This is a genomic window from Methylophilus methylotrophus DSM 46235 = ATCC 53528 (genome assembly GCF_000378225.1).
Taxonomy (GTDB): Bacteria; Pseudomonadota; Gammaproteobacteria; order Burkholderiales; family Methylophilaceae; genus Methylophilus; species Methylophilus methylotrophus.
In genome coordinates, this window is the sequence record NZ_KB905146.1 from 57,155 (window position 1) to 170,949 (window position 113,795).

The 113,795-nt window shown below is 49.9% G+C and carries 114 protein-coding genes, 1 tRNA gene, 1 other RNA gene and 2 pseudogenes (1 of these 118 cut by a window edge); 48 read left to right on the top strand and 70 right to left on the bottom strand.

From position 1 onward, the window contains the following. Nucleotides 1-167 carry the final stretch of a GGDEF domain-containing protein gene (locus F463_RS0112080; RefSeq protein WP_033413553.1) on the top strand. It extends 769 nt beyond the left edge of the window, so 167 of the gene's 936 nt are visible here — the last part of the coding sequence; its start codon lies beyond the left edge, outside the window; it ends in the stop codon at nucleotides 165-167. Between the two features lie 18 nt (nucleotides 168-185). Here the strand turns inward: F463_RS0112080 and F463_RS0112085 are convergent, their stop codons facing one another. From F463_RS0112085 to mraZ, 21 genes are all read right to left on the bottom strand, one after another. Next, the gene (locus tag F463_RS0112085) at nucleotides 186-1,406 is read right to left on the bottom strand and encodes a multifunctional CCA addition/repair protein (protein WP_018987358.1); all 1,221 of its coding nucleotides are present in this window, start codon (nucleotides 1,404-1,406) and stop codon (nucleotides 186-188) included. A gap of 17 nt (nucleotides 1,407-1,423) precedes the next feature. Then, nucleotides 1,424-2,386, bottom strand: a complete 963-nt coding sequence (locus F463_RS0112090; RefSeq protein WP_018987359.1) for a complex I NDUFA9 subunit family protein — start codon at nucleotides 2,384-2,386, stop codon at nucleotides 1,424-1,426. A 194-nt stretch (nucleotides 2,387-2,580) separates the two neighbouring features. After that, nucleotides 2,581-4,560 (bottom strand): transglycosylase SLT domain-containing protein, encoded by a 1,980-nt coding sequence (locus F463_RS0112095; RefSeq protein ID WP_245545234.1) that lies wholly within the window; start codon nucleotides 4,558-4,560, stop codon nucleotides 2,581-2,583. Between the two features lie 33 nt (nucleotides 4,561-4,593). After that, nucleotides 4,594-4,776: a hypothetical protein gene (locus F463_RS0112100; protein ID WP_018987361.1), complete on the bottom strand. Its 183-nt coding sequence runs from the start codon at nucleotides 4,774-4,776 to the stop codon at nucleotides 4,594-4,596. Nucleotides 4,777-4,795: 19 nt separating this feature from the next. Continuing rightward, the gene (gene lpxC / locus F463_RS0112105; protein WP_018987362.1) at nucleotides 4,796-5,731 is read right to left on the bottom strand and encodes a UDP-3-O-acyl-N-acetylglucosamine deacetylase; all 936 of its coding nucleotides are present in this window, start codon (nucleotides 5,729-5,731) and stop codon (nucleotides 4,796-4,798) included. Between the two features lie 86 nt (nucleotides 5,732-5,817). Further along, on the bottom strand, nucleotides 5,818-6,978 hold the full coding sequence (gene ftsZ / locus F463_RS0112110) for a cell division protein FtsZ (RefSeq protein ID WP_018987363.1): 1,161 nt from the start codon (nucleotides 6,976-6,978) through the stop codon (nucleotides 5,818-5,820). Between the two features lie 78 nt (nucleotides 6,979-7,056). After that, complete coding sequence (gene ftsA / locus F463_RS0112115) at nucleotides 7,057-8,295, bottom strand: cell division protein FtsA (protein ID WP_018987364.1); 1,239 nt, start codon at nucleotides 8,293-8,295, stop codon at nucleotides 7,057-7,059. Nucleotides 8,296-8,331: 36 nt separating this feature from the next. Then, nucleotides 8,332-9,036, bottom strand: a complete 705-nt coding sequence (locus F463_RS0112120; protein WP_018987365.1) for a cell division protein FtsQ/DivIB — start codon at nucleotides 9,034-9,036, stop codon at nucleotides 8,332-8,334. A 17-nt stretch (nucleotides 9,037-9,053) separates the two neighbouring features. Then, nucleotides 9,054-9,974: a D-alanine--D-alanine ligase gene (locus F463_RS0112125; protein ID WP_018987366.1), complete on the bottom strand. Its 921-nt coding sequence runs from the start codon at nucleotides 9,972-9,974 to the stop codon at nucleotides 9,054-9,056. Beyond that, the gene (murB, locus tag F463_RS0112130; protein WP_018987367.1) at nucleotides 9,971-10,876 is read right to left on the bottom strand and encodes a UDP-N-acetylmuramate dehydrogenase; all 906 of its coding nucleotides are present in this window, start codon (nucleotides 10,874-10,876) and stop codon (nucleotides 9,971-9,973) included. Before murB ends, F463_RS0112125 begins: the two co-directional genes overlap by 4 nt. Beyond that, on the bottom strand, nucleotides 10,873-12,267 hold the full coding sequence (gene murC / locus F463_RS0112135; protein WP_018987368.1) for a UDP-N-acetylmuramate--L-alanine ligase: 1,395 nt from the start codon (nucleotides 12,265-12,267) through the stop codon (nucleotides 10,873-10,875). Before murC ends, murB begins: the two co-directional genes overlap by 4 nt. After that, a complete protein-coding gene (gene murG / locus F463_RS0112140) occupies nucleotides 12,264-13,346 on the bottom strand; it encodes an undecaprenyldiphospho-muramoylpentapeptide beta-N-acetylglucosaminyltransferase (RefSeq protein WP_018987369.1) in 1,083 nt (360 codons plus the stop codon). The genes murC and murG overlap by 4 nt, the downstream gene beginning before the upstream one ends. Then, the gene (ftsW, locus tag F463_RS0112145) at nucleotides 13,343-14,509 is read right to left on the bottom strand and encodes a putative lipid II flippase FtsW (RefSeq protein WP_026295557.1); all 1,167 of its coding nucleotides are present in this window, start codon (nucleotides 14,507-14,509) and stop codon (nucleotides 13,343-13,345) included. Before ftsW ends, murG begins: the two co-directional genes overlap by 4 nt. Continuing rightward, nucleotides 14,494-15,864 (bottom strand): UDP-N-acetylmuramoyl-L-alanine--D-glutamate ligase, encoded by a 1,371-nt coding sequence (gene murD / locus F463_RS0112150; RefSeq protein WP_018987371.1) that lies wholly within the window; start codon nucleotides 15,862-15,864, stop codon nucleotides 14,494-14,496. Before murD ends, ftsW begins: the two co-directional genes overlap by 16 nt. A 28-nt stretch (nucleotides 15,865-15,892) precedes the next feature. Then, on the bottom strand, nucleotides 15,893-16,996 hold the full coding sequence (gene mraY, locus F463_RS0112155) for a phospho-N-acetylmuramoyl-pentapeptide-transferase (protein ID WP_018987372.1): 1,104 nt from the start codon (nucleotides 16,994-16,996) through the stop codon (nucleotides 15,893-15,895). 8 nt (nucleotides 16,997-17,004) lie between these two features. Next, nucleotides 17,005-18,369, bottom strand: coding sequence for a UDP-N-acetylmuramoyl-tripeptide--D-alanyl-D-alanine ligase (locus tag F463_RS0112160; protein ID WP_018987373.1), 1,365 nt, complete (start codon nucleotides 18,367-18,369; stop codon nucleotides 17,005-17,007). Continuing rightward, on the bottom strand, nucleotides 18,366-19,826 hold the full coding sequence (locus F463_RS0112165) for a UDP-N-acetylmuramoyl-L-alanyl-D-glutamate--2,6-diaminopimelate ligase (RefSeq protein WP_018987374.1): 1,461 nt from the start codon (nucleotides 19,824-19,826) through the stop codon (nucleotides 18,366-18,368). Before F463_RS0112165 ends, F463_RS0112160 begins: the two co-directional genes overlap by 4 nt. After that, nucleotides 19,823-21,550 (bottom strand): peptidoglycan D,D-transpeptidase FtsI family protein, encoded by a 1,728-nt coding sequence (locus F463_RS0112170; RefSeq protein WP_018987375.1) that lies wholly within the window; start codon nucleotides 21,548-21,550, stop codon nucleotides 19,823-19,825. Before F463_RS0112170 ends, F463_RS0112165 begins: the two co-directional genes overlap by 4 nt. 26 nt (nucleotides 21,551-21,576) lie before the next feature. Continuing rightward, nucleotides 21,577-21,855, bottom strand: a complete 279-nt coding sequence (gene ftsL / locus F463_RS0112175; RefSeq protein ID WP_018987376.1) for a cell division protein FtsL — start codon at nucleotides 21,853-21,855, stop codon at nucleotides 21,577-21,579. Between the two features lie 9 nt (nucleotides 21,856-21,864). Then, entirely contained in the window at nucleotides 21,865-22,854 is a 990-nt protein-coding gene (gene rsmH, locus F463_RS0112180) for a 16S rRNA (cytosine(1402)-N(4))-methyltransferase RsmH (RefSeq protein ID WP_018987377.1), read from the bottom strand. Then, the gene (mraZ, locus tag F463_RS0112185; RefSeq protein WP_018987378.1) at nucleotides 22,851-23,297 is read right to left on the bottom strand and encodes a division/cell wall cluster transcriptional repressor MraZ; all 447 of its coding nucleotides are present in this window, start codon (nucleotides 23,295-23,297) and stop codon (nucleotides 22,851-22,853) included. The genes rsmH and mraZ overlap by 4 nt, the downstream gene beginning before the upstream one ends. Nucleotides 23,298-23,642: 345 nt before the next feature. Between mraZ and F463_RS14400 the strand changes: the two genes are divergently transcribed. Further along, the gene (locus F463_RS14400) at nucleotides 23,643-24,014 is read left to right on the top strand and encodes a glutaredoxin family protein (RefSeq protein ID WP_245545237.1); all 372 of its coding nucleotides are present in this window, start codon (nucleotides 23,643-23,645) and stop codon (nucleotides 24,012-24,014) included. Nucleotides 24,015-24,240: 226 nt separating this feature from the next. Here the strand turns inward: F463_RS14400 and F463_RS14525 are convergent, their stop codons facing one another. Together F463_RS14525 and rnpB are read right to left on the bottom strand one after the other, a co-directional pair. Then, complete coding sequence (locus F463_RS14525; protein WP_018987380.1) at nucleotides 24,241-24,657, bottom strand: hypothetical protein; 417 nt, start codon at nucleotides 24,655-24,657, stop codon at nucleotides 24,241-24,243. Nucleotides 24,658-24,975: 318 nt separating this feature from the next. Continuing rightward, nucleotides 24,976-25,309, bottom strand: an RNA gene (gene rnpB, locus F463_RS14645) — RNase P RNA component class A. A gap of 214 nt (nucleotides 25,310-25,523) precedes the next feature. On the opposite strand from rnpB, the gene F463_RS0112200 reads away from it, so the two are divergent. Together F463_RS0112200 and ung are read left to right on the top strand one after the other, a co-directional pair. Continuing rightward, nucleotides 25,524-25,823 (top strand): hypothetical protein, encoded by a 300-nt coding sequence (locus F463_RS0112200; protein ID WP_018987381.1) that lies wholly within the window; start codon nucleotides 25,524-25,526, stop codon nucleotides 25,821-25,823. Nucleotides 25,824-25,967: 144 nt separating this feature from the next. Further along, entirely contained in the window at nucleotides 25,968-26,651 is a 684-nt protein-coding gene (ung, locus tag F463_RS0112210; protein ID WP_026295560.1) for a uracil-DNA glycosylase, read from the top strand. Here ung and pyrC read toward each other — a convergent pair. Both pyrC and rsmI read right to left on the bottom strand, forming a co-directional pair. Beyond that, the gene (pyrC, locus tag F463_RS0112215; protein ID WP_018987384.1) at nucleotides 26,648-27,682 is read right to left on the bottom strand and encodes a dihydroorotase; all 1,035 of its coding nucleotides are present in this window, start codon (nucleotides 27,680-27,682) and stop codon (nucleotides 26,648-26,650) included. The genes ung and pyrC overlap by 4 nt on opposite strands. Further along, nucleotides 27,679-28,548 (bottom strand): 16S rRNA (cytidine(1402)-2'-O)-methyltransferase, encoded by an 870-nt coding sequence (gene rsmI, locus F463_RS0112220; protein WP_018987385.1) that lies wholly within the window; start codon nucleotides 28,546-28,548, stop codon nucleotides 27,679-27,681. Before rsmI ends, pyrC begins: the two co-directional genes overlap by 4 nt. 66 nt (nucleotides 28,549-28,614) lie before the next feature. Between rsmI and F463_RS0112225 the strand changes: the two genes are divergently transcribed. The 3 genes from F463_RS0112225 to F463_RS0112235 all read left to right on the top strand — a co-directional run bounded on the left by F463_RS0112225 (nucleotide 28,615) and on the right by F463_RS0112235 (nucleotide 29,947). Then, nucleotides 28,615-28,971, top strand: a complete 357-nt coding sequence (locus F463_RS0112225) for a YraN family protein (RefSeq protein WP_018987386.1) — start codon at nucleotides 28,615-28,617, stop codon at nucleotides 28,969-28,971. 75 nt (nucleotides 28,972-29,046) lie between these two features. Continuing rightward, a complete protein-coding gene (locus F463_RS0112230) occupies nucleotides 29,047-29,631 on the top strand; it encodes a BON domain-containing protein (RefSeq protein WP_018987387.1) in 585 nt (194 codons plus the stop codon). A 28-nt stretch (nucleotides 29,632-29,659) separates the two neighbouring features. Beyond that, on the top strand, nucleotides 29,660-29,947 hold the full coding sequence (locus F463_RS0112235) for a DUF3579 domain-containing protein (protein ID WP_018987388.1): 288 nt from the start codon (nucleotides 29,660-29,662) through the stop codon (nucleotides 29,945-29,947). Nucleotides 29,948-29,955: 8 nt separating this feature from the next. On the opposite strand, the gene F463_RS0112240 is transcribed toward F463_RS0112235, so the two are convergent. Next, entirely contained in the window at nucleotides 29,956-30,462 is a 507-nt protein-coding gene (locus F463_RS0112240) for a TlpA family protein disulfide reductase (protein WP_245545239.1), read from the bottom strand. Between the two features lie 203 nt (nucleotides 30,463-30,665). On the opposite strand from F463_RS0112240, the gene trxA reads away from it, so the two are divergent. The 4 genes from trxA (at nucleotide 30,666) to F463_RS0112260 (ending at nucleotide 34,454) form a co-directional block, all read left to right on the top strand. Then, on the top strand, nucleotides 30,666-30,992 hold the full coding sequence (gene trxA, locus F463_RS0112245) for a thioredoxin TrxA (protein ID WP_018987391.1): 327 nt from the start codon (nucleotides 30,666-30,668) through the stop codon (nucleotides 30,990-30,992). An 80-nt stretch (nucleotides 30,993-31,072) separates the two neighbouring features. Beyond that, complete coding sequence (gene rho / locus F463_RS0112250; RefSeq protein ID WP_018987392.1) at nucleotides 31,073-32,332, top strand: transcription termination factor Rho; 1,260 nt, start codon at nucleotides 31,073-31,075, stop codon at nucleotides 32,330-32,332. Between the two features lie 103 nt (nucleotides 32,333-32,435). Beyond that, entirely contained in the window at nucleotides 32,436-32,636 is a 201-nt protein-coding gene (gene rpmE, locus F463_RS0112255; protein ID WP_018987393.1) for a 50S ribosomal protein L31, read from the top strand. 138 nt (nucleotides 32,637-32,774) lie between these two features. Next, nucleotides 32,775-34,454 (top strand): ArnT family glycosyltransferase, encoded by a 1,680-nt coding sequence (locus tag F463_RS0112260; RefSeq protein WP_018987394.1) that lies wholly within the window; start codon nucleotides 32,775-32,777, stop codon nucleotides 34,452-34,454. Nucleotides 34,455-34,542: 88 nt separating this feature from the next. Here F463_RS0112260 and F463_RS0112265 read toward each other — a convergent pair whose 3' ends face one another. From F463_RS0112265 to F463_RS0112285, 5 genes are read right to left on the bottom strand one after another with little or no spacing between them, the layout of a single operon-like run. Next, nucleotides 34,543-34,761 (bottom strand): formate dehydrogenase subunit delta, encoded by a 219-nt coding sequence (locus F463_RS0112265; RefSeq protein ID WP_018987395.1) that lies wholly within the window; start codon nucleotides 34,759-34,761, stop codon nucleotides 34,543-34,545. Nucleotides 34,762-34,786: 25 nt separating this feature from the next. Next, a complete protein-coding gene (gene fdhD / locus F463_RS0112270) occupies nucleotides 34,787-35,692 on the bottom strand; it encodes a formate dehydrogenase accessory sulfurtransferase FdhD (RefSeq protein WP_018987396.1) in 906 nt (301 codons plus the stop codon). Continuing rightward, a complete protein-coding gene (gene fdhF / locus F463_RS0112275; RefSeq protein ID WP_018987397.1) occupies nucleotides 35,692-38,583 on the bottom strand; it encodes a formate dehydrogenase subunit alpha in 2,892 nt (963 codons plus the stop codon). The genes fdhD and fdhF overlap by 1 nt, the downstream gene beginning before the upstream one ends. Before the next feature lie 20 nt (nucleotides 38,584-38,603). After that, complete coding sequence (locus F463_RS0112280; protein WP_018987398.1) at nucleotides 38,604-40,169, bottom strand: formate dehydrogenase beta subunit; 1,566 nt, start codon at nucleotides 40,167-40,169, stop codon at nucleotides 38,604-38,606. Then, nucleotides 40,162-40,662: a formate dehydrogenase subunit gamma gene (locus F463_RS0112285; RefSeq protein ID WP_018987399.1), complete on the bottom strand. Its 501-nt coding sequence runs from the start codon at nucleotides 40,660-40,662 to the stop codon at nucleotides 40,162-40,164. The genes F463_RS0112280 and F463_RS0112285 overlap by 8 nt, the downstream gene beginning before the upstream one ends. A 116-nt stretch (nucleotides 40,663-40,778) precedes the next feature. Here F463_RS0112285 and moaA point away from each other — a divergent pair, with 116 nt between their 5' ends. From moaA to lplT, 8 genes are all read left to right on the top strand, one after another. After that, nucleotides 40,779-41,780 (top strand): GTP 3',8-cyclase MoaA, encoded by a 1,002-nt coding sequence (moaA, locus tag F463_RS0112290; protein ID WP_018987400.1) that lies wholly within the window; start codon nucleotides 40,779-40,781, stop codon nucleotides 41,778-41,780. Beyond that, nucleotides 41,780-42,352: a molybdenum cofactor guanylyltransferase MobA gene (gene mobA, locus F463_RS0112295; protein ID WP_018987401.1), complete on the top strand. Its 573-nt coding sequence runs from the start codon at nucleotides 41,780-41,782 to the stop codon at nucleotides 42,350-42,352. Before moaA ends, mobA begins: the two co-directional genes overlap by 1 nt. Before the next feature lie 2 nt (nucleotides 42,353-42,354). Further along, nucleotides 42,355-43,620, top strand: coding sequence for a molybdopterin molybdotransferase MoeA (gene moeA, locus F463_RS0112300; RefSeq protein ID WP_018987402.1), 1,266 nt, complete (start codon nucleotides 42,355-42,357; stop codon nucleotides 43,618-43,620). Nucleotides 43,621-43,722: 102 nt separating this feature from the next. Beyond that, on the top strand, nucleotides 43,723-44,505 hold the full coding sequence (locus F463_RS0112305; RefSeq protein WP_026295563.1) for an energy transducer TonB: 783 nt from the start codon (nucleotides 43,723-43,725) through the stop codon (nucleotides 44,503-44,505). An 8-nt stretch (nucleotides 44,506-44,513) separates the two neighbouring features. After that, nucleotides 44,514-45,989, top strand: a complete 1,476-nt coding sequence (locus tag F463_RS0112310) for a sensor histidine kinase (protein ID WP_033413539.1) — start codon at nucleotides 44,514-44,516, stop codon at nucleotides 45,987-45,989. Nucleotides 45,990-46,084: 95 nt separating this feature from the next. Further along, a complete protein-coding gene (locus tag F463_RS0112315; RefSeq protein ID WP_018987405.1) occupies nucleotides 46,085-46,546 on the top strand; it encodes a peroxiredoxin in 462 nt (153 codons plus the stop codon). An 11-nt stretch (nucleotides 46,547-46,557) separates the two neighbouring features. After that, a complete protein-coding gene (locus tag F463_RS0112320) occupies nucleotides 46,558-47,952 on the top strand; it encodes a PhoH family protein (RefSeq protein WP_018987406.1) in 1,395 nt (464 codons plus the stop codon). Nucleotides 47,953-47,973: 21 nt separating this feature from the next. Continuing rightward, nucleotides 47,974-49,140, top strand: coding sequence for a lysophospholipid transporter LplT (lplT, locus tag F463_RS0112325; protein ID WP_018987407.1), 1,167 nt, complete (start codon nucleotides 47,974-47,976; stop codon nucleotides 49,138-49,140). Nucleotides 49,141-49,203: 63 nt separating this feature from the next. Here lplT and F463_RS0112330 read toward each other — a convergent pair whose 3' ends face one another. The 5 genes from F463_RS0112330 to F463_RS0112350 form a co-directional block, all read right to left on the bottom strand. Next, nucleotides 49,204-50,535, bottom strand: a complete 1,332-nt coding sequence (locus tag F463_RS0112330) for an NAD(P)/FAD-dependent oxidoreductase (protein WP_018987408.1) — start codon at nucleotides 50,533-50,535, stop codon at nucleotides 49,204-49,206. Nucleotides 50,536-50,603: 68 nt separating this feature from the next. Beyond that, a complete protein-coding gene (locus F463_RS0112335; RefSeq protein ID WP_081620826.1) occupies nucleotides 50,604-51,116 on the bottom strand; it encodes a c-type cytochrome in 513 nt (170 codons plus the stop codon). A 143-nt stretch (nucleotides 51,117-51,259) separates the two neighbouring features. Then, on the bottom strand, nucleotides 51,260-51,742 hold the full coding sequence (locus tag F463_RS0112340) for a c-type cytochrome (RefSeq protein WP_018987410.1): 483 nt from the start codon (nucleotides 51,740-51,742) through the stop codon (nucleotides 51,260-51,262). A 227-nt stretch (nucleotides 51,743-51,969) separates the two neighbouring features. Then, complete coding sequence (locus F463_RS0112345) at nucleotides 51,970-52,848, bottom strand: quinoprotein dehydrogenase-associated putative ABC transporter substrate-binding protein (protein WP_018987411.1); 879 nt, start codon at nucleotides 52,846-52,848, stop codon at nucleotides 51,970-51,972. A gap of 244 nt (nucleotides 52,849-53,092) precedes the next feature. Next, the gene (locus tag F463_RS0112350; RefSeq protein WP_018987412.1) at nucleotides 53,093-54,958 is read right to left on the bottom strand and encodes a PQQ-dependent dehydrogenase, methanol/ethanol family; all 1,866 of its coding nucleotides are present in this window, start codon (nucleotides 54,956-54,958) and stop codon (nucleotides 53,093-53,095) included. A 307-nt stretch (nucleotides 54,959-55,265) separates the two neighbouring features. Between F463_RS0112350 and pip the strand changes: the two genes are divergently transcribed. The 7 genes from pip (at nucleotide 55,266) to F463_RS0112385 (ending at nucleotide 64,952) form a co-directional block, all read left to right on the top strand. Beyond that, complete coding sequence (gene pip / locus F463_RS0112355; protein ID WP_018987413.1) at nucleotides 55,266-56,216, top strand: prolyl aminopeptidase; 951 nt, start codon at nucleotides 55,266-55,268, stop codon at nucleotides 56,214-56,216. A 25-nt stretch (nucleotides 56,217-56,241) separates the two neighbouring features. Then, nucleotides 56,242-57,531, top strand: a complete 1,290-nt coding sequence (locus tag F463_RS0112360) for a YhjD/YihY/BrkB family envelope integrity protein (protein WP_018987414.1) — start codon at nucleotides 56,242-56,244, stop codon at nucleotides 57,529-57,531. 100 nt (nucleotides 57,532-57,631) lie between these two features. Then, nucleotides 57,632-59,137 (top strand): tetratricopeptide repeat protein, encoded by a 1,506-nt coding sequence (locus F463_RS0112365; RefSeq protein WP_018987415.1) that lies wholly within the window; start codon nucleotides 57,632-57,634, stop codon nucleotides 59,135-59,137. Nucleotides 59,138-59,340: 203 nt separating this feature from the next. Next, nucleotides 59,341-59,868 carry a YfiR family protein gene (locus tag F463_RS0112370; RefSeq protein ID WP_018987416.1) on the top strand — a complete coding sequence of 176 codons (528 nt, stop codon included), beginning with the start codon at nucleotides 59,341-59,343 and terminating at the stop codon, nucleotides 59,866-59,868. Between the two features lie 7 nt (nucleotides 59,869-59,875). Beyond that, nucleotides 59,876-61,954, top strand: a complete 2,079-nt coding sequence (locus F463_RS0112375; RefSeq protein ID WP_018987417.1) for a bifunctional diguanylate cyclase/phosphodiesterase — start codon at nucleotides 59,876-59,878, stop codon at nucleotides 61,952-61,954. Between the two features lie 53 nt (nucleotides 61,955-62,007). Beyond that, entirely contained in the window at nucleotides 62,008-63,291 is a 1,284-nt protein-coding gene (locus F463_RS0112380; RefSeq protein ID WP_018987418.1) for an OmpP1/FadL family transporter, read from the top strand. A gap of 188 nt (nucleotides 63,292-63,479) precedes the next feature. Then, nucleotides 63,480-64,952, top strand: a complete 1,473-nt coding sequence (locus tag F463_RS0112385; RefSeq protein WP_018987419.1) for a porin — start codon at nucleotides 63,480-63,482, stop codon at nucleotides 64,950-64,952. 102 nt (nucleotides 64,953-65,054) lie between these two features. On the opposite strand, the gene F463_RS0112390 is transcribed toward F463_RS0112385, so the two are convergent. The 5 genes from F463_RS0112390 to F463_RS0112415 form a co-directional block, all read right to left on the bottom strand. Next, nucleotides 65,055-67,610, bottom strand: coding sequence for an EAL domain-containing protein (locus F463_RS0112390; protein ID WP_018987420.1), 2,556 nt, complete (start codon nucleotides 67,608-67,610; stop codon nucleotides 65,055-65,057). 287 nt (nucleotides 67,611-67,897) lie between these two features. Further along, nucleotides 67,898-68,557, bottom strand: coding sequence for a pyridoxamine 5'-phosphate oxidase family protein (locus F463_RS0112395; protein WP_026295566.1), 660 nt, complete (start codon nucleotides 68,555-68,557; stop codon nucleotides 67,898-67,900). A 109-nt stretch (nucleotides 68,558-68,666) separates the two neighbouring features. Beyond that, nucleotides 68,667-69,431: a hypothetical protein gene (locus F463_RS0112400; protein WP_018987422.1), complete on the bottom strand. Its 765-nt coding sequence runs from the start codon at nucleotides 69,429-69,431 to the stop codon at nucleotides 68,667-68,669. 131 nt (nucleotides 69,432-69,562) lie between these two features. Next, nucleotides 69,563-70,861, bottom strand: coding sequence for a sensor domain-containing diguanylate cyclase (locus tag F463_RS0112405; protein WP_245545243.1), 1,299 nt, complete (start codon nucleotides 70,859-70,861; stop codon nucleotides 69,563-69,565). 600 nt (nucleotides 70,862-71,461) lie between these two features. Further along, nucleotides 71,462-71,890 (bottom strand): CBS domain-containing protein, encoded by a 429-nt coding sequence (locus F463_RS0112415; protein WP_018987424.1) that lies wholly within the window; start codon nucleotides 71,888-71,890, stop codon nucleotides 71,462-71,464. Nucleotides 71,891-72,094: 204 nt separating this feature from the next. Between F463_RS0112415 and F463_RS14995 the strand changes: the two genes are divergently transcribed. Both F463_RS14995 and F463_RS0112425 read left to right on the top strand, forming a co-directional pair. After that, nucleotides 72,095-72,259 (top strand): hypothetical protein, encoded by a 165-nt coding sequence (locus F463_RS14995; RefSeq protein WP_018987425.1) that lies wholly within the window; start codon nucleotides 72,095-72,097, stop codon nucleotides 72,257-72,259. 2 nt (nucleotides 72,260-72,261) lie between these two features. Beyond that, the gene (locus F463_RS0112425) at nucleotides 72,262-73,515 is read left to right on the top strand and encodes a cytochrome P450 (protein ID WP_018987426.1); all 1,254 of its coding nucleotides are present in this window, start codon (nucleotides 72,262-72,264) and stop codon (nucleotides 73,513-73,515) included. Here the strand turns inward: F463_RS0112425 and F463_RS0112430 are convergent. Continuing rightward, a complete protein-coding gene (locus tag F463_RS0112430) occupies nucleotides 73,500-73,811 on the bottom strand; it encodes a hypothetical protein (RefSeq protein WP_018987427.1) in 312 nt (103 codons plus the stop codon). The genes F463_RS0112425 and F463_RS0112430 overlap by 16 nt on opposite strands. A gap of 4 nt (nucleotides 73,812-73,815) precedes the next feature. Continuing rightward, a complete protein-coding gene (locus F463_RS14840) occupies nucleotides 73,816-73,968 on the bottom strand; it encodes a DUF3309 domain-containing protein (RefSeq protein WP_018987428.1) in 153 nt (50 codons plus the stop codon). Between the two features lie 203 nt (nucleotides 73,969-74,171). On the opposite strand from F463_RS14840, the gene F463_RS14410 reads away from it, so the two are divergent. Further along, nucleotides 74,172-74,651, top strand: coding sequence for a DUF421 domain-containing protein (locus F463_RS14410; RefSeq protein ID WP_018987429.1), 480 nt, complete (start codon nucleotides 74,172-74,174; stop codon nucleotides 74,649-74,651). A gap of 256 nt (nucleotides 74,652-74,907) precedes the next feature. Beyond that, the gene (locus F463_RS0112445; RefSeq protein ID WP_018987430.1) at nucleotides 74,908-76,515 is read left to right on the top strand and encodes an EAL domain-containing protein; all 1,608 of its coding nucleotides are present in this window, start codon (nucleotides 74,908-74,910) and stop codon (nucleotides 76,513-76,515) included. Nucleotides 76,516-76,525: 10 nt separating this feature from the next. On the opposite strand, the gene F463_RS0112450 is transcribed toward F463_RS0112445, so the two are convergent. The 9 genes from F463_RS0112450 to F463_RS14850 form a co-directional block, all read right to left on the bottom strand. Beyond that, entirely contained in the window at nucleotides 76,526-77,473 is a 948-nt protein-coding gene (locus F463_RS0112450) for a PA2778 family cysteine peptidase (RefSeq protein WP_018987431.1), read from the bottom strand. Between the two features lie 47 nt (nucleotides 77,474-77,520). Continuing rightward, nucleotides 77,521-77,919 (bottom strand): PA2779 family protein, encoded by a 399-nt coding sequence (locus F463_RS0112455; RefSeq protein ID WP_018987432.1) that lies wholly within the window; start codon nucleotides 77,917-77,919, stop codon nucleotides 77,521-77,523. Nucleotides 77,920-77,963: 44 nt separating this feature from the next. Beyond that, nucleotides 77,964-78,116 (bottom strand): DUF3309 family protein, encoded by a 153-nt coding sequence (locus F463_RS14845; RefSeq protein ID WP_081620827.1) that lies wholly within the window; start codon nucleotides 78,114-78,116, stop codon nucleotides 77,964-77,966. Between the two features lie 330 nt (nucleotides 78,117-78,446). Further along, nucleotides 78,447-79,223 (bottom strand): hypothetical protein, encoded by a 777-nt coding sequence (locus tag F463_RS0112460; RefSeq protein WP_018987433.1) that lies wholly within the window; start codon nucleotides 79,221-79,223, stop codon nucleotides 78,447-78,449. A gap of 189 nt (nucleotides 79,224-79,412) precedes the next feature. Next, on the bottom strand, nucleotides 79,413-79,829 hold the full coding sequence (locus F463_RS0112465) for a hypothetical protein (protein ID WP_018987434.1): 417 nt from the start codon (nucleotides 79,827-79,829) through the stop codon (nucleotides 79,413-79,415). 418 nt (nucleotides 79,830-80,247) lie between these two features. Then, nucleotides 80,248-82,797: a DNA ligase D gene (ligD, locus tag F463_RS0112475; RefSeq protein ID WP_018987436.1), complete on the bottom strand. Its 2,550-nt coding sequence runs from the start codon at nucleotides 82,795-82,797 to the stop codon at nucleotides 80,248-80,250. 12 nt (nucleotides 82,798-82,809) lie between these two features. Then, nucleotides 82,810-83,682, bottom strand: coding sequence for a non-homologous end joining protein Ku (ku, locus tag F463_RS0112480; protein WP_018987437.1), 873 nt, complete (start codon nucleotides 83,680-83,682; stop codon nucleotides 82,810-82,812). Nucleotides 83,683-83,817: 135 nt separating this feature from the next. Further along, a complete protein-coding gene (locus tag F463_RS0112485; RefSeq protein WP_018987438.1) occupies nucleotides 83,818-84,681 on the bottom strand; it encodes a hypothetical protein in 864 nt (287 codons plus the stop codon). A gap of 25 nt (nucleotides 84,682-84,706) precedes the next feature. Next, nucleotides 84,707-84,859 (bottom strand): DUF3309 family protein, encoded by a 153-nt coding sequence (locus tag F463_RS14850; RefSeq protein WP_081620828.1) that lies wholly within the window; start codon nucleotides 84,857-84,859, stop codon nucleotides 84,707-84,709. A gap of 471 nt (nucleotides 84,860-85,330) precedes the next feature. Here F463_RS14850 and F463_RS0112490 point away from each other — a divergent pair, with 471 nt between their 5' ends. Continuing rightward, on the top strand, nucleotides 85,331-86,221 hold the full coding sequence (locus F463_RS0112490; RefSeq protein WP_018987439.1) for an SDR family oxidoreductase: 891 nt from the start codon (nucleotides 85,331-85,333) through the stop codon (nucleotides 86,219-86,221). A gap of 78 nt (nucleotides 86,222-86,299) precedes the next feature. On the opposite strand, the gene F463_RS0112495 is transcribed toward F463_RS0112490, so the two are convergent. Beyond that, nucleotides 86,300-86,827: a DUF4142 domain-containing protein gene (locus tag F463_RS0112495; protein WP_018987440.1), complete on the bottom strand. Its 528-nt coding sequence runs from the start codon at nucleotides 86,825-86,827 to the stop codon at nucleotides 86,300-86,302. A 119-nt stretch (nucleotides 86,828-86,946) separates the two neighbouring features. On the opposite strand from F463_RS0112495, the pseudogene F463_RS14530 reads away from it, so the two are divergent. The 7 genes and pseudogenes from F463_RS14530 (at nucleotide 86,947) to F463_RS0112530 (ending at nucleotide 94,623) form a co-directional block, all read left to right on the top strand. Continuing rightward, nucleotides 86,947-87,277 (top strand): annotated as a pseudogene (locus tag F463_RS14530) (DMT family transporter). A gap of 132 nt (nucleotides 87,278-87,409) precedes the next feature. Further along, nucleotides 87,410-88,336, top strand: coding sequence for a fatty acid desaturase family protein (locus F463_RS0112505; protein WP_018987441.1), 927 nt, complete (start codon nucleotides 87,410-87,412; stop codon nucleotides 88,334-88,336). A 231-nt stretch (nucleotides 88,337-88,567) separates the two neighbouring features. After that, a complete protein-coding gene (locus F463_RS0112510) occupies nucleotides 88,568-89,011 on the top strand; it encodes a cupin domain-containing protein (RefSeq protein WP_051082089.1) in 444 nt (147 codons plus the stop codon). A gap of 263 nt (nucleotides 89,012-89,274) precedes the next feature. Further along, nucleotides 89,275-90,528, top strand: coding sequence for a glycosyltransferase family 1 protein (locus tag F463_RS0112515; protein WP_018987443.1), 1,254 nt, complete (start codon nucleotides 89,275-89,277; stop codon nucleotides 90,526-90,528). A gap of 4 nt (nucleotides 90,529-90,532) precedes the next feature. Continuing rightward, nucleotides 90,533-91,672, top strand: coding sequence for a UDP-galactopyranose mutase (gene glf / locus F463_RS0112520; protein ID WP_018987444.1), 1,140 nt, complete (start codon nucleotides 90,533-90,535; stop codon nucleotides 91,670-91,672). 11 nt (nucleotides 91,673-91,683) lie between these two features. Further along, a complete protein-coding gene (locus F463_RS0112525) occupies nucleotides 91,684-92,835 on the top strand; it encodes a glycoside hydrolase family 1 protein (protein WP_169623161.1) in 1,152 nt (383 codons plus the stop codon). A gap of 21 nt (nucleotides 92,836-92,856) precedes the next feature. Further along, nucleotides 92,857-94,623 carry an ABC transporter ATP-binding protein gene (locus F463_RS0112530; RefSeq protein WP_245545241.1) on the top strand — a complete coding sequence of 589 codons (1,767 nt, stop codon included), beginning with the start codon at nucleotides 92,857-92,859 and terminating at the stop codon, nucleotides 94,621-94,623. Between the two features lie 31 nt (nucleotides 94,624-94,654). Here the strand turns inward: F463_RS0112530 and F463_RS0112535 are convergent, their stop codons facing one another. Both F463_RS0112535 and F463_RS0112540 read right to left on the bottom strand, forming a co-directional pair. Next, complete coding sequence (locus F463_RS0112535; protein WP_026295569.1) at nucleotides 94,655-95,131, bottom strand: DUF2231 domain-containing protein; 477 nt, start codon at nucleotides 95,129-95,131, stop codon at nucleotides 94,655-94,657. Between the two features lie 140 nt (nucleotides 95,132-95,271). Further along, nucleotides 95,272-95,766, bottom strand: coding sequence for a hypothetical protein (locus tag F463_RS0112540; protein WP_018987448.1), 495 nt, complete (start codon nucleotides 95,764-95,766; stop codon nucleotides 95,272-95,274). Between the two features lie 83 nt (nucleotides 95,767-95,849). Here F463_RS0112540 and F463_RS0112545 point away from each other — a divergent pair, with 83 nt between their 5' ends. Beyond that, nucleotides 95,850-97,121 carry an SDR family oxidoreductase gene (locus tag F463_RS0112545; protein WP_018987449.1) on the top strand — a complete coding sequence of 424 codons (1,272 nt, stop codon included), beginning with the start codon at nucleotides 95,850-95,852 and terminating at the stop codon, nucleotides 97,119-97,121. Then, nucleotides 97,121-97,585 (top strand): DUF2269 family protein, encoded by a 465-nt coding sequence (locus F463_RS0112550; protein ID WP_018987450.1) that lies wholly within the window; start codon nucleotides 97,121-97,123, stop codon nucleotides 97,583-97,585. The genes F463_RS0112545 and F463_RS0112550 overlap by 1 nt, the downstream gene beginning before the upstream one ends. Before the next feature lie 21 nt (nucleotides 97,586-97,606). On the opposite strand, the gene F463_RS0112555 is transcribed toward F463_RS0112550, so the two are convergent. The 8 genes from F463_RS0112555 to F463_RS14855 all read right to left on the bottom strand — a co-directional run bounded on the left by F463_RS0112555 (nucleotide 97,607) and on the right by F463_RS14855 (nucleotide 102,344). Beyond that, a complete protein-coding gene (locus F463_RS0112555; protein ID WP_018987451.1) occupies nucleotides 97,607-98,083 on the bottom strand; it encodes an acyloxyacyl hydrolase in 477 nt (158 codons plus the stop codon). Nucleotides 98,084-98,129: 46 nt separating this feature from the next. Further along, on the bottom strand, nucleotides 98,130-98,336 hold the full coding sequence (locus F463_RS0112560) for a hypothetical protein (RefSeq protein ID WP_018987452.1): 207 nt from the start codon (nucleotides 98,334-98,336) through the stop codon (nucleotides 98,130-98,132). Nucleotides 98,337-98,365: 29 nt separating this feature from the next. After that, nucleotides 98,366-98,836 (bottom strand): CBS domain-containing protein, encoded by a 471-nt coding sequence (locus F463_RS14420; RefSeq protein ID WP_018987453.1) that lies wholly within the window; start codon nucleotides 98,834-98,836, stop codon nucleotides 98,366-98,368. A 321-nt stretch (nucleotides 98,837-99,157) separates the two neighbouring features. Continuing rightward, nucleotides 99,158-99,391 (bottom strand): DUF2171 domain-containing protein, encoded by a 234-nt coding sequence (locus F463_RS0112570; protein ID WP_018987454.1) that lies wholly within the window; start codon nucleotides 99,389-99,391, stop codon nucleotides 99,158-99,160. Nucleotides 99,392-99,524: 133 nt separating this feature from the next. Beyond that, nucleotides 99,525-100,013, bottom strand: a complete 489-nt coding sequence (locus F463_RS0112575) for a TIR domain-containing protein (RefSeq protein ID WP_018987455.1) — start codon at nucleotides 100,011-100,013, stop codon at nucleotides 99,525-99,527. Between the two features lie 25 nt (nucleotides 100,014-100,038). Further along, nucleotides 100,039-100,623, bottom strand: coding sequence for a Thoeris type III anti-phage system protein ThcA (locus tag F463_RS0112580; RefSeq protein ID WP_018987456.1), 585 nt, complete (start codon nucleotides 100,621-100,623; stop codon nucleotides 100,039-100,041). Then, entirely contained in the window at nucleotides 100,620-101,753 is a 1,134-nt protein-coding gene (locus F463_RS0112585) for a Thoeris type III anti-phage system protein ThcB4 (protein WP_018987457.1), read from the bottom strand. The genes F463_RS0112580 and F463_RS0112585 overlap by 4 nt, the downstream gene beginning before the upstream one ends. A 249-nt stretch (nucleotides 101,754-102,002) precedes the next feature. Further along, a complete protein-coding gene (locus tag F463_RS14855) occupies nucleotides 102,003-102,344 on the bottom strand; it encodes a PilZ domain-containing protein (RefSeq protein ID WP_081620829.1) in 342 nt (113 codons plus the stop codon). A gap of 676 nt (nucleotides 102,345-103,020) precedes the next feature. On the opposite strand from F463_RS14855, the gene F463_RS0112590 reads away from it, so the two are divergent. Genes F463_RS0112590 through F463_RS0112605 form a run of 4 tightly spaced genes read left to right on the top strand, consistent with a single transcriptional unit; the run spans nucleotide 103,021 to nucleotide 105,360 of the window. Next, the gene (locus F463_RS0112590) at nucleotides 103,021-103,362 is read left to right on the top strand and encodes an ArsR/SmtB family transcription factor (RefSeq protein WP_018987458.1); all 342 of its coding nucleotides are present in this window, start codon (nucleotides 103,021-103,023) and stop codon (nucleotides 103,360-103,362) included. Next, the gene (locus F463_RS0112595) at nucleotides 103,359-103,817 is read left to right on the top strand and encodes an ArsI/CadI family heavy metal resistance metalloenzyme (RefSeq protein WP_018987459.1); all 459 of its coding nucleotides are present in this window, start codon (nucleotides 103,359-103,361) and stop codon (nucleotides 103,815-103,817) included. Before F463_RS0112590 ends, F463_RS0112595 begins: the two co-directional genes overlap by 4 nt. After that, nucleotides 103,818-104,864 (top strand): ACR3 family arsenite efflux transporter, encoded by a 1,047-nt coding sequence (arsB, locus tag F463_RS0112600; protein WP_018987460.1) that lies wholly within the window; start codon nucleotides 103,818-103,820, stop codon nucleotides 104,862-104,864. A gap of 16 nt (nucleotides 104,865-104,880) precedes the next feature. Beyond that, nucleotides 104,881-105,360: an arsenate reductase ArsC gene (locus F463_RS0112605; RefSeq protein WP_026295571.1), complete on the top strand. Its 480-nt coding sequence runs from the start codon at nucleotides 104,881-104,883 to the stop codon at nucleotides 105,358-105,360. A 109-nt stretch (nucleotides 105,361-105,469) separates the two neighbouring features. On the opposite strand, the gene F463_RS0112610 is transcribed toward F463_RS0112605, so the two are convergent. Then, entirely contained in the window at nucleotides 105,470-105,685 is a 216-nt protein-coding gene (locus F463_RS0112610; protein ID WP_154650056.1) for a hypothetical protein, read from the bottom strand. A 10-nt stretch (nucleotides 105,686-105,695) separates the two neighbouring features. On the opposite strand from F463_RS0112610, the pseudogene F463_RS14860 reads away from it, so the two are divergent. Continuing rightward, nucleotides 105,696-105,980 (top strand): annotated as a pseudogene (locus F463_RS14860) (tyrosine-type recombinase/integrase); the annotation flags it as partial. A gap of 26 nt (nucleotides 105,981-106,006) precedes the next feature. Here the strand turns inward: F463_RS14860 and F463_RS0112615 are convergent. The 5 genes from F463_RS0112615 to rpsU form a co-directional block, all read right to left on the bottom strand. Next, nucleotides 106,007-106,085, bottom strand: a tRNA-Ile gene (locus tag F463_RS0112615). A 20-nt stretch (nucleotides 106,086-106,105) separates the two neighbouring features. Continuing rightward, nucleotides 106,106-108,055, bottom strand: coding sequence for an RNA polymerase sigma factor RpoD (gene rpoD, locus F463_RS0112620; protein WP_018987463.1), 1,950 nt, complete (start codon nucleotides 108,053-108,055; stop codon nucleotides 106,106-106,108). Between the two features lie 151 nt (nucleotides 108,056-108,206). Beyond that, nucleotides 108,207-109,946 carry a DNA primase gene (gene dnaG, locus F463_RS0112625; RefSeq protein ID WP_018987464.1) on the bottom strand — a complete coding sequence of 580 codons (1,740 nt, stop codon included), beginning with the start codon at nucleotides 109,944-109,946 and terminating at the stop codon, nucleotides 108,207-108,209. Between the two features lie 79 nt (nucleotides 109,947-110,025). Next, a complete protein-coding gene (locus F463_RS0112630) occupies nucleotides 110,026-110,469 on the bottom strand; it encodes a GatB/YqeY domain-containing protein (RefSeq protein ID WP_018987465.1) in 444 nt (147 codons plus the stop codon). 117 nt (nucleotides 110,470-110,586) lie between these two features. Continuing rightward, nucleotides 110,587-110,799, bottom strand: coding sequence for a 30S ribosomal protein S21 (rpsU, locus tag F463_RS0112635; RefSeq protein WP_018987466.1), 213 nt, complete (start codon nucleotides 110,797-110,799; stop codon nucleotides 110,587-110,589). A gap of 120 nt (nucleotides 110,800-110,919) precedes the next feature. Here rpsU and tsaD point away from each other — a divergent pair, with 120 nt between their 5' ends. After that, nucleotides 110,920-111,942, top strand: coding sequence for a tRNA (adenosine(37)-N6)-threonylcarbamoyltransferase complex transferase subunit TsaD (gene tsaD, locus F463_RS0112640; protein ID WP_018987467.1), 1,023 nt, complete (start codon nucleotides 110,920-110,922; stop codon nucleotides 111,940-111,942). Nucleotides 111,943-111,954: 12 nt separating this feature from the next. Here the strand turns inward: tsaD and plsY are convergent, their stop codons facing one another. Next, the gene (plsY, locus tag F463_RS0112645) at nucleotides 111,955-112,566 is read right to left on the bottom strand and encodes a glycerol-3-phosphate 1-O-acyltransferase PlsY (protein ID WP_018987468.1); all 612 of its coding nucleotides are present in this window, start codon (nucleotides 112,564-112,566) and stop codon (nucleotides 111,955-111,957) included. A 110-nt stretch (nucleotides 112,567-112,676) separates the two neighbouring features. Here plsY and folB point away from each other — a divergent pair, with 110 nt between their 5' ends. Next, entirely contained in the window at nucleotides 112,677-113,027 is a 351-nt protein-coding gene (folB, locus tag F463_RS0112650; protein ID WP_018987469.1) for a dihydroneopterin aldolase, read from the top strand. 222 nt (nucleotides 113,028-113,249) lie between these two features. Beyond that, a partial coding sequence (locus tag F463_RS0112655) for a helix-turn-helix domain-containing protein (protein ID WP_033413567.1) occupies nucleotides 113,250-113,795 on the top strand: 546 nt, incomplete at its 3' end.

Consider the following 113,795-nt stretch of genomic DNA (forward strand, 5'->3'; position numbering starts at 1 on the left):
CGCATGCCAAATCTGAAATCAGCCAGATACTGACGATTAGTGCCGGTGCTGGCAGTATGACGCCCGGGCCCACCGATGACCTTAAAGCATTTGTTGAGTCGGTAGATGCGCTGATGTATCAGGCCAAACACGACGGCCGCAACCGTATCGTGGTGAAAAGCACCTGACCCAAGTTTGCTGGGCACTTAATGCGTTAAGCGAAGTGCAGACTGTATCGCGTGTATACGGGCTTCTGCAACAGACTGTTTGATATGTGCCGGGGAATGGCATGTCTTTGCAATGGCGCCTGCATCTACCGTCCCCGCCGCTTGCAAGGCGGCTGACAGGTGCTGGGCATCGTCTAAAGGACAATTTTGCAGTCCCAGGCGGCCACGGCTATCGCATTCGCATGCCAGTAAAAAGTCCTCGAAGCGCCCACGCTGGCGAAACGCATCCAGTTCTTCCAGAAACTGCAGCAAGGTGCTGGCTTTCATTTGCCGGGCGGCATGTAGTTTGCCATGGTATTTGGCCACCACCAGGGCCAAGTCCTTACAATCATTTGGCACACGCAGGCGGGCAACCACCTCACGTATCAGGCCCACACTGCGCAATTCATGGCCGATATGGCGCGGCAGTACATCAGCGGGCGTCGTGCCCTTGCCCAAGTCGTGCGTGAGTGCGGCAAAGCGTACTGGCAAGCTGTAGCCTTGTGTCGCAGCATAATCAATCACCATCATGACATGAATGCCGGTATCAATTTCGGGATGGTAAGTGGCGGTTTGTGGCACGCCCCACAAGCGATTAAGTTCAGGCAATATCACCTGTAACGCGCCACACTCTCGCAGCATTTCAAACATGCGGCTAGGTTGCTTTTCCATCAGCCCTTTGGCAATCTCCTGCCAGACCCGTTCAGGAACTAGCGCATCCACTTCACCAGCAGCAACCATGCTGCGCATCAGCGCCAGGGTTTCAGGTGCCACTGAAAAATCTGTGAACCGTGCAAGAAAACGGCCTGCGCGCAATATGCGTACAGGATCTTCACTAAAGGCCTCGGTCACATGGCGTAATGTTTTTTTCTGAATATCAGCCTGACCGTGAAATGGATCGATCAGGCTGCCATCTTCAGCCTGGGCAATCGCATTGATGGTGAAATCGCGGCGGGCAAGGTCTTCTTCCAACGTGACCTGGGGATCGGCATACACGCTAAACCCTTTATAGCCTTTCGCGGTTTTGCGCTCGGTACGGGCAAGTGCGTATTCCTGCTGGGTGTGTGGGTGCAGAAACACTGGGAAATCCTTACCTACAGGCCGGTAACCGGCTGCTACCATCTGATCCGGCGTGGCACCGACAACCACATAATCCCGATCCTTGACCGGCAGGCCAAGCAGGCTATCGCGTACAGCGCCTCCTACCTGATAAATCTGCATGGCGGAACGAGTGGCGCTTAGCGCCTGGCGTTAATGACTCGGCCAGCTGCGGCACGGAAATGGTCGTAGGCACCGCGAGGATTGTTTTTGACCAGATAGCCGGAAATGACCGCAAACATATCGGTGGGTACCACGCATAGTTCATTGGCCATCGGTTGCTGGCAGACATTATCTACCTGCATGGATTTGACGTTATCGCGGGAAATCAGCTTGATCGGCAGCAACTGCATAAAGCTGCCTTGCAATAGAGACATCCTGAGGCTCAGGCCGATGATGGGTCGCTGGACATGAATGGTTTTCATGACCGCTTCCATGATTTGCTGCAAGGTCATGATCGCTGGCCCACCCAGTTCATAGATTCTTCCGTAGGTCGCTGGTTCATCCACCGCATTCACCATGGCTGCAGCCACATCTTCTACCCAGATCGGCTGGAATTTGGCTTGTGGCATGGCCAATACCAGCACAGGAATCCACTGGATCAGTTTGGCAAACAGGTTGATAAAGCGGTCACGCGTACCAAAAATCACCGATGGCCTGAAAATCGTGACATTGAGTTTCTTGCTGTACTCCATCACTGCCTGGTCACCTGCCGCCTTGCTACGCAGGTACTCACTGGGCGCGCTGGCCGAGGCTTGCAATGCACTCATGTGTAACAAGCGTGAGATGCCCAATTCTTCACACAGCTGTGCCACGCGGCGCGGAAACTGGTGATGCATTTGCTCAAAGCCGTTATCACGTGTTTGATGCAGGATACCGATCAAGTTGATGACAACATCGCTGCCTTGTAATTGCGTTTTCAAGGCGGCATGGTCATGGATATCACATTCGACCACTTGCACCTTGGGCAACAGGATCAGGTGTTTGGCCTGCTCACGCCTGCGCGTCAGCACCTTGACTTTGTAGCCGGCCTGGTCCAGCCTGGCAACCACACTACTGCCTACAAAACCGCTACCACCTAATACAGTCACTGTCTTCATCATGCTTATTCCTGATACGTCTTGCAATGGTTTCTATTGTACCAAAATACCGAGAAGGCTCTTCTATAAACTCAACTTCCGTCGCGATACAGGGTTGCTCAGCTAGTGGGTTAGGCAGGCAATGCGTGAAACACATGCTCGCCAATTTTTTAATCGCGCCTTGTCTGCCTTGCCTTAGCCACTTGAATTCATAGAAGCTACTCTTGCTCCGAAATAACGATGGTCGTCGTCACATTTTCCACCTCAGCGACCGCACGGGCGGGAATAACCCCCAGCCGCTTTTTAAGTGTCAGCATGGGCAGTCCCAGCCTTGGTGCATACATATGTGCATTGGCTAGTACTTTTTTGACATAATTGCGTGTTTCACTGAACGGGATGGTTTCGGCATAAATGGCACCTTCGAGCGGGGTATTAGCGGCCCAACGACGCGCACGGCTGGGTCCCGCATTGTAGGCAGCGGTGGCCATGACTTCCTGGCCGTTAAAAGTATCCAGCGTATAGCGCATGTAATACGTCCCCAGGTTCACGTTAGTATCAATATCATGCAGCATGCCATCATGATAGCCATTCAACCCGAGTTTTTTGGCAATCCATTTGGCTGTGGCTGGCATCACCTGCATGAGGCCCCCAGCACCAACGGAAGATTTGGCATAATGCATGAACCGGCTTTCCTGGCGGATAATGCCATAAACCCAGGCCTCATCAATCGCGCGGCTGCGTGAAGCCTTTTGCAGGTAATCGCGGTATGGCGTGGGGTAACGCAATTCAAAATTATGTGTACGGCTGGTTTTGTCGGCGGCCAGCACGGCCAGGTCATACCAGCCTTTGAGCAAGGCATATTGTGCCGCGACAATACGCGTAGGATCGTCCAGCGCCTCTAGCAAATACATCCACTCCAGCCGGGCTTCATAGCGCGCATCTGCATCAAATAGCGCTTCCATACGCTTGATGACAGGCTGCCTGGCAAACTGGCGCACATCTTCATCTGCAGGCTGGTAAGTCACCATAGGCTCCCCTGCCACCGGCCCCAAGTCTTCAGCCGCCAGCCAGCCATAAAAATGCCGCTCTTGTGACAACTTGGCCAGTATCTGGTTGGCATCCGCCATCTGTCCTTTGGCAATCAGCGCACGGGCTTTCCAGTAACGCCAGGCAGCCTCTTCGGCCAATACGGCAGGCATGTCATTAATGACTTTAAGTAAGCGCTCCCAATCCTGCTGGCGCAAGGCGCTGCGAGCATACCATTCCCACTGCTCGCTGCTGAGTATGGATGCATTCACGCGGTTAAACCCTTGCAAGGCTTCTGGTTCGTGTTTGCGTGCCGCTTCTAGCGCGATATACGCCTGGGCGAGTTGCTTTTCTTCGTTATCCAGCAAGACGCTATACTTCTGGTAACTGGCCTTTGCCACATTGATATCTGCTTTGGCCTGGCGATGTATGGCATATAAATACAGTGCACGGCTATAGGCAGAGCGTTGCTGGATATTTCCCTTCTTAAGAGCCAGTGCCGGATTCTGCGCCATCTCATCAATTTGTTTGAATATGCCAGCATCGGTTTTGCTGCTACGCTTGGCCAGCACCTTGGCCAGGCCGGTTTTATTACTAAACAAAGCATCTCTGTAAAGGGTAAGCAACAGTTTTTCGTCGAGCACGCCCACCTGCTGCAAGGCCTCCATCATGCCCTGGCAATCCGCTGGTAAATCCTTGCCGTCCAGCAGCAATTTTTTGCCATCTTCATAGGCATTGGGATCATCCAGCGCGATCCCTGCCTGCACCTGATAGCACTGGTTACCTAAATCATTGAAGCTGTAATACATCGGGATTTGCGCCCGCACTTCCACAAACTGGTCCCAAAACTGCACACGTCCCAGGCGCTTCAGCCACAGCTCCCGCACACGTTGCGAGAGCAGGGATTCGTTGTTTTCCTGTAAAAAAGCCTGTACCTGGTCATAAGAAAGCTGATCCAGGGTCAGAATCATTTGCCAGTATTGCAGATAAGGTAATAGCGGGGAACGACGTTGCCTGAGCGTTTCGGTGGCTTCAACCAGTTGCGGCAGGTTTCTACTCTGATAAGCCTGCTTTGCCTGCACGTAGACTTCGCTATCTCCAGCAAACACTGACCTGGTCATCGCCAGCAGGCAAGCAGCAAGAACGAGGAGGGAATTGAGTTTAGTCTTCATGCGCCAACAACCACGTGCATCACGTGAGGACAATCAAATTCTGGCCAAGCGACTCAGAAAGAAAAACAGCAACAGCAGTAGGATAACCACAAAACCGCCACGCCAGACCATTTTAAGCCAGCGCCAGTAACGTGGCTGGCCTGTTTGCCACCCCAATAGCCCCAACACCAGGGTGCTGATCACTAAGACTGCAAATAAAATACGTATCCACCACATAGACGCAATCTACCCGGGCTTACACTGGCAACAAGGGTGCCGGGTTAAAGTATTCGCGCTGCTTAAGGAAGCCCACCGGCGCTTGGGCATCATTATCAAACGTGCAATATTCCCAGGCAGAATCATCGGCCAGCAGTGCACGCAACAACTGGTTATTCAGTGCATGTCCGGACTTGAAAGCCGTAAACTGGCCAATAATGGGATATCCAAGGATATAAAGATCGCCAATGGCATCTAATACTTTATGTTTGGCAAACTCGTCGTCGTAACGCAAGCCACCGCCATTCAATACTTTGTATTCATCGAGCACAATCGCATTGTCCAGGCTACCACCTTTAGCCAAGCCATTCGCACGGAGGTATTCCACCTCGTGCATAAAACCAAAGGTACGGGCACGACTGATCTCATCAACATAGCTCTGGCTATCGTAATCAATGGTCACAGTTTTGCCTGAAAACTCGAATACAGGGTGTGCAAAATCAATGGTAAATTCGGCTTTAAAGCCATGATGCGGTGTAAATTTTGCCCATTTATCACCGTCTTGTACTTCTACCGGCTTGAGGATGCGCACAAACTTCTTGGGCGCGTCCAATTCTGCCAGTCCGGCCGTTTGTAACAGATAAATAAACGGCCCCGAACTGCCATCCATGATAGGCACTTCAGCAGCCGTCAGCTCTATCAGTACATTGTCTACCCCCAGACCGGCGAGGGCAGACATTAAATGCTCCACGGTAGCAACGCGCGCCCCTGAAAACTCTAGGGCGGAGCTCAGGCGGGTATCGTTCACTGCCGTCGGGGCGACCCGCATGGCAGGCGTGTCGGGCAAATCGACACGCTGGAACACGACACCATGATCGGCGGGCGCAGGCTTGAGCGTCAGCGTGACCTTTTCACCGCTGTGCAGCCCAACGCCGGTGGCGCTGATCGTTTGTTTAAGCGTGCGTTGCTTTAACATGGTTTTCTCTGTATTAACTGATTGGCTCCATTATAAGCCAATCTCTTTAGTTACTAATCATTCACTGGCCAATCAAGGCCGGTGAATTAATCAGCCTGTTTACGCAAAAACGCTGGGATATCATATTCTTCAATCCCGGAGTTTTTCATGGCTTCTACCTGCGCGCGACGGCTGTTGCTGGTAAATACGGCTGGCTCATCTTCTTCTACTGCACTGAAGATAGGCTGGTTAGTCGTACCATCACGCAATGTTGTCATCACTTTCAGCTCAGGTTTAGCCTGGCGTTTACCCAGTGAGCCGTTCAAACCAGTGGCTACCATGGTCACGCGCAGGTTGTCACCCATGCTTTCATCCATCACATTACCTACGATCACGGTCGCATCTTCTGCGGTGAACTCTTTAATGGTGTTCATCACATCATAGTACTCACGCATCTTGAAGCTGCCGCTGGCACTGATGTTGACCAGCACGCCACGCGCGTTCGCCAGGTTCACATCTTCCAGCAATGGGCTGGCAACCGCTTGTTCGGCTGCGATACGTGCACGGTTAGGACCACTGGCTTCAGCGGATCCCATCATCGCCATGCCCATTTCAGACATCACAGTACGTACGTCGGCAAAGTCGACGTTGACCAGGCCTGGGCAGTTGATGATCTCGGCAATGCCGGACACGGCATTATGCAATACATCGTTGGCGGCACGGTAAGCTTCTACCACGGTCACATCTTCACCCAATACGTCCATCAGCTTCTCGTTAGGGATAACGATAAGAGAGTCCACATATTGTGAAAGTTCTTCCAAGCCTTCCTGTGCAACCTTGGCGCGCTTGCCTTCGAATGAGAATGGCTTGGTCACCACTGCCACGGTCAGGATGCCCATTTCACGCGCGACTTCAGCAATGATCGGTGCGGCACCGGTACCGGTACCACCACCCATGCCTGCCGTAATAAACAGCATGTCAGCACCGTCTATGGTTTCAGCAATGCTGTCACGGTCTTCCAAAGCAGCTTCGCGGCCGATTTCAGGCTTGGCACCAGCGCCCAGGCCTTTGGTAATATCAGAACCAATTTGCAGCACCACCTTGGCATGACTCTTCTTCAAAGCCTGCATGTCGGTGTTGGCGCAAATAAACTCTACGCCAGTCACGCTCTTGGTCATCATGTGCTCAACGGCGTTACCACCGCAACCACCGACGCCAATGACCTTGATCACGGCGCCGTCATTCTCTTTGTCAAAAATCTCAATCATACTAACCCTCCATTGCCTAATATTTGAGTGATTGGTTTGCCCCGCACACTCGCCCTAAAACACATAAAAAACGACTAATTAAAAATTGCCGGTAAACCAGCTCTTCATCCTTTCCAGCAGTCTGCCAACTGACCCAGACTGCAAATTACCCACCATTTGTTTTTCTACCTGTTGCTTGGCCATCAGCAACAAGCCTATGCCGGTGGCATAACGTGGATTGCCCACGACCTCGGACAATCCTTCCACGCCCCTGGGCACGCCCAGGCGTACCGGGGTGTGGAAAATTTCTTCGCCCAGCTCAACCATGCCACGCATCTGTGCCGCGCCACCGGTAATCACAATGCCTGAGGCAATCATGGATTCCATGCCGCTACGACGTAGCTCTTGCTGTACAAACTCGTAAATCTCCTCCACGCGGTCTTCAATCACCTCGGTCAAGGCCTGGCATGAAAGCTGGCGTGGCTCGCGGCCATCGACGGCCGGCACTTCCACTACTTCACGCGGGTCTGCCAGCTGGCGCAAGGCGCAACCATGCTTGACCTTGATCTCTTCAGCCGATTGCGTCGGTGTACGCAAGGCCACCGCAATATCATTGGTGATCTGGTCACCGGCAATCGGGATCACTGCGGTATGGCGGATGGCACCATTCTTGAACACAGCCAGGTCAGTCGTTCCGCCACCGATATCCACCAGGCAGACGCCCAGTTCTTTTTCATCGTCGGTGAGTACGGATTCACTTGACGCCAGTGGTTGCAAAATGAGGTCACTCACTTCGAGGCCACAACGTTTGATACACTTGATGATGTTCTGTGCAGCTGCAATGGCCCCTGTCACGATATGCACGCGTACTTCAAGACGGATGCCGCTCATACCGAGTGGCTCACGCACATCTTCCTGGCCGTCGATAATGAACTCCTGGGTCAGGATGTGCAGTATCTGCTGGTCGGCCGGCAAGGCGATCGCGCGTGCAGTTTCCACCACCCGGTCTATATCCATCTGTGAGACTTCGCTCTCCTTGATTTTCACCATGCCATGCGAATTCAGGCTCTTGACGTGGCTGCCAGCAATGCCTGAGTACACCGTGTTGATCTTGCAGTCGGCCATGAGCTCGACTTCTTCAATCGCACGCTGGATCGCCTGCATGGTTGAATCAATATTCACCACCACGCCTTTCTTCAAGCCACGGGAAGCATGCTGACCGACACCGATCACCTTCAACGTGCCTTCCGGCAGTATCTCAGCCGCAATGGCCACGACTTTGGAGGTGCCTATATCCAGGCCGACAATTAAATTTTTATCTTCTCTGACTCTACTCATGTTTCTTCCTTGACCTTATTTCTGGCAGTCTTATTTTCAGGCACCACCACGTGGCATGCGCAATGCAAAACCATTCGGGTAGCGCAAATCGGCATAACGCCAGTCACTTTCTGCGATACTTGCCTGCTGGCGGTAAGCCGCTACAAACTGCTGTAATCGCTGCTTGGCCGCTTCACGGCCCAGCATCATTTGTCGGCCATCTGCTGTTCTAATCTCCCAGGCGCGGCGTGAAGACAGGCTCAGCTGCTGGATTTCCAGCGGTGTCCCTGACAGCATTTGGGCAAAACTGGCGTAGCCCTGTGCCACTTCCTTGACGGCATCTCCTGGACCATAAAATGTCGGCAACTGCGAATCAGACGCGGCCTGGAACAACTCGCCGTGGCGGTTGACCAGGGCAACCCCACCCCAGCGTCCCAGTGCCTGATGTTCCTCAATCTGCACCACTATCGTGTCCGGCCATTGGCGACGTACACTCACCTTGCGTGCCCACGGCAATTTCTCAAACGCAATGCGCGTACGTTGCAAGTCCAGCGTATAAAAATTACCTTTGAGGTACTTGCTGACGATCAACTGGATCTGTTCGTGATTGACGTGATCCAGGTTACCTTCCACCTGCACCTGCTTGACCGGGAAGATAGGCAGGTGCAACACCACAAACAATAAGGCGTAGAGCAGCATCACCACTGCCAGTGAAAACAGCAGGTTGGCAATCCAGTTCAGCAATGTTGGCCTATCCCACATAGCTTCAATCGTCCTCTTTAAACGTTACCCAGTGTTTGTTGCAAAATCCGGATGACCAGGGCATCAAAATCCATGCCGGCCGTTTTAGCGGCCATCGGCACCAGGCTGTGGTCTGTCATACCCGGGCTGGTATTCACTTCCAGGAAGTAATGCTTACCCGCGTCATCCATCAAAAAGTCCACACGTCCCCAGCCTTTACAGCCCAAAACCTTGAAAGCTTGCAAAGCCTCGGACTGAATCAGTCTTTCCTGCTCGGCAGACAGGCCACATGGGCACAAATACTCGGTGTCATCGCGCAGGTACTTGGCTTCGTAATCGTAATATTCGTTTTTAGGCACAATGCGCACGATAGGCAACGCAATTTCACCCAGAATGCCGACCGTATATTCGCCACCGCCAACAAACTGCTCGGCAATCACCAACGGGTCAGACTGCTTTGCCAGGTTGTAGGCGGCCATCAAATCGCCTGCCTGCTTGACCTTGCTCACGCCTATACTCGAGCCCTCGTTGGCCGGTTTCACAAACAAGGGTAAACCCAGTGCCGTCACCACATTCTCGGCGTGTGTGCTGACATCCATGAGGACGTAGTTAGGGGTAGTCACGCCCGCGGCCGTCCACAACAGCTTGGTGCGCCATTTGTCCATCCCCAACGCAGACGCCATCACGCCACTACCGGTGTAAGGGATGTCCATCAGCTCCAGTGCGCCCTGGATGGTGCCGTCTTCACCATAGCGGCCATGCAAGGCGATAAAGGCGCGGTCGTAGGCTTTCAACGCAGACAAATCCTGCGTGGCCGGGTCAAATGCATGCGCATCCACGCCCTGGCGCTGCAATGCCGCCAGCACGGCAGAACCGCTTTTGAGCGACACTTCCCGCTCGCCGGAGCGACCACCAAACAACACCGCTACCTTGCCAAATTGAAACTGACTTGCACTCATGCTTGTAAAACACCTTCCCCGATCACTTTGACTTCCTGTACCAATGCCACGCCTTGTTTGGCAAGCACTGTGCTTTTCACCTGGTTTATCAAGGCTTCAATATCTGCCGCGCTGGCATGCCCCAAATTCACAATAAAATTGGCATGCTTTTCCGACACCTGCGCACCACCAATGGTGAGTCCCTTCAAGCCTGAGGCTTCAATCAGGCGGGCGGCGAAATCGCCTTCAGGATTCCTGAAGGTGGAACCGGCGCTCGGCATATTCAGCGGCTGGCTCGCCAGGCGTTTTGCCAGCAACTGTTTAATCTGCTCGGCAGAGGCTTTGCCATCCCCGGCAGGCACTGCAAACCAGCCGCCCAAAAACCACTCATCAGCTGCCGGATGGGTCACATGCCGATAACTGGGTTGGTATTCTGCTTTCATGCGCGTTTGCACTACGCCTGCACGGTTAATCGTTTTCACTTCACTGACCCACTGCCAGGTTTCGCCACCATAACAACCGGCATTCATGGCCAACGCGCCACCCACGGTGCCGGGAATGCCGGCCATAAATTCAGCCCCGGCGCGGTTTTGGCTGGCAGCAAACCTTGCCAGCTTGGCGCAGGTCACGCCGGCATCGGCATATATACGTTCTCCTTGCATTTCCAGTGCCTGCAAGGCCTGGTGCATCACGACCACTGTTCCGCGCACTCCACCATCACGCACCAGCAAATTGCTGCCCAGGCCAATAAACGTCAGCGGTTCACTGGCAGATAATTGCTCTAGAAATTGCTGCAAATGTTCTACGCTATCGGCCAGTACCAGGCGATCGGCCGGGCCACCCACGCGCCAGCTGGTATACCGGGCCAACGGTTCGTTATTCAGCACTTGCAAGCCTGTCATTTTTAATCCTGAAGCATTCATGTACTGGCCAGCTCCCTGGTTTTAGCCGCTACACTACCGATATTGCCGGCCCCCATCACCACAACGACATCACCAGGCTGTACGCTGTCCAGAATGGTGGCGGGCAATTCATCTGTGGTTTCCACAAAGCGCGGCTCAATCTTGCCGTTGACGCGGATGGCGCGGATCAGGCTGCGCGTATCTGCCGCCACAATCGGCGCTTCGCCAGCGGCGTAGACTTCCGTCAGCAACAAGGCATCCACGGTGGAGAGCACTTTGACGAAGTCTTCAAAGCAGTCACGCGTGCGGGTATAGCGGTGTGGCTGGAAAGCCAGCACCAGGCGGCGACCTGGAAATGCTCCGCGCGCTGCCGCAATCACCGCCTGCATTTCAATCGGGTGGTGGCCATAATCATCCACCAGCGTGAAGTGGCCGCCATTGACCGGGATTTCACCATAGCGCTCAAAACGGCGGCCTACGCCCCTGAATTCAGCCAGGGCCTTGAGGATGGCTGCATCCGGCACATTGAGTTCGGTGGCAATCGCAATCGCAGCCAGGGCATTCAACACATAGTGATGGCCAGGCAGATTCAGGGTGATGTCATTACGCAGGGTTTTGCCGTTTTTACGCACCAGCGTGAAATGCATCTTGCCGTGATCGGCCACGATATTTTCTGCCCGGATTGCGGCCTCTTCATGCGTACCGTAAGTGGTCACCGGGCGGGTCACACGTGGCAGAATCTCGCGCACATTGGCATCGTCTATGCATAGCACGGCCATTCCCCAGAATGGGATCTGCTGCAAGAACTCCACAAACGCTGTTTTGAGCTTGTCAAAACTATGCTCATAGGTGTCCATGTGGTCTTGGTCAATATTGGTCACCACGGCCAGGATGGGTGTCAGGTGCAAGAAAGAAGCATCTGATTCGTCGGCTTCCACCACGATCCATTCACCGGTGCCCAAACGTGCATTAGCACTGGCGGCTTCCAGCTTGCCGCCAATCACAAAAGTCGGGTCCATGTCTGCCTCGGCCAGAATGCTGGCGATCAGGCTGGTCGTGGTCGTTTTGCCGTGCGTCCCAGCCACGGCAATCCCCTGTTTGAAGCGCATGAGTTCAGCCAGCATCACAGCGCGCGGGATGACCGGCACCTTACGTGCACGGGCAGCCATAATTTCCGGGTTTTCTTCATTAATGGCACTGGAAACCACCACCACATCTGCGTCACTCAAATACTCGGTCGCGTGCCCTTGGTAAACGGTGGCACCAAAGCCTTGCAGGCGTTTGGTGGTTGCATTGCTGGCAAGATCAGACCCACTCACCTCAAAACCGAGGTTAAGTAACACTTCGGCAATGCCGCTCATGCCTGAGCCGCCTATGCCGATAAAGTGGATTTTTTTGACTTTATGTTTCATGCTACTTTTCCTATCGCCAGCTGCTGGCAAATCTCTGCGACCTGTTGCGTGGCTTGCGGCCTGGCCAAGGCGCGCGCTTTCTTTGCCATCTCCAGGCATGTGCTGCGATCTATTGCTTTTAAGGTATTTGCCAGTTGGGTCACGTCCAGGTCACGCTGCTGGATCAGCAACGCCGCTCCTGCCTGCTGCAAATATGCCGCATTGGTCGTCTGGTGGTCGTCCACCGCAAACGGGAACGGCACCAGGATGCTGGCAGCACCTACATTGGCCAGTTCTGCCACCGTCAAGGCGCCCGCGCGGCAGATCACCAGATCCGCCCATGCATAGACTTCTGCCATGTCATGGATAAAAGCACGGCAATCCGCCGCCACGCCCGCCTCTGCATAATTCTTTTTAAGCGCTTCAATCTGCTTCTCACCGGCTTGGTGAATAATGTGCGGACGCGTATTCACTGGCAATTGCGCAAATGCCTGTGGCAACAAGGTATTCAATGCCACTGCACCCAGGCTGCCACCGACCACCAATACCCTAAACACGCCATGATGCTCAGCAAAACGCTGTTCAGGTGCTGGCAAGGTGGTGATGGCTTCACGCACCGGATTGCCCACCATTTCGCCTTTTGCCCCGAGGGCATCAGGAAAACCTGTCAACACCCGGTGAGCAATTTTTGCCAGCACTTTATTGGTCAGTCCAGCAATCGAATTCTGTTCATGAATCACCAGCGGCACCCCTGCCAGTTTGGCCATCACGCCACCTGGAAACGCCGCAAAACCACCCATGCCTAATACCACATGCGGTTGATACTGCTTGATCGCCGTCCGTGCTTGAGAAAATGCACGCGCCAGTTTGACTGGCAATGTCACCCAGCCTATGAAGCCTTTACCGCGCACGCCTTGCATAGTCATCATGGCTTTTTCATAGGGCTTTTCGGCAATCAGGCGGTTTTCCATGCCGCCCTCGGTCGCTAGCCAGATGATCTGCCAACCCTGCGCATGCAAAGCATCAGCCACCGCAATGGCAGGATACACATGGCCACCGGTGCCGCCCGCCATCACCATCAATGTGTACTGGCGGCTCATGTCTGCAAACCTTTTTGGAGCCGTCTATTTTCAAAATCAATACGCAATAGCACTGAAAGTGCAATGCAATTAGCGAGAATACCGCTGCCGCCATAAGACAGCAGTGGCAGGGTCAAGCCTTTGGTCGGCAGCAAACCCATATTCACGCCCATATTGATAAAACCCTGCACCCCCATCCACACACCAATGCCCTGGGCCAGTAAGGCAGAGTAATAACGCTCATTGGCGACGGCCTCTTTGGCAATGCTGAACGCGCGGATCACCAGCCAGGCGAATAACAGTACGACGACTAGCACGCCGACATACCCCAGCTCTTCGGCCACCACCGCCAGCAGGAAGTCGGTATGTGCTTCCGGCAGGTACAGTAGTTTTTCTACGCTGCCACCCAGACCCACACCCCAGAATTCGCCCCGGCCAAACGCGATCAAGGCATGCGACAACTGGTAACCGGTATCAAATGGGTCATCAAACGGGTTCAGGAACCCTTTCATACGTTCCAGGCGGTAGGGCTCCATCACGACCAGGCCAATCACTGCCAATGGCAGGGCGGCCAGCATGGCCAGGAATACTTTGAGGTTCACGCCACCCAGCCACATAATGGAAAACGCAATGGAGGCGGTCACGGCAAAAGCACCAAAATCCGGCTCTTTAAGCAGCAAGACACCGACAAACACCATGACGCCAAGCATGGGCAAAAAGCCTTTTTTAAAGCTGTGCATATTGCTGGCCTTGCGGACGGCGTAATCTGAGGCATACATGGCAATAAACAGCTTCATGAGTTCTGAAGGTTGCAGATTCATGACCAATAGCGAAATCCAGCGGCGACTGCCGTTCACCACCTTGCCAATGCCAGGGATCAGCACCAGGATGAGCAGCACAATGCCCATGATGAACAGGTAAGGCGACATCTTTTGCCACCAGGCCATGGGGATCTGGAACACAATCACAGCCGCGACCAGGCCCACCACGATATACAAGGCCTGGCGCACCAGGAAGTAAGTGCTGTTATGACCGAACATCTTGCTGGAATCAGCATAGGCAATTGATGCCGAATACACCATGACCATGCCGAACGCCAGCAGGGACAACACCACCCATAGCAACGACACATCGTAGCTGGGTGAGTTATAGCGCTCGCGGTTCATCATTAGCGGCCCAAGCATGCAGCCTCCAGTGCTTTCACAGCCTCAACAAACACCTGCGCCCGGTGTTCGTAATTGCGGAACATATCAAAACTGGCGCAGGCCGGTGATAACAATACGGCATCCCCTGCTTCCGCCAGGGTGTTGGCAATATGCACGGCGGCCGTTAAATCTACTGCATCCACCACCGGCACTTGCACGTGATGCAATATCTGCTGGATTTTCGGTCCATCGCGGCCAATGAGCACCACCGCCCTGGCGTGGTTCAACACCGCTTCACGCAACGGGCTAAAATCCTGGCCCTTGCCGTCACCGCCAGCAATCAGCACCACTTTTTGCGGTTTGCCCTGCTTGAGCATACCGCTGATGGCGGCACAGGTGGCACCGACATTGGTGCCTTTTGAGTCATCGTAAAAATCCACATCATCAATATTGGCCACCCATTCCACGCGGTGCGGCAAACCGGCAAAAGACTGCACCGTATGCAGGATAGAGACTTTGTCGATGCCGATGGCTTGTGTGAGTGCAATTGCCGCCAGCGCGTTGGCAATATTATGTTTGCCTCGGATTTGCAGGCTATCAGCTTCAATATAGTGCCGGTTGCCAGCACATAACCAGCCAGAATCATTGAGTCCGTAATCGTTGATGGTTGGCGAAGGGTTCACGCCAAAGGAGACTTGCGGCATCTGACCAGCCAGTACTGCACTTGCTGAATCATCACGATTCACGATGGCAATACGGGCATTCTGGTAAATGCGCGCCTTGGCTTGCCCGTAATCGTGCATGCCGTCATACCTGTCCATATGATCTTCTGACAGATTAAGGATAGTCGCAGCATCGACCTGTAAATTGTGGGTGGTTTCAAGCTGGAAGCTGGAGAGCTCAAGCACATACACATCAGGCGCCGTCATTTGCAAGGTGTCCAGCACCGGGAGGCCGATATTACCAGCGACAATCGTATTCAGGCCTGCCTGTTTGCAGATTTCGCCAACTAATGAGGTCACCGTCGTTTTTCCATTGGAGCCGGTAATGGCAATCACCTTGGCATACGGTGCGCGGAAGCGTGCAAACAATTCCACATCACCCACGACACTCTTGCCCTGTGCCATCAACTCGACAATGACAGGCTCTTTTAACGACACCCCCGGGCTAGCCACAATCAGGTCCATCACCGCCAATAAAGAGGGATTGAACGGACCAAGATGGTATTCCACATCTGGAAACTCTTCATGCAAGCGATCAAGGTTCGATGGATGCAGGCGCGAATCAAACATGACCACTTGCGCACCCATCTGGCGCAGCCAGCGCAACGCTGAGAAGCCGGTGTCACCCAGTCCCAGTACGGCTATACGCTGTTGTTCAAAGTGCTTTTTCATGTGTTGACCCAACGAATGATCCCGTGTGTTATCTCAGTTTCAGGGTGGATAAGCCCACCAGTACCAGCATCATGGTGATAATCCAGAAACGCACAACGACTTGTGTCTCTTTCCAGCCTTTTTGTTCATAGTGATGGTGCAATGGCGCCATCAGGAAAATGCGCTTGCCGGTACCGGTCATTTTTTTGGTGTACTTGAAATACAGCACCTGGGCAGCGACCGAGAAGGTTTCTACCACAAAGACGCCACCCATGATGAACAGCACGATTTCCTGGCGCACAATCACGGCCACCACGCCCAACGCAGCCCCTAATGCCAGGGCACCCACGTCTCCCATAAATACTTCTGCCGGATAGGCGTTAAACCAAAGGAAGCCAAGGCCTGCACCCGCCATGGCCGCACAAAATACCATCAACTCACTGGCACCAGCCACATATGGGATACCCAGATATTTGGAAAAAACTGCGTGACCGGCCACATAGGAGAAAATCGCCAGAGCACTCCCTACAAGCACCGTTGGTAGTGTCGCCAGGCCGTCCAGGCCATCGGTCAGGTTGACGGCATTGCTACTGCCCACAATCACCAGGTAGGTCAATACGATGAAACCCACGGCACCCAGTGGGAAGACCAGATGTTTGAAAAAGGGCACGATCAGCGTGGTTTCAACCGGCGTAGTGGCGGTGGCGTAGAGAAAACCGGCTACACCGAAACCGATCAGGCTTTGCCAGAAATATTTTTCCTTGGCAGACAAACCCTTAGGATTTTTGTAAACGACCTTACGGTAATCATCGACCCAACCCACCGCACCAAAACCCAATGTAGTAACCAGTACGACCCAGACAAAACGGTTATGCAGATTGCCCCACAACAAGGTAGAAATAGCGATAGCCACCAAGATCAGTGCGCCCCCCATGGTCGGCGTCCCAGCCTTGACCAAATGTGTCTGCGGTCCATCATCGCGCACGGACTGACCAACCTTGTATTCCGTCAGCTTGCGTATCATGCCAGGCCCGACCAGGAATGAAATTGCCAGTGCAGTCAGTGTCGCCAGGACGGCACGCAAGGTGATGTAATTGAATACATGAAATCCATGGATATCTACTGCCAGCCATTTCGCCAGTTCAAGTAACATAAGCCTCCCTATTTCCCCACTGATTCAGTGGTTTGTGACCCAACCAAGGCATTGACCACACGCTCCATTTGCATAAAGCGTGAGCCCTTCACCAACACCACGTCATTTGTTGTTATTTCTGCCTGCAAGGCAGCCACCAGATCCTCTACGGAGGCAAAGTGTCGCGCTGATCCGCCAAAGGCTTGCACCGCTGCCTGCGTCAAATTACCCAAGGCATACATCCTGCCTATGCCACTGTCTTTGGCATAACGGCCAATTTGCGCATGCATGGCCTCGGCATCTGTGCCCAACTCACCCATATCACCCATAACAAACACCGTGTTTGCGCCTGCGTTTTTCAATACATCCAACGCCGCTTTCATGGAGTCCGGATTCGCGTTGTAAGTGTCGTCTATCAGTGTTGCTCCAGTAGCGGCTGTTTTCTGCTGCAATCGCCCCTTCACGCCGCCAAATCCCTGCAAGCCCTGCGTCACTTCAGCCAGGCTAGCGCCAGCAGCCAGGCTGGCTGCTGCGGCTGCCAACGCATTCATGATGTTATGTGTGCCAGGCACAGCCAGCGTCAATTTCGCCTCTTCACCCTGGTAATGCAGTTTGAAAGTTGACGCCACATCCAATACTTCACCTCGCACATCAGCAGCAGGGTGCAAGCCAAATGTCAGCACCTTGCGCCCGGCATTCAATCCACGCCAGTAGTCAGCAAACTCGCTATCAGCATTGATTACCGCAACACCGTCATGACCCAAGCCGGCAAAAATCTCACCTTTGGCCTTGGCGATATTTTCACGTGAGCCAAGCTCACCAATATGCGCCGTTCCGGCATTGTTAATCACCGCGACATCTGGCCGCGCCAGACGCGTCAGGTAATCAATCTCGCCCAGGTGGTTCATGCCCATTTCGATCACGGCACAACGGTGCGCCGGGCGTAAACGCAACAAGGTCAGTGGCATGCCGATGTCGTTATTAAAATTACCGGCAGTGGCTAGTACATTGTCCGCACCACCGACATGCACCTGCATAATGGCGCTGATCATTTCCTTGGTGGTGGTTTTACCATTACTCCCAGTCACAGCAATCAGCGGCAATGCGCGTTGCTGACGCCACCAGCTGGATAATTGGCCCAATGCCAGACGCGTATCTTTCACCAGCACGGTCGGTAAATCAGTTTCAACAGGCTTGCTCACCAGCGCAGCCACCGCACCCTGCACAGCGACCTGCGGCAGGAAATCGTGACCATCAAACTTTTCGCCAGGCAAGGCAACAAATAGCTGTCCCGGTTGCACGCGGCGGCTATCGGTGTCGACCGAAGTCACAACGACGTCACCTCCCTGCAGGATGCCTTGCAATACCTCAGCGATTGTCTGTAGCGAGATCATGCTGACACCTTCTGACTGAATGTATTCTGATTCAATGCACTTTTTTTCAATGCGTTTTGCACCCACTCGGCATCACTGAACGGATAGCGAATCCCCTGGATTTCCTGATAGTCCTCGTGGCCTTTACCAGCAACCAACACCACATCTCCTTTTGCTGCCTGGCTGATGGCAAGTGCAATCGCTTTGGCCCTGTCTGTTTCTATTTCCATATCCCGCGTCATGCCCTCTGCAATGGCGGCAATAATCGCGTAGGGATTCTCAGAGCGCGGATTGTCGTTGGTTACAATCACGGTATCAGCCAGTTCGTCGGCAATACGGCCCATTTCACTGCGTTTGCCCGCATCGCGGTCACCGCCACAACCGAATACGCAGAGCAATCTGCCACGTGCCTGGATACGCAAAGTGTGTAAAGCCTTTTCCAATGCGTCTGGCGTGTGTGCATAATCGACCACTACCAGCGGTAAATCCCCCCCACCAAACATCTGCATACGACCAGCGACTGGGACCAGGCCAGAGACTGCCTGCAACGCCGCTGGCAAAGCCACATCATGCGCAAGCAGGCTGGTCAGCACTGCCAGCGCGTTATACACATTGAACTGCCCCAGGGCATGCAACTGGATATCGCCACGGCCTTGCGCCGTGCGCACCTGGATTTCAAAACCCGTGGCATGCATGGTAACGGCAGTAGCACAGACATCAGCTTCCTGGTGCAAGCCGTAACTCAACACTTTTTTGCCCTGCTTGCGCAGCGCATCTATCAAGCTCAGGCCAAAGGTATCGTCCGCATTAACGACAGAAGCAGAGAGGGTTTGCCAGTCAAACAGTTTGCGTTTGGCTGCTTGGTATGCCTCCATTGTCTGGTGGTAATCAAGGTGGTCACGCGTCAGGTTAGTGAACACTGCCACATCAAAAGCAACGCCATTGACTCGCCCCTGATCCAAGCCATGTGAAGACACCTCCATCGCCACCATGCGTACTTCATCCAGTACGAAGGTGGCCAGCAACTTTTGTAATTCCACCGGCCCTGGCGTGGTGTTCTGGGTTGGCTGCAAGTCATCCAGTGCTCCGTTACCCAACGTGCCAATCACGGCCGATTTCTGCTGAAGGAAGCGGTAGGCTTGCGCCAACCAGTGGGTGACTGTTGTTTTACCGTTAGTGCCCGTGACGCCCACGCACCACAGCTGTTCGGAAGGATCCTTATAAAACTGGCTGGCAATATGCCCAACTTGCGACTTGAGGTCAGGGATGGCGATATTGTGCACCGTCCATTCCGGGTTCCAGTCAAACCCCTGGCTGTCCCAGATCACGGTATTCACCCCTTTGGCGATGGCGTCTTCAATATAGTCACGGCCATCGCTGTGCTGGCCCGGGTAGGCCAGGAACAAGCCATGCTTTTCCACCTGGCGGCTATCTGCCGTAATGCCGTGCACGGGCGCTGGAATAATGTATTTACTCACATCGCCTCCTTCACTTCGGCCGCATCGGCAGGGGTTGCGATTGGCAATGCATTGCCATCCTGCGGAATCACCAGCATACGCAACACATCGTTCATGACCGCACTAAACACCGGCGCAGCCACGCTGCCGCCGTAATATTCGCCATTGCTAGGCTCATCTATCATCACCGCCATGATCAGGCGTGGATTGGAAGCCGGCACCATACCGACAAAGGAACCCACGTATTTATCATGCTCATATCCACTCGCACCCAACTTGTGCGCTGTTCCTGTCTTACCTGCCACGCGATAACCTGTGACTTGCGCTTTCAGTGCGGTACCACCCGGTTGCACCACGAGTTCCAGCATATCCTTGACTGCGTTGGCAACCTTGGCTGAGAACACCTGGCGCCCCACTGGCGGCTCAGGCAGCTTGGTCAGCGTGACGGGCAATAGCTCACCCTCATTGGCAAACACGGTGTAGGCGCGCGCCAATTGCAGCAAGGTCACGCTGATACCGTGGCCGTAAGACATGGTGGCCTGCTCAATCGGGCGCCAGGTTTTGTAATCGCGCACCTTGCCAGAAGCCTCTCCCGGGAAGCCAATTTTGGTGGGTGTGCCAAAACCCAGTTGTACATAGGTATTCCACAACTGCTCGCGATTCAGGTCGAGCGCCATTTTGGCCGAACCGACGTTGGATGACTTTTGAATCACTTGCGACACGCTTAACACCTGATTCGGGTGTGCGTCGTGTATGGTCGCCGAGCCTATGCGCAGGTAACCTGGTGCCGTCTGGATCTTGGTATCCGGCTGGTAAGGGCCGAACTCCATGGCCGCTGCTGCGGTCACCGGCTTCATGGTCGAGCCTGGCTCAAAAATATTGACGATGGCAGAGTTGCGCAATTTGCTAGCAACATTGACTGGATTGTTCGGGTTGTAAGTAGGTATATTGACCAAGGCCAAGACTTCGCCCGTTTTGGCATCAAGCACCACGGCAGCACCTGCCTTGGCCTTGTGCTTTTCAACTGCGCGGGACAATTCACGGTGGACCACATATTGCACGGTCCGGTCTATGCTCAATACCAGGTCCTGGCCATCATGCGGTAGTTTCACCGCAACCAGGTCTTCCACGACATGCCCCTTGCGGTCACGCACAAAGTCGCGTTTGCCTGGCGTGCCAGACAGCACATTGTTGCGGTACAGCTCCATGCCTTCCACGCCTGTGTCATCGACACCCGTGAAACCGACGATATGCGCCGCCACTTCTGCCGCAGGGTAGAAGCGTTTGTATTCTTTCTGACTGAATACGCCGGGCACTTTCATTGCCATCACCTGTTTTGCCACATCGGGCGCCACTCTCCGTTTGATATACACAAATTCTTTTTTCTTTTGCTGCACTTTTTGCTGCAGCTCCTTTGCTGGCATGTCCAGCAATTTAGCCATCTGTTTCAGTTGAACCGGCGATATTTGCACGTCGGTCGGGTTCACCCATAACGACTCCACCGGCAGGCTGATGGCCAATGGCTTGAAGTGTCGGTCATAAATCTTGCCTCTATGCGGCATCAGCACTACTTTGCGCCGCGAAAACGCTTCACCCTTTTTAATCAGGTAATCCTTATGCAGGGTTTGCAGGTAGAACCCGCGCCCCAGCAACAGGCCAAAACTCAACAACAGCAACACCAGCAGCGTCCTGCGACGCCAGGCTGGCAGCTTGACCAGCTTGTGTTGACTCTCTTTAAGCAGCATGACCATTTCAGTGCAACAACTTCCACCTACGGTGCAGACGGAACATCCACCATAATCACCTGCGTTTGCTGCATGCTTGGGCTATGCATATGCAAACGCGTGGTGGCGAACTCTTCCAGCCGCGAATGCATGGCCCAGGTACTTTGCTCAATCTGCAGTTGGTCGTATTCGGTCATGTACTGCTTGGTCAACATTTCCTGTCTGTCCAGCTCAAAATACAATTTGCGCGCCTTGTATTGCGCTGTGACCACCCCCAGTGCCATGGCGATGGTCAATGCAAACAAGATCAAATTCAGGCGCAACATGCATGCCCCCTATTGCACACTGGTGCGCTCAGCTACACGCAGCACCGCGCTACGCGAACGCACATTGGCCGTCACTTCTGCCTTGCCGGGCTTGATGGCTTTGCCTACAGCAATCAAACGCGGCTGTGGCAAATCCTTGGCGCGCACGGGCAACCCGGCTGGCAGGTTGTCCCTATCCGCCTCAGACTGGATAAAGCGTTTGACGATACGGTCTTCCAGCGAATGGAAACTGATCACCGCCAAGCGGCCTTGCGGACGCAGTAAACGCAAACAATCCGGCAGCACTAGCGAGAGTTCCTCAAGCTCTTGATTGACGAAAATCCGTAGAGCCTGAAATGTGCGCGTTGCAGGGTTCTGGCCCGGCTCAACCTTTGGGATGGCGCTTGCCACGACCTTGGCAAGTTGTCCCGTCGTGGTGACGGCACGCCCATCTTCGCGCTCCTTAACAATCGCCCTTGCAACCTGCTTAGCAAACCGTTCTTCACCATAATCCTTAATTACCTCCACCAATTTTTTTTCTGGCATTTCAACCAACCACTCCGCCGCAGTCTTACCCCGGCTTTGATCCATACGCATATCCAGCGGCCCGTCAAAACGGAAACTGAACCCACGCTCACCTTCATCAATCTGCGGCGACGAAATGCCCAAATCTAGCAAAATGCCATCCACCGCCTGCACACCCTGCTCAGCCAAGACCGTGGTCATGGACGAAAAATGCGCGTGCACCATGCTAAAACGCGCATCTGCAATCGCTTGCCCATGCGCCACCGCCGCCAGGTCGCGATCCAGCGCGATCAAACGGCCCTGACTACCCAACCTGGAAAGTATGAGGCGGCTGTGTCCACCCCGGCCAAAGGTACCATCGACATACACACCATCCGCTTTCACATTCAAGGCTTCCACGGCCTCATGCAACAACACGGTGATATGACTGGCGGCGACTGGTGACACTGACGTTTCCGTCAAGGACGCGGGCGCTGGCTTCGCGCCCCGCGTCATAGCGAGAATCCTTCTAGCTCTTGCGGGATCTGTAATTGATCAGCCGCCATCAGGCTTTCTAATTGCTGATCCCATGCAGCAACATCCCATAACTCAAAATGACTACCTTGCCCGACCATCATCACATCCTTGTCGAGCTTGGCAAACTTGCGCAGTACGGCATTCACCAGCAAACGACCGGCAGAGTCCAGATGCATCACATCTGCCTGACCCACGATCATGCGTTGAATACCACTGGTTTGAGGATTAAAACTGGACAAACTGGTCAGCTTGGTTTCAATCGGCTCCCAAGCCGCTTGTGGATACAGAATCAGGCAACGATGCGGGTGTGCAGTTAGCACCACCTCTCCTTGGCCACCTGCGGTCAGGGCGTCCCTATGCTTGGCCGGTACACTGAGCCGCCCTTTCGCATCCAAACTTAACTGTACCGCCCCGCGAAACATGATTTATTGTTCCTACCCACCTGTTTTTGAGAAAAATGGTATAAATTTCCCACAAATCAACACAAAACCACCCTTTTGCACACTATAGTTAAAAAAAAAGTGCTTGGCAAGCACTTTGGTGAAAAAATCCCTTTTAAAGACAATGACTTATGCTGTTTTAACAAAGCAATTTAAATCAACACATTGGCGCAACCAATACACAAAGTTGTTTAATAAAAATAGCTATCCCATTGAAAATATTGAATAATTAAAAAACGTTACTTTTTGATGATTTTTCCGGCATCAAACAAGTGCTATTCGGTCAAATCTTTTACCATTTTCATAAGTAGCCATACACAAATCCATATGTCCCGCAGATTGAAATTTTTACTGGCTGGCACCATCATTCTGATTACCATGGAGTGGCGAACCTTGCTTTATTACGTATTACCGCCACCAGACTTCAGCCAGGGCAAAGTGGTGCTGTATGCCACCGACTGGTGCCCTTATTGCGAAAAAACCAGAACCCTCCTTGAACAGCGGCACATTCCTTACAAGGAATACAATATAGAATCGTCAGAGGAGGGCCGCCATCAATACAAGCAGCTCGCGGGAAAGGGTGTTCCGGTGCTATTGGTTGATGGTGAAGTGGTGCGTGGATATCACGAGAAAAGAATGGTTGCAGTGCTGAATCAGTGGCAAGCCAGACAACACAACAAAACAGTCAAAGAGAAATAAGCGAACCGGCAAGAGGATGATGGAGACAATCGGGTAGCCATAGCCATTCATCCATGACAGGCATTACTTACGCACCCTTGCTGGCAGCCAACTGAATCTCACAATGGCATCAGGTATTGATATCCGAAGAGACCACTTAAACAGCTCATTTATTTGGAAAACGCCGAAGCGGATCACGGCGTTTTCCTTCGTATGCATTCAGCAAGCTAAAATAGGCACAGCAGCATTACTGCCCTGTACCACTTTTAAGAAGATCGGTATTAAAACCGAACACCTTACCCGCCCAGATAAACACCACCCACACCAGCACGCCAAAGGGCAAAAGTGGCATTTCAGCATATATATGAGTCACATTCACATAAGGGATATCGTATATCCAGTAATTCGGGTTGGTCACAGGCAATGCTGGATGTGCACCATCATAGTTCCAAACCTCCCAGAAAAATCCGTTGAACAATGAGCTGAGCGCCATCAGCAGGACAGGACTCCAATTGCCATTAGCGAGATCAGTAAACGGTGTCCAGATACCCCGCATCATCAATATATCAGCGATGCCTATCAGTGGCGCGATCCACATGGCCCAGAACAAAGGATAAGGCCAGAACGGTACGGCGGCAAACAACACAAAACTCAAATACAACATTGGCTTTGCCGGGAGCGCAAGTGCGGGGCCTGTAAATAACGACCTGCGATCTTAGGGAAAGTATTGAGCAAGGTATACCACTCAACAATAAAACATCCCCATGATAAAACTCACCGCTTTTTTATTAATCAATAAGCAAACTATACAAGAAAGTCACCCCATCCCCCAGTTTAACCAATCATCGCCCCTCCAATCTGAACGACCCAGATTTTCAAAGCGGCAGGCTTATCGGAAGTCAACCAATGGCAAAAACAGGCAACATTGCATGGTCTGATTGAGATTAAGAAGAGTCTTATAAAAAGATTGTAAGATGAGAGAAAACAAAGCCAACCGGTAAGCCGGGTTCTGTAACTACTTGCGTAGCTGACAGTCATTCCTCTAGGCGTGCAATTACTCACACGCTCAAGCTATCTACCCGCTGGCAGCGCGAGCCACGCCTTATGTCTTGCGACAAATGCCAGCCTATTTGATATTGCTGCAGATGGAGGTTACCGCGTTTCACCGTAACTTAATACGCTCGTCTCTGTGGCCCTATTCCTCGCCTTATACTGTTACCAGCTTTCAGCGTACGGCCGTTAGCCGTCATCCCGCTCTGTGCAGCCCGGACTTTCCTCCCCCTGCTTGCACAGGCGGCGACTGTCTGGTTGGCTTCAAGCGGCATTTTAACACGAAGCAAAAAAGACTTGCCCGAGCATTCCCTAACGAATTAAACTCGACCGGGCGCTTCTATGAATTCAAATTGCTAAGCTAGCCTTGGCGTGATTAAAAAATTTAGACACCGCATATAGCTGATATGGCAGAAGAAGTTTTTTTATGAGCAAGGCCGTATTGCGACGGAATCTGAATTTATAGAAGTGCCTATCTCTATGTTTTACATGGATATATTTAAACAACTCGCGCTTGCGTTAACCACGCCCGTCATCGCAGGCGTCACGATTGATATTTTACTGTTTCCTGCCGTCGACTTTTTTGAAATGCAGCAACGCGCAGTTCACTTCATGATCGATGAGACGGATATTCCCGTGGCGTCTATTGATGACCTGATATCGCTCAAAGAAGCCGGGGGCAGAGCGATCGATTTAAGCGACATTGAGCATTTGAAACGTTTAAAAGGGTATCGTCGTGAAAGACACATTCAAGCGGGAAGACAGAACATCCTATGTTAGCGATGAGCGCCTGGCTGCATTTAAGGCATTGACACCAGCACAACGCCTGGCCTGGGTCGAACAGATGGCCGCTTTCTTGCGCAAAGCGGCCATCGCCAGATCACATCAGCAATTGGCTCAACCTACTCATATAAAAACCACATGATGACACAAGAAAAACCCGGCCAACTTGACCCTTCCTGGCAAGCCGTACTCGGCGCAGAATTTGATAAGCCTTATATGCAGTCGCTCAAGGCATTTTTGCAGCAGGAGAAGGCCGCGGGCAAAACCATCTTTCCACCAGGTCCGTTGATTTTCAATGCCTTTAATCACACGCCTTTCAATCAAGTACGCGTGGTGATTATAGGCCAGGACCCTTACCACGGCCCTGGTCAGGCACATGGCCTGAGTTTCTCTGTCCAGGCTGGGGTTGCATTACCACCCTCTCTGGTCAATATTTTTAAAGAGATTCAATCAGATTTAGGCATACGCATGAGTGGTAACGGCGATTTAACATCTTGGGCAGATCAGGGCGTATTGCTACTCAATGCCACGTTAACGGTGCAGATGGCTAACGCTGGTTCACACCAGAATCGCGGCTGGGAGACCTTTACTGATGCGGCGATTGCCGCCCTCAATGCGCAACGCGAGGGCTTGGTATTTGTGCTATGGGGCAGCTATGCACAAAAAAAAGGGGCCATGATAGACCCCAGCAAACATCTGATTTTAAAGTCGGTGCACCCTTCACCACTCTCCGCGCACCGAGGTTTCTTTGGTACGCGACAGTTTTCAAAAATCAATGAATATTTGGTTTCGCATGGGCAAACACCTATCAACTGGCAACTTTAAACCAGCTTCCACGCCACTGTTTGCCCTGCGCGCAATGGCACCAGTACATCGCCTGCAAACGGAATACTTTCAGCCACTAGCCAGTTTTCCTTACGTAAGGTGATTTTGTCAGTATTGCGTGGCAAGTTGTAAAAGTCTGGACCATAGAAACTGGCAAAGCCTTCGAGCTTATCCAGTGCGCCAGCTTCTTCAAATGCCTCGGCATACAATTCGATCGCCGCATGCGCCGTATACATGCCCGCACAACCACAGCTGGCTTCCTTGGCAGACTTAGGATGAGGCGCACTGTCCGTGCCTAAAAAGAATTTACCGGAATCTGAAGTTGCGGCTTTCAACAGCGCCTGCCTATGGATTTCGCGCTTGAGTACTGGCAAACAATAGTGGTGCGGCCGGATACCACCTGTAAACATCGCATTGCGGTTCATGAGCAAATGATGGGCAGTGATGGTTGCCGCCAAATTTGCCGGCCCGGCGGCCACAAATTCGGCCGCATCCTGTGTGGTAATGTGTTCAAACACCACCTTGAGCCCAGGAAAGTCTTTTAACAGCGGCTGCAAATGACGCTCGATAAATACCTTTTCGCGGTCAAACACATCCACATCACCATCAGTCACTTCACCATGAATCAGTAGCGGCATGCCTTGCTTTTCCATCTCTGCCAGCGCACTAGCGCATTTATGCAAACTGGTCACACCAGAATCGCTATTGGTGGTCGCACCGGCAGGATACAGTTTGACCGCATGTACGATACCGCTGGCGCGGGCTGCCGTAATCTCCTGTGCTGGCGTGTTGTCAGTCAAATATAAAGTCATGAGTGGCTCAAAAACCAGCCCTACTGGCAACGCCTGCTGGATGCGCTGGTAATAGGCAAGCGCAGCTTCGGCAGTAGTCACGGGCGGACGTAAATTGGGCATCACAATGGCACGCGCAAACTGTCTGGCCGTATCCGGCAATACAGCCTTCAGGCCGTCACCATCGCGCAGGTGCAAGTGCCAGTCATCGGGGCGGATCAGGGTTAATTCAGTGGTCATTCATCGCTACCTTTTTGTGAGTTTTCAGCCTTGTGCGCAAGGGCTGCTTCATATAATTCGTTTTTTTTGTGACCGGTGATATCGGTTGCCAACGCTACAGCCTGTTTAAGTGGAAGCTCTTGCAACAGTCGACGCAAAATCCTGACCGTCTCATCATCCAAGCCTTGAGCCTTTTCCTGGGTATCAGGATGTACCAACAGCACAAACTCCCCACGCTGCTGGTTGGGGTCGGACTTCAACCAATCTAGCGCGTCAGTCAACAGGCAGGTGTGTATGGTTTCAAAGGTTTTGGTCAGCTCACGTGCCAGTGTCAGCTGCCGTGCGCCACCCAGCACATCATGCAAGTCTTGCACACACTCCACAATTCGGTGAGGTGCCTCATAAAAAACCAGGGTTGCCGGCATCGGCTTCAGCGTTTGCAACCGCTTGCGCCGCTGCGAACCACTGGCTGGCAAAAACCCCTCAAAATAAAAACCAGGCTGTGTGATCCCTGCTGCAGACAACGCAGTAATCACTGCACTTGCACCCGGCACTGGCACTACCTTGATTCCCGCCTGCCGCACCGCCTGCACCACCACTGCCCCTGGGTCGCTTACTGCGGGCGTTCCCGCATCCGTCACCAGCGCGATGGACTCACCAGCCAGCAAGCGCTTGATCAAACCCTGTGCCGATTGCTGCTCATTGTGCTCATGTACCGCCAGCAAAGGTTTGCTGATACCGAAATGCCGCAACAGGCCCACGCTGTGGCGCGTATCTTCGGCGGCAATCGCATCCACTTGCTGCAAGGTAGCGAGGGCGCGCTGGGTCACGTCGCCCAGATTGCCGATGGGCGTTGCCACTACATATAATATGCCTGCTTCATTCATTTCATTATTTTAAGGCATCGTGCTGGTTTCGCTAAGTAATAAAATAACTCCGGCAAACTCAAGACCATGAAACTTAACCAGAATAACCAGGGGTTGGCGGCAGAAAAGGCGGCGGCATTATTTCTGCAGCAGCAAGGCTTGTCTTTACTTGCGCAAAACTATAGTTGTCGTTATGGGGAGATAGACCTGATTATGCGAGAAAGCAAAACGCTGGTCTTTGTAGAAGTCCGCTTACGTACTCATCGCGGATTTACCAGCGCGGCCGACAGCATAGACCAGCGCAAACAACAAAAACTGATCCGGGTTGCGCAATTTTATTTACAAAGCCACGACCTGAATATGCCATGCCGCTTTGATGCCATCCTGTTTGATAACAGCGAATACCAGTCTCCAAACTGGATTCGTAATGCAATAGACACATAAAAAGCGTAGAATTTTATTTATTACCTGCTGTCACACCCAACATCTTTACTTTTTCTCACAGATCTAGGAAGTTTCATGACCCAAAAAAAATTCACTGGTAAAATCTCCGCTATCGCCTTGTTACTGATCAGCACCCAATTGAGCGGTTGCTTTCCAGCCGTCGTTGGTGGCGCGGCAGCTGGAGGTGCAATGGCAGCAGACCGCCGCACTTCAGGCATTTATGTAGAAGATGAAAACATTGAATTAAAAACATTGAAACGCCTGTCGCAATATATGGATAAGGCCTCGCATATCAATGTAACCAGCTATAACCGCATTGTTTTATTGACAGGCGAGGTGCCTAACGAGGGTCAGCGTACGCAGGCGGAAACACTGACAAAGGAAATCTCCAGTGTCCGCAACATCCATAACGGCCTAACCATAGGCCCGGCTTCTTCCATCGGCGATCGCAGTAATGATACCTACCTGACCACCAAGGTAAAAGCTCGCTTTGTCAGTGAAAACCTGTTCCCGGCCAATGTGGTAAAAGTGGTGACCGAAGCCAGCGTGGTATACCTCATGGGCATCGTGTCTGGAAAAGAGGCCAATGACGCGGTGGAAATCGCCAGAACGACAGAAGGCGTGAGCAAAGTCGTCAAGGTATTTGAATACACCAATTAACTATCAACTACATTCTCAAGGAATTTGAATGGAAAATCAGGAAATCATCATCCAGGGCATTACACTGGCTGGCAAGCCTTTCCGCCCTAGCGACTGGGTGGACCGTATGTGCAGCACTTACGCTTCATTTGGCGATGACAAGAAATTGCGCTACTCGCCTTACCTCAAGCCCAAACTGGTGAATAACGTACGCAGCCTGTCCGTGGACATGAAATTAAAGGATGTTAATCCGGCTGGTTTTGAGCAATTAATGCAATTTGCCAAAGAAAACCAGCTCAGCGTGATTAATCCGGCTGGTGAAGCCGTCACCATTTAGTTTCAGCATCATTTGGACGCTGACGCGGCCTCCTTGAGCAAGGTTTCCAACCACTCTCTACTCAAGGCGCCGCGTTTTACTTTATAAAGCGAGCCATCTGGGGCATAAATATAGGTCGTCGGCAACACCTCAGGGTGCAATAGTGCGCTTTTTTGAGCATCCCCCAGGATGATGGGATAAGAAATGAGCATATCGTCGACATAATCACGCACCGACCGCTCCGTTTTATATTGCACTGCCACGCCAAGAACGATGGCATCATGCCTGGCATGCGCATCATGAAATGTTACCAGGTCAGGCATCTCTTGCAGGCAGGGCGGACACCACGGTGCCCAATAATTCAAGATCACCCATCGCCCCTTGTACTGGGATAGCTGGTGGGTATGACCAGCCATATCCTGCATGACCCAGCTCAGGCCCGCCGCTAAGCACGGATTGGGCCGTAACAAGCAGGCAACTAGCGCCAACGTGCCAAATAGGCATAAGAGCTGGCAGCTCCTCTTGTTTTTATCCAAAATATTCCCCATATTGAATAACGTAGACGGAAAAAACTTGATTATGCTGGAAAACTGTTGCTATACTAGCCTTATCCCGTTTGGTAATTTCACCTTTCAGCAAATTACTCATCCAAACAAAAATTAGCCACACATTCAGAATTTTTCTGTTTAAATCCAGTCTACATTTGATTTAAATCCTTTACCTCTCTTAAGAGGCAATAATGAGCGACAACATTACCCATTTAAGCGACGCCAGCTTTGAACAAGAAGTATTGCAATCCACGATTCCGGTACTGGTTGATTACTGGGCTGAATGGTGCGGACCTTGTAAAATGATTGCGCCTATTCTGGACGACATCAGCAAAGAATACGCTGGCCGCCTGAAGGTCGCCAAATTGAATATTGATGACAACCAGAACACCCCGCCAAAATATGGTATTCGTGGCATTCCAACCCTGATGTTGTTTAAAAACGGTAATGTTGAAGCCACCAAAGTTGGCGCATTGTCCAAGTCTCAACTCAGCGCGTTTATTGATAGCAACATTTAATTCTCTTGCCCGGTTTCCAGTCTGCGAAACCGGGTTTTCTTTTCAATCTCTCCGGCGTTTCTCAGTCTAGCGAGTTACTCATGCACTTATCCGACCTCAAACATCTTCCCGTGACCGAACTGGTCGAAATGGCAATTGCCAATGACATTGAAAATGCCAGCCGCATGCGCAAGCAGGATCTTATTTTTGCGATCCTCAAAAACAAGGCAAAAAAAGGTGACAGCATTTTTGGTGATGGCACACTGGAGGTGTTACCGGACGGATTTGGCTTCCTGCGATCCCCGGACACTTCTTACCTGGCGGGTCCAGACGACATTTACGTGTCACCTTCGCAGATTCGCCGCTTTAACCTGCATACCGGTGACAGTATCCAGGGCGAGATTCGCACCCCTAAGGATGGTGAGCGTTATTTCGCACTGGTAAAAGTCGATAGCGTTAACGGCGAAGCACCTGAAAACACTAAGCATAAAATTCTGTTTGAGAACCTGACGCCGCTGTTCCCTACCGTGCCGCTGACACTGGAACGTGACATCCGCGGGGAGGAAAACATCACCAGCCGGGTCATTGACATGATTGCGCCGATTGGTCGAGGCCAGCGTGCCTTACTGGTCGCCAGCCCCAAAAGCGGTAAAACGGTTATGTTGCAAAATATTGCACATGCGATTACCGCCAACCATCCCGACTGTGTCCTGATCGTATTGCTGATTGACGAACGTCCGGAAGAAGTGACAGAAATGACACGCTCCGTACGTGGCGAAGTGGTGGCATCTACGTTTGACGAACCGGCAACCCGTCACGTGCAAGTGGCTGAAATGGTGCTGGAAAAGGCCAAGCGCCTGGTGGAGCACAAAAAAGATGTGGTGATCCTGCTTGACTCCATTACCCGTCTGGCCCGTGCTTACAACACGGTGATTCCATCTTCCGGCAAGGTCCTGACCGGCGGTGTGGATGCCAATGCACTGCAGAAACCAAAACGTTTCTTCGGTGCGGCACGTAACGTGGAAGAAGGTGGTTCATTAACCATTATTGCCACGGCCCTGGTGGATACCGGCTCACGGATGGATGACGTGATCTACGAAGAATTCAAGGGTACCGGCAACATGGAAATCCACCTGGATAGACGCATGGCCGAGAAACGGATTTACCCAGCCATCAACGTCAACAAGTCAGGCACCCGCCGCGAAGAGTTGTTGCTGGACAAAGATGTACTGCAAAAAATATGGGTTCTGCGCAAATTGCTTTACCCCATGGACGACCTCGAAGCGATGGAGTTCTTGCTCGACAAGATCAAAGGCACCAAGAGCAACAACGATTTCTTTGACAGCATGCGTCGGGGCTAAACCGCAGACGGCTGCAATTATTTATCGCTTTACTATTGATAAATCTATCAAAATCATAGATAATCGCGCGTTTACTGCAACTGCTTAAGATTAGAGAGAAAGCATGAAAGCTGATATTCACCCAAATTACCCGGAAATCAACGTCACATGTAGCTGTGGCAACAAATTCAAAACCCGCTCTACAAACGGTAAAGACCTGAACATTGAAGTATGTTCACAGTGCCACCCGTTCTACACCGGCAAACAAAAGATCGTCGATACTGCTGGTCGCGTTGAGAAATTCCGCCAAAAATACGGCATGTAATTTCGGCACAGTATGTACAGAAAGGCAGCATGGCTGCCTTTTTTGTTTTATCTGCAGCTGTTCGCTCTGGGCGCATACGCTTTGCGCTAATATATAACAACCGTATCATGCGTTTTATTCTGCGACTCGAATTCAAACATGCAGTTTTATATTGATCACGACTGGCAAGAAAACATGGCCACTCCCCGCGCGAAGGTGGGTGAGCGAGCAAAAACACATTTATTGATTTTGCTATGTGCCATCTGGCTTTGTGTGGGCCTGGTCGGCCATTCACCCTGGAAACCTTTCGAGTCCCAGTCAGCCAGCATCATTCAAAATCTGATCAACCACCCTTTTTTATCTCTTGATAGCTGGACTAATGGCTATTGGATTGCCCCAACTTCTGCCGGGCATCCGTTTCTGGAAACACCCCCATTATTTTATTGGGCAGCAACCGGCTTTGCTCATCTGCTCTCTCCGCTGCTTCCCACCCACGATGCAGCGCGTCTCAGCGTAGGCCTGTGGATGCTTTTGACACTGATCATGACCGGACTCAGTGGACGTGAGTTATGGAATCTGGGGGTAGGCCGCCAGACCAATTTTATTTTTATCGGCTGCCTGGGATTGGTAGTCAGCGCACACACCATGATGCCAGCTGTCGCTGCATTGAGTGGCATCACCATGGCGTTTTATGCGCTGGCGCTGGCCATGCGCAAGCCTATGCGGGCCATGTGGTTATTGTGCACCGGATTATTAGTCGCCTTTCTCTCCGGTGGCGTTGTGCCAACACTGATGATTGTGTTGTCCGTCAGCTGCCTTCTATTACTGCCCTCCATTCGCCAGCAAAAAACTGCATCCCGGGCTATGATCATTGGCACCATTCTGGCCTTACCAGGCATCTACTTATGGTGCTGGCTCTGCCAGCAATGGGCGCCTGGACTGTGGCACGCCTGGTGGGAAACACAATGGCAGGTTCAGTGGCCCAGCAATCATGGCTATTTTCTGAGAACACTGGCGTGGTATGCGTGGCCAGCGCTGCCATTTGCCATGTGGGGCATATGGCGCTTCAGGCATTCTGTGCTGAGCACTTACCGCTTCCAGCTGGGGCTAATTTTTTTTGGGATTGCCTTTATCCTGATTGGTTTTTTAAGTGATCGCAGCGAAGTCAGTGCTTTACCGTTACTGGTTCCCTTGACGGTGTTGGCAGCAGGCAGCATAGAAACACTTAAACGTGGCGCAGCTGGCGCATTGAACTGGTTCGGACTCATCCTGTTTGGCATCCTGATCGCCATCGCCTGGATTGGCTGGTGGGCGATGCTCAACGGCACACCGGTCAGGTTTTACCAACGTTTAAGCTACCTATCTGGTCTGCAAACTATCCCTTTCAGCCTCCTATATGGAGCGATTGCCGTTGCAGTGACGCTGATCTGGCTCTCCATTGTCTTGCGTTCCAAGCACTCCAACCGGTCCAGTGCCACCAATTGGGCCATCGGCATGACTTGCGCATGGACGGTGTTCATGAGTTTATGGCTGCCGATGATAGAAGCCGCACGTACCTACCAGCCATTGTTTGAAGACCTGCGCAAACACTTGCCTGCGCATTACAATTGTATCCACGCCCAAAACATTGGCGCTTCACAGGCGGACCTGCTGCACTATCATGCCGGCATAAGATTGAATTACCATATACCGAACAACCCCACGCACTGCAATTTGTACCTGATTGAAGATCAGCCCGGGAAACGCCACGCATTACCCGGTGAAGGTTGGCAAGTAATCTGGGAAGGTGAGCAAACCCGTCAAAACAAGGAATCTTTCAGGCTGCTTCAACACCGCTAACAGATTATGAATGCTAGAAGTGATTAAGGCTGTATGTAGCTAGGTAATAACAGCCTTGCTGCGATAATTGCTTATTGTTAACGCCAATTCAGAGATGCAAATGTTGCTGAATCGCAGCAATCACTTTGGGATGCAAACCCTGCCCCTGCTGTTGCTGCACATGCGCCACCAGAGTTTTAATCATGATCGAATTCCAAAACTTCTTCAGGTGACTGGCAATTTCCCGCTTTGCCTCTTCAACATCTGGATTTGCCTCAAAAAAATCGCCAATCTGGTTGGCCATTTTGATTAACTTTTCCACTTCCATACTTGCTTACTCTTTCTAGCGACTTTCAACGCTTACGATGGTCACGCAATTCCCCGCTATACACGACACATTGCGTGGCTCTAGCAAATCCAACCAGCAAAAAATCATATTCATTTGCCAAACTGACAGCAAGCGCTGTCGGGGCTGACAATGCAACCAATGCCCTTCCGCCACAGACAGCCACTTTCTGAACCATTTCGTAACTTGCACGGCTGGTGGTTAATACCCAATGCGTCGCCCAGAATACGGAAAAATCATGGCCTTGACGCAACAAGCCACCTATCAGTTTATCAAGCGCATTGTGGCGGCCAACATCTTCCCGCACGCATACCACTTGCCCGTGTGCATCTGCGATAGCGCTCGCATGCGTAGCACCCGTCAGCAGCTGTAGCGGCTGACGGGTCTTCAATCCATCCAATGCGGCCTCTAGCGCGGTTAATGACAGTGACACCAGAGGGCCACTGGCTGGCATGGGTTGTTTAAAAACCTGCTGCAAACTCTCGGCACCACACAACCCACATCCGGTGCGACCGGTTAAATTGCGCCGCTGTGCCTTGAGCGCGACAAATTGCTCTGTCGCCAGGTCAATATGCAGTTCTATTCCTTGCAATTGACCATCTGCCTGCGTCAATGCTCTGGCTTCTACGCCATAGATTTGGCCGCGTTCAGTGATAATGCCTTCAGTAAATGAAAAACCATAAGCAAAATCCTCAAGATCCGCCGGTGTTGCCAGCATCACTACATACGAAATACCGTTATATATCAGCGCAACAGGTACTTCCTGCGCCAACGCATCTGCCACAGTGGTGGATTGATCTTCACGCCATCGCGTGACGATCACCGTAGCCGCTGCCTGCTCTGCAAGAATAGGCTGCCATTCTTGACTGTCAGGCAGCGCACAATCCTGCTCGTTTAAGACTTCCACTGCCATCAAGAAACAACCGTTTGCGGATCCATCCCTGACAGTTCAATTTGTGTATCACTAAACGAACGGTACTGCTTCTGCCAATCAGACAGCTGGTTGACTTTGGACACCTGCACGGCAGTCACTTTGTATTCAGGGCAATTGGTCGCCCAGTCGGAGTTGTCTGTAGTAATTACATTGGCACCAGACTCAGGATGGTGGAAAGTGGTATACACCACGCCTGGCTGCACGCGATCGGTAATCTTGGCCCGTAATACCGTCTGCCCGGCACGGCTGGTAATGCCCACCCAATCGCCTTCAGCAATGCCCCGGTCTTCGGCGTCATGCGGATGAATTTCAATCAAATCCTCATGGTGCCATGCCACGTTATGCGTACGGCGGGTTTGCGCACCCACGTTATATTGCGACAGGATACGGCCGGTGGTCAGGATCAGGGGGTATTTCTGGTTGACGCGCTCAGTGGTGGGCACATACTGGGTAATAAAGAACTTGCCTTTACCACGTACAAACTCATCCACATGCATGGTTGGCGTCCCCGTAGGGGCTTCGTCATTACATGGCCACTGGATACTGCCCAGTTCATCCAGTTTTTTGAAGCTGACACCGGTAAAGGTCGGCGTCAGAGCGGCAATCTCATCCATGATTTCACTGGCATGTGCGTAATGCATGGGGTAACCCAAGGCCTCTGAGAATTTAGCAGTAATCTCCCAGTCTTCCATGCCATTTTTTGGCGTCATCACTTTGCGCACAGGTGAAATACGGCGCTCGGCATTGGTGAATGTGCCGTTTTTCTCAAGGAAAGAGGCGCCTGGGAAAAAAACGTGGGCGAACTTGGCAGTTTCGTTCAGGAACAAATCCTGCACAATGACGCACTCCATGTTTTCCAGCGCATGTGTCACGTGCTGGGTATCAGGATCAGATTGTGCAATATCTTCGCCTACACAATAAACCGCTTTAAAGCTACCTTCCACAGCCAGGTCCAGCATATTGGGGATACGCAAACCAGGGTCAGCACTCAGTGTCACGCCCCACGCTTGTTCAAACTGGGCGCGTGTTGCATCGTCAGAAACATGACGGTAGCCAGGAAACTCATGCGGCATGGAGCCCATGTCACAAGACCCTTGTACATTGTTTTGACCACGCAATGGATTCACCCCTACGCCTTCGCGGCCAATATTCGCGGTTGCCATCGCCAAGTTGGCAATCCCCATCACAGTGGTGGAGCCCTGGCTATGTTCGGTGACACCCAGGCCATAATAAATGGCAGCATTACCGCCTGTTGCATATAAACGTGCCGCTTCGCGTACATCATTTGCTGGCACGCCTAATTCTTTTTCCAGCGCTTCCGGGGAGTTTTCCGGCTTGGCAGCAAAGTCACGCCAGGCAACGTAAGAGTCCCACTCGCAACGGGCTTTCACAAACTCTTCCTGTACCAGGCCTTCAGTCACAATCACATGTGAAATCGCAGAAATCATGGCCACGTTGGTGCCAGGACGCAATTTGAGGTGATAATCAGCACGCACATGCGGGGAATTATCCACCAGGTCAATTTCACGTGGATCAACCACAATCAGCTTGGCCCCTTCACGCAAGCGGCGCTTCATGATAGAAGCAAATACCGGGTGGCCATCAGTGGGGTTGGCGCCCATGACAAAAATCACGTCAGACTTCATGACAGAATCAAACGTTTGTGTCCCGGCTGATTCGCCCAGGGTCTGCTTGAGGCCATAGCCAGTCGGGCTATGGCAAACACGCGCACAGGTATCCACATTATTCACCCCAAACACGGCACGGATCAGCTTTTGTGTCACATACACTTCTTCATTGGTGCAACGGCTGGAAGTGATCCCACCGACGGCCTCCTTGCCATATTGAGCCTGAATGCGCTTGATTTCGCTGGCAGCGTAATTAATTGCCTCATCCCAACCGACTTTTTGCCAGGGGTCATGAATGCTTTTGCGTATCATAGGCGTGGTAATGCGGTCAGCGTGGGTCGCATAGCCCCAAGCAAAACGGCCTTTTACACAGCTATGACCATGGTTGGCACCACCCTCTTTGCTAGGCGTCATGCGCACGACCTGCTCACCTTTCATTTCGGCATCAAAGCTGCAACCAACGCCGCAATAAGCACAGGTGGTGGTGATTTTGTGTTCTGGCGTACCGGCCTCAATCACGGTTTTTTCCATCAGGGTGGCCGTAGGGCATGCCTGTACGCAGGCACCGCAAGAGACACATTCCGAGTCGAGGAAATCCTTATTACCGGCAGAGACCTTGCTTTCAAAACCGCGCCCCTGGATCGTGAGCGCAAAAGTCCCCTGAGTTTCTTCACAGGCACGCACACAGCGTGAGCAGACGATACATTTAGAGGGGTCAAACGTGAAATAAGGATTGGACTCATCCTTGGCCTGGCCAATGTGATTTTCACCTTCATAGCCATAACGCACTTCGCGCAAACCGACAGCGCCAGCCATGTCCTGCAATTCGCAGTCGCCATTGGCAGCGCAGGTCAGACAGTCCAGCGGATGGTCAGAGATATACAATTCCATGACGCCGCGACGAACATCTGCCAGTTTGGGCGTCTGGGTTTTGACTTTAAGCCCGGGGGCAACAGGCGTGGTACAAGAAGCCGGGTAGCCGCGCCGGCCTTCGATCTCGACCAGGCATAAACGGCAGGAACCGAAAGGCTCTAAAGAGTCAGTGGCACACAACTTGGGAACGGTGACACCTCCCAGTTGGGCTGCGTGCATGATGGAAGTCCCGTCTGGCACTGTCACATCCACGCCGTCAATGTTCAGGGTCACCATGGTGGCACTGTCAGACTTCGGTGTGCCGTAATCCTTATCAGGATCATACTTCGGCATCTGTGGCTGGGAAGATGAGTATTTGATGTCGTCCATAATGTCTTCCTTTGCTACCCTCAGGCAGCAGCTTCTTTATTGCTTAGACCAAAATCTTCAGGGAAATGATTCAAGGCACTCAGCACCGGATACGGCGTCATGCCACCTAGTGCACACAACGAACCATTGAGCATGGTATCGGACAAATCGCGCAGCAATTGCACATTTTGCGGATGGTTTTTGCCAAGCACTATCTTGTCCATGACTTCAACGCCGCGCGTAGAACCTATGCGGCACGGCGTACATTTGCCACAACTTTCTTCAGCACAAAACTCGAAGGCATAGCGCGCCATTTTGGCCATATCCACGCTATCATCAAAGGCGACAATACCGCCATGGCCCAGCACCGCCCATATCTTGGTAAACTCTTCGTAGTCCAGCGGCGTATCAAACTGGCTCTCAGGCAAGTAAGCACCTAACGGCCCACCGACTTGTACTGCTCGGATAGGCCGACCGGAGGCGGAACCACCGCCAAATTCATACAGCAACTCGCGCAAGGTAGCACCAAAAGCCAGCTCAACCAGGCCAGTTTGCTTGAGATTGCCTGCCAACTGGATAGGCAAGGTACCGCGCGAACGGCCCATGCCATAATCGGCATAATATTGCGCGCCCTTATCTAAAATAATCGGCACCGTAGCCAGTGAAATCACATTATTGACAATGGTGGGCTTACCAAACAAACCTTCTATCGCAGGGAGCGGTGGTTTGAAACGCACCAGGCCACGCTTACCTTCCAGGCTTTCGAGCAAGGAGGTTTCTTCGCCACAGACATAGGCACCAGCCGCCCTACGCACCTCAAGATGGAAACTATGGCCAGAACCGAGAATATTTTCGCCTAAATACCCTTGCAGATTGGCTTTGCGGATGGCTTCATTGAGCGTTTTCAGCGCATGCGGATATTCGCTGCGCAGATAGATATAGCCTTGTGTGGCACCCACTGCAATACCGGCAATAGTCATGCCTTCAATCAAGACAAAAGGATCGTCTTCCATGATCATGCGGTCTGAATAAGTCCCTGAATCACCCTCGTCGGCATTACAGACCACATACTTTTGCTCTGCTGGCGCATTGAGCACAGTATTCCATTTGATCCCTGTCGGGAAAGCTGCGCCGCCACGGCCGCGCAAGCCTGAATCTGTCACCGCTTTAACAATGTCGGCACCCGTCATGGCAAGCGCATTTTTAAGGCCTTGATAGCCATCATGCGCAAGATAGTCTTCCAGGGATAACGGATCGATAATACCCACACGCGCAAAGGTCAAACGCTGTTGCTTTTTGAGCCAGGCTATTTCATCTGTCAGACCCAAATATAAAGGATGCGCCCTGGCACTATCAGACAACGCGTCAGTGAAAGCGGCAACGAACAAGCTGGCCACATCTTTGGGTTGCACCGGACCGAAAGCCACTCGACCTTGTGCAGTCTCTACTTCAACCAGCGGCTCGAGCCAGAACAAGCCTCGCGAACCGTTGCGAACCAATTCAACCTGTATTCCACGCGTTTGCGCTTCCTGAACGATTCTTTTTGCAGTGCGCTCAGCACCCAAAGAAAGCGCCGCCGAATCAATGGGCACATAGACCTTAACCATGGCACACCTCTGCAATCAACTCGGTCACTTTTTCTGTATTCATGCGCCCATAGACTTCATCGTCGAGCATCACGGCTGGCGAACAGCCACAGTTCCCCAGGCAATAGACAGGTAATAGAGTCACACTACCGTCAGCAGTGGTCTGATGGTAATCCACACCGAGTTTTGCTTTGAGTTCAGCCTCCATTTTTTCGGAACCCATGGACTGGCAGGACTCCGCACGGCAAACCTGCAAAACATGTTTACCGATGGGGTGGGTACGGAAATGATGGTAAAAAGTGACGACGCCATGGACCTCTGCCACTGACAGGGCCAGCGCTTTGGCAATCTCGGGATACACCAGCTCAGGGACATAGCCAATATCGTCCTGAATCGCATGTAACAAAGGCATTAACCCGCCTGGCACATGCTGGTGTGCTTGAATATGCGCTTGTATTTGCGCGTGTTGCTCATTGCTTAATGTGTTATCCAAACCGACCTCACATCCAACCATTTACAATTCAGTTACATTCTACCTTCCTCGAATCATATCCTCTATTTATGCCTTGTGAAAGCACAAAAAGGGCATAAAATACGAATTACTTTAGACGTTCACCAGTCACACCAACAATGACCAACATTCCTTCACAATTGATAGACCAGTTTGGCCGACGTGTGGATTATATCCGCCTGTCGATCACAGATCGTTGTGATTTCCGCTGCCAATATTGCATGGCAGAAGACATGACTTTTTTGCCACGCGAGCAAGTCCTGTCACTCGAAGAATGTGCACGCCTTGTTAAACTCTTTGTCCGTATGGGCGTACGCAAAGTTCGCATTACCGGAGGCGAACCCCTGGTACGCAAAAACGCCATGTGGCTGTTTGAAGAAATCGGCCATTTACCAGGACTGGACGAGTGTGTTCTTACCACCAATGGCAGCCAATTAGATAGGTACGCTGTTAACTTAAAAAATGCCGGCGTCAAACGCATTAATATTTCCATTGATAGCCTGCAAGACGCGCGTTTTAAAAACATCACACGCGTAGGTGAACTACCAAAAGTATTGAGTGGTCTGGACGCCGCCATCGCAGCTGGTTTTGACAATATCAAGATTAATACAGTCTTAATGCGCGGCATCAATGACGACGAAGCAGAATCATTGGTGAGCTTTGCCATTCACAAACAGGTGGACATCAGTTTTATTGAAGAAATGCCTTTGGGCGAAGTGAATCATGACCGTGAACAAAGCTGCGTCAGTAATTCAGACACCCTGGCCCTATTAAAAAGTAAGTTCTCACTCACACCTAGCACGCACCGTACAGGTGGCCCGGCCCGTTATTGGCAAGTCAATGGTCATGCCACCAAAATTGGGTTTATTTCCCCGCATAGCCATAACTTCTGCGAAAGTTGCAACCGTGTGCGTATCACTTGCCAAGGAGAGCTTTTCCTGTGCTTGGGGCAAGATCACCAGGTGAATCTGATGCCCTTGCTGCGCGACCATCCTGATGACGACCAGCCATTAGTTGATGCCATATTGCATGGCATGCGTATCAAACCACAAGGGCATGACTTTGATTTGCGCCGAGCAGCGCCTGCGGTTGTACGTTTTATGTCTCATACAGGTGGTTGATGCAGATTACCGCAGTGATTCTGGCCGGTGGCCGCGGTATGCGTATGGGGGGCATGGATAAAGGGCTGGTAGATTATCAAGGCCAGCCCATGATTGAACATGTACTATCCCGCATTACGCCTCAAGTCGATCAAGTCATGATTAACGCCAATCGAAACCTGGACCGCTATGAACAATATGGTGTTCCCGTGATCACCGATGAGACCGACCAGTTTGATGGCCCGCTGGCTGGCATGCAGGCTGGCATGCGCCATGCAAAGCATGACTGGATACTCAGTGTGCCTTGTGATTCGCCTTTACTGCCCTCGGACCTGGCAAATCGGCTGAGGCAGGCCATACAAACCATGCAAACCCTCACCCATCCGCCCTCCATGCTAGCCATTGCCCGAAGTGCCACCGGCACGCATCCCGTGTTTTGCCTCATGCCACGTCAATTGGGCAATGATCTGGATGTTTTTCTGCAAAGCGGCCAGCGCCGTGTCAGTGCATGGCAAGACAGGCATCCGCATGTATTTGTGGACTTCAGGGATGAGCAAGCGTTTACTAACATCAACCAGCTTCAACAGGCGTGAGTATGAATAATCAAGATCTTTTACAGCAGCTGGCTAGCAACCCTTCTTGCGCGGACGACTATGACCCAAATGCCATGTCAGTGACGCAAGCGCGCCAGTATATCCAGCAATTTCTGTCTCCCGTGCAGGAAATCGAGACCATTGCGATCAAGCAGTCTTTGGGCCGTACGCTCGCCGCCCCCATTACTTCTGCCATCAATGTACCAGGGCACAACAATTCCGCAATGGATGGTTTTGCCTTCAGGCATGCCGAGGCGGCACAGCCCTTGAAAATAGCTGGCACAGCGCTGGCTGGCAGTCCATTTACCGGTTCACTACCTGCAGGTGGTTGCATCAAAATCATGACAGGTGCTGTGATTCCTGCTGGCGTAGATACCGTGGTCATGCAGGAACATACTTCCATACAAGACGACCTGGTGATGCTGAGCAAGGCCCCACCGCTGGGTGCAAATATCCGCCTGGCTGGAGAAGATATCGCCATCGGGCAAACGGTGCTATGCCGCGGCCATCAAGTGCATGCGGCCGACATGGGCCTACTGGCCTCGCTGGGTATCGCAGAGATTCAAGTTTATCGCCAACTAAAAGTCGCTTTTTTCAGCACTGGCGATGAATTGGTCAGTGTCGGCAAGCCCTTGCAAACAGGCCAGATTTACGACAGCAACCGCTACAGCTTATGGGGCATGTTGCAGGCACTGGGGGTAGATGTGCATGATTTGGGAAATGTAGCCGACGACCCAGATGCATTAGAAAAAACACTGCTACAGGCAGCGGCGGAACATGATGTGGTTATCACCAGTGGCGGCGTCTCTGTCGGTGAGGCAGACTTCATGAAGCAACTGTTGGCCAAACACGGGCAAGTCCTGTTCTGGAAAATCAATATGAAACCGGGCCGCCCGCTCGCTTATGGCAAAATTGGCCAGTCTCATTATTTTGGTTTGCCAGGCAATCCGGTATCTACCATGGTGACGTTTTACCAGTTTGTACAGGAAGCGCTGAAATGTTTGATGGGATCCAGCAGTACCCTCGTTCCTTCATTCAAGGTGGAGTGTGTGACTGCCATCAAAAAAGCCCCAGGGCGCACTGAGTTTCAACGCGGCATCCTCTTCAAGGAAGGATCTGACTGGAAGGTAAAAACGACGGGCGAACAAGGTTCAGGCATATTAAGCAGCATGAGCCAGGCCAATTGCTTTATTGTGCTGGATGAACAATCAGGCACGATAAAGGCTGGCTCGCAGGTCGAGGTTCAACCCTTTTACGGTATTTGCTAAACCACTTTCTAAACCTGGATTCGCTGCTCACGCTGGCAACAACTATCAAAAATAGCTTATAGTTATGGGTCGCGGTGGGGGTTAATGATTAAGGATAGTGGCGTGCAAGCCGTTTTAAAAGAGTCAAAACAGTTCAATCATTTATTAGAGTGGTGCCTGGTTGCTTCCCTTCTGATACACGCATTGTTCATGTTTACGCTGAACAAGCCAGACTATGACCTACCGCCACCAAAAAAGCAGGAACTCCGTATTGAGCTGGTGAAAGAGCAGCCGCCAGTGCCTGTGCAGCCCGCGGCCGAGCCTGAGCCTACACCACCCAAGCCGCTCCCAGAGCCTCCCAAGCCGAAGCCCACACCGGTGAAGCAAGAGCCCAAACCGACTAAACAAGAGCCGGTACCGCAAAAACCCACACCAGTCCCCGAGCCTGTCGTGGAAACACCTCGCCCGGCTGTTGAGTCCCCCACACCACCAGTGATTGCCGCCAAACCGACCGTCAGCGAAGCAAGACCGGAAGTGGTCGTTCCGCCCCCGGCTCCGCCAGCACCCCCACCTGAACCCGTCAAAGCAGGCCCTAGTGAAGGTGATATTGAAGCGGCACGCAATGCCTTCAGAAATGCAGCCCATAGAGAGCTCAAGAAAAACCAGCGCTACCCCAGAATCGCCCAAGACAGGGGTATTGAGGGAGACGTAAAGTTAAGCATCAACATTGATGACCACGGCAATATCACTGGCATCGAAATCGTGGAGTCCAGTGGTAACAAAGCCATTGATGATGCAGCAATGACAGCTGCGCAAAAGTCTCAGTTAAAGCCGCATTTCAACGAAATACTGCGTGGCAAAATCAATAATATTATTGTCACGGTCAGCTTCAAATTGACCAGTTAACTCCTGTCATGTTTTTTCAGCGTACATCTTCATCAGCTCACGGTGCTCACGACAAGCCGCTCCGGTACCTGCTATTATTTCATGACTTGTATTTCATTGCCCTTATCATTCTGGCCGTCGCCAGTGGCGGCTATGGTATTTACCTATGGGACAAAGCATCCGCGCAATCACAGCGCATTAATTTCGTGATTCAGGAAATTTACCTGGTGCGTGGTGACCTTTACCGGCAAACCAAGGAATTATTCGACGCTTTTTTCTTGCAGGAAGAAAATGCCTTGCATGAATACAACCAATACACCACATCCATCCTTGCGCATCTGGAACGTCTCCAAAACATTGCAATTGATCAGCAGGAGCGCGAAGCACTCATGGAAATCGAGCGCAAATACCGCAGCCTGGTGAACGAAGCGCCCGCTCTGTTCTATCGCTATCAAAACAATCCTAACCGCAAAGCACAAAAGTCTATTTACCAGGATATTGAAACCGGGATATTCCGGCATTACGAGGAGGTTTCCAAGCGGGCAGAATACCTGCTCATGGTCAAACAGGAGGAAATCAAACACAGGCTGGATGATGCCAGAAGCAACTCAATTGCCGTACTCTCCATGCCATTGATACTTGGCTGCATCCTGATTGTCTATTCCCGTCGGATTTTGAAAAACTCTATTGTCAGGCCGATTAATGACATCATGCAAGCTACCAATGCCATCAGTGCTGGCAATCTTAGCCACCAGGTGCCGGAAGCTGGCGCAGAAGAACTGGCAGTCCTTTCCCGGGAAATCAATAAAATGGCTGAAGACCTGGCCGCCAGCCGCGACGCACTGGTTAAAAGTGAAAAACAGGCCGCGCTTGGCTTACTGGTCCCCATGCTCGCCCACAACATCCGCAATCCACTGGCTAGCATCCGTGCCACGGCACAAGTGATTGATGACCCGCTGCTGGATAAAGATACGCAGGAGTCCATCCAAGGGATTATGCACACGGTAGATCGCCTGGAGCGGTGGACTGGCAGCCTGCTGTCTTACCTGCATCCGATCAAACCCATGCTCAACCAGTTGCTACTGTCTTCTATTGTGCAGGGAGCCGTTTCGACCTTGCAACCCAAACTCGACGAAAAGCAGATCGCAATCATAGAAGACAGTGCAAACGTCAAACAGCTGATCCTCACCGACGAGCACTTGCTGGAACAAATGCTCTATAACCTGCTTCTCAATGCAGCTGAAGCATCGCCCAAAGGCGCTGAAATCAAGATTTTGTGCAGCCTGGCGAATAATCTTTTAACGCTGGTGATGATTGACCAGGGGCCGGGCATGCCGTTTAAACCAGATCCACATGCCCTCACCCCAGGACCAACAACCAAACGATTCGGTACCGGCCTGGGCATTCCGTTTGCGTTCAAGGTCTGCGAAGAACTGGGGGGCGCCATGTCCTTTGAAAGCGATGCGGGTAGAGGCACTCGCATTACCATTACATTGCCACAGTAATATGCCTACCAACCACTGCAATGAAATTTGCGTTTTGTGCTTGCTTAATTTTGTATTTTTATCAACAATGTGATTAAGTGATTGTCATGACTACTATGTTGAATTCACCTGTTCCAGAACTCTCCTTACCGGCTACCTCCAGCCTGCAATTTAATAGCAAAGACTATTCGGGTAAGTTTCTTGTTCTCTATTTTTACCCCAAAGATGCAACGCCCGGCTGTACCACACAGGGCATGCAGTTCCGCGATATGCATGATCAGTTTGCCGCAGCCAATGCTGTCATCTTTGGCATTTCACGCGACAGCCTGAAATCCCATGAAAATTTCAAGGCCAAGTACAGTTTTCCTTTCGAATTGATTTCTGACAGCGAAGAAACCGCTTGCCAGGCGTTCAATGTGATCAAAATGAAAAACATGTACGGTAAACAGGTACGTGGCATTGAGCGCAGTACATTTCTTGTTAACCCACAAGGCATCATCGTCCGCGAGTGGCGGGGTGTCAAAGTGGATGGTCATGCCGCTGAGGTATATGCCAGCATCCAGTCTTCCCACTCATAAAGTGATTTTCTATGGCACGTGCTCCACACACCAAGCTGTTTGTTCTTGATACTAATGTCCTGATGCACGACCCATCGTCGTTATTCAGGTTTGAAGAGCATGACGTTTATTTGCCAATGGTGACATTGGAAGAACTAGACAACAATAAAAAGGGATTAACCGAAGTCGCCCGCAACGCGCGCCAGGCCAGCCGCTTTCTGGAAGAAATCATCGGCAGTATAGAGACAGATAAACTGGAAGAAGGTTGTCCTCTCGGCATCCAGGGTAACCGCCATCTCACTGGCAAGCTGTTCTTCCAGATGGAACATGTACCGACAGACCTGCCAGGCCTCGCAGGCAGCAAGGCGGATAACCAGATTATCGGTGTCGCTCTGGCACTGAAAAAACAGCACTCTAAACGCAGTGTGATCCTTGTCAGCAAGGATATCAATATCCGGATTAAAGCCCGTGCCATGGGCGTGCCGTCTGAAGATTACTTCAATGACAAGGTGCTGGAAGACAGCGACATGCTGTATACCGGCTTACGCGAGTTGCCAGAAGACTTCTGGGAATCCCACAGCAAGGATATGCATTCCTGGCAAGAGTCCGGCCGCATGTTCTATAAAATCAGCGGGCCTATCGTCAAGTCGCTGCTAGTCAATGAGTTTGTGTTTTACGAATACAACAAACCGTTCCATGCCATCGTACGCAAAATTGAAGACAACTCTGCCGTGTTGGAAGTGATACAGGATCACCAGAATCCTAAACACAGCGTTTGGGGGATCACCGCCCGCAATCGTGAGCAGAATTTCGCCCTGAATTTGCTAATGGATCCTGAGATTGATTTTGTCACCTTGCTGGGTCAGGCCGGTACCGGTAAAACCCTGCTGACACTGGCAGCTGCGCTGACGCAAACACTGGACAAGAAACGCTACTCCGAAATCATTATGACTCGCGTCACCGTTCCGGTCGGCGAAGATATCGGTTTCTTGCCAGGCACGGAAGAAGAAAAAATGGCACCATGGATGGGAGCGCTCGAAGACAACCTCGACGTGCTGAACAAAACGGATGAAGATGTTGGTGAATGGGGTCGCGCGGCGACACAAGACCTGATCCGTACACGCATAAAAATCAAGTCACTGAATTTCATGCGTGGCCGCACCTTCCTTAACAAGTTTCTGATTATCGACGAAGCGCAGAACCTCACCCCCAAGCAGATGAAAACACTGATTACGCGTGCGGGCCCGGGTACTAAAGTCGTTTGTTTAGGTAACATTGCCCAAATTGATACGCCTTACCTCACCGAAGGCAGCTCTGGCCTGACTTATGTGGTGGACCGCTTCAAGAACTGGTCGCATAACGGCCACATTACGCTGGTTAGAGGTGAGCGCTCACGCCTGGCAGACTTTGCGGCAGAGGTCTTGTAGACACTCGTCTGCTCGTTTGTCATGGTTAAAGGCTTTTATACCTTACTGATTGCCCAATTCCTATCGGCAATCGCAGACAATGCGCTCCTGTTTGCAGCGATTGCCTTGCTGGCCAAACTCAATGCGCCTAGCTGGCACGAACCGTTGCTGCGGGAGTTCTTTGTCATCTCCTACATCCTGCTGGCGCCTTTTGTCGGCCCATTTGCCGATGCCCTGCCCAAAGGACGCGTCATGTTCCTGAGCAATGGCCTGAAGTTTATTGGCTGTTTCATGGCACTGATAGGCGTACCACCTCTGTATGCCTATGCTATGGTTGGTGTTGGTGCGGCAGCTTACTCCCCTGCCAAATACGGCATCCTCACGGAGATGCTGCCCTCCCACTTGCTGATCAAGGCTAATGCATGGATGGAAGGCACGACTGTGACCGCCATTATCTTGGGGCCAGTGCTTGGATCCACCCTTTCAGCCAACAACCCCTACATCGGCATCGCATTCATCATGCTGCTGTATTTACTTGCGGCCGGGTTTAATTATTACATTCCCAAAGTACCTATCGACCATCAGGTTGAACAAAAGACCTTGCGGTTTTTACTCAAAGACTTCTGGCACGCGTTTATTACACTCTGGAAAGATCCACAAGGCCAAGTTTCGCTGGCAGTGACAACATTATTTTGGGGCGCAGGCGCCACATTACAATTTGTAGTATTGCAGTGGGCAGATATCAGGCTAGGCTTTTCACAGCAGCAAGCCACTTATCTGATTGCCATTCTGGCAGTCGGTATCGCAGTTGGCTCGGTGGTTGCGTCGCGTTATGTCCAATTGGAAAACGCGGTCAAGGTCCTGCCTGCCGGTATTTATATGGGAATATTGGTCATGAGCATGATAGTCATCCACAGCCCCATACTTGCAGGACTGCTACTCTTCGTTATCGGCATCCTGTCAGGTTACTTCCTGGTACCGCTGAACTCCCTTTTACAGCATAGAGGACATCATTTGCTGGGTGCCGGGCATTCAATAGCTGTGCAAAACTTCAACGAAAACATAGGCATACTGTTACTATTGGGCGCTTATACCTGGATGGTGGGGGCCAAACTTGACATCAATACCATCGTAGCTATCTTCGGCGTATTTATCATAATAAGCATGTCCCTCATTACAGTGGTCTACCGAAAACAGATTAAACATTGAGATTAACAAGGAACTGCTAATAAATAAAAGGGCGCTCAAAGCGCCCTTTTATTTAGCCTAGTTTTAGTGCAGTTTTACATGCGGTTCAGTACGTCTTGAAATGATACGGCCTATGGTATGTACAATCACTGCAAGAATGCCATGCAAAGCCATCAAGTGCATTTTGTATAACGAGCGATACATCACACGCGCAAACAGCCCTTGAATATACATGCTGCCACCAGCCACAGCCCCCATCAGGCTACCAACCGTTGAGTATTTACCCAGGTTCACCAATGAACCATAATCATGGTAATGGAACTCAGGCAATTGCGATTTACCAGCGACACGTGCCTTCACTGTTTTTACCAGCAAGGAAGACTGCTGATGTGCGGCCTGCGCACGTGGCGGGACCGTCGTATCATGACCCAACCATGGACAAGCAGCACAATCACCAAACGCAAAAATATTTTCATCACGTGTCGTTTGCAGGTTTTGGTTTACAACCAACTGATTAATTCTGTTAGTTTCCAGACCATCAATATCCTTCAAAAAGTCAGGTGCTTTAATCCCCGCGGCCCATACCACCAGTTCGGCCGGAATTGTACGGCCACTGTGCGTTGTGATGCCTTTGGGTGAGACCTCAGTGACACGCTCACCGGTAAAAACGTTGACGCGCAACTTACGCAATTCGACATCTACCGCATAAGATAATTTTGGCGGCAAAGCAGGCAAGATTCGGTCGCTAGCTTCAATTAGTGAGATCTTAACATCACGGTCTGCATCAATTTTGTCCAGCCCATAAGCGGCCAGCTCACGAGTAGTGTTATGCAGCTCAGCAGCCAGCTCAACGCCGGTAGCTCCGGCACCTACAATCGCAACTTCCAGCTGACCGGGTTTCAACGGCTCTGGCTGTGTCTGGGCACGCAATAAGGCATTATGCAGATATCGATGGAATTTCTGCGCTTGTTCCTGGGTATCTAAGGCCATCGAATACTCACGCGCGCCTTTGATTCCAAAATCATTGGTCGTACTACCCACTGCAATAATCAATGTATCGTATTTAAATGAACGGCGCGCAATAATCTCATTACCATCTTCGTCATGAACTGGTGCCAAGAATACTTCGCGAGTGCTACGATCCAGCCCATCCATACGCCCCAGACGGAATTTAAAATGATGCCAGTGTGCCTGAGCCAAATACTCCAGCTCATGCCGATCCGGGTCCATGCTGCCAGCTGCGATTTCATGCAGCAATGGCTTCCAAACATGGGTCCTGGTGGCATCTATCAGCGTAATACGGGCTTTTTTCTTTTTGCCCAGTGAATCACCCAGTTTGGTCGCTAACTCCAGGCCACCAGCACCGCCACCAACAATGATGACATGGTGTAAATCATTTTCGTCTGTTACGCTCACGCTTCGATCCTTCAATAAAAAAGCGCGCCTGCCGTACTGCCAAGCGCGCACAACACTTCAAAATACCGTTATTCGTTACCAGTAATTTTGGCATGGCTACGGATAAAGGCGATGACTTTCAATACATCATCTGGCTTCAATCCATCATCGGGTGCCATCAGGCCAAATCCTTTCGCGCCCATCCCACCATTGGTGCCATGCCAAATGGTTTCAAACATACCTTTATTGGTTGCATTTTTAGCGTAGCGGAAATTCTCACCTATCAAGCCAGGACCCACTGCGCCCTCACCGTGTCCGCCATGGCAAGCCACACACGAAAACAGGTTAAACTTTTTCTTCCCTTCTTTGATGGCCTCTTCGTTGCCAATATAAGGGTTTTTACCAGTAGCCAAAAATTCCTTGGCGGCCGGTGTATCAAACATTTTTTGATCAATTTCCAGAGGCTGACCATCCTGCGTTGCCACAAACTGGATAGCCTTCACATCGCCACCTGTATTCGCAGCTGCACCAGATGACTGGCCATCCTTACTACATGCCACCACCAATGTCGCCAGCAATGCCGTTAAAAGCATATTTCTCATCTTTACCCCCATCTTTCCATGTATCCAAATGTTCTTTGAAATAAAACGGTTTTTAATTGTTTTTTATAATCAAACCGACTGCATTTATTGTGCCACAAAAACAAAAAACGGTCACCTCAGTGACCGTTTTATTCGCAACGAATTTACTCGTTACCTGTCATGCCTACGTTGCTGTTGCTACGAATGTAAGCAATCACCTTCAGCAATTCATCAGGTTTGATGCCGTCATCTGGAGCCATCAGGCCAAAGCCTTTAGCACCCATACCACCGTTGGTACCGTGCCAGATTGTTTCAAACATCCCTTTGTTCGTTGCGTTTTTTGCATAACGGAAGTTTGCACCAATCAAGCCTGGGCCTACAGCACCTTCACCTTTACCACCGTGGCAGGCCACGCAAGAGTACATATTGAAAATTTTCTTGCCTTTTTTAATAGCCTCTTCGTTACCGATGTATGGGTTTTTACCAGTCGCCAAGAATTCTTTAGCAGCGTCTGTATCAAACATTGCTTTGTCGATGTTGATGGTTGAGCCGTCTTGAGTAGCTGAAAATGTAATATCAGCCATTGCACCCGTGGCAAATGCCATCAAGGAAATCAACAATGCTGATTTAAAAGTGTTGCCTAACATGTTTTCTCCTAATCCTAAACAAAATGAGCGACGTTAACATCCATCCCAACCAAAATATTAACGTATGCTCATTTAACGAATCGTTCCAGAAACGGTTGACGAATATTTCCGAATCTCTGTACAGAAACTTTCACTCAGCCATCTCAAAACAAGCCAATGATTCTACTGTGTTTTTTTTAGATTGTCATCAGTGACTGCCTGTTTTTGAAACTTTTCCGCCATGCATGTTACTTTTTATACACACTATCACCTTCAACTACTGGCACTGTTGGAATGCCGTAATCTTTCAGGATCGCATCAATCTTGTCCTTATTACGCTCGAGCGCTTCGTTGATCATCTTGATACGATCCTTGTCCTTCATACGCACTGCGACCGAAATGTTCCAGTATTCCTTACCCTTGAGGTTCACCTTGTTGTATTCAGGAATCAGGCGCACCTCTAAAGGCACTTTGGATTGCTTGGCAAAATAACCTGCAATCGGCCCCCACATAACGGCAACATCAATATCACCCTTGACCAAGTCATCGATAATAAAGCTGGTTGGCAAATTCAGGTCACGTTGCAAACGATATGGGCGTGCATTCGTCATCAAGCCATAATCATTCAACGGAATGGTTGCTGGACTCTTGTCAACAATACCGATGATGCCCTTTTTCAGATCTGGGGAATCCCAGTTATTAATGTCGTAGTTACTGTCTTTACGCCAGACAAACACATGGCCGGAACGATAGTAAGGCTTGGAGGTTCTCAAGCCATCAAAGTCAGAGGTCATACCAATAATCACATCACATCGCATCGCATTGATGGTATTACGCAAAAAGCCTTGGCGATTGTATGCATATTGAAAGGTCAATTTCTTACCGAGATCATCAGCCAGCACTTTCGCAATCTTGTCTTCAAAGCCTTCGAGCTTTAAATTGGAGTAAGGCATATTATCTGGGTCCGAACAGACCTTGAACTCTGACTCATCCGCGACACGACGTATTTCACCGATACGGCCTTCGTCCGGATTAATGGACGGGATGTCAATTTCTTCGGCAAACACCACACTTTGTGTGGCAAACATCATCGCAAACGCACCCACAATATTCCATGTAATTCTCATTTTGACTTCATCCTTTTTTGTGATTGTTTCCTGTCGTTTTTGGAGCCTGGTCTCACTCAAAAGTTCTACCAATCAACGACAAAGTGAATCATCTTATCGTGAATGCGTTTTCATTTGTAGCCAAAACACATTTAATTTTATTCCTCTTGTTTTGAATCATGATATTCATGAAAAAAAACACCCTGCCGAAGCAGGGTGTTAAGGAGTCAACGTATTACTACGTGTAACTTAAGACTAGCTCAAATTACAGTGAGAAAACGTTCAGTGCACCGCCGCCAGGAGCAGCGTTGTACTTGGTCAACTCTTTGTAGCCACCAGCAGCACCCAGCGCGTCGGTGTCGTTGGTCATACCCAGGTTCATCGCAACACCAGCCCAACCGCCGATACCGGACAGCACGCCAACGTATTGTTTACCCTTGTTGCCGTATGTGAATGCGTTACCAATCACGCCAGAACCAACTTGGAATTTCCACAGTTCTTTACCGTTTTGTGCATCAACAGCTTTGAACCAACGATCCAGAGTACCGTAGAACACGATGTTAGAAGCTGTAGTCAGAGCACCGCCCCAAGCAGAGAACTTCTCTTTGTTGTACCAAACTTTTTTGTTGGTCATTGGGTCGTAAGCACCGAAACCACCCATCACGCCGTCTGGACCAGCAAACATGGTCAATGTCGCACCAACCCATGGTTGACCAGCAACGTATTTGGATTCAACTGGCTCGTATGTCATACATACGTGGTTCAATGGTGTGTACATCAGACCAGTTTTTGGAGAGTAAGCAGCTGGCTGTTGGTCTTTAGTACCCAGAGCAGCTGGGCAAACACCCTTAGCGTTGTAGTCTTGGTGAGTAGAAGCAGATGCCAGTTTGTTAGGCACACCTGTTTTCAGGTCAATATCAGTTGCCCAGTTAACGAATGGGTGTACTTTTTCAGCAGCTACCAATGTGCCGTTACCAGCTTGCCATGTGTAGATGAAACCGTTACGGTCATGGTGCCATGCGTATGTTTTGCCACCTTTGTCGAACAGGATCACTTCGTTAATACCGTCGTAGTCCCACTCATCGTGTGGAGTCATTTGCATGCCCCATTTAGCCACGCCAGTATCCAAATCACGAGCAAAAATTGTCATGGACCATTTGTTGTCGCCTGGACGTACATCTGGGTTCCATACGGATGGGTTACCAGTACCGTAGTAAACCAGGTTTGTACGTGCATCATATGGCCACCAGCCCCATACGGAACCGCCACCATGCTGCCAGCCGTCTTTCACAGCTTGTGGTTTCAACCAAGTACGTGTACCTAGTTCTTTTTCACCAATTTTCAGGCTGTCGTTAGCCAATTTTTTGAAAGAACCACCTTGCTTGTTACCGCCGTTTACATCTTCGTAAACTGACAGAGCATTGTAAGATGGGTTTTCTTTGTTGAAGTCAGCACCGATCAATACTTCGCTGTCTGGGCCTGTAGAGTAAGCTTTCCATGCCAGGGAACCGTCTTTGATGTTGTATGCAGCGATAAAGCAACGTACGCCGAATTCAGCACCTGAACAACCGGTCAATACTTTGTCTTTGATCACGTGTGGCGCGTTGGTGTTAGTTGCACCGACTTTTGGATCAGTGTTTTTAACATCCCATACTTTAGCACCAGTTTTTGCATCTAAAGCAACCAACATACCGTCGTTTTGTTGCAGGTAGATTTTACCGTCGCCGTAGCCCAGACCACGAGAAACGTTGTCACAGCACAGAACTGCTTGAACGCTTGGGTCTTGTTTAGGGAAATAAGACCAAACGATTTTTTGGTTATCGTTCAAGTCCAAAGCATATACGTTGTTTGGGAAAGCAGTGTGAACATACATCATGTTGCCCACAACCACTGGAGAACCTTCGTGACCACGGTTTACACCAGTCGCGAATGTCCAAGCAGCTTTCAGGTTTTTAACGTTGCCTTTGTTGATTTGAGCCAAGGCGCTGTAACCGTTGTTGTTATGTTGTCCACGTGGGTGAACCCAGTTATTTGAATCTTTCATTGCAGCTTCTTGGTCTGCAGCTGCGAAAGCAACCATTGGCAATGCTGCCACCAGACCCAAGGCCAGTTTGATTTTGTTAACTTGCATATTGATCTCCAAAGTTAGTACTAAGGGTTTAATATAAGTACACATTTAATTTCGCCAACACTAGGATCAGCCCAATTAAATTTTTACGCATACTTTACACATTGATGGTTAGGGAAAAACTCCTGACTGATCGTGGAATTTATCACTTCCCGCATGTGAGGATTGCAATATAGAACAATTTGTTTTCAATTGCAACAGTTTGGTTACAAATTGGTTACAATTTTTTCTAATTATTTTTTGTTAGTTTTTTGCCACCTTTTTTATTCATTTTTTCTCAATAAAAATCATATAGTTAAGAAAATAAACCATGACAACATCCTCTCTGTACCCCGAATGCCTGCCTTATAACCAAACTGTCATTCCTGTTACAACCACACACTCTATTTATGTAGAAGAATGTGGCAATCCGCATGGCATGCCTGTCATTTTCTTGCATGGTGGTCCCGGCAGTGGATGCAATCCGGCTCAAAGGCGCTTTTTCGATCCGGACCATTATCGGATTATCCTGTTTGATCAGCGCGGTTGTGGCCGTAGCCAGCCCGCTGGCGAAACGAAAGAGAACAACACCCAGGCCCTGGTTGCAGATATTGAAACCATACGAAATTACCTGGAGATAGAACGTTGGCATGTATTTGGTGGGTCGTGGGGCAGTACACTCGCGCTGGCATATGCCAACACCCACCCCTCGCCGGTGGTTAGCCTGACGTTAAGAGGCATATTTCTTAGCAGGCCACATGAAATCCGCTGGTTTCTCGGGCAGGTGGCTCTATTTTTCCCGGAGGCCTGGCAGACCTTGCTGGCACCCGTCCCCACCAGCCAGCGGGAAAATATCCTGGATTACTACGCGAGCCTGGTGTTTGATGAAGATATCTCCATCAGCATTCCGGCAGCCATAAGCTGGAATGCTTTTGAAGCGAGCATCATGAGCCTGATTCCAAAGATGGACAGTGCTGAGGTGAATGGCGCAATTGAATTGGCACGCGCAAGGGTGCAAATCCACTACATACAACATTTATGTTTCGTCGATGGTGATGAGATGTTACAGACTGCAGCCAAGCAGCTAGCTGACATCCCGACTACCATTGTACAGGGCCGTTATGACATGGTATGCCCACCACAGACTGCCTGGGAGCTCGCAAAGGCCTTACCGCATGCAACTTTGGTCATGGTACCCGATGCCGGACATTCGGCAATGGAACCTGGCACCTGCCAGGCTTTAATGGCAGCGACCGAGCAATATAAACGGTTGGCTGCATAATCGATCGCAAAGTGGAACGGACTTTATGCAATCTGCGTCATGGAAACTGTTGCTGCAGCAATGGCTAAGTGCAAAACAGCGTCTATTGTCTTATCGCTACTGCACGCCGCTATTTGTCATTCATACTACCTTGCAAGGGGTCACCAGGCACCGCTTGATGGGGCTGGCTGCCGCACTCTCCTTCTATGCGTTGTTTGCCCTGATTCCGCTGATCGTGCTGATTTTCTTTTTAATCAGCCACCTAGTGTATTCATCTGATTACGCCATTGTAAAACTGGCCATACTCACCAGTAATCTGCTGCCTGAATTCAGCCAGCGCATCATGGTCGAGGTTTATCACAATACACGCACCAAGGCAGGCTGGGGAGTGATTGGTTTCCTGATCTTGTTATGGACGATTACGCCCCTCGCAGCCTATATGCGATCAAGCTTTCACCTGATTGCGAGCCGCAATGATGCCAACTCGTTCTGGTATAAGAAATTTCATGATGTGCTGGCCGTGCTGGGTGTTCTACTCGTCTTTTTTTTATTTACTGCTGCGGGCTTTGTGCTGGAAAGCATGATTGTTTTTTTAGCCAACCACCTCCCGGCAACATTCATTAACCATGTCGGCTCCATCCTCTCACTCACCTTGACGACATTGCTGATTGCTGGCTTCTATCATGCGTTTTCCCCGCTCCAGGTACACTGGCGCCACCTCTTGCTTTCAGCCTTTCTAACTGCAAGTCTATGGATGCTCATGCGGCCGGCTTTTGGCTTGTTTTTGAGTTTGAACAAGAACTTCGGGGCTGTATTTGGCAGCATGAAAGCCATGTTTATCTCCATCAGTTGGCTATATCTGAATTTTGCCGTATTTTTAATTGGCATTGAATTGATGGTGACTCTCAAGCAAAAAGACGTTTTGCTATTGAAAGGCCTGTTCGACGACATTCCCAATCAGCAGCATTATTTGCAGGCGCTAATGCAGACCTATGGCCAGACTTATACAGAGGGTCATTATGTGTTTAAAGAAGGTGATGCGAACCACCATTACTACATGGTGATAGATGGCACACTACATTTAAACCAGCAGCAAGCAGATGGCACCGATAAAACATTGCGCATTCTGCAGTATGGTGATTTTTTTGGCGATATTGCTTTATTTTCATCCATGCCAGTGACCGCCAGCGCAGTGGTTGTTTCGCCCCAAGCCTCCGTGATAGAGATTGAGGCCGACGTCATGGAGAACCTGCTCATTGAAGATCCGAAAATTGCAGTGCGTCTGCTAAAACAACTGTCTCATCATGCGCAAGTGAAGCCAGCGATGCCTATATAACCGTTGTGCTAACGATATTTGCGCCAAATCAATGCAGACAAACATTGCGAAATTGTAAGATGTGTTACAAAATTGTAACCATCTTTGGAATTTTCGAATCATGGCTGCTCCCCTTTCACAAGAGATCAATACACTGATACAACAATTGAATCACGGGCAATTTGAAACCGTGATTCAGCGCGCACGTCCTTTGGCTGCACAATATCCACGAGAATTTATTCTGCACCACCTGCTGGCATTAGCACTCGACCAAACCCAGCAATACGTGCTGGCTGCCCAGGCCTATGAAAAAGCGTTGCAACTCAACCCCAAAGCAGCAGAGCTTTGGTTCAACTATGCCATCGTCCAAACACAATTGGATGCGTTGCCAGCGGCCGAGCAGGCCTATCGCAAGGCGATTGCATTGAATCCGCAGTTCTTTGAGGCACATGGCAATCTGGGGACGGTCTTGCAAAAACAGGGGCGCCTGGATGAGGCCATGGCAAGTTACCAACAGGGATTGCGTATCCAGCCGCAAGACGCGCGAGGTCACTTCAACCTGGGGACAGTATTGCGTGATAAAGGACAGCTGTCGGCAGCTGTGCAGAGCTACGAGCGTGCGATTATGCTGTTCCCCAATTACACCGATGCCTATAACAACTTAGGTGAAACCTGGCGCGACCAAGGCGATATGTCCAAGGCGGTGCAATACTATCAAGAGGCCCTGCAGCGCAATCCACAACATCCGGGGGCCAATTACAACATGGGCGAGTTTTTATATCTGGCCAAGCGCTTTGAAGAAGCGATCCCACATTTCCAGGCTTCTCAGCTGGATGACTGGCAAGCCCGCGTGCTTTATTGCTTATACCGGGCCGAAAAATTCGCCGCCTTCAAGCAACTACGTGACGACATTATCAAGCAAGCCCCGCATACCGCACCATTTATTGCAACATTATCCACCCATTACAGCCTTAATCATGGCGAACCAGACCCCTACCAGTTTTGTCCTGATGGACTCTCGTTTGTTTATCACCGCAGCTTGCCAGAACTAGCGCCTGGCAGCCCGCTATTAGCAGCACTCCTGGAAAGCATTGCGCAAGCAGACATCGCAGAACGCAAGCAAGCACGCCTAACCAATGGCAAACAGTCCGCTGGCAATTTGTTCAAACGCCCCGAAGAAGCCTTCAGAACATTGGGCGAATTGGTAAAGCGGGAATTCCGTCAATATCGTGACCAATTCCAACATGCAGAGTGCGCCCTGATCACTCATTTTCCGGACACACTGGAATTTACCAGTTCATGGTATGTAAAAATGCAAAAAGGGGGGCACCTGGATGCGCATATTCATGAAATCGGCTGGATCAGTGGCGCTGTTTACCTGGCGATGCCACAAACATTGGATCCACGAGAAGGCGCCTTTGAATATGGTACCCATGGCGATCATTATCCCCAGTTGCATAACAACTTTCCCACGCGCTTTATCAAACCCAATATAGGGGATATCGTACTTTTTCCCTCGTCCCTGTTTCACAGAACCATCCCATTTAATGCGGATGCGGAACGCATTTGCGTCGCGTTTGATTTAAAACCGGCAGTACATCTGGTAAGCGCAAGAAACCAGTACTAGACCACTTGGTGAATATACCAATCATTCCCCCGATTAACCTGAAGGCAAACCGCCTTATCAAACCGATACAGAAATTATCAGTTTTGCGGATTGTGGATTCCATGGCGCAAGGTATGATGCTTTATGGGTATAGTGCGGCCCAGGCATCATAACCGCAGTTCCCCCATTCGCGCGATTAACAACCTTAAGGGAGTCCGATCAATATGAGCTCAGTTCGCCGGACATGTGTATTATTATTCCTGCTCAGCATGGGCATCATTCATATGGCTCAAGCGCAAACGGAAGACTTGCGCGCAACCAAGAGTGAATTGATCTTCAATTTAGCGCTGCTGAGCCAGGCACCGAACCGACCGCAACAGGATACATACGTCATTTGCGCCTTTGAAGAAGACATTGCTCATCTAAAAGCCACCACACTGGAATCACAAAAGCTTCAAAACCTGCAAATTTTTCTGGTCACAGTAAAATCCCTTGCGGATGTTAAACGTTGCAATCTGTTATTTATTCAAGACTATGTCGTACAAAAAACGCTAGAATTGCAACAGATCATTCAAAAAGATTCTGTACTAACCGTGGTCCATCGAAGTAATCAATTTTCCGAATACAGCCATGTCGAAATCAGTGAGCAGGACAAACACTATCAGTTCGCACTGCACCTCACCTCAGCAAAAGTGGCAGGCCTCGTCTTTGACACACGGCTGATCAAACTGGCGACTAATATCATCAATTAATGTTCTTATGATTAGACTGCTACCTCATCTCAAAATCGCACACAAGCTACTGCTCACCGAGCTGGTGATGACATTGAGTATGTTGCTGGTATTTATTGTGTTTGCATTTGGCAGTCACTACCATAGCTTGCGCACGCACCTGATTCGAGACATTCTGGTACAAATGAATGTGGTGGCCAACTCGATTGGTCCGGCAGTCATGTTTGGAGAAGTGAGTTCCGCAGTCAAAACGCTGGAACCGCTCACCGACAACCAGAATATCCGCAGCATTGTCATTCTTAACCAGCAACAGCAGCCACTACAAAGCCTGCATCCAGAACATCCAAGAACTGCGGCCGTCTGGCAATGGCTATATCCCTTTTTTGGCGACCTGGAAGTATCGACGCCGATCATCGTCAACGAAAAAAACGTCGGTAGCTTGCAAGCGACTATCAAACAGGAACAGATTGTGGATGTGCTGATCGGCTTTGCCTGGTCAAACGCCATTGCTGTCCTGGCGGCAGCATTGACTGGCTGCCTGATCATGTGGCGACTGAATCGTAATATTGTTGACCCCATCCATGCCTTGCAAACTTTTGTCAGCAATATCACGCGCAATCATCATTACGATCAGCGCGTCAAAATCACCAGCGCAGATGAGATAGGCATGCTGGGCCACGACATTAACAACATGCTGGAAAGTATTCGCCAGCGTGACTCACAACTGCAAAAAGAACTGGAACACCGCAAGATCATTGAAGAAAAACTGCAGTTTTTAGCGCATTACGATAAAAACACTCAGTTACTTAACCGTCACGCGTTTGAAGAAGCAATTACCCGCAAAATCACTGCCACGCCGGATGACCGCAAACATGTCTACCTGCTATTACTTGATCTGGACCGCTTCAAGATTGTTAACGATGCTTTTGGCCACGGGACCGGAGATAAATTGCTGCAACAAGTGGCCCATCGCCTGCGCGGCAACCTGTCACAAAAGGATGCCATTTTTCGCCTGGGCGGCGACGAGTTCGCCATTTTGCTGGATGCCTCCGGACGCACGACCATAGAACAGGTCTGCAAACGCATTATCCAAACCATTTCTGCCCAGTTTATTGTCGATGACCATGAAATCCATATCGGGGTCAGTATTGGCATTGCGCTACTCAGGCCGGGCTTTGACTCAAAAACAGAGGTCATGAAAAACGCGGATGTCGCGCTTTACCAGGCCAAGGATGCTGGTCGCAATACATTTCGTTTTTACAGTGACGAAGATGAGGCTAGCACCTCTGAATTACGCACCCTGCGCGAGGAATTGCATTTTGCGTTGCAGAACCAGGAGCTGGAGCTGTATTACCAACCGATTATTCATACCCAGCAATTGAAAACTATCGGCTTTGAAGCCCTGTTGAGATGGCGTCATCCAAGCAAAGGAGTGCTGGCACCGGACCAGTTCATCAGTCTGGCTGAAGGCTCAGGACTCATTATCAGCATCGGTGCCTGGGTGATTCACCAGTCACTCAAGCAACTGGCGATGTGGCAGGAGATGTTTGACCGCGACCTGTTCATGAATGTGAATATCTCCTCACGGCAGCTTGATGACGACAGCCTATCGAATACCATACGTCATGCACTGGACTTCTACCATATTGCGCCTCGCACATTAAACCTCGAGATCACGGAATCCATGGTCATGCGGAATATTGAATCGGCCAAGCAAATTCTTTACTCCCTGAAACAACTGGGGATAGGTATTGCCATCGATGACTTTGGCATCGGCCATTCGTCGATGAACTACCTGAAACAATTGCCGGTGGATATCCTTAAAATTGACAAGCAATTTACAGCAGGCATCCCACAAGACAAGGTGGATATCGCGATTGTCGATGCCTTGGTGGCGCTCGCGGTTAGTCTGAACCTCAAAGTGGTTGCCGAAGGCGTGGAAAGCGCCATCCAGTTTGAATACTTGCAATACAAGCTGTGCCATCATGTGCAAGGTTATTTATTCAGTGCCGCCCTGTCTGCCAGCCAAACCACCACATTTATGGCCGAGTTTCCCGAGAGTATTCCGGCCATGTTTCGTAAAGTTGCGGGCTCTACAGGTTCTTAAGTAAACGCGTTTTAAAAATAAGCAAGTAACAAAAAATATGTCTGGGGGAATACATGTTGCGATTTAAATCATCTTCTCTATGGCTGGGGTTGATATTCTCAACTTATCAGTTAAGCAGCTATGCTGCAGGATTTGCCTTGTCAGAACAAGGCGCAAGTGGCTTAGGAAACGCCTATGCTGGCGCTGCGGCCATCGCAGAAGATGCCAGTACGATTTTTTTTAATCCTGCAGGGATGACTTACTTACAAGGCAGCCAAATTGTCGGTGCCTTGCACTTGATTAAAACCAACGGTGATTTTGACAATAAAAATAGCGTGCCTGTAGCAGCGTATGCGGCAGGTGGAGAAGGTGGCAATTTAGGCAGCCTGGCTGTCATCCCTAATTTTTTCTACAAACAGGATATTAATGAGCAACTCAAGTTCGGCTTAGGGATAAGCACACCCTTCGGCCTTAAAACAGAGTATGACAAGAATTGGCTTGGCCGCTTTCAAGCCATTAAGTCTGAACTCAAGACCATAAATATAAATCCATCACTTGCCTGGAAACTCAATGATCAATGGTCATTTGGTTTTGGTGTTTCTGCCATGTGGGCGCAAGCAGAGTTGACTAGTGCGGTAAATCTTTCAGCCTTAAACTTACCAGAGTCTTCAGCAAAAAACAAAGGAGATGACTGGGGGTTTGGCTATAATCTAGGTGCCATTTACCAAGTAACTCCTGACACCCGGTTAGGCTTGGCGTTCCGCTCAAAAGTCGAACAACACTTAAAAGGCAATGTATCCTCCCCCTTTACGTTAGCCAACGGTAATCCACTCCAGACCTTAAATACGGATATCACAGCCGACTTAACTCTTCCTGAAACCCTTTCCATAAGTAGCTTCAGTCATTTGAATGACCGCTGGGATTTACTGGCGGACGTGACTTGGACTCGCTGGACTCAGTTTAAAACACTAACCATCTTGCGTGACAATGGATCGAATACTGCCGTTGGCACAACGCAAGAACACTGGAACAACACTCTACGTTATTCTGTCGGCTTGAACTATCGATATTCAGACAGCATTAAATTGCGTACTGGCGTCGCCTATGACCAAGAGGCGATTGATAATGATCGCAGAACGTCACGTATTCCTGGCAACGATCGACTCTGGCTCTCATTTGGTGCCAGCTGGCAATATAGTCCGCAGACTAGATTAGACGCTGGTTATGCACATCTTTTTATCAAAGAGGCCAGCATTTACGATGATCAGCGCACCCCCGCCCCCAGCAAAGGGCTGATTGACGGCAAATATGATGGCAGCGCAGATATCCTCAGCCTGCAATTCACGCACCAGTTCTAAGCTTTATCACATCAGAAAATACTACAAACAGCCAAACGTTTTAAAAACTGCCTGGCTGTTTGTTTATGATTGATATACATTTTTTTATCCGTAAGTTTCATGTAAGCCGCCTGTCATCCAACATTCACACACAAACTCGAAAATCCCTGTTCTGAAATCACCAGCAAAACCGTTTTCAAGGATAGAGGATGGACATCAAGCATTTTTTCAAACTGGCAATCCTGCCGTTAATCATCAACCAAGCATTTGCAGCCCAAACACAAAGCACGACAGATACATCCATTACCACCACAAAAGAATCACCTTCTCTTGTCTCCCGTTTTATGAATGATGATAATCCGTTCCGTATTAATTTCGATCTGGGCGATCACCCTTCTTATTTCCAGGTTTACGGCTTGGTGGATATTGGCCTGTCCCATATCAATCACTCTCTGCCCGAGAACTACGAGTTAGCCAATAACTTTTACCCTTACGCAGGCGCAAAAAAAACCAGCAGGGTCACATCCCGTACTAACTGGGTAAACGGTGGTTGGCAAGGATCACGGCTGGGATTTAAAGGTGAAGTGGCCAAACTGCAGGCCTGGGACCATGATTTTAAATTCATCTATCAGTTTGAAGCTGGTTTTAACACGCTGGACATGAAGTTACATGATGCCGCACAAACACTGGCGGACAACTCTGGCACCAATGCCAACTCCAGCGTCAGCGCCAACTCTTCCATGAACGGCGAGTTGTTTACCCGGCAAGCCTGGGCGGGTGTTGATGGTGGCTCATTAGGGAAGTTGACCTATGGCACCCAATACAACCCGTTCTTTGAAATCACTGTGACCTATGATCCTAACGGCAAAGCCGATAGTTTTTCACCGCTGGGTGAGAGTGGTACTGTTGGCGGCGGCGGTGGCGTGTCAGAAAACTCCCGTATGAAAAACTCACTGAAGTATGCCAATGTGTACGAAACTGAGGATCATGACAAAATCAATTATGCCATCATCAACCAGTTCGGTAACTCCGCCGGCACTGCTCACGGGAATGGCTATACCACGCAATTGGGCTATGAAAGCAGTGCATTCGGCATTCAGTTGGCCTATGACAGATTCTTTGACTCCGTGAAATCAAACTCTGCTGCGCCTGGCAACCCGTTAGCGAATGACACAATCGCAGTCTCGCTGTATAACACCCAAGCCGTGCTGCTCACAGGCCGATGGATGCCAACGAAAGACCTGAAATTAATTGGCGGGATGGAGTGGTATCAATTACAACCGTCATCATCGCCTTCTATCAGTTATCACAACATCTATGATCAAACCGTGTTTGGCGGTGTGGCCACTTCGGCATTAAAACCGGGTTTCAAGCAAGATAACTATGTGTATTACCTGGGAGCCAACTTTGACTTTGCGCAACGCGTGCCTGCCCTGACCGGACTGACAACATCCATTGGTTACTACCTGACCAAGGCAGATGCGATTGAAGGCCCCACTGTTTCAACCAACTCGCAGGGTAAAATTGATACCTGGACGGCGATGGTGGACTATAAAATCAATAAGCGTTTCGATACTTACCTCGCCTATACCACCAACCACTTTTCGGGCGACAAATATCCACGCGCGACGAACTATACGAATGTGACCAGCTACGGTGCCGGCTTACGTATGAAGTTCTAACCATTAGCCTAAGGCAATCTTTTTAATTGCTTGTTGCTATAAAAAAGACTCAAGTAGCACTTGAGTCTTTTATTTGGTGATGCTTCCGTTTCACAAAACTGCCTACCTGGCTGAGGCAATCTCGCGAGACTGCAGTACAAGCATTTGTTCAAAAGCCTCGGCCGGGACAGGGGGGGAATAGAAAAAACCTTGCGCGTAATCGCAATGAATGTCTATCAGCAAATCTCGTTGCAGGGCGGTCTCCACCCCTTCAGCAATGACTTTGAGGCCCAGTTTGTGCGCCATCACAATAATTGCCTCGCACAATACATAACTTTCGTTACCGGCATTCAGATTTCGCGTGAAGGACTGGTCAATCTTCAGGTAATCAATATCGAATTTGCTGAGGTAAGAAAGCGAGGAATATCCGGTGCCAAAATCATCAATGGCTACCTGGATGCCCATGTCTCTGAACTGCAACAAACGTTGCTCAACGATAGGGTCCGGATTAAGGAGCAACCCTTCAGTAATTTCCACCACAATCCGCTTACCTTCCAGCCCCATGCTGCGTAAAGCGTGCACCCAGTCATTTTTTGTATCCATCTGTTCTACAAACTGGACCGGTGATTTATTGACACTGATGGCAAAGGCATCATCACTCACCAGTGACTGCCATTGCATCGCATGTTGTGCTGCCTGATTTAGAATCCAGTCACCCATGGCAACAATATCGCCGGTTTCTTCTGCCACTGGAATAAACAAACTTGGACTGATCAATCCACGTTGCGGATGTTGCCAGCGCATCAACGCTTCTGCTTTCGCAATTTTGCCTGTTGCAAGGTCAACGATGGGTTGGTAATAATCGCGCAATTCGCCATTTTCAAGCGCCACGCGCAAATCACGCGCTAAACTGACACGTTGCGACAGGGCCTCTTTAATCGCCAGTGAGAAAAAACGCAGGTTGTTACGGCCACGGTTTTTCGCCTCATACATGGCTTGGTCTGCATGCTGTATCATTTCTTCAGCGTTGACCGCATCTTCAGGATATTGGCTGATGCCGATACTGACTGTGACATAGACCCGTTCGCCTCCCAGAATCATCGCTTTGGAGATTTCCTGCAGCAACTGCTGGCCAAAGGCTTGTACATCCGCACAGGCTGGTTCTGGCAAAACAATGGCAAACTCATCGCCTCCCAAGCGGGCTACCAGCATTTGATCAGACAAGCACTGCCGGATGCGATGACCGATTTCCATGAGCAATTCGTCGCCACTACGGTGACCCAGCGTATCATTGACCTCTTTAAAACGATCCAGATCCAGCAATAACAGCCCGAGTTTTTGCTGATGCTCGGCGGCCGTGGTAATTGCCTCATGCAAGTGACTATTGAAATAATGCCGGTTGGGCAATTGCGTCAGGCTGTCGTAATTAGCCTGTTGCCAAATCACTGCATCCGCCTTTTTCTTGTCAGTGATATCAATATGGGTACCACGCATGATCCATGGCTCACCACTACTGGTACGTGAAATCAACCGTCCCCGATCAGCCACCCACACCCAGTGTCCGTCGTGATGACGCATACGGATATCGCACTCATAAAAATCAATTTCCCCCTTGAGATGCCGCTCAACTACCGCAAGCGCAGTTTGCCAGTCATCAGGATGCGTTAATGATTTGACCTTGTCTGCATTGAGCGGGGCCAGCGCTTCAAGCGTATAACCCAGCATTTCTGTCCAGCGATGATTCACCTGGCATACACCAGTTTGTATATCCCATTCCCAGGTCCCGGCCCGTGTAGCATCAATAATGTCGATCAACCGCAAACGTTCAAGCTCAAGCTCCTCACGTTTACTTTCTATTTCAGCGGTTTTTCTTTTCACAGCAAGGCGCAGCATGAACACCAGCAAGACCAAACTCACGGCAACAGTCAACGCCGCAGCCAACGCCCACAAAGCTTGGCCAGAATAGAGATGTTTCTGCAAAGGTCGGCCCTTCCATTTTGCCTCAATCGCCGCCATTTCGGCAGGCGTGATCGCCGCCATGCCTTTTGCAATCAAACTAAGTGTTTGCTCATTCCCTTTTTTCACTGCCCGGTGAAATTCACCCTGGTAAAGGGTAAAGGCTCGCAATATTGTTTGGTCTGCGTGGGCGCGATAGAGATAATAAGTGGCCGGATAATCATCCATACACAGGATTTTGATCTCACCTTTGAGTGTGGCCGTGATCATTTCTTCGTAGTTGTTATACAGCCTGAATGATTGAACCCCTGCTTGCTTGAGGTGAAAAATACAGCCATCGCCCTTTTGTACACCCACAGTAAAGCCACTTAAGTGGTTGGAAGTAGCAAGACCGCCTATGCTTTCATGGGCATAGATCCCGACAGGCAAGGTGGCATAGGGCGCACTGAAACTGAATCGTTTTTCACGCTCGGGATCCTGATAAATCATTTCAATGACATCGGCATGCCCACTCAGCAGTTGCTGGAGCGCCTGCTCCCAGACAATCGCCAGCAACGTCACCTTGACCCCTGTCTTTTGTTCCCACAATTTCCAGGTGTCAGCCACAATACCCACGGTATTACCGTTAGTATCTTTGAATAAATACGGGGGATAGTTATCGTCGCTGATCACCGTGATGGATTCTGCAGCTCTCACATTTGCCGCGATGCTCAGACACAGCATGACCAGGCTGCAGAGAGGGCAGAGTCGTGACATTTTGCCGTCAACAAAAGCACGTAAGAACCTGGCAACACACTTATTCATGGTTGATTAGATGTGGTCCTGCGATTGGTCGAAAAAGGCTAACCGCGCCATTATGAGCTGCATCATACAAACATTTACGGAAATTGTCCCTTCCACCTTTAACACCAGCCGTCATTTACGTTAAAAATACGGACTCCCATCATCAAGCAAACAATAAAAAAGCGCCAGGATCACCTTGCGCCTTCATAAAATAGCTGTGTTGATGGCTAAACGTCCGGGGCCCCGGCCTTGATTTTCGCAATCCAGTCTTCCACTTGGATAAAACCGGCCTCTTGCGCCTTTTTCGCGTCCGCCTCGGAAATCACATCTTGCACAAACTCCAGGCGCTTCCATTCAGCCAACGGCGTCTGGCATTGGGCAGTTGGCACATAGCGTGAATTGCTCTCTCGGGCATAGCGATGAATGTAGCGTGGGCAGTTTTGCCACAATTCGGACAGTGTGACCTTCACCACGAACTCGGCTTCCTGGTAAAGAGCCAACAGAGCCGGCTCCCTGGAAACCTGGCTGACGCCTTGCAATCGGATACGATGCGGGCGCTCGAATGAAATAAACAACATACCGATCTCCGCATTGCCAACCATATTGCCCACGGAAAGCTGCATGCCATTGCCGTTGTAAATTGGAAAGGTCAGCGTCTTGTCATCAATCACTCGCACAAAACCGGGGAAGCCACCTTTATAGGAAACAGTGGGCCGGCCATTGTGATCGACAGTAGACAGGAAAAACATATCCAATGACTCAATAAAACCTTTGGCATCCTCATCAATCTCAGTTTTACAGGCAATTTCCTCAATGCGGTCTGCCAGCTTTCTTGTGCCTTGTTCATCCTGCACCTTGCGGTGCGTTTCTCCAAATAAACGACTCATCATTCCCCCATTCATTGACTAATTGGTATCACATAGCATCCTACCCGCGGATTCTGGCATTTGATCGGGACGGTACGATTGCCGGGTATCCGATCAGGGATGCCATTCATTAAAACACACGGATAAAACGGAAACTCCATAGCCGTTCTGTTTTATCGGCCTGATCCAGCGTAGACCATGCAGTACCCAGCTGCAAGGTGTAATATTGGCTGACATCATAATGCAACTGCGGGGTCAGCCGATAGCGCCAACTGCCTCGATGGCTGACCTCCTGGTTGAGCTCCATGCCCAGGGTCAACCGGGGGGACACGTCATAAAAAACCGTATTATTCAGCAGATAATCGACTTGAGCGCTACGATTGATATTGTGGATACGCAGCCCCAGCATACTCAAGCTTGACCATTGTTCTGCTAACTTCAGGCCATAAATGTAAGTGGCATCCGCCGAAAGCGCACGCATATGTTTGTTCACATCCACAAACGCCTGCCAACCATGTGCCATCCCCTGACTGGCATCCATGCCCAAGGTTTGCTGCACGGCCAATTTATAGCGTTCATGGCTTGCATTCTGGAAAGGTAATTCGACTTCGATCGCCAGGCCATCCGCCATGCCATATTCCAGTTCAGGGGCCCAGTCGATATCACCCGTAAATGGGTTGTAGTCGCCTAATGCATTGATTTCGAGCTCCCCCTGCTTGACTCCCAGTGGACGCACCAAGTCATAGACCATGGGCTCGGGAATTCTCAGGGAATGATCGCTATGGGCTGCATCCGGCTCGATGAATACCGGTTCGGGGAGCCTTTCTGAAGCGAGCACGGAAAGGGGTGCTGCCAGAATCGCGAGCCAGCCGAGCAGCGGGTAAAAACACTTCATCAATAAATTTATATCAATAAAATGCTATGTTAGCACATTCAATAAAGGATTTTTTTACATGCATCCTGCGACTAGTTAAGGCTAATACGGCAACGTTACTAATGGCAAACACGCCAGTACTTTTAAGCAACCTATTTCCACAGACTATAGGTATTTCGACCTCTATGTTTTGCCTGGTAAAGCGCCATATCCGCCTGCTTTAGCAGCTGTTTCAACGTGACCTCAGTGTCCGGGTCAAACAAGGTCAGGCCTATACTGATATGCACAAGGATTTCCCTGTGATTGATAAGCAGAGGCGTATTAAAAATGTCCAGCAGCTTAACGGCAATCTGTATCAATGCATGTTCCGACTGCTGATCTTTGACCACAATGACAAATTCGTCGCCCCCCAGGCGGCTGACCGTATCCAGATCGCGAATATTTGATTTCAGCCTGGCTGCCACAGCTTTGATCACCTCATCGCCGACATCATGGCCATACTGGTCATTGATTGCTTTGAAATGATCGATATCCAACGCCATCAAGCCAAATCTTTTGCGGTCACGCTTGGCCTCGGAATGCGCGTAATTGAGGCGACTTTCGAGTAATCTACGATTAGCCAACCCTGTCAGACTGTCCATCAAGGCACCTTCTGATAAATAATAACGTTCCTGGGCAAAAAAATATGCCAGACCGCCTATTAACACGCTTAATAACGCACTTAAAACAATACCCAGTCTGCGACTTGGCAACGATTGCATACTTTTGTTTTCAATCGCCCACTCCCATTTACCGTTAGGTACCCTGCTGCGCATGATGAAAATATTCTTTTGCTTGAATAGCGTTGCATCTCCGTGAAAGACCTGTTTATTATCTTGCGTCCTGATAGCAAAGGCAAACTGCGGGTTATGAACGCCCTTAAACGCTGACTGCATAAAACTGTTGGTATCAATCACTGTCGACATAATGCCCCAATAGTGATCATCCACAAAAATCGGGAAGCGGTATATCATGCCATTCCCGCCCTGAATCAGTTCGAGGGGGCCATCCAATACTCCTTGCCGGGAATCAATCGCCAATTTAATCTTGGGCCACTGGGAAGGCACATCACGATAATCGATGCCCAGGATTTTCTCATTGCCTTTTTCAGGGTAAACATAGGTGACTTTATAGTTAACGGCAACAGCGAAATTTTTGACATAGCGGGCATTGGACCAGAGGTCAGTCAATATGGCCTGCATTTTTTCCTGCTGGAGCTCATGACGGTAAACTTTAATAAAACTCGAAAGTCCATTGGAAATAAACAACAGCGAATTTAACTCTCGATCGAGTTCTACACGGAGTAGGCTGCCATAAGTAGCAGCTTCAATATAGGCTTCAGTTTCAGCTTTTTGGCGCTGGTAATCGAGCAGGAAATGCCAGAATAAAAAGGCTAACGCCGCCGCCAACACAGCGATAACCTGGCTTTTTAGTGTCTGACTTAACTGTTGAGGCACAATACGTTTAAGGTAAAGGAGAGTTCATGAACGAACCTGCTTACGATTTTACCTCAAGAAAACTGTTATCTTTACAATAAACAGCCACGTAATAACTATCTATTTCGAAAATGATTGCCGCGAAAAATGATTTCTCGTAAATTCCAGATCTGGTACGGCTATCAATGGTTACAAATCAATAAACCCTATCGTAAACGCCAGAACAAGTAATATCGCCAACAATACACCTACTGCTCGGGCAGGATCAATGCTCCAATGAACGGAGGCCAGACTTACTCGGCAGGCGTGTGCGACCATGAGGACAAACAGCACAAGGAGTAGCATACTGAACATATCTTTCTCCCGCTCAAAAGTAATCACTAGAGAATTTGCAACGCTAAGAATTTTGCAATGCTAAAAACTTTGCAAGTTAGATAAGCGCCATCATGCATTCATCAACAAACAATTTCGAGTCTATGAAGACTGAATTTTCTGTAGGAAAGATCGGACAGGATGCAATGAGCCTTTTACAGGCTCATTGCACGCGGAAAGATGAATATTAAGACAAGATGAATGTTAAATAAGACCCGATTCACCTGGTTGGGAAATCGAATTCAAGGCTGCGCCAGCACTCTGTTGTTCACTTAAAGCGAGGTCGCCAAGTGACACAATCCCCACCAGGCGGTGATCACGATCAACCACGGGCAATCGACGGACTTGCAACTCACTCATATAACGGGCAGCTTCTTCAACCGGATAGTCATCAAAAATATATTCTACTTCCGAGGTCATCACCTGTTGCACCTCGGTTTCCATAGGAGACAAACCTTCAGCAACCGCGCGAATGGTAATGTCACGGTCAGTCAGCATACCGATTAACCTGTCTTCTTTTTCGACTGGTAACAAACCAAAATCATTTTCCCGCATCAGCAGCGCCGCACTCTGCAAACTATCAGTGGGGGAAACCACTCTGACATCCGGAGTCATTACTTGGCTGATATTCATACTGCTCTCCTTTCTCTCATCTGGACTTTTAAGTCTAGCCTGACGAGGCCATCCTTGATTGTCAGGTATGGGATGAAAGTTGCGTAGGAAATACGAGGCTTTCAGCACCGCCCAAGGAATTCTGACAGGCATATCAGGGAAGCACCTATAAAAACACTGTCGCAGTCAACGTATTGTTAACAATCCATTTTAAGGAGATTAAAAATGCATATTGCGAACTTGGCCACTGACAGCCTGGGAGATGAAAATACCCATCCGGTGTTTCCCGATGAGAGCCATAAGCCCATCAAGCCAGATCCGGACACCCCCTACCAACCCACGGAACCGGCAGAGCCCGATATCCAGCCGGAAATCATAGGAGATCAATAGCGTTGGCGGCTTTCCCTCAAGATACCGCCTTTGACAGTACCTTATCGCTGATACGCAAGGGTTACCGGTTTATTTCGGACAAATGTCGTGCGCTGGATACTGACGTATTTGAAACACGGTTATTATTCAGAAGCGTGATTTGCATGCGAGGTGCAGAAGCCGCCCGGATTTTCTACGATCCTGATAAATTTCTTCGTCATGGTGCCATGCCCACGCGCGCTCAAAAGACTTTGGTCGGCGTAGGCGGGGTGCAAAGCCTGGATGGTGCTGCCCATAGACACAGAAAGCACCTCTTTATCAGCCATTTGATGAATCATGAACGCATCAACGCGCTGGCAGAGCTTCATCGCATGCACTGGCATTCAACATTGGCTTTATGGCCAATTCACGAGGAGATGGTGTTATTTGACCATGCGCAAAACACCTTATGCCGATCTGTATGTGCTTGGGCGGGGGTGCCATTGCCACCCAGTGAGTGTAGCCGACGCGCAAAAGAGTTTGGACTAATGATTGATAGTGGGGCGCGTATTGGATGGCATCACTTACGTGGCCGCATGGCAAGAAGTTCAAGCGAAAAATGGCTCATGGCCGAGATTGAAAAAATCAGGTCAAGCAAACAGGAAGCAGCAACGAGCATTTTGCAAGCTTTTGCCTGGCACAAAGACGAACACGGTGACTTGCTCCCCTCCCACACCGCCGCTGTCGAGTTGATTAATGTGTTGCGTCCCACCGTGGCCATCGCGCAACTCGTGGCATTCAGTGCGCTTGCTATCCACCAATATCCACACGTGCGGGAAAAATTACTCAACCAAAAGTCAGAATACCTTGACTGGTTTATTCTGGAGGTGCGCCGGTTTTATCCTTTCTTTCCGTTTCTTGCGGCGTATGCTCGCCAGGATTTCAACTGGAAAGGATGGCGCTTCAAAAAAGGCACCTTGACCCTGCTGGACATTTACGGAACCAATCATGACGGCCGAGAGTGGGAGCAGCCAGATATGTTCAACCCGGAACGCTTTAAAAATTGGTCTCAAGACGAATACACTTTCATTGCCAGTGGCGGCGCAACCTATGCCCAGCACCACCGCTGTCCAGGCGAATGGATTACCAACCGCTTAATGAAAGTGGCGCTTAAACTCCTGGTAGAAAACTTGCGCTATACCGTGCCCAAGCAAGATTTAAGTGTCTCGCTGGCGCGCATCCCCACTTTACCCAAGAGCGGGATGATTATTGCGCCACTCAGTTACTCTGCTTCATGACCGACCTGGTACCCGGCCTCAGTCAATGTGAAGGCTTCATCCACTGAGTAAATCCATCGCTTTGCCTTGGCATATTCCAGCCCTTCGACAAGATCGCTTTGTCCTTTGTGTTTTTCGTACCAGGCACCACTGAGCTTCACCGCTGTGAGGGTTTCCCCTGCAAACAGCCCGAAGTGATGCACGAAAATAACCGCGATCAAGCGCGCATTCTGCTCTGGAGAGCGGATGGTATCCTCCGCAGTCTCCTGATTAGGCAGCGCCTGATCCATCCCGCTTTCAGTTTCTTTAGTGACCATGAATTTATTTTCCCGTCAATGCCAGCACCAGCAAAATAATGAGGATCAGCCCCAGCCCGCCACTGGGGTAATATCCCCAATTAGTGCTGTAAGGCCAAGTTGGCAAGGCACCGATTAAAGCAAGGATCAGAACTACCCAAAGTACTGTACTCAGCATCACCGTCTCCTATGATTATGTGAAGGTTTATCATGCCGGGAGATAAAGCCATGCGCCATGCACATTCAACTGAAATGATTGTAGGAATCAGCGGACACACTTTTTAAATCAGCCCTTTCCTACAGAGAATTCCGTTTTATCTGATAAGTCCGCGGGCCACGGTTTTATAGCATGCGTTTATCTGAGTGATAAAAGGTTGATCCATGGATAGCTCTACATTTCATTTATCCGTCCCGCTGGTCGAAATTATCTTGCGCGGCTCTGTTGTTTTTTGGTTTCTTTTTCTTATTTTCAGGTTGATTCTCAGACGCGATATGGGCAATGTCGGTGTGGGGGATTTTTTATTTGTCGTGATTGTGGCTGATGCTTCACAGAACGCCATGACTGGCGAGGCAAAATCAATTGCCGATGGCCTGGTTTTAATTTCGGTATTGGTATTCTGGAATGTATTAATTGATTGGCTCGGCTACCATTACAGATGGATCAAGAAACTGGTAGAACCTCCTCCGCTCATCCTCGTGCGCAAAGGCGTACTGCAAACACGCGCCATGAGAAAAGAGTTTATTAGCCGCGACGAGATTGAGGCCAAACTACGTGAAGAAGGTATTGAGCATCTTTCACAAGTGAAGCAACTGCAACTAGAGGCAGATGGTCAGCTCAGTATTATTCAATACGATAAGTGAATTCCTTCACAGTAACTGTTATGCTGTGCCCATTAAAATAAAAAAAATTAACATTAAATCACCACACCTAGATCAATATTCGGATAATCCCTAAGAAAAATGATGCTGGCTACTTTTGCAGTTTGTTCCTACTCGCTCATTTCCAGACTACCTAAGCGCATTCCATGATCACCATCGGCCAGTGACTGAGGTCCTAGTCCTGGCTGCTCTGTGTTTGGAATCACGCGATAGACTCACTTCTGGAAGGATGGATCCCATGGATTATGTTTTAAAGCCGGGTTGGCGAAGCAAGAAAATACTTGTCGGCCTGACTGTCATGGCCATTGTGGTGGCCGTATTGGTCTCCATTTACCTGGCCCTCATGATTGCGCATAACCAGGCCATTTCAAAAGAAACCAAACGCCTGCGCGAGATGACAAATGGTGTCTTGATACGCATGAGTGCTGCTCGAGACCAGTTCTCACATATTGTGGACTACTTTTCATCGGTGCCAGAAGAGAAGGCTTGTTTACCTGAACACATCAAGAAGATGCAGGAGTTTAATGTCACAGGCTTTTTCCTGCAGGCCGTGGCCCATATTCAAGGCAATCGCATTATATGCTCCTCCATCTCCGAGGTGTTTGACGGCCTGGAGCTGGGGCCACCCTTCCGCGTAGAACCCGATGGAACCAGAGTATGGACCAATCTCAAGATTACCGACTGGCAAGACCATCATTTAATCATGCTGGAAAGGTCAGGATGGGCGGTCATGCTTGTGCCCTCTCACGCCATTGAAGCATTGAGCGATTCGGAAATATCCGTAGGTGTATTTGGCATTTCATCCCATAGGATATACACGTCAAAAGGCGAGATAGATCCGCAATGGCTCAAGAGATACAAAGGTAAGCAAGCACTTACTTTTATTGATAAAGAGCGCCAAATGTTGGTGTACATTGCGCCTAACAAACGGAACTTTACTGCCGTTGTCGCAGCTCTGCCGCTCAAGGATATCAATGACGATATTGTGACCTTTCTCGAAATCCTGATTCCGCTGGGTATGGTCATAGGGTTAGCGCTGGCCGGGTTATTTATTTACATGCAAAAAACCAGATACTCCACCAAATCAGCCATTTTGCGGGCATTGGCCAACGATGAATTTTACCTGGAATATCAACCCATCATTCATCTGCCTCTGAACGCCTGCGTAGGGGCAGAGGCCTTGATTCGATGGCGAACACCGGACGATACCTTTATCAGCCCGGAGACCTTTATTCCCGCAGCAGAAGCGGCTGGAGTAATCTGCCAAATCACTCAACGCGTGTTTGAAATCGTGGCGAAGGACATGCGTAATGTATTTGCAATGCATCCGGACTTTCATGTGGGCATCAATATCTCTTCTCATGATATTCGGTCAGGCGCGTTATTAGAATTGATTAAAAACCTGAAAAACTCAACGGGGGCCCAAGGCAAACAGATTTTGATTGAAGTTACCGAACGTGGCTTTCTTGATGACGAAGAAGCACTGACAACGATCAGGAATATCCGCGACTGCGGTGTACGCGTGGCGATTGATGACTTTGGCACAGGCTACTCCAGTTTGTCCTACCTGACCAAGTTTCAGTTGGATTACCTGAAAATTGACAAGACGTTTGTTGACTCTGTCGGCACCGATGCTGTGACAAGTCACGTCGCATTTCACATTATTGAAATGGCCAAGACACTTAAACTGGATATGGTAGCTGAGGGGGTAGAAACAGCCACGCAGGCGCACATCCTGCAGTCACGCGGTGTCCATCATGTACAAGGCTGGTTGTACTCAAAATCGCTCACGCGCAAAGATTTTTATGCTTACTTGGAGAAGCATCGCCCCCCCGTTGATGTGTAGGCTGGAACGCCTAATGCTTCGCCTGCCTGATTTCACTCAGTGTCTGAGTAATCTGCAATTTTAATTTTTCATCGTTTCCCGCAATTACCAGCCCTCTCTCGGCAACCACTTCCGCCTGTGCAATCTGCTGCTGAGCAAGCAATACAGTGGCTAGATTATTGTAGGCCGCTGCTGAATCGGGATGCACTTCCGTCATATGCCTAAACGTCACAGCAGCCAAAGGCAAGTCATTTGCAGCATAGGCAGCATTGCCCAAGCCCATCAGCAATACCTGGTGGTCAGGCCATTTATTCACTGCTGCCTGGTAAGCCGTTTTTGCCATCGTGGCGGATACATTTTTTTCGTAGGCAACCAAGGCTTTTGCAACTTCATCAGCGCTGGCACTGGCTGGCAATTTGCCAGGCGGCAATGCAACGAAGGCCCAATGCCCGCTACGCGCCCAGGTGCGCTGGAAGGCGTTCAAAGACATTTCAAAGCGTTCAAATGTCCCTGAGCGCAGCCAGACCAATTCTTTATCCAGGTCGTAACCCACTACTACCGCATAGTGCCACGAAGGTACCCATGAAAATCCCAGATTCTGCATGACCACGACGACGTTGCCAGCCGAAACCTCTTGTATCACCGCTTCCAGCTGCGGCGGAATTTGCACTGCCAGGGCACCATGGCGTCTTGCGGCGGCGAGCATTTCAATCTGTAGACTACCTTGCCTGCTTGGCACATACACTTCTGGCGTCAATTGATCAGGCGTGACTGGTATATCAACTGCGGTTAAAGCAGTCGCCAACGCGGCTGGACCACACTGGTATTCTGCTTGCGGGAAGAAAGGGGTACTTGTGAGCTCGGCATGGCGTGGAAACTGTGTATTCTGTGTCGTCTCACGCACACCGTTGGCCGCACATGCGGTTAGCAGGCAGAAAAAAGCCAGTATGCAAATACGTAACACGCTGGCTTTGATCATGCGCCTGTCAACCAACCTCGCGTAGAGATTGTCGGCAAAAAATAGCATTAGCGCACTGAGCGAGTGAAGGGGAAGATTTTTGTAAAGCCCAGGATATCAGTCAACAGCAATACCAGGAATACCAGCACAATCGCGCCAATAATACCGCCGCCAGCTGGCGCTTTATCCATTTGTGAAGCGAGGTTGCTAGCTTCTTCATCTGTCAGTGCAGCCACGCGAGATTTAGCCTCTACCGGATCGATGCCACGCTTCACCAATTCGGTCTGCACCTCATCCCTAGACAGCATACTGACAATTTTTGCCCTGTCCTGCTCTCCTTTTGCCGAGATGGTGGATTGTGCGACCTGTTCAGTACTGATCATAGCCGCCTGGACAGCCTGCATTGTGCCGGTAAATAACATTGATGCTACCAAAAAGGCGCTTAATAAACGTTTAGCCATCATCATGATTGGGGTTCCTTTGTATTGAGAGTGAATGGACAAGTTGAGCATTACAGCCTGCCGGTGAGCGCAAGTATGAGCAATATTAATACGATTAAACCGAGACCACCACTTGGATAATAACCCCAGCCGGCACTATATGGCCAAGTGGGCAATGCACCGATTAATGCCAATATTAGAATTAGCAGCAATATCGTCCTCATAACAATGGTCTCCTAACGCAACATATTGCCGCTTACGCTGGCAATGGTTTTGTAATGTGTGAGACCTAATCATGCAGGGACGCAAAACCAGACACCATGCCAGTATTGCTGAATCTCGTGTAGGAATACTCTGATTTTTTATTGAACACCTTGAAACCACGCCATGACGCGCAGAAATACTTCAATTGCAGACTGTTATTTTTCGCAGGGACTTACCGGGCACACCCGCCGATGCTGCGCGATGGATGACAGGGCTGGAGGGAAAGAGAAAATTCGAGGGGTTATCTGGGATTTCAGATGGATTACCAGAGGAAAAACACAGTGAATGCATTAACCATGTGCACTTAACTTATCAAGTTCAATATTATTTTCCGTGGCGTGACATTCCAGAATGTCTACATCCCTTTTGTTAAAGCTTAGCTTTTCCGCCGTATTGATGTTACTGGCAAATTTATTATCCAGCTCACCACATTTGCGGGAACGCTGAACGACAAAACTCAGATAGTCCTTTTTTCTGGCCTCTATTTGGGAAGGCGACAGTGCACTGTCGTTCATAAAAGTGGTATAAGCACTCCTTAAGCGCAGCTCGGACACGCTCCAGATATTAAACACAAGCATGTTTGTGGAAGCGCTTTCGTGAGAAACAGGCTCTGATGAGATGTTGGCATGACCGGCTTTGTCCTGACCGGTGGATGCCGGACCGGTACGCACACTCACCACCGGACCTGAGTCCACCACTGGTGAGACTTCGACTTTTTTGGGCTGCTTGTCACTTGTTTTGGATGTCACTTTTGGTAGGACGGGTGTCTCCACTTCAGGAATATTACTTTCCTGAAATGCCCCTGGCGCCTCAATGTCAGCTTCCGGAGCTTCCGCTTGCACTATCTGCGACTGCAGACGTGGCGCGGCGTGAGAAAATGCCGCCGTTGGCTCTTCCTTGGCAATCAGTGTAAACAATATCACCACAATCAGGCCAATCAGAATGAGGTTGATTTTTCCAATCGCAATCGCGCCACGCTGACGACTAAATGACCTGGTTACAGATTTTTCACCTGAAGGCAACCAGGGCGACTTAAAGGCGGCCTCTATATCTTTGAAATGAAGCATATTTCTCATAACCTCAATCGATTATGTTTTGATACCAATTTTTACTCTATGTCGAACAATGCCTCAAATCTGGCCAAGATTCAATCATCTGGCCCAATTCAATGATGTATGCAATCACTGAAGGCGACTGAAAGCGCTATTGTATTCTTTTAAATGGGGATGTGTAACGCAGAAAAAAGGGGGAATTGCCTAGATTTGAATGAGATGGGTGTGATTCGGTGATACGCTTGTGTTTGAGATGGCATAAACACGTGCAGGCCTGTAAGATGACTGGGGATGACAATCAGAGAAATTAGATGAATGCCTGTTGCCGTCATTGCGTAACAAGGCATCCACGAAATAGCCTTTCCTGGCCTGTGTTTTTTGATGATCAGTCATATTTTTGCTGCCAGCCACAAGCGCGACGGTCATTGCGGGTCTCTCCTGGTGCAGGCTGGCAGTCAATTGCGAATTGCCACCTAAAGACATCATGGTCAAAAACAATCCGACAAACATGATGAACAATGCCACAGAAACTGTGCCCGCTGTGATGGCAATCAAGGAAAGCACACTGGTGGTGGCAACTGAATTTCTGCTTGGATGCGTACTTGCATGTGTTTTTTGCATGATGGAGTCCTCCCCTGTTTTGGCTTTTGGTCAGGTCACCATCTTGCGGCATCAATCGCCCATTCCCTATCCCATTCCGGCTGAATCTCCTGTAGGAATTTGCTGACTTAATGGCAAAATGATTGCAATCTTTCTCACGTTATAATGAAAAATGCGTTAAGGAATCATCATGGACTTCAATGTTTTTTCTGCGTTTTATTTAGTACCCCTGGTCATCTCAGCGATAGGTAGTCTCATTGAATTCAGGAATTGTGAATTTGCTACAGCCAGGCATGCCTTTAGCAAAGCCTTTTTTCTCGCGTTCCGCAGTATGGTGCCCGTACTGAATATCTTTTCGGCCATTTTGTACCTGATCACCTGTGGCACCTACACCTGGAAAAAATTCCCATTGTCTAAAAAGTGATCATCATATTGCTTGTCAGCCAGTAAACAGCTTGATTATTTTGTGGCTCAACTTTTGCTGGAGAGTAAGGTAATCTTGCCAGGGGTCAGATTCAAGCTCCGTTAGGCGTTGCCCAATATTGCTGATTGTAAACGTATTGGAATGAATATCCGGCCCTACCTCCTGCCAATGCAATGGAGTGGCTACGGGGGCGCCTAGCTTGGCACGGGTGGAGTATGGCACCACGGCTGTGGCACCTGTGCCGTTACGGAGATAATCAATAAAAATACGCCCTTCACGTTTTTTCTTGGACAAATTCGAGGTGAAACGGTCAGGAATCTGCGTTTCGATATACTGGGCCACGCCATGGCTAAACGCCTTTATGACCTCCCAAGGGTGCTCCGGCTTGATAGGCACTTCCACATGCAAGCCTTTGCCACCTGTCGTTTTAACAAAGCTTGTTAATTTCAATTCTTCAAATAATCCCCGCAAAAGCAGTGCTGCTTCGGTGACCCTTTCCGAGGGGACATCCGGTGCCGGGTCCAAATCAAAAATCAGCCTGTCCGCCAGGCCCGTCTTGGGGTAACACGCGCCCCAGGCATGCAATTCAAGCACGCCCAGCTGCACAAGCTCAATCACGGCGGGCAGGGAATTGGCAATAAAGTATTCAGGCTGTTTGCCAGCCGCATCCAGTTGCACGGACTGCACATGTTCATGGCTGCCCTTGGTGACATGTTTTTGGAAAAAACAATTGTGCTGATAGCCATCCGGGCAACGTACGATAGATAGTGGCCTGTTCTTTAAATAAGGCAATATCCACTGTGCAAGCGCTTCGTAATGGTGTGCGATATCCAGTTTAGTGTATCCATCCTCGGCAAACAGTACTTTGGCAGGCTTACTTAATGGCACGCCAGCCACTTTAGTCACAGATGTGTTTGCAATGGATTGCCGACCGAGTTCTTCAGCCGATTGCGCTATTTCATGAGTGATCTCTTTGGCAGGTTTATCGCTGCGTAAACCGACAAAGCTGGCATGGCGGACAATACCTTCATCTGTCCATTGCGCAAATTTAATCTCAGCCACTAGACTAGGTTTTAACCAGTGTACCCCACGGGCGTCCTGCCCGCGCGGTGGGTTGATAAAAGCAGTCTTTTCGGTGCGCAAGGAGGCAAAGTGTTTGGCAACGAGTTTCAAGGTATCCTGTTTGAACCCGGTACCCACACGACCGGCATAACGCAAGCTACCTTTCTCGTCATAGTTACCCAGTAACAACGCACCAAACAGCTCGCGGCTACCAGCCGGCTCGGTATACCCGCCAATCACAAATTCCTGGCGCTGGCCACATTTCACTTTCAGCCAGTCACGCGAGCGCTGTTGCTGATAGGGGCTGTCGGCATGCTTGACGATAATTCCCTCTAGACCGTGCAGGCAAGCATGGTTGAATGCTTCCTGTGCGTGCCCGGCCATATGGTCACTGTAGTGCAAAGGATTGTCTTTCGAAGCGGTGAGCTGACCGAGCAAGGCTTGCAACAATTCCTTACGCTGCCTTAAAGGCAAGTGCGTGACATCATGTCCGTCAAGATAGAGAAGATCGAAGATGAAATAGGCCAGGTTGGCTTCTTTACCCAGGCGGACTGCGTTTTGTAGCGCCTGGAAACTAATACTCCCATCGGCCTGGATAGCAACCACCTCTCCGTCTAACCATGCAGATCCGGCAGGCACTGCAGACAGCGCCTTCACTAGCGCAGGCCATTTTGCAGACCAATCATGCCCATTACGCGAGAACATCTTCACTTTGCCTTGATGGATTTGTGTCAACGCGCGGTAACCATCATATTTGAGCTCAGATAACCATTGTTCACCTTCAGGCGCATGCGTCACCAGCGTAGCCAGTTGCGGTTGATAGGCGGTGGGCATGCGCGTTTTAGCCATGCTCTTGAGAGCCTTTTTAAGATTAGCGCTTACGCTAATATCTTTGACGTTGGCGCCCCGGTCTTGGACTACCCGCTTGGATACATGACTATCATCAGAAGTCTCTCTCAAATGGCGTACAGATTCAGCTTGAGTCTCGGTAATGTTGGCTTCACGCCCATTTCGGGCTTCATCATCTTGCTCCTTGATCAGCAGCCAATTGGCTTGTTTTTCCTGATTACCGTGACGGCCTTTCATCCTCACCAATGCCCATTTGCCATGTAGTTTGTGGCCATGCAATTGAAATTTAAGTGAGCCATCTTTGTATCCTTGCACAGGGTCGCCTATGGCTTCCCAAGTCCCTTTGTCCCACAGCATGACATGGCCGGCCCCATATTGACCGGCCGGGATATCCCCCTCAAAGCTGCCATAGGCAAGCGGATGGTCTTCGACTTCGACGGCCAGTCTCTTGTCGTGAGGATCCAGGCTGGGTCCTTTTGGCACAGCCCAGCTTTTCAGGGTGCCTTGCAACTCCAGCCTGAAATCGTAGTGTAAGCGCCGCGCATGATGCTTTTGGATAAAAAACTTCAGTTGCTGGCCGGAAGCCTCCACCTTGCCGCGCGGCTCCTGAGTGACATTGAAATCACGTTTTTTCCAATATTGTTGGAGCCCCATGATTACTTCCCCTTACGCCGAACGCCTGCGCACAGGTTTGGTGGTTGAGGATTTAGAGGCCTTTGTTGTGGTTGTTCGTGTCGGTTTACTGCCTATGCTGGCTTTAAGCAATTGCATCAGGTCAACCACATTGCTGGATTTTTTAGTGGCGGCTTCATCCAGGTCTGTATCAGGCGCCGTGAGTACGTGCGTCTGTTTGGCTTTCACTTTCTTTTTGACCAGTGACAAGATATCTTGACGAAACGTATCCTGGTATTGCTCCGGTTGCCACTTTTCCGTCATGTCTTTGACCAGCGAAAGCGCCATCTCCACCTCCTTGGCGGAAACCTGGCTTTGTTTGCCAGGTTTGGGCTCAGGAATTTCCGGCAGCTCACGGATTTCTTCCTGGTATCGCAATAAATTAAGAACGATTACCTGTTTGAACGGCATTAAAGCAGCGAGATGCTGCTTGGTGCGGATCACCACCTGTCCCAACGCAAGCTTGCCAGAACGCTCCAATGTTTTGCGTAACAAGGCATATACTTTTTCACCACCCTTGGTTGGCACCAGGTAATAGGGTTGATCAAAGAAAATAACCGGAATATCCCGTGCATCTATAAATGACAGGATATCGATGGTTTGAGTACTTTCCGGATTTGCCTTGCGCAGGTCGGCGTCTGTCAGCACGACATACTCATCTTTTTTGTAGGCATAGCCTTTCACAATATCCTGTTGTGTCACTGTTTTACCGGTGACCTTGTTATAGCGACGGTAGCCGACAGGCGCAAAATCCCGTTTATCCAACAAATCCAGATCGATGGCAGCAGGTGCACTCGCGGCATGCAACTCCACAGGAATATGCACCAAGCCAAAACTGATAGCGCCTTTCCAAATTGGGCGAGACATTCCATCCTCCAGAGATGATGGTCAATCACCGTACAAATAAAGCAATCAGAATAATTAATGGAATAGGTACACCTAGAAAATAAAGTAGTAATGAACGCATATCGCCTCCAAAATGAACAATGGGATTAAGGTTTTTTACGCATCTCGGCAACGACCGCCCCAAGTCGCTGCCAGGCTGGCTGAAAACGCACCAACCAATAAAGACACAAACAGCCACAGGGTGATATAGATCGAAACCTTGCGTGCTTTATCAGCAGCTGCTTTGGCTTTTGTTTCAGCATCCTTGGCTTTCGCCTGCAACTCGTGCACACGTTGCTCGGCTTCCTGCTCTGTCAAACCGGTATTTTTTGCCACAAGCTGAGACAGGTAGCGGACATCTTCCGGAGGCAACGACTCCCATGAGCCGGCATGGGCCAGCATCCGGCTCACTTCTGCTATCGGGGCGGAAGATCCCCTATCGCTCGTACCCTCTTCAGCATTTTTGCGGAATAAAGCGTCAACGAAGTAAGTGTTTTCACCTGGTTGATGCGCCCCATGACCATGCTTACCGGCCATTGCGATCGCCCCTGTCTGGGCGGCGCCTCCTGCTACATGGGTGGCAGCCTGCATACCACCGCTGACAATTGCACCTATGGTAGTGGTCAGGAGTGCAGCGGTGGCAAGCGTGGCCACCGACCAAGCCAGGAATCCGTGCGCAGTATCGCGGAAGTACACTTCATCCGCCGGCGTATCGGGCCATTTAACCCGTAGCCGGCCTGTTAAATAGCCACCCATGCCCGCTGCCAGGATTTGGGTCACCGTGATCCAGATAATGGCTGCGACTCCAAATGCGGGCGCATCTATCCCCTGTCGGGACCAAGGGGATATAGAAGACAAACCTAATCCGCTGCCCAATAGAAACAGGATTAATGAAAGGGCGGCTGCCACAACAGCGCCAGCCACGACAGCTCCCCAGGAAACTGCGCTAGCCGATTCACTGAAAACACTTGATTGCGCCATGATGATCTCCTATTTGAATTGTTAATTACAATGCGCCAGTGACTGAAAAAATGAGCAAAAGGATGAGGATTAAACTCAACCACGTACTTGGGTAATAGCCCCATCTACTGCTATAAGGCCATGTCGGTAACGAACCAATTAAAGCAAATACCACTATTAGAAGAAGGATGTTCAACATGATGTTCTCCACGCATCAATACATTTATTATTGGTAATTGAATGGAGACTCCATGATGCAATCTTGCCAGCAAGCACTCCATACACATCACACTGAAATCCCTGTAGGAATGCTCGGACGAAGCGTGCGATGAAGATGAGGCTGCCGTGGTACAAATAAGAACGGTGGCTCTTTCGGGAGCCACCGCATGTTGATGACCACTTTGGAGATTTAACCCGAGGTGGGTTTGAGCTCTGGTACCAACGATTGCAGCTTACGCAGATTCTGGAAATTTCTATGTCAGGCAATCCCTGATTGAGATGTAGGACTTTAATATCGTCGACTGAAGATGGCTAACAGCTTGTCTGACATGGCTATCAGCACGCGTCCTCTAGCGGCCCATCAGGGGTAAAACTACCATGACCATTCACTGCTTGAATGCATCAATCTCTCAAGCATTTACGTTAACCTAAGTAATGAAGGAGAATCGTGATGGAGTTAAATACACCCTCGTCTAGAGACCACAGAGACCTGGAGCCGCCATCCCAGCACCAGGATCATCAACCTGGCACTGAAGCCGAGATGGAACCCCGCCCACAATATATAGACCCCAATTACAAAGCAGCCCGCAAGCTTGAAGGCAAGGTGGGATTGATCACCGGGGGTGATAGCGGGATTGGCCGGGCGGTAGCGGTTCATTTTGCTGCCGAAGGAGCCAATGTGGTGATCAACTACCTGAGTGAGCAGGAAAAACAGGATGCCGAAAAAACCATTTCATTGATCACGTCTAACGGCGGCCAAGGTCTGGCTGTCCAGGGGGATATCAGTGATGCGTCCTTTTGCCAGTCACTGGTGGACAAAACCATAGAGACCTTTGGGCAACTGGATGTGGTGGTCAACAATGCTGCCCAGCAATATCCGCAGAGCAGTATTGAGGATATTGACCAGGCCCAACTGGAAAAAACCTTTAAGACCAATTTGTTCTCTATGTTTTACCTGGTGAAGTCAGCGCTCAAGCATCTCAAGGAAGGCGCGCGCATCATCAACACCGCCTCGGTGACAGCATACAAAGGCAATAAAATGCTGGTTGATTACTCTGCCACCAAGGGAGCGATCGTGTCATTTACCCGCTCACTGGCACAACAACTGGCGGATCGGCATATTTATGTGAATGCGGTGGCACCAGGGCCAATCTGGACGCCTTTGATTCCTGCGAGTTTTTCACCAGAAAAAGTGGAAGATTTTGGTACAGACGTCTTGCTCAAGCGTCCTGGACAACCCAGCGAGGTCGCGCCAGTCTATGTTTTCCTGGCGTCTAATGATTCGTCCTATATCACCGGGCAAGTCATCCATCCTAATGGTGGTACGGTAGTCAATGGGTAACTGATGGGCAACAAAAAAAAACCGGGTGATGTCACCCGGTTTTTTTGATCTCGACTTTATAAATTTGACTTGCTTCTATCAGTCATCTTTATTGACGCGCGCATCTATCCGTTTAGCTTCTTCCAAATGCTTTTTCAACACTGGCAAGGTATCAGCAGCGAATTTCTTGATATCCGCATTTTGCGCATCTTCTGCTGCATCTTCAAATAATTTTACGGCCTGCTCATGTGCTGAAACGCCTATATGGTTGGCATAGCTTTTATCAAATTTCACGCCATCCCTCGTTTCCAGATATTTGAGTTTAGCCTGTTGTAAAAGACTTGGCTCCTTGGGCAATTCTACGCCACGCCGCGTCGCCAGATCCTTGAGCTTCATGGCAGCCTGGGAATGATCTTCAGTCATCATTTTGGCAAAGCGTATGATGTCTGGGTCTTGCGATTTTTTAAGGGCTAATTTACTGCCTTCCACTTCAAAATGTCCTGCTTCTGCGGCATTCTTTAAGAAACGCTTGTCTGCCATGGAAATATCCGCGGCAGTAGAACAAAGACTGACAGAAAGCAGTCCTAACACAGCGGTACACATCATCACATGTTTTAATCGAATCATTTTGGCCTCCTTACATTTAACAAGTGATTACTGTAGAGGAGCCTTGCATAGACCTATAGAGGGAATGTTCTGATTGTTGTGTCAGAAACCCAATGGATGCCGCAGATTTTGGAGAGATTTTGAAATACTGGCTATTTTTATTTGCAGCGATTATCAGTGAAGTCACCGCCACCTCATCGCTCAAAGCCAGTGACGGCTTTATCAAATTGCTGCCTTCCATCATCGTCGTGGTCGGCTATGCATTGTCTTTTTACTTTTTATCCCTGGTATTGAAAGTGATTCCGATTGGTATTGTACGCTGTCTGGGCAGGGTTGGGGATTGTCTTGCTGGCGTTGGTGGGCTGGCTGGTATTTGAACAGCCTTTAGACACCCCTGCCTTGTGGGGGATGGTGCTGATTTTAACTGGGGTGATCGTCATGAACGTATTCTCAAAAACGGTCGCCCACTAAAATAGAACGCTCAGGTGTAAGCATCTGTCAGAAAACACTGATACACCGGTGAGGAGGAGTTGTCTATGATAAGCGCATTTCTGATGTACCAAGATTTACTCTGGGCAAGAACATGACAGGCGCGAGGAACGCATGTATCAACCACAGCCAACCACACAACGCGATGCGATCAACCTACTTTTAGGGCTGTTTTTTATCGGGCTCCAGCTATTCCAGCTCTTTGCGCTACCCACCTGGCTTTTACCCCAAAACCCGGCCTGGGGCTGGTGGCTGCTATTCCCAGCGGTGCTCACCACCTCATGGTGGGCTTTTATTCACGAGTCCATTCATGGCAGCCTTTTTTCCAACAGGCAACTCAACCGGATGGCTGGTCGTATTAACGCCACTTTATTTGGCTCACCTTATGATTTGTTGCGCTGGGGCCACCTGCTGCACCACGCTTATAGCAGGACAGAGCGGGAGCGGCCGGAAGTATATATGCCAGGTTCCGTTTCCATGGCCTGGTGCAAACTCACTTATTACTTCCGGCTGTTAGGTGGATTGTATCTGTTTGAGGTATTGGGTGGCATGCTGCTGGTTCTGCCCAAGCCCCTGCTGAAAATCGCTATTCACACGATTAGCCGCCCAGACAATGTGGTGGAATTACTTTCAGACAAAATCCTGTTACCCCGCACACTTGCGATAGCAAGAATAGAGGCAATTTGTATCCTGCTGGTATACGGTGTTGCTTTCAACCTATACGGGGAATTTGCATGGATGTTAATTATTGCGCTGCTGGCCAGGGGTGGCCTGATTAGCTTGGTGGATAACGTATTTCATTATGCAACGCCGCTGGAACAGGGGCGCTATGCGCATAACCTATACTTGCCTGTATGGTGGTCGCGCTTTATTTTGCATTTTAACCTGCATGGCATTCATCACTTACACCCCAATGTTTCTTGCTGGCAGTTACCAAACTTACATGCCGAATCCGGTCATCAGTATCAGGGTCGCTGGATGCAGGCAATGGCCGCGCAATTCAAGGGTCCAGTTGCTTTCGATCATTTCAAAGAGGACTGATCGCATCCTTGGCTTGAGCGCTACTCTGTTGCCGTGGATTTCCCACCCCTCATGATTGCCCTTAGTGATTAATCAGTGATTTCCTGAGCCAGGACTCATGAAAGAAGGCAGCCTGGTTTTGCTCCTCATCCGCAAAAATGTCAATAAGTATACAGAACTGTATACTCCAACTATTGTGAGAGGTTAACGGTGAAAAAACTATCCATCTATGTGGCTACCATAATTTTTTCCATGAGTGCATCCGCATTTGCACAAGACAGCATCGAACGCATGCATGCAGAGGTCATGCAGTCATTCACGCCCGAAACCATTCAATGGAAAGAGGAGCACATCCTGCCCAAAGGCGCCAAGAGTGCCATCGTGGTAGGTGACCCGAGCAAGAAAGGTGTGTTTATTGCCTGGCTAAAATTCCCGGCCAACTATCCTATCCCACCACATACACACCCATTTACAGAGGTGGTCACCGTATTGAGCGGGAAGTTGGGCAACGGTATGGGAAAAGTGCTTGATAAGACCAAAGGCGAAATGTTAAACGCAGGCTCCAGTTTTGTATTGCCTACTGGGCATACGCATTATGTTTGGACGACAGATGAAGAAACCATCGTGGAATTAATTGCCACAGGACCATGGGATATCACATACACCAATCCAAACGACGATCCGCGTAAAAAATAAGGCGAAGAAATAAGCCATACTTCGCCAAACAGCAAGCTTACATTTCTCAAAAACGCTACAGCCCTATTCATCCATAATTCCTGTGCTGGTAATCTGGCCAGGAATTTCTCATTCATTAATGCGCACATCCGTTGAGGTAAGAATCTGAGATGAATCATTAATGAATTCCTACAAAAAAATGCTGAAATGGCTGATGCAGCTCCTTTCCATATCTCCCTTAAGCTTAAAGCACTAGTTTAAGTAAAAGCATTTAGGAGCAGTCAATGAGCTGGGCACCTTTTCAAATCCATATCGGCAAATCCCATGAAGCCTCAGGCAGCGGTCATTCAATGACCGCTTTACCAGATCCTTCCAAACCTACCTTGCTGTGCTTATCACATTTGCGATGGAATTTTGTTTACCAACGTCCCCAACACTTAATGAGTCGGTGCTCCAAATTATTCCAAGTACTCTTTTTTGAAGAACCTGTCCCTAGTGAAGGTAGCCATGCATGGCTTGAAGTTAAATTGGCAGAAAAAGATGTGCGTTTATTAATCCCGCATATTCCAGCGTCTTTGATCAACACTCACAAGGGTGCAGAACTCCTTAGAGGGTTATTGGATCGTTACCTATTAATTTCTGATGCTGACCCCATATTCTGGTATTACACGCCCATGAGTTTGTCTTTTACGGATCATCTGGATGCACCACTGGTGATTTACGACTGCATGGACGAGCTTTCAGCTTTTTTAGGCGCGCCTACCCAATTAATAGACTACGAACGGGCACTATTTAAAAAAGCTGACATTGTTTTCACAGGTGGTTATAGCCTGTATGAATCCAAACGTAAACAACATCGCAACGCCTACCCATTCCCTAGCAGTGTCGATATTAAACATTTTGGGAAAGCCCGGCAAAGTGAGGAAGAACCGGCGGATCAGGCAGCTATCCCTGGTCCAAAAATGGGATTTTATGGTGTCATAGACGAACGGCTTGACGTAGAACTGATTCGGGACATCGCCATCGCCCGCCCTGAATGGCAGATCATCATGATTGGACCGATTGTCAAAATCGATCCAAGAACGCTGCCACAACACCCCAATATTCATTACCTGGGGCCAAAAACCTATGATGAACTCCCGGCCTACCTCAGTGGCTGGGATGTAGCCTTGATGCCGTTTGCAATTAATCAATCGACCCGATTTATCAGTCCTACTAAAACCCCTGAATATCTGGCGGGGGGTCGGCCTGTTGTTTCCACTCCGATTCACGATGTTGTACGTACGTATGGCGGCAGCGAGTTGGTCTTTATAGCCAACGATAGCCAGGCATTTATCCAGTCTATCGATCATGCCCTAAAAGCCATGGAAAAGCCGTCATTTGTCTGCACACAAGCTGACGCCATTTTGAACGGAATGTCATGGGAAAAAACATGGGATGACATGTATGCCTTGATCGATGAAAGATTACGGTTCAGTCAAGCCTCCGATTACCTGCCCGTGGTCGCGAGAACTCGCCGTCTGCCTTCAAGGAGATAAAATCATGGCCGACGAAAGTTATGACTACTTGATTGTAGGGGCTGGTTTTGCGGGCAGCGTATTGGCTGAAAGGCTGGCCGCAGATGCCAATAAGCGGGTACTACTCATTGACCGCCGGTCGCATATCGGTGGTAACGCCTATGATTATTACAACGACGACGGCATTCTGATCCACCAGTATGGCCCACATATTTTTCATACCAATGCAAAAAGGATTATCGATTACCTGTCGAAATTTACTGAGTGGCGGCCATATGAACATCGCGTGTTAGCCCACGTAGATGGCCAGCTCGTTCCTATTCCAATTAATTTATCCACGCTTAACCAGCTTTACCAGCTAGAAATGACGCCTGAAGAAGCCGAACAGTTTCTGGTAGCGAGGGCAGAACCGGTGGCGGAGATTAAAACTTCGGAAGATGTGGTGATTAACCAGGTTGGCCGGGAATTATATGAAAAATTCTTTCGCGGCTATACCACCAAGCAGTGGGGGCTGGATCCTTCTCAGCTAGATAAGTCTGTCACTTCGCGAGTGCCTACAAGAACCAATGACGATGACCGTTATTTTATCGATGAGTATCAGCAGATGCCCTTACACGGCTACACTGCCATGTTCAACAAAATGCTGGACCATCCTAATATCGACATCATGCTGAATGTGGATTACAGGGAAATCAGGGACTCCATCAAACACGGTCATTTGATTTTTACCGGACCAGTTGACGAGTACTTTGATTATTGTTTTGGCAAGCTACCTTACCGTTCACTGGAGTTCCGTCACCTCACCATAGACCAACCGCAATTCCAGCCGGTAGCAGTGGTCAATTATCCAGACCAGCAGGTAGAGCATACGCGGATTACTGAATATAAATACCTCACAGGGCAAACACATCCTAAAACGGCGATTACTTACGAAATCCCCCAGGCAGAAGGAGATCCTTACTATCCGGTCCCTCGTCCGGAAAATACCGAGTTATACAGGCGCTACCAGGCACTGGCAGAGAACACACCTAACGTAACATTCGTGGGTCGGCTAGCCACTTATAAATATTACAATATGGATCAGGTTGTAGGACAGGCCCTTGCCACCTATCAACGCTTGATGGAAGCAAAAAACAGCCCCACATTGATAGCCGAGATGCACTGAAAGGACCAGAATTGCAGCCATCTAACCATTTTAAAAGTTTTATGATGGGCGGGTTTGAGTGTTCTACCCACCGTCGCGCAGACGGGCGTCGGCTGGACCTGATTGCCTCTACTCACCATGACAAATGGGTGCTCGAAGATTATAGGGTATTAAAAGCCCATGGCCTCAAAACTGTGCGTGATGGCGTTCGCTGGCATTTGATCGAGGAAAAGGCGGGGCAGTACAACTGGTCCAGCCTTTTGCCCATGGTCAAAGCTGCTAAGCAAGTCCAGACACAAGTCATTTGGGACCTTTGCCATTATGGTCTGCCTGACGATGTGAATATCTGGCGGCCGGAATTCGTGACCCGGTTTGCCAAATTTGCCGCCGAAACAGCGCGCCTGCTTCACAACGAAACTGATGAAATCCCCATATTCTGCCCAATCAATGAAATGTCATTCTGGGCCTGGGCCGGCGGAGACAAAGCCATGTTTAATCCCATGGCAAAAGGCCGCGGGCTGGAGCTTAAGCAGCAATTAGTACGCGCCACCATTGCAGCGATTGAAGCCATACGCAATGTCGATCCGCGTGCCCGTTTCATCACGGCGGAACCACTCATTAATGTGCTACCAAGAAATGGACGTCCAAGAGACAAAGGGCCTGCCGAAGCCTATCGCCAGGCACAATTTGAAGCCTTCGATATGCTAATCGGGGAAATATGGCCTGGTTTGGGCGGAGACCCCCAATATTTAGACATGGTAGGGCTGAATTACTACAGTAATAACCAGTGGTACCTCGGTGGTGAAACAATTCCGCCACACTCCCCCTCATACCGTCCCTTACATGACATGTTAGCCGAAGTTTATTTGCGCTATGGGCGCCCCATGTTATTGGCTGAAACAGGCGCTGAAGGTGAAGGCAGGCCTGCCTGGGTAGGGCATGTCTATGAAGAAGTCGCACGTGCCAGAAAATCGGGGATCCCTATGGAAGGAGTATGCCTGTATCCTGTCACTGATTATCCTGGGTGGGAGAATAACCGCCACTGTCCTACCGGTTTGCTGGGATTTGCGGACCAGCATGGGCAACGCCCCATTTATGCGCCTTTGGCTGGAGTATTGCGGCAGTGGCAATCCTATTGTGACCAAGAAAGTCAGCATAACCCCTCCGAATCCGTATCTGCTTAATTTAGTGCTGCTTATATTAAAGTGACAATTCAACATATCCCTAATAGCGCCATCCCCTTTTTGTTTTTTTATATAAAGCGCCGTCCCTGGCTGTTTGGTACGGTTTTCCTTGTGATCATGGGTGCGGCTGGGAGCGCAGTCGGTGTGCAATATGCGATGAAGCTGCTGGTCGATGCGATGGACAGTTCGCTCCGCGCAACTGCCAATGTCTGGGGTCCGCTATACCTGTTTTTAGGATTGATTACTCTCGAAAATATCTTATGGCGCCTAGGAGGATGGCAAGGCTCCCGGGCCATTGTCGCTAGTGGCGTAGATATCCGGCTGGATTTGTTTGTCCATCTTACCGGTCATTCCATGCGGTATTTCAATCAGCACTTTTCTGGCGCTCTTGGCAACAGGATCACGTCTACCGCCGCCGCGACCGGCGAACTCTTTAGCACTATATTCTGGCGTATCCTGCCACCCATCACCGATTTCCTGGGAGCCATTATTGTGCTCACTACCATCAGGTGGGAGATGAGTTTAGGGTTAATGTTCTCCGTACTGGTGGTGGCTGGTTTACTGATTATTTTCGGTATCCGTGGCCGCAGGATCCATGATAATTATGCCGAGCGCGCCTCTAGTGCCAGCGGCAAAATGATAGATGTCGTCAGCAATGTATGGACTGTGAAAGCATTTTCAGCAAGCCGTCGGGAAAAAAGAAGACTGGCAAAAGAACTAAATAAAGAAGCCACTGCTCATCGGCAAAGCTGGATGTATATCGAGCTGGCCAGAGTGATACATGACCTCTGCCTGGTGGTCACTGCGGGGGGAATGTTACTGTGGGCAATATTGCTATGGCGAGCAAGTAGCATCAGCACGGGCGACGTGGTCATTGTGAGTGCCCTTACCTTCAGGATCCTGCATGGCTCCCGTGACCTGGCACTTGCCCTGGTGGGTACGGCACAGCAATTTGGCATCATCAATGAAACCCTCAAGGTCATTGCCAAACCGCACTCCGTCCAGGATCCCAACAAACCGTCCCAGCTCAAAGTGGAAAACGGCAATATCAAATTTGAAAATGTTTCTTATGCTTATCCTGATGGACATAAAGTATTCGATCAGTTGTCGTTTGAAATTCACCCGGGGGAAAGAGTGGGGTTGGTGGGTGCGTCAGGCGCCGGAAAATCAACATTAATCAGCTTGATTCAGCGCCTGGATGATGTTCAATCTGGCCAGATACTGATCGATGGTCAGCAGATTGACAAGGTCTCACAAGATAGCCTGCGTGCAAAAATAGCAGTGGTTCCGCAGGATATTGCCTTGTTTCACCGCTCAGTCCTTGAAAACGTGCGATATGGGCGTCCGGATGCCAGCAGACAAGAAGTTTATGCAGCTGCTCGTAATGCCTATTGCGATGACTTCATACGTATGCTGCCTAAGGGCTATCGTACAGTTGTGGGGGAAAGAGGTGTCAGGTTGTCTGGCGGCCAACGACAGCGGTTAGGCATTGCCAGGGCATTTTTGAAGGATGCCCCTATCTTGATCCTGGATGAAGCCACCTCTGCCTTGGACTCAAAGTCAGAAAAAGAAATCCAGTCCGCCTTGGCTTCCTTGATGCAAGGCCGTACAGTGTTAGCCATTGCCCATCGGCTGTCTACGCTTTCTTCTTTCGATAGAATCATTGTATTGAAAGATGGCGTCATCGTCGAAGATGGTCCACCCGATGTGTTGCGTGCCAGTGGTGGCCTGTTTGCAGAAACCTGGGAGTTACAGGCACACACTTTTGATGAATTGGAAACGACCTGAAGCGTTAGCAGAGGCCATTGCACCCTTTATCTCAACGCTGCTCTTTTTTGAGCGAACTGGGCGCATTAGGTGAAGCATGTTCATGCACCCCAACCCCCAATTTTGAGACTAGTTCCCCACCTAGCCACGCCGTTATCAGCGCCAACACCAGCCCAAGAAACGAGCAGGCCAACGCTGATGCCGAAGGGGCGGAATGCTGCTCCCGCATTATCCAGCTCAAAACAAATAGAACGGACACTACGCCATTGCCAAAGCCATGCATCAATCCTATACGTTTTGCGCGTGTGCCAGCCGGGATAATGGTGTAATCGATGATGCCAAACGGGATAGCTGCGGCTGCGCCTACTATCCCGGCTGCAAGCATCCAGTAGGCCACCAGCGCAATACTTTGCAAATGGGTCACCAGGTAGATGAGGTCAAACACCACAGCCGTTCCAAGCAAGCCCAGGGGGAACACAATGAGCATCTGATGAATCGGATGGCCTAGAAATCGCGCTCTTGCTTTCATAGCATCACCTTTATTGTGGTTAATGCTTGCATGATGGGCACGGTCAGGACAACTGTCTGTCGGTGGAGGCTGAATGTTCCGTAAGAAATTAAGCGGACTTCCGCCAGGTTGCTGCTAAACCAAAGTGCGGTAATTCCATCTTATTTTTTGCTGGAATGCATACGTTTTTGCCTGATAGCATGCACACCCCAGGCAAGCCCAATTGCAAAGGATGCATATACCAAGAGCAATGAAGGTTTTGAAAGCCGCATTTCGAACCCGGGCTGCAACCGATGCGGGGTCAACTTGTAATCTGTAAAGCAGGCTATGGCTGCGGTGGCGCCCGCGGCTTCCAATATCCTGGCGTGGTTACTTTTATCCAAGGCCTGTCCATAATATCTTTCAAGCAGCACCGCCCAGAATACAGCGCTGGCATGATGAATCACATAGCCCGGAATCGTATATTTCGATTGGAACCCATTTTTACTCGCGGCAACGTCACCCCAAATCCAGTGGCTGATGGCATTGGTGGGCGCGTGTACATCTCCCGCCTCCATTTTGCCCAGCACAGACAAGGCAGCTGTCGACAATACACTGGCGGCTGCACCAGACATCAATCCATGATGGATGGCCTCTGGCCAGGTTTTTGTTTCCATTGTAAAACTCCTTTTCCTTTTCGTACTCGAATCACATAGCCCTCACCTTATGATAGTCATGATGGACGGGCTTTAGGAGCGACATGCACATTTTTCTGACCGGATCCAGCGGCTTTATTGGCCGTCATTTACTGGCAGCATTCATTGCAAAAGGGCATTCAGTCACTTGCGCAGTGCGCGCCTTACCTGAAATCAAACGACAGGGTGTTCGCTATGTCATTGCAGACTTTTCGCTGCATATCGACCCACAAGACTGGTTAAGCAAGCTAGACGACATTGATATCGTGGTCAACGCCGTTGGTATCATCCGCCAGAATGGTAACCAGACCTTTGAAACGCTACATACCAAGGCACCGATTGCTTTATTTGCCGCCAGCCAGCAAAAAGGGGTGAAGCTGGTGTTGCAGATTTCTGCCCTGGGAGCAGATGAAAATGCCACCAGCCATTACCATCTGAGCAAGAAAGCTGCCGATGACTACTTGAAAAATTCCACTCTGCCCGCCATCATTTTGCAGCCTTCATTGGTCTATGGTCCTGGGGGCAAGAGCGCTTCATTGTTTAACACGCTTGCCAGCCTGCCGGTCCTGGTAAAGTTGGGACATGGCCAGCAAATGGTACAGCCTGTGCACATTGACGACCTGATTGAGACGGTCATCAGGCTATTGAGCCACCGTCCACATGTGAGCCAGACAATCGCGGTTGTCGGCCCCATTGCACTGTCTTTTACTGAATTCATCCGCACCTTGCGGCAAGCGATGAAGCTGCCTGCGCCATTGATCGCCACTATTCCCTTACCGGTTGCACGCCCGCTCATTACGCTCTTTGACCATGTGAAACATGCCCCGCTGGATCGCGAAATGTTTGAGATGCTGGAACGCGGAAACACTGCCGATGCGAGCGCGATCACTGCCTTATTAGGCAGGCTGCCACGCCAGGTAAGCGAGTTTTTCGCCCCAGCGCAAATTGCTACGGTACGCAGACTCGCCCTCCTGAACTGGTTACTGCCAATATTGCGGGCCAGTCTTGCCATCGTTTGGCTGGTGACAGGCGTCATCTCATTCGGCGTTTACCCTGTGAGTGATAGCTACGAACTGCTAGCCCGGGTAGGAGTCAGTGCAGGGTTGGCCCCCTGGATGCTGTATGGGGCCGCCAGCCTTGACCTTGCTATTGGTGTCGCCATTCTATGCATTCACCGGAAATGGATCTGGCATCTCCAACTGATGGTGATCATTGCTTATAGCCTCATCATCGCCTGGAAGCTTCCCGAGTTCCTGGTGCATCCATATGGTCCTGTCCTCAAAAACCTGCCCATGCTGGCTGCGATCTGGTTAATGTCTGCATTAGAGGAAAGTTAATGGAATACATCGTCGTCAAATGGGTACATATCCTTTCCTCAACCCTACTGTTTGGTACCGGGATTGGATCAGCATTTTATTTACTCTTCGCAAGTTTAAGCCGCGATACTCGCACCATCGCTTTTGTCACCAGGTATGTGGTCATCGCAGATTGGCTTTTTACTGCCACAACGGTAGTCATACAACCGTTCACCGGTATTTATATGCTGCACCAGGTCGGGATACCTATGACTAGCCGCTGGATTTTTTGGTCACTGGTACTGTACACCATCGCCATCGCTTGCTGGCTTCCGGTCGCATGGCTACAAGTCCAGATGCGCAACCTTGCACAACGCGCATCCACCGAAAATAGCACCATGCCAGCGTTATATTGGCGCTATTTCAAACTATGGGTGGCTCTAGGTTTCCCAGCATTTTTTGCATTTGTGACCATCTTTTACTTTATGGTTGCCAAACCGGGGTAGGCAACATTCTTAGATGGCAGACTAGAAGTGGTAATGCCAATACAAGCTAAGCACTTCCACCCCTGGGTTTTCTTTATCCAGATCAGCATTGGATAAGTGACTGACAGCCAAACCCAGGCTATTTTGCGCATTGATTTCCTTTGCCAGTTCGAGTTGTGAGCGGAATTCAATAGGATGTCCTAAATCCAGGTCACTGCTGCCACGGCTGTAATAACCCACGCCCAGCCCTGGTTTCAAATGCCAAGTTTCTGCAAATTGCCAATCATATAACAGCCCACCTCCAAGCCATAGCGAGCCATCGGTGGTTGCCTCGGCGCCTAGCCATGGTTTAAGGTCCTGCAACCAGACAGAAGTATCATATTCATAATCCAGGCGGAAGTCTGCTGCGCTATGGGAGCCGTCAACATCGTAGCTGCCTAGCCCAATACCCAGAGTATCTGCATGCGTAGTTAAAGTGGTTGAAACAAGTGTGGCGACAATCAGGGTTATTTTTTTCATATTTGTGATGGTGAGTGAACAAAAAATCTTTGTAATATCCCGTGCCCTATTTCCTGTGGATGGAGTCAGGATTGGTCACGACTGGCCTGTATGACTCTGTGGGCGTTTTCTCGGCGTTATCCGCTTCGTCAGCCGGGTCAGTATTCGCCGGATCAACTGAGTCCGGGTTGGCCGGATCAAGCCGATCAGGATCTAATTCATGTATGCTCTGCGGTTTGCCGGGCTGGCTCAGTGACCTGTTGTGTTGCGGCATCGCCTTCTCCTTTACTCAGCCTTGGTTGGCTAATGCAGTGGTTGCTTACGCGAAGTAAAACTCAGGTTGGGCCATTGATAGGCCTCTAGGTGTTTTGTCGCTTCCACATGGCTTGCCAGTATGGCCTGCAGGTTACCCGCCATCAGCAAATCATCCACTGAAACGATACCGACCAATTGATAGTCCCTGTCGAGTACAAGTAGTCTGCGTAGCTGCTGCTCAATCATCAAACGGGCGACCTCTTCTGCTGGCTGGTCAGTAAAGACGTATGCGGTTTCAAATGTCATGAATTCCGAGATCTTGGACTCGGCAAGAGACAATCCCTTAGCCACGGCTTTCATGGCAATATCTCTTACGGTAAGCATGCCAATGACGCGATGATTGTCGCAAATAGGCAAAGCATCAAAATCGTTTTCCTCCATGATTTTGGCTGCGGATTTAAGCGACTGCATGGGAGAAGCAGTCACCACGCAAGTGGTCATCAAGTGGCCAATCATCATTTTCAGTTCCTCCCGTACGAAATCAAAGCATTGCAACATACAGTCGGTGGCCTCTGCCCGAGACCACCGTCATGTCAATGATCAAAACGGGAAACCTATATCGCGTCCACGCTTGACATCAACGCTAGCAGATTAATAAATCAGGTGTACAAGGTTTATCAGGCAATGGCTGGAATTTATGTAGGATTTATCGTACCACCTCAACTCCAGGATCGAAGCCAATGACATCACATCACCTATTTCTAGAGAAGCTTCACCTTCACTCCACATATAAAAAGACCCGGGAATTCCCGAGTCTACATGTGTACGACAGTTCATCTACTAATGCGTTGGCGTTTCACTCCAATCCTTCATCGCCTGTTCCCCGGGGCGATCCACCATCACCTTGCCATTCTCAATATTGGTGACCCAGCTGGTAGGAATATAGTGATGCTGGCCGTTTTGATCTTTATTCAACTTAATGTAGTTTTCGCCTTCCAAGTGATCCACTGTAGCGAATTGACCACCTTGTGAACACACGACAGGCATTTCTGAAACAATTTGATTAGTATTCATGCTTTTCTCCTATCACACACCGGGGAAACCGGCATCTGTATAGCATAATGAGGACTGGGTGATTTGCTTATAAGTGGTTTCTGATCTTGCTGTAGGAGTTCTCACCCATAACGGATGACTTTCTCGTAAAATCTCAATAGCGTGCAGCGATCGCAGATTCCACCCACCCCTCAAGATGTTGGCTGATATAGGAATACACCTCCACACTTGAAACGCCCAATGGTTCATAAGTGGGTGCAACGGACGATAACTTTTGACCGCCAGGCAGCATGATAGACTCGAATGGATTTGGACCCGCTATAGTCGTTTGCTGATTTTGGTCCATCAACTGATGGATACGTATGCCCAGCAAACCCTTCCTGCTTTCCATTGAACGTTGGATTTCATAGCGCACCCAGCGACAGGAAGCAGTCTTGGCACCGATCAGGACGATGGTGCAGCTGCGATGGCGAAGTTGTGCATCAATCCAGCGTTTGATCGCATCATCCTCTCCGCGGTTGACCTGCTCCCAGTGGTTATCGCAAACTGGCCGTCTGCGATGAATCGCGCCAATATTACGCACCATGGCAGCGCGCCAACAATCGTTTTGATAATCAAAGCTATAGAATACTCTACGGGCCATTCTCTCCCCTATTACAGACAAAGGTTTAGGACAGTTTTTTATTGATCTCGGCGAAATGGCTATGAAAGAGCCGCGCGAAGTCGATATCCTCAAAATCTGAATTCGAGCCATAGCCATGATCTAGCGCCAGGTTAAGGGCAGCACCACCCGGTGACGGCACGGGCAGTATCCTGGCATCGGGATGATAGTGCCTGAATATTTCATGCTCTTGTTCCACGCCCTCCATCCCGCCGATAAATACTGCCCCCACCAAATCTGGTCGCGATAGCATTTCTTTTCTCATGCGAAGTAGGCTGGCTTCGCGATTGCCATACACCGCATTGGTAAAAATGATATTTTTAAAGCGGCGATTCTCCTCTGGAAAATAATCCTCAAAAAAGCGGCTCTGGTACAAAATCACTGCCTCGGAGTAGTCAATATTCAGGTCTTCGCAAATACTCCATATCATCGGCGTAATTGCCGGATGGCCACCCCAAACGATTTTATGTTGTTGGAGAGCCACAATGACCAATTCACGTACCGCACATTGAATCAGGAAAGGGTTGGCCGTTTCATGGTAGGTACCGCGCGTCGTCAGCGGCACACTCGCAGAAAGAAAGATGGCACTCATACCCCCTCCTGTTCATATGCAAAATGCAACTCAGCCTCATTTATCCTGATCCACGGATAAGCTTGATCATCTACCAGCCCGGCTTGTGACAACCATGTTGAATGCAAGCCAATAGGGTCATAAATCAAGGCGTCGGATTGTCGCAAAGAAGAATTATTATCCTGCTTGTTTAGCGGGACACCAAAGGTCATCTCTGCCTTCAAACACTTGCCACTGGCTAGCTGAATATAAGCCATATTGTGTGATCCCACGCCCATAAACCTTCCGCCACTGGCCTCCACCGCAATACGCACCTTGCTCGTGAAGTTCACCAGCCGCACGGCATAACTCTGGCTGCGCACTTCTTCGAGTTTCATACAAAGACGCTGCATGGCACTCTCTTCAAACTGTTTCGAAAACGAGTTAAATTCATTACCGGAAAGTTGTAGCAAGCTGGCCGTAGAGACTCTTGCGGAAGAGGTTGAATCTGGCCAACCCACCCTCAGGACACTGATCCCTTTAGCCAGGGCCCGTCCAAATTCTGCATTGGTCCACCGTCGTTCAAAATAAGTGGGCGTGTCCAGCATCAGCAATACGTCTGCATCACATAACCTATGCCATAACTGGTGACTAAACTTTCGGTCCACCGTATTATCATCGTGATCAAGGAATACTTCGAACTGCCGCGCAGACAGTATTTCAAATAATTGAGTCGCCGTCTCACTGAGCTCTTCCCGGCAATAACTTAAAAATACCTTACGCTGCTGGGCGAGCAGCCCGACACTTTGCAAAAGAGCAACGGCAACAGATTGCGCACCACAAACAGCATAATCAACATAGTCCAAAGGAGCTAATAAAGGAGGAAGTTCGACAGGCGCGTGTTTGGCCCGAGAAACCACAGGCACAACGGGAATGCCACGCACCAGCAACTCTTTCAAATTAGAAAGGTGTGCATTTTCACCACCAAAAAAAACCACGGCAGAAGGTTGTAACTGATGAGGCCTGAACTCGGCAGGAGAAATCTCCCAACCCACCTCATTTCCTAAGCGTAAATTAAAAGCTTCCAGAGCACTCTTTAAAGATTTTTCTAATGCATGTATTTGAGCTTTGCTTGGCGCACCCAACACAGCCAGTTGATAAAGAGCCGCCATTTTTACCCCCCAAAATACATCATTAAATTCAATAAGCCCATCACCGAAATGTCTTTAATTTTTTATCGTAAACAGCATACAAATCACAAATTCGTGATAGCTATATTGTCTTACACGCATTTCATTCTCCCTATCAGAGACACACTGAAATCCGTGTAGGAAACGGGTGACAAGAACGCGAGCAACCCCTCAAACAAAAAGACTCAAGGAGTGTAGCCTTGAGTCTTTTTGTTTGGCAATATTGCTTTGCTACCTTGCCATGACAGATTGAATTAATTTTTTATTTTCTGGCGGCACTTCGAGAAACTCAAGGTTTGTCCTGAACCCCCTCATGCCGCACAGCGAGGAAAAAACAACTCGGCAATCAAATCTGTAGTGCCTAAGCCCAGAGCCGACAAACACCGGCACCTCCACATTACATAACTGGCCCGATTTGTATTGCTTATCAGCAAAAAGGCTCATTCCTGTCATGGAAATGTCGTGGGTGAATACCGTATATTTTCTGCCCGTATTATCCACCAGCTGGGATTTTTTGTGCCATGAACGACGATTTTGATCTACGGAGGTATGTTGGAAACTACTGTAAGACATGGAAAACGCACTGTTCACTCAACGAGTGTCACATTATATGATGAGTTGCGGTTTTTAACGCGTAAGACACGCGCTGGATAGGTAAATAGCCTTTAAGAAACGGCTGCCTATCCAGCACTGGCAAACAAGGCGACGTAAGAATCGAACCCCTAAAAGTAAAAAGACACCTCAATCGAGATGCCTTTTTAGCACGGTACCAATATGCAAATTAGTGTATGCGGATAGGGAATGTTTGCCCCGCTTAAAATAAGTCACCCCACTTCAAACGGTCCTAGTGGCAACTCACGCCCTGGATAGAATCATGCTGGAAACCAACGGTATTTGATATGGGAGAAATTCCCGTATTTTCCAGGATTCCATAATGCAATCACTTGCAAGCTCAACTTACCAGACTATGAACCATAAACCTTGTTTAGTCGAATTACCGCTCAGATATCTAGTAAATGAGTGGCGATTCGCTCTATGAGCATGGTTGAGATGCACAAATGCATAAGTTTCGAACAAAAAGTTGAGTCGTTACGACCTGACAAAACTGACGCTGACCACTGCGCCATGCCGCTCATCAATTGACGCCTATTCGTCGGGAGGCTTTAATTTCCACCACTATTATGCCCATATTCAGCCTCTTATCTTAAAACCATTGCATTATTTCTATAATTATGGAAATATAGAATATATGGACATTAAATCGGCAGTGACCCAACTCTCATCAATCGCTCAAGAGGCACGCCTGGAGATATTCCGCTTGCTTGTTCAAGCAGGGATTGAAGGGCTACCAGCGGGAAGTATCGGGGAACAACTCAAGATACCGCCAAGCACGCTCTCTTTCCACCTTAAAGAGCTGAGCCATGCCGGACTGATTAACTCACGACAGGTTAGTAGGTTCATTTATTACACAGCTAACTATGCTGCGATGAATGGGTTGCTTGCTTATCTTACTGAGAATTGCTGTGCTGGCGTATCTAAATGCTGTCCAGAGGCAACAAGCTGTCATCCAGAGAAAGGTAACAAATCATGAAACGTATGCATTTGCATGTCTCCGTCGAGGACATCACTCAAAGTATCGGCTTTTATAGCCACCTCTTTGGCGCTTCTCCGACGGTCTCTAAGCCTGACTATGCGAAGTGGATGCTCGATGACCCGCTAGTAAATTTCGCTATTAGCAAGCGAGGTGGTAAAGCTGGTCTGGATCACATTGGCATTCAGGTCGAGCATGAGTCAGAGCTTGAGGAGATCAGACATCGTTTAGAAAAAGCCGAACTTAGCTTGGTGACTGAAGAAGGGACGACCTGCTGCTATGCAAAGTCAGACAAGCACTGGGTGCAAGACCCATCGGGGATTGCATGGGAAACTTATCGCACATTAGACAGTGCCCCCACATTCAACGGTCAAGAATCAACCGAAGCTAACGCAGCCTGCTGTGTTCCTGCCACTCAAAAGATTGAATTCACTACAAGAAAGAAGAGCTGCTAAATGAATGCTACCGCTCAACCCAGCCTGATCAGCAGCTTTGAACGTAACCTGACATGGTGGGTGCTTGGCTGCATTGTGGTCGGCATTGCATTAGGTCAAGTGTTTCCCGGCTTCTTTCAAGCAGTAGGTGGCTTGAAGGTGGCAGAAGTAAATCTGCCTGTCGCAGTCCTGATATGGTTAATGATTATCCCGATGCTGCTAAAGATTGACTTCAAGACCATGGGCGATGTGCTGGCGCATAGTAAAGGCATAGGTGTCACCTTATTCATCAACTGGATAGTCAAGCCTTTTTCTATGGCCTTGCTGGCTTGGGTATTTATTCGTCACTTATTCGGTGACTTGCTGCCCGCAGACCAGATTGACAGCTATATAGCAGGCCTGATTCTGTTAGCTGCTGCGCCATGTACTGCCATGGTGTTTGTCTGGAGTGGCCTCTGTGGTGGTGAGCCTAAGTTCACGCTCTCACAAGTTGCATTGAATGATGCCATTATGCTGTTTGCCTTTGCGCCGCTGGTAGCGTTGTTATTGGGGCTGTCTAGCATTGTCGTTCCATGGGACACGCTTCTGACATCTCTGGTGCTATTTATCGTGGTCCCTGTTGTCATCAGTCAATTTGTGCGTGAAGTTGTACTGGCAGGACGTCAGAAATCACTGGATGCATTACTTAAGCGTATTCAACCAGTTTCCCTGACGGCACTGCTTGCCACACTGGTATTGCTGTTTGGTTTTCAAGGTCAGCAGATCATTGCACAGCCCTTTGTTATTGCATTGTTAGCAGTGCCTATCATCATCCAGGTGTATTTCAACTCAATGCTGGCTTACTGGCTGAATAAAAAGCTGAAAGTGGCTCATTGTGTCGCAGCACCATCCGCCCTGATTGGTGCTTCAAACTTCTTTGAGCTGGCTGTCGCAACAGCGATCGCACTATTTGGCTTTCACTCTGGTGCAGCGCTAGCCACCGTTGTCGGCGTACTCATTGAGGTGCCCGTCATGCTGTCTGTCGTCGCCATCGTTAATCGTAGCCGCCATTGGTACGAGAACACCTAACAATCGAAAGCTATCCATGAATATTCTATTTTTATGTACAGGTAATTCCTGCCGCTCAATCCTCGCTGAAGCCACATTCAATGCGCTAGCGCCAAAAGGCATGAAAGCAATGAGTGCGGGCAGCAAGCCTACCGGTGAAGTGCATCCCCGCTCTATCGCGTTGCTTAAGCGTGAAGGCATCGCTACTGAGGGTTATTACAGCAAGTCATGGGATAACCTACCAGTGACACCAGATATCGTGATTACAGTATGCAGCAATGCAGCGGGGGAGACCTGTCCAGCTTATCTTGGTAATGTGATAAGGGCTCATTGGGGAGTAGATGACCCAGCCAAAGCAATAGGCACGGATGCTGAAATTGATGCCTCATTCATCCAGGCATACTCAATACTTCGCAAGCGTATTGAAGCATTCTTAAGTTTAAGTCCTGAATCGCTGGGTGACAAAGAGAAGCTAAAGCATGAGCTACAACGTATTGGTGAGATTGAATCTACATAACAGTGTCATTCGACATTTTAAAAAACGGCTTAAGTGAAATTCACCTAAGCCGTTGATTCTAAATGGTGGCCCCTCTATGAGTCGAACACAACACAAACGAATTATTCATTCACGCCTGGGCAAATCCAAACTCCCACGCCAAGCCAACATAACCGCCAATAATCGCCACCGGGATTACCGTCGTATCACCAACCACTGATTGCTTGGCTATGGCACAAGGCGTGAGACTGTGGGCTGGGCTGGGGGCCTCGAATGCGTGTGATTTGGGTGTATGCTGAGTTTGCAAATTGACGACTTGACGAATCCGACGCTGCCCACTCAGCAAAAAAGACCCATTATCCAATGATGGTTGGCACAATGCACTAGCAAAAGCCAATATTCAGGACTTCCGCTTTCATGATTTGCGCCACACATGGGCTTCTTGGCATCGTCAGGCAGGTACTAGCACCGACGAACTCAATGACTTAGGCGGATGGAAAACACGCAGTATGGTGGATCGCTATGCAAAGTTTGACTCAGAGAATTTGAGGTTTGCCGCCTCAAGGATAGAACAGCGCGATGGCAACAACGTTATACCGTTGTCACGTTCAGGTCACGTTGAAAGAAAACGGCTTAAGTGAAATTCACTTAAGCCGTTGATTTTAAATGGTGGCCCCTCTGTGAGTCGAACACAGCACCAACGGATTATGAGTCCGCTGCTCTAACCAAGCATGAGCTAAGGGGCCGGAAAGCGTGGGATTATAAACTAATCCTGACCGTTTTCTAAGAAGCTGCGCAGGCGTTCCGAGCGGGTCGGGTGACGCAGTTTACGCAGGGCCTTAGCTTCAATCTGGCGGATACGTTCACGGGTGACGTCAAATTGTTTGCCAACTTCTTCCAGCGTGTGGTCGGTGTTCATTTCGATACCAAAGCGCATGCGCAGCACTTTGGCTTCACGTGGGGTCAGTGATTCCAGCACTTCACTGGTGGCGTCACGCAGGCTGGCGTAAACAGCTGCGTCCATCGGTGCCAGTGTGGTGTTGTCTTCAATAAAGTCGCCCAAGTGGCTGTCTTCATCGTCACCAATCGGCGTTTCCATTGAGATCGGCTCTTTGCTGATTTTGAGGATTTTGCGGATTTTTTCTTCCGGCATATCCATTTTTTCAGCCAGAGTAGCCGGATCAGGTTCCAGGCCAGTTTCTTGCAAGATCTGGCGGCTGATACGGTTCATCTTGTTGATGGTTTCGATCATGTGGACCGGGATACGGATGGTACGTGCCTGGTCTGCGATTGAACGGGTAATCGCCTGGCGAATCCACCATGTCGCATAGGTAGAAAATTTGTAACCACGGCGGTATTCAAACTTATCCACGGCTTTCATCAAGCCGATGTTGCCCTCTTGGATCAAGTCGAGGAACTGCAAACCACGATTGGTGTATTTTTTTGCAATGGAGATCACCAGACGCAGGTTGGCCTCGATCATTTCGCGCTTGGCGCGTCGTGCACGAGCTTCGCCAGTGGTCATTTGCTTGTTGATTTCACGCAGCTCTTTGATTGGCAATCCCACGCGGTTCTGCAGGTTTTGTAAACGCTCTTGCTGGTCTAGGATAGAGTGCCTGAAACGTTCTAAACGCTCACCATAGGCAGGTTTGCCTGCCAGCTCGTCATCGAGCCAGTTAAGGTTGATTTCGTTACCGACAAAGCTCTTGATGAATTGCTGACGCGGCATATTGGCCTTGTCTACACAAAACTCCATGATCTTGCGTTCGTGCGTACGCACCTCTTCCACCATGTTACGCACCTGGTCGCACAAGGCCTCAACCTGTTTGGCAGAGAAACGGAAGGCGGTCAGCTCATCCAGTACTTGCTGATGCAAAGTTTTATATTCTGCATCGCTGGTGCCTTTATCCTCACGGATGGTGTTCATTTTTGCGTTGGCAGCACGGATGACGGCAAAGCGTGACAAGACTTCATCCTTGAGTTTGGCCAGCGCTTCGGCAGACATGGCAGACGCTTTGGCATCACCATCTTCTTCATCATCTTCATCTTCTTCGTCGTCGGCTTCTTCTTCCTCAACATCTGCGGCCGCCAGCGCGTCATCCAGACCCAAATCACTATCGATCAAACCGTCTACCAGTTCATCAACGCTCATTTCGTCTTTTTCAACCTTGTCGACCATCTCCAGCAACTGGGCGATGGTCGTTGGACAGGCTGCAATCGCCTGCACCATGTGCTTGAGGCCATCCTCAATGCGTTTGGCGATCTCGATTTCGCCCTCACGCGTCAACAGGTCAACAGTCCCCATTTCGCGCATGTACATACGTACTGGGTCAGTCGTGCGACCAAATTCAGAGTCCACGGTTGCCAAGGCCTGCTCAGCCTCTTCTGCCGCATCATCATCAGTCACAGCTGGTGGCGCATCAGACATCAACAACACTTCGGCATCCGGCGCTTCTTCATAGACCTGGATACCCATGTCATTGATCATGCCGATAATGCTCTCGATCTGCTCGGAGTCTTGCACATCGTCCGGCAGGTGGTCATTGATTTCGGCGTAGGTCAGGTAGCCACGCTCTTTACCCAGGACAATCAGGGTTTTCAGGCGGGTACGGCGTGCCTCGGCATCCAGTGCCTGGGTAGCGGGATCTTTAGGGGTTTCGACTTCGTTGATTCCGAGTTCTTTATCTAAACTTTTATCTGCTTTGGGTCTGGCCATGGCCGATTCCACCTCTAAAATGGTTGTTGTCGAATGCTCATCAACACTGCTAGACAGATCATTCGATATAACATTACGGGAAACCCTTTATTTTACCAGATTTATGCACGTTTTTTAAGCACACTCTCACGGTTTTTCGGGTGACATCAGGTTAGCGTTTACTGGTTAATTGCCGCAAGGCCTCACGCTCAGCCTCAGACAGCGCAGAAAAAGGCTTTTCAGTGAGCTGCCCCAGTAGGGATTTTTCTCGCGCCATCAGCGCCATGTCTGATAATTGGGTGCATGCGCCCTCAAATTCAAGCGTAAAGTCCAGTGTCTCGTCCAATAAAGACAATTCGCAGTGCAATTGGTGTCGCAAACCCTCTGAAATATACGGCGTGATCATTTGCAGCAAGACCACGGGCCGGGATTCAGGCTTGGCCATGGCGGCTTTCACCATCACGCGCAACATCTGTTCCTCGTCACTTTCGCCTGTGATTTTATCCAGCAACTCCAGCCTCGCCCATTGCGGCCGCATGAGCAACATCAAAGCCAGCCTTACGTGAAGAGACAGGGGCATACGCGCACGCTGACGCAAGGCTTTCTGCTGCGTTTTAGCCGGGTTTGGCAACTTGAGCATACGCTGCATTTCACCGCCAGCCAACCCCGTCATTTCGGCCACTTTTTTGCGCAGCAGCATCGCATAACGCGGCGCCTTGATCTGCTTGAGGATAGGCTCGGCATCATTTAAAAACTGCACTTTATCCTCTTGCGAAGCCAGTGGGTTATGTTCGCTTAAGTGCTGGATAATATATTGCGATAGCGGCATGGCTTTATCCATTTCCGCCTCGAACGCCTCTTTGCCAAACTCACGTACAAAGCTATCCGGGTCATGCTCTGCAGGTAAAAATAAAAAGCGCAATTTCACACCATCTTTAATCGCTGGCAAAGCGTTCATGACTGCGCGCCAGGCCGCCGTACGTCCGGCCTTGTCGCCGTCAAAACTGAATACAATCTCGTCCGTTTGACGCATCAGCTTGGCAATATGAAACGGCGTGGTTGCTGTACCTAACGCGGCGACCGCATATTCGATACCATATTGCGCGAGCGCCACGACATCCATATAGCCTTCAACCACCAATACGCGGCCAGCATCACGGATGGCACGCCGCGCCATAAACAGGCCATACAATTCATGGCCCTTTTGAAACACCGGCGTTTCTGGCGAGTTGTAATACTTGGGGCTATCTTCAGGGTTAATCACGCGCCCGCCAAACCCGATCACTTCGCCTTTCTGGTTGTGAATGGGGAACATGATGCGGTCACGGAAGCGGTCGTAACGGCGGCCTTGCTCGTTTTGCACCACCAGGCCCGCCGTTTCCAACGGTTCTGCGTCATAATGAGGGAAGACTGTTTGCAAGTTTTGCCAACCGGCCGGGGCATAGCCGATCTGGAATTTGGCAGCCACCTGCCCACTCAAGCCACGCGCTTTCAAGTAATCAATCGCCCGCGGTGATTTCTTTAATTCAGCTTTGTAGTAATTGGCCGCTTGTTGCAAGGTCTCCTGCAAGCTAAGCAACACGGCTTTAGAGGCAGGCGCAGGCTGGTTTGGGTCGCGCTGTTCTTGCGGCACAATCATGCCGACCTGCCTGGCCAGGTCGTGAATCGCCTCCACAAAACTCAGGCCGTTATACTCCATGAGAAAGCTCAAAGCCGAGCCATGCGCACCACAGCCAAAACAATGGTAAAACTGCTTGGTCGGGCTCACGGTAAAACTAGGTGATTTTTCGTTGTGAAAAGGGCAACAGGCCGAGTAATTCGCTCCGGCTTTTTTCAGTGGCACTGCCTTGTCGATGACTTCGACAATATCTACGCGGTTAAGCAGTTCTTGAATAAAACTTTCCGGGATCATAAATGCAAGTATCGCTTATGCTCGTCAAAAAACAAAGGGCGCCAACTGCGCCCTCTTGCTTCGTGCCCGCGTGAGCAGATTATCCCAACGCCGCCTTGATCAGGCCTGACACTTTTGCCATATCGGCCTTGCCCGCAACCAATGGCTTCACTGCACCCACCACCTTGCCCATATCCTTGGCCCCTGCGGCACCAGTCTCAGCTAGTACCTTGGCAATGATGGCGTTGATTTCTTCTTCGCTCAATTGTGCTGGCAAATAAGCCTGCAACACTGCCACTTCAAATTTTTCCTGGTCAGCCAAATCCATGCGATTCGCACCTTCAAACGCAGCGATCGAATCACGGCGCTGCTTGAGCATTTTTTCGACCACACCCACTACCGCAGCATCATCCAGCTCAATACGCTCATCTACTTCGCGCTGCTTGATGGCAGCTTGCAGCAAACGAATCACACCCAGTTTAGGCATGTCTTTTGCGCGCATGGCAGTTTTCATGTCTTCGGAGATTTGTGCTTTCAGGCTCATATCGTGTCTTGGTCCGGATAAATGTGGGCTGTATAAATAGCTAAAGGTTGCGGAAACCCACAACCTTTGCATCATCGGTTAACTATAATGCAGTTAACCGTTCACTTCCACTAAAAATTAGTAGAGTTTTGTTGGCAACTGCTGGTTGCGCAGACGGCGGTATTGACGCTTAACCGCGGCAGCCGCTTTACGCTTACGCTCCCAAGTTGGCTTCTCGTAGAACTCGCGAGCACGCAAGTCGTTCAACAAACCGGTTTTCTCAATCAAACGCTTGAAACGGCGCATTGCAACGTCAAACGGTTCGTTCTCTTTCACACGAATAGCGGTCATGTAAATCCCTATCCTTCAAATATTGGTTAGACAATGGTGCTTGCGGATTGATGCAGCACTGAAAACCGCGTATTCTATCGCGCTTATTTGGATTTATCAATCTTTTCTGCAAAAAATCGTATGTTAGTGCTAGGGATAGAATCTTCTTGTGACGAAACCGGGGTGGCGTTATACGACACGCGCCGCGGATTGCTGGCGCACGCCCTGCACTCACAAATTGACATGCATGCAGCCTATGGCGGCGTCGTGCCAGAACTGGCCTCACGTGACCACATACGCCGCGCACTCCCACTCACACAGCAAGTACTGTCGCAAGCGGATAAATCTCTACAAGACATCGAAGGCATCGCTTACACGCAGGGCCCCGGACTGGCGGGCGCTTTGCTGGTGGGCACCAGTATTGCGCAATCGCTCGCTATGGCCCTTAACGTGCCTTCTGTCGGTGTGCATCACCTCGAAGGCCACCTGCTGGCGCCCATGCTCGAAGAAAATCCCCCAGCGTTCCCGTTTGTTGCCTTGCTGGTCTCGGGTGGTCATAGCCAACTCATGCGGGTCGATGGCATTGGCCAATACGAGTTACTGGGCGACACGCTGGACGATGCTGCCGGTGAAGCGTTTGATAAGACCGCCAAACTGTTGGGCCTTGGCTATCCCGGCGGCCCCGCAGTCTCAAAACTGGCTGATCAAGGTAAGCCACACTTTCAATTGCCCCGCCCCATGCTAAACAGCAAAGATTTAAATTTCAGCTTTAGCGGCCTCAAAACAGCAGTGCTGACCTTGGTAAACAATCAGCCAGAACTAGATGATGAAACAGTTAAAGATATTGCCTGGGAATTTCAGGAGTCAGTCACCGAGATATTGGTGCATAAATGCATAAAGGCGCTCAAACAAACCAAACTTAAACGTCTGGTGGTTTCGGGTGGCGTGGGTGCCAACAAACGGCTGCGGACCAGATTAAATGAAGCCGCTGCCAAACGTGGCTTCAATGTGAGCTATCCCAGATTGGAATTCTGCACTGATAACGGCGCCATGATTGCCTTTGCCGGTGCCATGCGCCTGCACGCCATGCAGCCAGGCAAGCAGGATTACAGCTTTAGTATCCGTCCGCGCTGGGACTTGGCTGAGCTCAAAGCGCCTGCTTAAATCTTAGCCTGATTATTTCTTGCCAAATCGGCTTTCAGTGCCGGCCAACAATTTTTCAATATTGGACTGATGGCGAATTATCAAAAACGCAGACATCACCACCACAACGGCCACATATACCGGGTAAGGTGACAAGAACTGCCAGGCAATCACAGGCGCCAATACAGCAGCGACCAGGGCAGACAAGGAAGAAATACGGCTGGTTAAAAACACCGCCAGCCAGACGGCAACCACACTCAACGCCAGCCAACCCGAAAAGGCAATCATTACACCCAGAGCCGTCGCCACCCCTTTACCCCCTTTAAACTTATGGTAAATCGGGTACAAGTGGCCAATAAACACCGCCAACCCCACCAGCGCGACCACATCCATCAACATTCCCGCTTGCAGTGCCAGCCATGTTGGCAACCAGCCTTTAAACGCATCGCCCAGCAAGGTCAAAATCGCAGCAGATTTTTTACCACTACGCGCCACATTGGTCGCGCCGATATTGCCACTCCCCACGGTGCGTGGATCTGGCAGGCGGTACAGCTTGCTGATAATAATGCCAAAGGCAATCGAGCCTATCAGGTAGGCCGCAACTATCCAGACCAATGCTTCAATATCAAAACCAATTTCGTTCATGCGTTTAATTCCACTGAAGTACAGCCGCTTATGCCAGCCACTGCACGATGTTGTATGATGCCGAATCATACTGGATTCCGGCCTGCGCGGAAATAAAAGGACACTGATTCATGGACACAATTTTTCTGGAACAAGTCAAGGTGCAAACCAAACTGGGGGTGCCTGAATGGGAACGCGCCGTGCCGCAAACCGTGATTCTGGATATTGAAATTGGCTATGACTTTAATAAAGCCTGCCTGAGTGATGCAATTGAAGATACGATTGATTACGGCCTGGTAGTCGCGCGCATACGGGAGACATTAGCCGAGCATAGTTTCAAACTGGTTGAGGCATTAGGCGAGCATGTTTGCCAATTGGTCTTGCAGGAATTTAAAGCGCAGAGTGTGAAGTTGAAAGTGAGTAAGCCGGGGATATTGCCGGGGTTGAAAGCGCTGGGGATTGTGATTTCCCGGACTGCTTAAAACAGTCATTTATTACCTAAATCAGATTCTTTTTGCCTTTCGGTGACGGTTTTTGTAATGCTTGTTCTTAAGAAGTCGGTATAAAAGGCATTTATATTTAAGCGGATGATTAAGTATTAAATGTGTTCTCTCGCCTCTAGGCGACCATTCTTTCTTATGCTTGTCCTGTATAGACCGGGGACATGGTTGACACTTTCGCATTGGATAAATGCGGAGAACACTATGCCCTGGGAGACAAGAGACATCATGAGTCTGCGTGAAGAATTCGTACACTTGGCCACTCAAGAAGGCGCTAACCGACGTGAGTTATGTCGGCGCTTCGGTATCAGCCCGCAAACGGCTTATAAATGGCTGCGTAGATTTAATACGCATGGCAAGGCAGGTCTAAGTGACCAGAGTCGAAGACCATTACACAGCCCAACACTCACATCACAAGCACTTCAGTCAGAGATTGTTCAACTGCGGCATAAGCATCCGGCGTGGGGTGGGCGCAAGATCAGTCGGCGGTTAGAGGACTTAGGCTTAGGCGCTGTGGCACCCAGCACTGTCAGTACCGTGTTACATCGGCACGGCCTTATTGATGTGGGCGTCGAATACCGGCAGGCTTGGCAGCGATTTGAGCATGAGTTGCCCAATGCGTTGTGGCAGGCCGACTTTAAAGGCTACTTTGAAACGCTCTCAGGACGTTGCATGCCACTGACGGTGCTTGATGACCACTCCCGGTTTAATCTGGTTCTGCATGCTTGTGACAATGCCAGGGCTGAGACC

Excerpts from the sequence above, each read along its gene's own strand:
- F463_RS0112085 (WP_018987358.1), bottom strand. The coding sequence starts at position 1,406 with ATGCAGATTTATCAGGTAGGAGGCGCTGTACGCGATAGCCTGCTTGGC.
- F463_RS0112090 (WP_018987359.1), bottom strand. The coding sequence starts at position 2,386 with ATGATGAAGACAGTGACTGTATTAGGTGGTAGCGGTTTTGTAGGCAGT.
- F463_RS0112095 (WP_245545234.1), bottom strand. The coding sequence starts at position 4,560 with ATGAAGACTAAACTCAATTCCCTCCTCGTTCTTGCTGCTTGCCTGCTG.
- F463_RS0112100 (WP_018987361.1), bottom strand. The coding sequence starts at position 4,776 with ATGTGGTGGATACGTATTTTATTTGCAGTCTTAGTGATCAGCACCCTG.
- lpxC (WP_018987362.1), bottom strand. The coding sequence starts at position 5,731 with ATGTTAAAGCAACGCACGCTTAAACAAACGATCAGCGCCACCGGCGTT.
- ftsZ (WP_018987363.1), bottom strand. The coding sequence starts at position 6,978 with ATGATTGAGATTTTTGACAAAGAGAATGACGGCGCCGTGATCAAGGTC.
- ftsA (WP_018987364.1), bottom strand. The coding sequence starts at position 8,295 with ATGAGTAGAGTCAGAGAAGATAAAAATTTAATTGTCGGCCTGGATATA.
- F463_RS0112120 (WP_018987365.1), bottom strand. The coding sequence starts at position 9,036 with ATGTGGGATAGGCCAACATTGCTGAACTGGATTGCCAACCTGCTGTTT.
- F463_RS0112125 (WP_018987366.1), bottom strand. The coding sequence starts at position 9,974 with ATGAGTGCAAGTCAGTTTCAATTTGGCAAGGTAGCGGTGTTGTTTGGT.
- murB (WP_018987367.1), bottom strand. The coding sequence starts at position 10,876 with ATGAATGCTTCAGGATTAAAAATGACAGGCTTGCAAGTGCTGAATAAC.
- murC (WP_018987368.1), bottom strand. The coding sequence starts at position 12,267 with ATGAAACATAAAGTCAAAAAAATCCACTTTATCGGCATAGGCGGCTCA.
- murG (WP_018987369.1), bottom strand. The coding sequence starts at position 13,346 with ATGAGCCGCCAGTACACATTGATGGTGATGGCGGGCGGCACCGGTGGC.
- ftsW (WP_026295557.1), bottom strand. The coding sequence starts at position 14,509 with ATGCTTGGGCCGCTAATGATGAACCGCGAGCGCTATAACTCACCCAGC.
- murD (WP_018987371.1), bottom strand. The coding sequence starts at position 15,864 with ATGAAAAAGCACTTTGAACAACAGCGTATAGCCGTACTGGGACTGGGT.
- mraY (WP_018987372.1), bottom strand. The coding sequence starts at position 16,996 with ATGTTACTTGAACTGGCGAAATGGCTGGCAGTAGATATCCATGGATTT.
- F463_RS0112160 (WP_018987373.1), bottom strand. The coding sequence starts at position 18,369 with ATGATCTCGCTACAGACAATCGCTGAGGTATTGCAAGGCATCCTGCAG.
- F463_RS0112170 (WP_018987375.1), bottom strand. The coding sequence starts at position 21,550 with ATGCTGCTTAAAGAGAGTCAACACAAGCTGGTCAAGCTGCCAGCCTGG.
- ftsL (WP_018987376.1), bottom strand. The coding sequence starts at position 21,855 with ATGTTGCGCCTGAATTTGATCTTGTTTGCATTGACCATCGCCATGGCA.
- rsmH (WP_018987377.1), bottom strand. The coding sequence starts at position 22,854 with ATGACGCGGGGCGCGAAGCCAGCGCCCGCGTCCTTGACGGAAACGTCA.
- mraZ (WP_018987378.1), bottom strand. The coding sequence starts at position 23,297 with ATGTTTCGCGGGGCGGTACAGTTAAGTTTGGATGCGAAAGGGCGGCTC.
- F463_RS14400 (WP_245545237.1), top strand. The coding sequence starts at position 23,643 with ATGTCCCGCAGATTGAAATTTTTACTGGCTGGCACCATCATTCTGATT.
- F463_RS14525 (WP_018987380.1), bottom strand. The coding sequence starts at position 24,657 with ATGTTGTATTTGAGTTTTGTGTTGTTTGCCGCCGTACCGTTCTGGCCT.
- F463_RS0112200 (WP_018987381.1), top strand. The coding sequence starts at position 25,524 with ATGTTTTACATGGATATATTTAAACAACTCGCGCTTGCGTTAACCACG.
- ung (WP_026295560.1), top strand. The coding sequence starts at position 25,968 with ATGACACAAGAAAAACCCGGCCAACTTGACCCTTCCTGGCAAGCCGTA.
- pyrC (WP_018987384.1), bottom strand. The coding sequence starts at position 27,682 with ATGACCACTGAATTAACCCTGATCCGCCCCGATGACTGGCACTTGCAC.
- rsmI (WP_018987385.1), bottom strand. The coding sequence starts at position 28,548 with ATGAATGAAGCAGGCATATTATATGTAGTGGCAACGCCCATCGGCAAT.
- F463_RS0112225 (WP_018987386.1), top strand. The coding sequence starts at position 28,615 with ATGAAACTTAACCAGAATAACCAGGGGTTGGCGGCAGAAAAGGCGGCG.
- F463_RS0112230 (WP_018987387.1), top strand. The coding sequence starts at position 29,047 with ATGACCCAAAAAAAATTCACTGGTAAAATCTCCGCTATCGCCTTGTTA.
- F463_RS0112235 (WP_018987388.1), top strand. The coding sequence starts at position 29,660 with ATGGAAAATCAGGAAATCATCATCCAGGGCATTACACTGGCTGGCAAG.
- trxA (WP_018987391.1), top strand. The coding sequence starts at position 30,666 with ATGAGCGACAACATTACCCATTTAAGCGACGCCAGCTTTGAACAAGAA.
- rho (WP_018987392.1), top strand. The coding sequence starts at position 31,073 with ATGCACTTATCCGACCTCAAACATCTTCCCGTGACCGAACTGGTCGAA.
- rpmE (WP_018987393.1), top strand. The coding sequence starts at position 32,436 with ATGAAAGCTGATATTCACCCAAATTACCCGGAAATCAACGTCACATGT.
- F463_RS0112260 (WP_018987394.1), top strand. The coding sequence starts at position 32,775 with ATGCAGTTTTATATTGATCACGACTGGCAAGAAAACATGGCCACTCCC.
- F463_RS0112265 (WP_018987395.1), bottom strand. The coding sequence starts at position 34,761 with ATGGAAGTGGAAAAGTTAATCAAAATGGCCAACCAGATTGGCGATTTT.
- fdhD (WP_018987396.1), bottom strand. The coding sequence starts at position 35,692 with ATGGCAGTGGAAGTCTTAAACGAGCAGGATTGTGCGCTGCCTGACAGT.
- fdhF (WP_018987397.1), bottom strand. The coding sequence starts at position 38,583 with ATGGACGACATCAAATACTCATCTTCCCAGCCACAGATGCCGAAGTAT.
- F463_RS0112280 (WP_018987398.1), bottom strand. The coding sequence starts at position 40,169 with ATGGTTAAGGTCTATGTGCCCATTGATTCGGCGGCGCTTTCTTTGGGT.
- F463_RS0112285 (WP_018987399.1), bottom strand. The coding sequence starts at position 40,662 with ATGGTTGGATGTGAGGTCGGTTTGGATAACACATTAAGCAATGAGCAA.
- moaA (WP_018987400.1), top strand. The coding sequence starts at position 40,779 with ATGACCAACATTCCTTCACAATTGATAGACCAGTTTGGCCGACGTGTG.
- mobA (WP_018987401.1), top strand. The coding sequence starts at position 41,780 with ATGCAGATTACCGCAGTGATTCTGGCCGGTGGCCGCGGTATGCGTATG.
- moeA (WP_018987402.1), top strand. The coding sequence starts at position 42,355 with ATGAATAATCAAGATCTTTTACAGCAGCTGGCTAGCAACCCTTCTTGC.
- F463_RS0112310 (WP_033413539.1), top strand. The coding sequence starts at position 44,514 with ATGTTTTTTCAGCGTACATCTTCATCAGCTCACGGTGCTCACGACAAG.
- F463_RS0112315 (WP_018987405.1), top strand. The coding sequence starts at position 46,085 with ATGTTGAATTCACCTGTTCCAGAACTCTCCTTACCGGCTACCTCCAGC.
- F463_RS0112320 (WP_018987406.1), top strand. The coding sequence starts at position 46,558 with ATGGCACGTGCTCCACACACCAAGCTGTTTGTTCTTGATACTAATGTC.
- lplT (WP_018987407.1), top strand. The coding sequence starts at position 47,974 with ATGGTTAAAGGCTTTTATACCTTACTGATTGCCCAATTCCTATCGGCA.
- F463_RS0112335 (WP_081620826.1), bottom strand. The coding sequence starts at position 51,116 with ATGAGAAATATGCTTTTAACGGCATTGCTGGCGACATTGGTGGTGGCA.
- F463_RS0112340 (WP_018987410.1), bottom strand. The coding sequence starts at position 51,742 with ATGTTAGGCAACACTTTTAAATCAGCATTGTTGATTTCCTTGATGGCA.
- F463_RS0112345 (WP_018987411.1), bottom strand. The coding sequence starts at position 52,848 with ATGAGAATTACATGGAATATTGTGGGTGCGTTTGCGATGATGTTTGCC.
- F463_RS0112350 (WP_018987412.1), bottom strand. The coding sequence starts at position 54,958 with ATGCAAGTTAACAAAATCAAACTGGCCTTGGGTCTGGTGGCAGCATTG.
- pip (WP_018987413.1), top strand. The coding sequence starts at position 55,266 with ATGACAACATCCTCTCTGTACCCCGAATGCCTGCCTTATAACCAAACT.
- F463_RS0112360 (WP_018987414.1), top strand. The coding sequence starts at position 56,242 with ATGCAATCTGCGTCATGGAAACTGTTGCTGCAGCAATGGCTAAGTGCA.
- F463_RS0112365 (WP_018987415.1), top strand. The coding sequence starts at position 57,632 with ATGGCTGCTCCCCTTTCACAAGAGATCAATACACTGATACAACAATTG.
- F463_RS0112370 (WP_018987416.1), top strand. The coding sequence starts at position 59,341 with ATGAGCTCAGTTCGCCGGACATGTGTATTATTATTCCTGCTCAGCATG.
- F463_RS0112375 (WP_018987417.1), top strand. The coding sequence starts at position 59,876 with ATGATTAGACTGCTACCTCATCTCAAAATCGCACACAAGCTACTGCTC.
- F463_RS0112380 (WP_018987418.1), top strand. The coding sequence starts at position 62,008 with ATGTTGCGATTTAAATCATCTTCTCTATGGCTGGGGTTGATATTCTCA.
- F463_RS0112385 (WP_018987419.1), top strand. The coding sequence starts at position 63,480 with ATGGACATCAAGCATTTTTTCAAACTGGCAATCCTGCCGTTAATCATC.
- F463_RS0112390 (WP_018987420.1), bottom strand. The coding sequence starts at position 67,610 with ATGCTGTGTCTGAGCATCGCGGCAAATGTGAGAGCTGCAGAATCCATC.
- F463_RS0112395 (WP_026295566.1), bottom strand. The coding sequence starts at position 68,557 with ATGAGTCGTTTATTTGGAGAAACGCACCGCAAGGTGCAGGATGAACAA.
- F463_RS0112400 (WP_018987422.1), bottom strand. The coding sequence starts at position 69,431 with ATGAAGTGTTTTTACCCGCTGCTCGGCTGGCTCGCGATTCTGGCAGCA.
- F463_RS0112415 (WP_018987424.1), bottom strand. The coding sequence starts at position 71,890 with ATGAATATCAGCCAAGTAATGACTCCGGATGTCAGAGTGGTTTCCCCC.
- F463_RS14995 (WP_018987425.1), top strand. The coding sequence starts at position 72,095 with ATGCATATTGCGAACTTGGCCACTGACAGCCTGGGAGATGAAAATACC.
- F463_RS0112430 (WP_018987427.1), bottom strand. The coding sequence starts at position 73,811 with ATGGTCACTAAAGAAACTGAAAGCGGGATGGATCAGGCGCTGCCTAAT.
- F463_RS14840 (WP_018987428.1), bottom strand. The coding sequence starts at position 73,968 with ATGCTGAGTACAGTACTTTGGGTAGTTCTGATCCTTGCTTTAATCGGT.
- F463_RS14410 (WP_018987429.1), top strand. The coding sequence starts at position 74,172 with ATGGATAGCTCTACATTTCATTTATCCGTCCCGCTGGTCGAAATTATC.
- F463_RS0112445 (WP_018987430.1), top strand. The coding sequence starts at position 74,908 with ATGGATTATGTTTTAAAGCCGGGTTGGCGAAGCAAGAAAATACTTGTC.
- F463_RS0112450 (WP_018987431.1), bottom strand. The coding sequence starts at position 77,473 with ATGATCAAAGCCAGCGTGTTACGTATTTGCATACTGGCTTTTTTCTGC.
- F463_RS0112455 (WP_018987432.1), bottom strand. The coding sequence starts at position 77,919 with ATGATGATGGCTAAACGTTTATTAAGCGCCTTTTTGGTAGCATCAATG.
- F463_RS14845 (WP_081620827.1), bottom strand. The coding sequence starts at position 78,116 with ATGAGGACGATATTGCTGCTAATTCTAATATTGGCATTAATCGGTGCA.
- F463_RS0112460 (WP_018987433.1), bottom strand. The coding sequence starts at position 79,223 with ATGCTTCATTTCAAAGATATAGAGGCCGCCTTTAAGTCGCCCTGGTTG.
- F463_RS0112465 (WP_018987434.1), bottom strand. The coding sequence starts at position 79,829 with ATGCAAAAAACACATGCAAGTACGCATCCAAGCAGAAATTCAGTTGCC.
- ligD (WP_018987436.1), bottom strand. The coding sequence starts at position 82,797 with ATGGGGCTCCAACAATATTGGAAAAAACGTGATTTCAATGTCACTCAG.
- ku (WP_018987437.1), bottom strand. The coding sequence starts at position 83,682 with ATGTCTCGCCCAATTTGGAAAGGCGCTATCAGTTTTGGCTTGGTGCAT.
- F463_RS0112485 (WP_018987438.1), bottom strand. The coding sequence starts at position 84,681 with ATGGCGCAATCAAGTGTTTTCAGTGAATCGGCTAGCGCAGTTTCCTGG.
- F463_RS14850 (WP_081620828.1), bottom strand. The coding sequence starts at position 84,859 with ATGTTGAACATCCTTCTTCTAATAGTGGTATTTGCTTTAATTGGTTCG.
- F463_RS0112490 (WP_018987439.1), top strand. The coding sequence starts at position 85,331 with ATGGAGTTAAATACACCCTCGTCTAGAGACCACAGAGACCTGGAGCCG.
- F463_RS0112495 (WP_018987440.1), bottom strand. The coding sequence starts at position 86,827 with ATGATTCGATTAAAACATGTGATGATGTGTACCGCTGTGTTAGGACTG.
- F463_RS0112505 (WP_018987441.1), top strand. The coding sequence starts at position 87,410 with ATGTATCAACCACAGCCAACCACACAACGCGATGCGATCAACCTACTT.
- F463_RS0112510 (WP_051082089.1), top strand. The coding sequence starts at position 88,568 with ATGAGTGCATCCGCATTTGCACAAGACAGCATCGAACGCATGCATGCA.
- F463_RS0112515 (WP_018987443.1), top strand. The coding sequence starts at position 89,275 with ATGAGCTGGGCACCTTTTCAAATCCATATCGGCAAATCCCATGAAGCC.
- glf (WP_018987444.1), top strand. The coding sequence starts at position 90,533 with ATGGCCGACGAAAGTTATGACTACTTGATTGTAGGGGCTGGTTTTGCG.
- F463_RS0112535 (WP_026295569.1), bottom strand. The coding sequence starts at position 95,131 with ATGAAAGCAAGAGCGCGATTTCTAGGCCATCCGATTCATCAGATGCTC.
- F463_RS0112540 (WP_018987448.1), bottom strand. The coding sequence starts at position 95,766 with ATGGAAACAAAAACCTGGCCAGAGGCCATCCATCATGGATTGATGTCT.
- F463_RS0112545 (WP_018987449.1), top strand. The coding sequence starts at position 95,850 with ATGCACATTTTTCTGACCGGATCCAGCGGCTTTATTGGCCGTCATTTA.
- F463_RS0112550 (WP_018987450.1), top strand. The coding sequence starts at position 97,121 with ATGGAATACATCGTCGTCAAATGGGTACATATCCTTTCCTCAACCCTA.
- F463_RS0112555 (WP_018987451.1), bottom strand. The coding sequence starts at position 98,083 with ATGAAAAAAATAACCCTGATTGTCGCCACACTTGTTTCAACCACTTTA.
- F463_RS0112560 (WP_018987452.1), bottom strand. The coding sequence starts at position 98,336 with ATGCCGCAACACAACAGGTCACTGAGCCAGCCCGGCAAACCGCAGAGC.
- F463_RS14420 (WP_018987453.1), bottom strand. The coding sequence starts at position 98,836 with ATGATGATTGGCCACTTGATGACCACTTGCGTGGTGACTGCTTCTCCC.
- F463_RS0112570 (WP_018987454.1), bottom strand. The coding sequence starts at position 99,391 with ATGAATACTAATCAAATTGTTTCAGAAATGCCTGTCGTGTGTTCACAA.
- F463_RS0112575 (WP_018987455.1), bottom strand. The coding sequence starts at position 100,013 with ATGGCCCGTAGAGTATTCTATAGCTTTGATTATCAAAACGATTGTTGG.
- F463_RS0112580 (WP_018987456.1), bottom strand. The coding sequence starts at position 100,623 with ATGAGTGCCATCTTTCTTTCTGCGAGTGTGCCGCTGACGACGCGCGGT.
- F463_RS0112585 (WP_018987457.1), bottom strand. The coding sequence starts at position 101,753 with ATGGCGGCTCTTTATCAACTGGCTGTGTTGGGTGCGCCAAGCAAAGCT.
- F463_RS14855 (WP_081620829.1), bottom strand. The coding sequence starts at position 102,344 with ATGTCTTACAGTAGTTTCCAACATACCTCCGTAGATCAAAATCGTCGT.
- F463_RS0112590 (WP_018987458.1), top strand. The coding sequence starts at position 103,021 with ATGGACATTAAATCGGCAGTGACCCAACTCTCATCAATCGCTCAAGAG.
- F463_RS0112595 (WP_018987459.1), top strand. The coding sequence starts at position 103,359 with ATGAAACGTATGCATTTGCATGTCTCCGTCGAGGACATCACTCAAAGT.
- arsB (WP_018987460.1), top strand. The coding sequence starts at position 103,818 with ATGAATGCTACCGCTCAACCCAGCCTGATCAGCAGCTTTGAACGTAAC.
- F463_RS0112605 (WP_026295571.1), top strand. The coding sequence starts at position 104,881 with ATGAATATTCTATTTTTATGTACAGGTAATTCCTGCCGCTCAATCCTC.
- rpoD (WP_018987463.1), bottom strand. The coding sequence starts at position 108,055 with ATGGCCAGACCCAAAGCAGATAAAAGTTTAGATAAAGAACTCGGAATC.
- dnaG (WP_018987464.1), bottom strand. The coding sequence starts at position 109,946 with ATGATCCCGGAAAGTTTTATTCAAGAACTGCTTAACCGCGTAGATATT.
- F463_RS0112630 (WP_018987465.1), bottom strand. The coding sequence starts at position 110,469 with ATGAGCCTGAAAGCACAAATCTCCGAAGACATGAAAACTGCCATGCGC.
- rpsU (WP_018987466.1), bottom strand. The coding sequence starts at position 110,799 with ATGACCGCTATTCGTGTGAAAGAGAACGAACCGTTTGACGTTGCAATG.
- tsaD (WP_018987467.1), top strand. The coding sequence starts at position 110,920 with ATGTTAGTGCTAGGGATAGAATCTTCTTGTGACGAAACCGGGGTGGCG.
- plsY (WP_018987468.1), bottom strand. The coding sequence starts at position 112,566 with ATGAACGAAATTGGTTTTGATATTGAAGCATTGGTCTGGATAGTTGCG.
- folB (WP_018987469.1), top strand. The coding sequence starts at position 112,677 with ATGGACACAATTTTTCTGGAACAAGTCAAGGTGCAAACCAAACTGGGG.